The organism is Nocardia sp. NPDC049149 (genome assembly GCF_043197455.1).
GTDB lineage: Bacteria > Actinomycetota > Actinomycetes > Mycobacteriales > Mycobacteriaceae > Nocardia.
The window spans coordinates 227,049-342,391 of sequence record NZ_JBICTD010000004.1 but is presented as its reverse complement, the minus strand read 5'-3'; the positions used below and the strand labels follow the sequence as shown (position 1 = coordinate 342,391).

At 66.4% G+C, this 115,343-nt stretch carries 76 protein-coding genes and 1 pseudogene (1 of these 77 only partly in view); 42 read left to right on the top strand and 35 right to left on the bottom strand.

Annotated elements, in window-relative coordinates:
* The first annotated feature begins 79 nt into the window (after positions 1 to 79).
* Complete coding sequence (locus tag ACGFNJ_RS17250; protein ID WP_393448377.1) at positions 80 to 322, top strand: hypothetical protein; 243 nt, start codon at positions 80 to 82, stop codon at positions 320 to 322.
* Between the two features lie 26 nt (positions 323 to 348).
* Complete coding sequence (locus tag ACGFNJ_RS17245) at positions 349 to 636, top strand: hypothetical protein (protein WP_393448375.1); 288 nt, start codon at positions 349 to 351, stop codon at positions 634 to 636.
* Here the strand turns inward: ACGFNJ_RS17245 and ACGFNJ_RS17240 are convergent.
* Positions 619 to 1,200, bottom strand: coding sequence for a TetR/AcrR family transcriptional regulator (locus tag ACGFNJ_RS17240; protein WP_393448373.1), 582 nt, complete (start codon positions 1,198 to 1,200; stop codon positions 619 to 621). The two genes, ACGFNJ_RS17245 and ACGFNJ_RS17240, sit on opposite strands and share 18 nt — an antisense overlap.
* 102 nt (positions 1,201 to 1,302) lie before the next feature.
* Between ACGFNJ_RS17240 and ACGFNJ_RS17235 the strand changes: the two genes are divergently transcribed.
* Together ACGFNJ_RS17235 and ACGFNJ_RS17230 are read left to right on the top strand one after the other, a co-directional pair.
* Positions 1,303 to 1,698, top strand: a complete 396-nt coding sequence (locus tag ACGFNJ_RS17235; RefSeq protein ID WP_393448372.1) for a nuclear transport factor 2 family protein — start codon at positions 1,303 to 1,305, stop codon at positions 1,696 to 1,698.
* Complete coding sequence (locus ACGFNJ_RS17230; protein WP_393448370.1) at positions 1,695 to 2,192, top strand: DUF3237 domain-containing protein; 498 nt, start codon at positions 1,695 to 1,697, stop codon at positions 2,190 to 2,192. The genes ACGFNJ_RS17235 and ACGFNJ_RS17230 overlap by 4 nt, the downstream gene beginning before the upstream one ends.
* Positions 2,193 to 2,267: 75 nt before the next feature.
* Here ACGFNJ_RS17230 and ACGFNJ_RS17225 read toward each other — a convergent pair whose 3' ends face one another.
* Positions 2,268 to 2,996 carry a GntR family transcriptional regulator gene (locus ACGFNJ_RS17225; RefSeq protein WP_393448368.1) on the bottom strand — a complete coding sequence of 243 codons (729 nt, stop codon included), beginning with the start codon at positions 2,994 to 2,996 and terminating at the stop codon, positions 2,268 to 2,270.
* Between the two features lie 120 nt (positions 2,997 to 3,116).
* On the opposite strand from ACGFNJ_RS17225, the gene ACGFNJ_RS17220 reads away from it, so the two are divergent.
* The 10 genes from ACGFNJ_RS17220 (at position 3,117) to ACGFNJ_RS17175 (ending at position 14,057) form a co-directional block, all read left to right on the top strand.
* The gene (locus ACGFNJ_RS17220) at positions 3,117 to 4,529 is read left to right on the top strand and encodes a sugar porter family MFS transporter (protein WP_393448366.1); all 1,413 of its coding nucleotides are present in this window, start codon (positions 3,117 to 3,119) and stop codon (positions 4,527 to 4,529) included.
* Positions 4,526 to 5,428: an N-acetylglucosamine kinase gene (locus ACGFNJ_RS17215; RefSeq protein WP_393448364.1), complete on the top strand. Its 903-nt coding sequence runs from the start codon at positions 4,526 to 4,528 to the stop codon at positions 5,426 to 5,428. The genes ACGFNJ_RS17220 and ACGFNJ_RS17215 overlap by 4 nt, the downstream gene beginning before the upstream one ends.
* A 75-nt stretch (positions 5,429 to 5,503) precedes the next feature.
* A complete protein-coding gene (locus tag ACGFNJ_RS17210) occupies positions 5,504 to 6,523 on the top strand; it encodes an SIS domain-containing protein (RefSeq protein WP_393450009.1) in 1,020 nt (339 codons plus the stop codon).
* 304 nt (positions 6,524 to 6,827) lie between these two features.
* The gene (locus ACGFNJ_RS17205; protein ID WP_393448362.1) at positions 6,828 to 8,123 is read left to right on the top strand and encodes a DegT/DnrJ/EryC1/StrS family aminotransferase; all 1,296 of its coding nucleotides are present in this window, start codon (positions 6,828 to 6,830) and stop codon (positions 8,121 to 8,123) included.
* Entirely contained in the window at positions 8,120 to 9,280 is a 1,161-nt protein-coding gene (locus ACGFNJ_RS17200) for an MFS transporter (RefSeq protein ID WP_393448360.1), read from the top strand. Before ACGFNJ_RS17205 ends, ACGFNJ_RS17200 begins: the two co-directional genes overlap by 4 nt.
* Entirely contained in the window at positions 9,277 to 10,284 is a 1,008-nt protein-coding gene (locus ACGFNJ_RS17195; RefSeq protein WP_393448358.1) for a sulfotransferase, read from the top strand. Before ACGFNJ_RS17200 ends, ACGFNJ_RS17195 begins: the two co-directional genes overlap by 4 nt.
* 4 nt (positions 10,285 to 10,288) lie before the next feature.
* Complete coding sequence (locus tag ACGFNJ_RS17190) at positions 10,289 to 11,104, top strand: SDR family NAD(P)-dependent oxidoreductase (protein WP_393448356.1); 816 nt, start codon at positions 10,289 to 10,291, stop codon at positions 11,102 to 11,104.
* A 50-nt stretch (positions 11,105 to 11,154) separates the two neighbouring features.
* The gene (locus ACGFNJ_RS17185) at positions 11,155 to 12,030 is read left to right on the top strand and encodes a family 3 encapsulin nanocompartment shell protein (RefSeq protein WP_393448354.1); all 876 of its coding nucleotides are present in this window, start codon (positions 11,155 to 11,157) and stop codon (positions 12,028 to 12,030) included.
* 9 nt (positions 12,031 to 12,039) lie between these two features.
* Complete coding sequence (locus ACGFNJ_RS17180) at positions 12,040 to 13,311, top strand: NAD(P)/FAD-dependent oxidoreductase (RefSeq protein WP_393448352.1); 1,272 nt, start codon at positions 12,040 to 12,042, stop codon at positions 13,309 to 13,311.
* 14 nt (positions 13,312 to 13,325) lie between these two features.
* Entirely contained in the window at positions 13,326 to 14,057 is a 732-nt protein-coding gene (locus ACGFNJ_RS17175) for an aspartate/glutamate racemase family protein (protein WP_393448350.1), read from the top strand.
* A gap of 9 nt (positions 14,058 to 14,066) precedes the next feature.
* On the opposite strand, the gene ACGFNJ_RS17170 is transcribed toward ACGFNJ_RS17175, so the two are convergent.
* Positions 14,067 to 14,387: a putative quinol monooxygenase gene (locus tag ACGFNJ_RS17170; protein WP_393448348.1), complete on the bottom strand. Its 321-nt coding sequence runs from the start codon at positions 14,385 to 14,387 to the stop codon at positions 14,067 to 14,069.
* A 411-nt stretch (positions 14,388 to 14,798) separates the two neighbouring features.
* Positions 14,799 to 16,001, bottom strand: a complete 1,203-nt coding sequence (locus ACGFNJ_RS17165; protein WP_393448346.1) for an FAD-dependent oxidoreductase — start codon at positions 15,999 to 16,001, stop codon at positions 14,799 to 14,801.
* A gap of 139 nt (positions 16,002 to 16,140) precedes the next feature.
* Here ACGFNJ_RS17165 and ACGFNJ_RS17160 point away from each other — a divergent pair, with 139 nt between their 5' ends.
* Complete coding sequence (locus ACGFNJ_RS17160) at positions 16,141 to 16,740, top strand: TetR/AcrR family transcriptional regulator (RefSeq protein WP_393448344.1); 600 nt, start codon at positions 16,141 to 16,143, stop codon at positions 16,738 to 16,740.
* A gap of 204 nt (positions 16,741 to 16,944) precedes the next feature.
* Here the strand turns inward: ACGFNJ_RS17160 and ACGFNJ_RS17155 are convergent, their stop codons facing one another.
* A complete protein-coding gene (locus ACGFNJ_RS17155) occupies positions 16,945 to 17,460 on the bottom strand; it encodes a hypothetical protein (RefSeq protein WP_393448342.1) in 516 nt (171 codons plus the stop codon).
* Between the two features lie 621 nt (positions 17,461 to 18,081).
* Here ACGFNJ_RS17155 and ACGFNJ_RS17150 point away from each other — a divergent pair.
* On the top strand, positions 18,082 to 19,074 hold the full coding sequence (locus ACGFNJ_RS17150) for an aldo/keto reductase (RefSeq protein WP_393448340.1): 993 nt from the start codon (positions 18,082 to 18,084) through the stop codon (positions 19,072 to 19,074).
* Between the two features lie 667 nt (positions 19,075 to 19,741).
* Here the strand turns inward: ACGFNJ_RS17150 and ACGFNJ_RS17145 are convergent.
* Positions 19,742 to 20,323 carry a GNAT family N-acetyltransferase gene (locus tag ACGFNJ_RS17145; RefSeq protein ID WP_393448338.1) on the bottom strand — a complete coding sequence of 194 codons (582 nt, stop codon included), beginning with the start codon at positions 20,321 to 20,323 and terminating at the stop codon, positions 19,742 to 19,744.
* Between the two features lie 49 nt (positions 20,324 to 20,372).
* Here ACGFNJ_RS17145 and ACGFNJ_RS17140 point away from each other — a divergent pair, with 49 nt between their 5' ends.
* Complete coding sequence (locus ACGFNJ_RS17140) at positions 20,373 to 20,969, top strand: TetR/AcrR family transcriptional regulator (protein ID WP_393448336.1); 597 nt, start codon at positions 20,373 to 20,375, stop codon at positions 20,967 to 20,969.
* Between the two features lie 571 nt (positions 20,970 to 21,540).
* On the opposite strand, the gene ACGFNJ_RS17135 is transcribed toward ACGFNJ_RS17140, so the two are convergent.
* Complete coding sequence (locus tag ACGFNJ_RS17135; RefSeq protein WP_393448334.1) at positions 21,541 to 21,759, bottom strand: hypothetical protein; 219 nt, start codon at positions 21,757 to 21,759, stop codon at positions 21,541 to 21,543.
* 218 nt (positions 21,760 to 21,977) lie between these two features.
* On the opposite strand from ACGFNJ_RS17135, the gene ACGFNJ_RS17130 reads away from it, so the two are divergent.
* Positions 21,978 to 22,628 carry an SRPBCC family protein gene (locus tag ACGFNJ_RS17130; RefSeq protein ID WP_393448332.1) on the top strand — a complete coding sequence of 217 codons (651 nt, stop codon included), beginning with the start codon at positions 21,978 to 21,980 and terminating at the stop codon, positions 22,626 to 22,628.
* Positions 22,629 to 22,687: 59 nt separating this feature from the next.
* Here ACGFNJ_RS17130 and ACGFNJ_RS17125 read toward each other — a convergent pair whose 3' ends face one another.
* The gene (locus ACGFNJ_RS17125; RefSeq protein WP_393448330.1) at positions 22,688 to 23,347 is read right to left on the bottom strand and encodes a TetR/AcrR family transcriptional regulator; all 660 of its coding nucleotides are present in this window, start codon (positions 23,345 to 23,347) and stop codon (positions 22,688 to 22,690) included.
* 118 nt (positions 23,348 to 23,465) lie between these two features.
* Between ACGFNJ_RS17125 and ACGFNJ_RS17120 the strand changes: the two genes are divergently transcribed.
* Positions 23,466 to 23,963, top strand: coding sequence for a PaaI family thioesterase (locus ACGFNJ_RS17120; protein ID WP_393448328.1), 498 nt, complete (start codon positions 23,466 to 23,468; stop codon positions 23,961 to 23,963).
* 25 nt (positions 23,964 to 23,988) lie between these two features.
* Here ACGFNJ_RS17120 and ACGFNJ_RS17115 read toward each other — a convergent pair whose 3' ends face one another.
* Both ACGFNJ_RS17115 and ACGFNJ_RS17110 read right to left on the bottom strand, forming a co-directional pair.
* Positions 23,989 to 24,654, bottom strand: coding sequence for a response regulator (locus ACGFNJ_RS17115; protein ID WP_393448326.1), 666 nt, complete (start codon positions 24,652 to 24,654; stop codon positions 23,989 to 23,991).
* On the bottom strand, positions 24,632 to 25,891 hold the full coding sequence (locus ACGFNJ_RS17110) for a sensor histidine kinase (protein ID WP_393448324.1): 1,260 nt from the start codon (positions 25,889 to 25,891) through the stop codon (positions 24,632 to 24,634). Before ACGFNJ_RS17110 ends, ACGFNJ_RS17115 begins: the two co-directional genes overlap by 23 nt.
* 269 nt (positions 25,892 to 26,160) lie before the next feature.
* On the opposite strand from ACGFNJ_RS17110, the gene ACGFNJ_RS17105 reads away from it, so the two are divergent.
* The gene (locus tag ACGFNJ_RS17105; protein ID WP_393448322.1) at positions 26,161 to 26,400 is read left to right on the top strand and encodes a helix-turn-helix transcriptional regulator; all 240 of its coding nucleotides are present in this window, start codon (positions 26,161 to 26,163) and stop codon (positions 26,398 to 26,400) included.
* Between the two features lie 7 nt (positions 26,401 to 26,407).
* Here ACGFNJ_RS17105 and prcB read toward each other — a convergent pair whose 3' ends face one another.
* Complete coding sequence (gene prcB, locus ACGFNJ_RS17100; protein WP_393448320.1) at positions 26,408 to 27,214, bottom strand: proteasome subunit beta; 807 nt, start codon at positions 27,212 to 27,214, stop codon at positions 26,408 to 26,410.
* Positions 27,215 to 27,354: 140 nt separating this feature from the next.
* Between prcB and ACGFNJ_RS17095 the strand changes: the two genes are divergently transcribed.
* Positions 27,355 to 27,915, top strand: coding sequence for a TIGR03086 family metal-binding protein (locus ACGFNJ_RS17095; RefSeq protein ID WP_393448318.1), 561 nt, complete (start codon positions 27,355 to 27,357; stop codon positions 27,913 to 27,915).
* Here the strand turns inward: ACGFNJ_RS17095 and ACGFNJ_RS17090 are convergent, their stop codons facing one another.
* The gene (locus ACGFNJ_RS17090; RefSeq protein WP_393450006.1) at positions 27,916 to 48,738 is read right to left on the bottom strand and encodes a non-ribosomal peptide synthase/polyketide synthase; all 20,823 of its coding nucleotides are present in this window, start codon (positions 48,736 to 48,738) and stop codon (positions 27,916 to 27,918) included.
* Complete coding sequence (locus ACGFNJ_RS17085; protein ID WP_393448316.1) at positions 48,738 to 63,989, bottom strand: amino acid adenylation domain-containing protein; 15,252 nt, start codon at positions 63,987 to 63,989, stop codon at positions 48,738 to 48,740. The genes ACGFNJ_RS17090 and ACGFNJ_RS17085 overlap by 1 nt, the downstream gene beginning before the upstream one ends.
* 510 nt (positions 63,990 to 64,499) lie before the next feature.
* Between ACGFNJ_RS17085 and ACGFNJ_RS17080 the strand changes: the two genes are divergently transcribed.
* Positions 64,500 to 67,742: a BTAD domain-containing putative transcriptional regulator gene (locus ACGFNJ_RS17080; RefSeq protein ID WP_393448314.1), complete on the top strand. Its 3,243-nt coding sequence runs from the start codon at positions 64,500 to 64,502 to the stop codon at positions 67,740 to 67,742.
* A gap of 60 nt (positions 67,743 to 67,802) precedes the next feature.
* Here the strand turns inward: ACGFNJ_RS17080 and ACGFNJ_RS17075 are convergent, their stop codons facing one another.
* The gene (locus ACGFNJ_RS17075; protein ID WP_393448312.1) at positions 67,803 to 68,450 is read right to left on the bottom strand and encodes a 2OG-Fe(II) oxygenase; all 648 of its coding nucleotides are present in this window, start codon (positions 68,448 to 68,450) and stop codon (positions 67,803 to 67,805) included.
* A gap of 60 nt (positions 68,451 to 68,510) precedes the next feature.
* Entirely contained in the window at positions 68,511 to 69,431 is a 921-nt protein-coding gene (locus tag ACGFNJ_RS17070) for a helix-turn-helix domain-containing protein (protein WP_393448310.1), read from the bottom strand.
* 171 nt (positions 69,432 to 69,602) lie between these two features.
* Here ACGFNJ_RS17070 and ACGFNJ_RS17065 point away from each other — a divergent pair, with 171 nt between their 5' ends.
* Both ACGFNJ_RS17065 and ACGFNJ_RS17060 read left to right on the top strand, forming a co-directional pair.
* Complete coding sequence (locus tag ACGFNJ_RS17065; RefSeq protein WP_393448308.1) at positions 69,603 to 70,790, top strand: FAD-dependent oxidoreductase; 1,188 nt, start codon at positions 69,603 to 69,605, stop codon at positions 70,788 to 70,790.
* Positions 70,791 to 70,901: 111 nt separating this feature from the next.
* Positions 70,902 to 71,411 (top strand): hypothetical protein, encoded by a 510-nt coding sequence (locus tag ACGFNJ_RS17060; RefSeq protein WP_393448306.1) that lies wholly within the window; start codon positions 70,902 to 70,904, stop codon positions 71,409 to 71,411.
* Between the two features lie 30 nt (positions 71,412 to 71,441).
* Here the strand turns inward: ACGFNJ_RS17060 and ACGFNJ_RS17055 are convergent, their stop codons facing one another.
* Positions 71,442 to 74,306, bottom strand: a complete 2,865-nt coding sequence (locus ACGFNJ_RS17055; protein WP_393450003.1) for an ATP-binding protein — start codon at positions 74,304 to 74,306, stop codon at positions 71,442 to 71,444.
* 207 nt (positions 74,307 to 74,513) lie between these two features.
* On the opposite strand from ACGFNJ_RS17055, the gene ACGFNJ_RS17050 reads away from it, so the two are divergent.
* Both ACGFNJ_RS17050 and ACGFNJ_RS17045 read left to right on the top strand, forming a co-directional pair.
* Positions 74,514 to 75,491: a TauD/TfdA family dioxygenase gene (locus tag ACGFNJ_RS17050; RefSeq protein ID WP_393448304.1), complete on the top strand. Its 978-nt coding sequence runs from the start codon at positions 74,514 to 74,516 to the stop codon at positions 75,489 to 75,491.
* 60 nt (positions 75,492 to 75,551) lie between these two features.
* Complete coding sequence (locus ACGFNJ_RS17045; protein WP_393448302.1) at positions 75,552 to 76,652, top strand: scyllo-inosamine-4-phosphate amidinotransferase; 1,101 nt, start codon at positions 75,552 to 75,554, stop codon at positions 76,650 to 76,652.
* A 40-nt stretch (positions 76,653 to 76,692) separates the two neighbouring features.
* Here ACGFNJ_RS17045 and ACGFNJ_RS17040 read toward each other — a convergent pair whose 3' ends face one another.
* A complete protein-coding gene (locus ACGFNJ_RS17040; RefSeq protein ID WP_393448300.1) occupies positions 76,693 to 78,060 on the bottom strand; it encodes a helix-turn-helix domain-containing protein in 1,368 nt (455 codons plus the stop codon).
* A gap of 274 nt (positions 78,061 to 78,334) precedes the next feature.
* Between ACGFNJ_RS17040 and ACGFNJ_RS17035 the strand changes: the two genes are divergently transcribed.
* Positions 78,335 to 78,664, top strand: coding sequence for a hypothetical protein (locus ACGFNJ_RS17035; protein WP_393448298.1), 330 nt, complete (start codon positions 78,335 to 78,337; stop codon positions 78,662 to 78,664).
* A gap of 44 nt (positions 78,665 to 78,708) precedes the next feature.
* A complete protein-coding gene (locus ACGFNJ_RS17030) occupies positions 78,709 to 79,017 on the top strand; it encodes a hypothetical protein (RefSeq protein ID WP_393448296.1) in 309 nt (102 codons plus the stop codon).
* Positions 79,018 to 79,136: 119 nt separating this feature from the next.
* Here ACGFNJ_RS17030 and ACGFNJ_RS17025 read toward each other — a convergent pair whose 3' ends face one another.
* Positions 79,137 to 82,205, bottom strand: coding sequence for a tetratricopeptide repeat protein (locus ACGFNJ_RS17025; RefSeq protein WP_393448294.1), 3,069 nt, complete (start codon positions 82,203 to 82,205; stop codon positions 79,137 to 79,139).
* A 175-nt stretch (positions 82,206 to 82,380) separates the two neighbouring features.
* On the opposite strand from ACGFNJ_RS17025, the gene ACGFNJ_RS17020 reads away from it, so the two are divergent.
* The 5 genes from ACGFNJ_RS17020 (at position 82,381) to ACGFNJ_RS17000 (ending at position 88,560) form a co-directional block, all read left to right on the top strand.
* Positions 82,381 to 83,019: a TetR/AcrR family transcriptional regulator gene (locus ACGFNJ_RS17020; RefSeq protein ID WP_393448292.1), complete on the top strand. Its 639-nt coding sequence runs from the start codon at positions 82,381 to 82,383 to the stop codon at positions 83,017 to 83,019.
* A 63-nt stretch (positions 83,020 to 83,082) separates the two neighbouring features.
* Positions 83,083 to 84,018 (top strand): SDR family NAD(P)-dependent oxidoreductase, encoded by a 936-nt coding sequence (locus ACGFNJ_RS17015; protein WP_393448291.1) that lies wholly within the window; start codon positions 83,083 to 83,085, stop codon positions 84,016 to 84,018.
* A gap of 353 nt (positions 84,019 to 84,371) precedes the next feature.
* Entirely contained in the window at positions 84,372 to 84,935 is a 564-nt protein-coding gene (locus ACGFNJ_RS17010) for a TetR/AcrR family transcriptional regulator (RefSeq protein WP_393448289.1), read from the top strand.
* A gap of 320 nt (positions 84,936 to 85,255) precedes the next feature.
* Entirely contained in the window at positions 85,256 to 85,669 is a 414-nt protein-coding gene (locus tag ACGFNJ_RS17005) for an MmpS family transport accessory protein (protein WP_393448287.1), read from the top strand.
* Positions 85,666 to 88,560, top strand: coding sequence for an RND family transporter (locus tag ACGFNJ_RS17000; RefSeq protein WP_393448285.1), 2,895 nt, complete (start codon positions 85,666 to 85,668; stop codon positions 88,558 to 88,560). The genes ACGFNJ_RS17005 and ACGFNJ_RS17000 overlap by 4 nt, the downstream gene beginning before the upstream one ends.
* Before the next feature lie 60 nt (positions 88,561 to 88,620).
* Here ACGFNJ_RS17000 and ACGFNJ_RS16995 read toward each other — a convergent pair whose 3' ends face one another.
* The 3 genes from ACGFNJ_RS16995 to ACGFNJ_RS16985 all read right to left on the bottom strand — a co-directional run bounded on the left by ACGFNJ_RS16995 (position 88,621) and on the right by ACGFNJ_RS16985 (position 91,255).
* Complete coding sequence (locus tag ACGFNJ_RS16995) at positions 88,621 to 89,721, bottom strand: hypothetical protein (RefSeq protein ID WP_393448283.1); 1,101 nt, start codon at positions 89,719 to 89,721, stop codon at positions 88,621 to 88,623.
* 133 nt (positions 89,722 to 89,854) lie between these two features.
* Complete coding sequence (locus ACGFNJ_RS16990; RefSeq protein ID WP_393448281.1) at positions 89,855 to 90,781, bottom strand: hypothetical protein; 927 nt, start codon at positions 90,779 to 90,781, stop codon at positions 89,855 to 89,857.
* 234 nt (positions 90,782 to 91,015) lie between these two features.
* The gene (locus tag ACGFNJ_RS16985) at positions 91,016 to 91,255 is read right to left on the bottom strand and encodes a hypothetical protein (RefSeq protein WP_393448279.1); all 240 of its coding nucleotides are present in this window, start codon (positions 91,253 to 91,255) and stop codon (positions 91,016 to 91,018) included.
* Between the two features lie 224 nt (positions 91,256 to 91,479).
* Here ACGFNJ_RS16985 and ACGFNJ_RS16980 point away from each other — a divergent pair.
* A pseudogene (locus tag ACGFNJ_RS16980) lies at positions 91,480 to 91,629 on the top strand (M23 family metallopeptidase); the annotation flags it as partial.
* Between the two features lie 52 nt (positions 91,630 to 91,681).
* On the opposite strand, the gene ACGFNJ_RS16975 reads toward ACGFNJ_RS16980, so the two are convergent.
* The 7 genes from ACGFNJ_RS16975 to ACGFNJ_RS16945 all read right to left on the bottom strand — a co-directional run bounded on the left by ACGFNJ_RS16975 (position 91,682) and on the right by ACGFNJ_RS16945 (position 97,739).
* Complete coding sequence (locus tag ACGFNJ_RS16975; RefSeq protein WP_393448277.1) at positions 91,682 to 92,116, bottom strand: hypothetical protein; 435 nt, start codon at positions 92,114 to 92,116, stop codon at positions 91,682 to 91,684.
* Positions 92,117 to 92,388: 272 nt separating this feature from the next.
* On the bottom strand, positions 92,389 to 93,303 hold the full coding sequence (locus ACGFNJ_RS16970) for a cation diffusion facilitator family transporter (RefSeq protein ID WP_393448275.1): 915 nt from the start codon (positions 93,301 to 93,303) through the stop codon (positions 92,389 to 92,391).
* A gap of 127 nt (positions 93,304 to 93,430) precedes the next feature.
* Positions 93,431 to 94,051, bottom strand: a complete 621-nt coding sequence (locus ACGFNJ_RS16965; protein WP_393448273.1) for a response regulator — start codon at positions 94,049 to 94,051, stop codon at positions 93,431 to 93,433.
* A complete protein-coding gene (locus tag ACGFNJ_RS16960; protein ID WP_393448271.1) occupies positions 94,048 to 95,247 on the bottom strand; it encodes a sensor histidine kinase in 1,200 nt (399 codons plus the stop codon). Before ACGFNJ_RS16960 ends, ACGFNJ_RS16965 begins: the two co-directional genes overlap by 4 nt.
* Positions 95,187 to 96,002, bottom strand: coding sequence for an ABC transporter permease (locus ACGFNJ_RS16955; RefSeq protein WP_393448269.1), 816 nt, complete (start codon positions 96,000 to 96,002; stop codon positions 95,187 to 95,189). Before ACGFNJ_RS16955 ends, ACGFNJ_RS16960 begins: the two co-directional genes overlap by 61 nt.
* The gene (locus tag ACGFNJ_RS16950; protein WP_393448267.1) at positions 95,999 to 96,949 is read right to left on the bottom strand and encodes an ABC transporter ATP-binding protein; all 951 of its coding nucleotides are present in this window, start codon (positions 96,947 to 96,949) and stop codon (positions 95,999 to 96,001) included. Before ACGFNJ_RS16950 ends, ACGFNJ_RS16955 begins: the two co-directional genes overlap by 4 nt.
* Positions 96,950 to 97,244: 295 nt before the next feature.
* On the bottom strand, positions 97,245 to 97,739 hold the full coding sequence (locus ACGFNJ_RS16945) for an SRPBCC family protein (RefSeq protein WP_393448265.1): 495 nt from the start codon (positions 97,737 to 97,739) through the stop codon (positions 97,245 to 97,247).
* 100 nt (positions 97,740 to 97,839) lie between these two features.
* Between ACGFNJ_RS16945 and ACGFNJ_RS16940 the strand changes: the two genes are divergently transcribed.
* Positions 97,840 to 98,868, top strand: a complete 1,029-nt coding sequence (locus tag ACGFNJ_RS16940) for an LLM class flavin-dependent oxidoreductase (protein ID WP_393448263.1) — start codon at positions 97,840 to 97,842, stop codon at positions 98,866 to 98,868.
* Here the strand turns inward: ACGFNJ_RS16940 and ACGFNJ_RS16935 are convergent.
* Complete coding sequence (locus ACGFNJ_RS16935) at positions 98,865 to 100,289, bottom strand: carboxylesterase/lipase family protein (RefSeq protein ID WP_393448261.1); 1,425 nt, start codon at positions 100,287 to 100,289, stop codon at positions 98,865 to 98,867. The two genes, ACGFNJ_RS16940 and ACGFNJ_RS16935, sit on opposite strands and share 4 nt — an antisense overlap.
* A gap of 96 nt (positions 100,290 to 100,385) precedes the next feature.
* On the opposite strand from ACGFNJ_RS16935, the gene ACGFNJ_RS16930 reads away from it, so the two are divergent.
* Positions 100,386 to 101,168, top strand: a complete 783-nt coding sequence (locus ACGFNJ_RS16930; protein ID WP_393448259.1) for an EF-hand domain-containing protein — start codon at positions 100,386 to 100,388, stop codon at positions 101,166 to 101,168.
* Here the strand turns inward: ACGFNJ_RS16930 and ACGFNJ_RS16925 are convergent.
* From ACGFNJ_RS16925 to ACGFNJ_RS16900, 6 genes are all read right to left on the bottom strand, one after another.
* Positions 101,165 to 102,562, bottom strand: coding sequence for a cytochrome P450 (locus ACGFNJ_RS16925; protein ID WP_393448257.1), 1,398 nt, complete (start codon positions 102,560 to 102,562; stop codon positions 101,165 to 101,167). The two genes, ACGFNJ_RS16930 and ACGFNJ_RS16925, sit on opposite strands and share 4 nt — an antisense overlap.
* Positions 102,556 to 103,638 carry an alpha-hydroxy acid oxidase gene (locus ACGFNJ_RS16920; RefSeq protein WP_393448255.1) on the bottom strand — a complete coding sequence of 361 codons (1,083 nt, stop codon included), beginning with the start codon at positions 103,636 to 103,638 and terminating at the stop codon, positions 102,556 to 102,558. The genes ACGFNJ_RS16925 and ACGFNJ_RS16920 overlap by 7 nt, the downstream gene beginning before the upstream one ends.
* Positions 103,635 to 105,215, bottom strand: coding sequence for an NAD(P)-binding domain-containing protein (locus ACGFNJ_RS16915; protein WP_393448253.1), 1,581 nt, complete (start codon positions 105,213 to 105,215; stop codon positions 103,635 to 103,637). The genes ACGFNJ_RS16920 and ACGFNJ_RS16915 overlap by 4 nt, the downstream gene beginning before the upstream one ends.
* 10 nt (positions 105,216 to 105,225) lie before the next feature.
* On the bottom strand, positions 105,226 to 106,623 hold the full coding sequence (locus tag ACGFNJ_RS16910; RefSeq protein WP_393448251.1) for a class I adenylate-forming enzyme family protein: 1,398 nt from the start codon (positions 106,621 to 106,623) through the stop codon (positions 105,226 to 105,228).
* A gap of 76 nt (positions 106,624 to 106,699) precedes the next feature.
* Positions 106,700 to 109,822 (bottom strand): BTAD domain-containing putative transcriptional regulator, encoded by a 3,123-nt coding sequence (locus tag ACGFNJ_RS16905; protein ID WP_393448249.1) that lies wholly within the window; start codon positions 109,820 to 109,822, stop codon positions 106,700 to 106,702.
* A 117-nt stretch (positions 109,823 to 109,939) separates the two neighbouring features.
* Positions 109,940 to 110,296, bottom strand: coding sequence for a hypothetical protein (locus tag ACGFNJ_RS16900; protein WP_393448247.1), 357 nt, complete (start codon positions 110,294 to 110,296; stop codon positions 109,940 to 109,942).
* 250 nt (positions 110,297 to 110,546) lie between these two features.
* On the opposite strand from ACGFNJ_RS16900, the gene ACGFNJ_RS16895 reads away from it, so the two are divergent.
* From ACGFNJ_RS16895 to ACGFNJ_RS16870, 6 genes are all read left to right on the top strand, one after another.
* Entirely contained in the window at positions 110,547 to 111,734 is a 1,188-nt protein-coding gene (locus tag ACGFNJ_RS16895) for a serine hydrolase domain-containing protein (RefSeq protein WP_393448245.1), read from the top strand.
* The gene (locus ACGFNJ_RS16890; RefSeq protein ID WP_393448243.1) at positions 111,734 to 111,934 is read left to right on the top strand and encodes a ferredoxin; all 201 of its coding nucleotides are present in this window, start codon (positions 111,734 to 111,736) and stop codon (positions 111,932 to 111,934) included. Before ACGFNJ_RS16895 ends, ACGFNJ_RS16890 begins: the two co-directional genes overlap by 1 nt.
* 43 nt (positions 111,935 to 111,977) lie before the next feature.
* Positions 111,978 to 113,204, top strand: coding sequence for a cytochrome P450 (locus ACGFNJ_RS16885; protein WP_393448241.1), 1,227 nt, complete (start codon positions 111,978 to 111,980; stop codon positions 113,202 to 113,204).
* Between the two features lie 192 nt (positions 113,205 to 113,396).
* The gene (locus ACGFNJ_RS16880) at positions 113,397 to 114,188 is read left to right on the top strand and encodes a tryptophan 2,3-dioxygenase family protein (protein WP_393450000.1); all 792 of its coding nucleotides are present in this window, start codon (positions 113,397 to 113,399) and stop codon (positions 114,186 to 114,188) included.
* Complete coding sequence (locus ACGFNJ_RS16875; RefSeq protein WP_393448239.1) at positions 114,185 to 115,303, top strand: aminotransferase class V-fold PLP-dependent enzyme; 1,119 nt, start codon at positions 114,185 to 114,187, stop codon at positions 115,301 to 115,303. The genes ACGFNJ_RS16880 and ACGFNJ_RS16875 overlap by 4 nt, the downstream gene beginning before the upstream one ends.
* On the top strand, positions 115,300 to 115,343 hold the start of the coding sequence (locus ACGFNJ_RS16870; RefSeq protein ID WP_393448237.1) for a methyltransferase. The gene runs 1,015 nt beyond the window's last position; 44 of the gene's 1,059 nt are visible here — the first part of the coding sequence; its start codon is at positions 115,300 to 115,302; its stop codon lies off the right edge, out of view. The genes ACGFNJ_RS16875 and ACGFNJ_RS16870 overlap by 4 nt, the downstream gene beginning before the upstream one ends.

Genomic DNA, 115,343 nt, shown 5'->3' with positions numbered 1-115,343 from the left:
AAGTTAGCTACGAGGTTCTCCTTAGAGCAACAGAGATCACAAGAGCCGAGTTCCATGCCGAGACTCGAGGGTGAACCAGATGGACAGAACCGATACCGCGTCCGGCGACGTCGCACTCGCACCGGTTGCCTGCGCCGTCGGCTTCTTCATGCTCCTCGCGGCATTCGCGCACCTGGATCGGGTGCCGGGATGGGCCGACGACTACGGCGCGATTCTGGTCTACCTGGCCTTCTTCCTCTACATGTCCATCGCAGGACGCCTGACCTGGTGGGGCGTCGACATCCTCTACGCGCGCATAAAGACCGGCCGCCCCGGCCGATGAGGGTCACCCGATCAGTCGTAGCCACCTTGGCGACCGCGACGGCGGGTGTCGGCATCGGTTTCGCCGTCATGGTCACACCAGCCGCTGCCGACCCGTGCGCGGAATGGCAGCAGCTGCACCCGAGCCGACAGTGCACCGCGCCGTTGGCCCCGGCACCACGAAGCACCGGTAGCTCCGAGCCGAGGCAAGCCACCAGTCACGACGGGCGAATCCCATTGCTGCTATTGGCCGGAGCCGCCGCCTTCGCCGCACCCGCCCCCGGCTACGCGGCGGCGGTTCGGCACGGCAACGGACGATCACTGCCGATCGAGTAGGCGTTCGGCGGCACGACGTCCGCGCGTGAGCGCGTCGCTGCGGCCGAACAATTGGCGATCGTGGTTGGCCTGCAACAACAGCGCGTGCAACTCGAAAACCAGCTGCTCGATATCGGTGTCGGGTGGCAGCTCACCCAGCCTCCTCGCGAGTTCGGCCTCGCGGCGCAAGAGCGCATAACCGTTCTCGACGGCGCGCGCGATGGCGTCGCGCACCGGCCCGGTCCGCCCGTCCAGCTCGCTGGCCGCCGCCACGAAAAGGCAACCGCCCTCGAAGATTTCGAGGTAGTCGAACCACCCCGCGAGCAGCGCGCGCAGCCGGGGCAGCCCGTCGGCCGCCGACAGCGCAGGTTGCCGGACGTGACGATCGAAGACCCCGACCGCCGCCTCGACGATCGCGAGCTGAAGGTCCTGCTTGGTGCCGAACAGCGTTTGGATACCGCTCTTGCTGGTCTGCAGCGCCTCGGCCAGCCCACCGAGCGAGAGCCCCTCCAGTCCAGCACTGGACGCGACGTGCACGGCACGGTCCAGCACCAACGAACGACGGGCATCACCTGATCGAGACATACGTCCGATCGTATCTGAAAATACGACCGAACGTATTGACGCATACGATCGTATCCAATACGGTCGTATGCGTAGCACTGCATCAGCACCGAAGGATTCGCCATGACGGCAAGAACTCTCGACCTCACCGCGCTCGCTGCGCAGTACCTCGATGCCTGGACGTCGCACGACGTCGATGCCATCGTTGCCATGCACACCACCGACTCCCGTTTTCAGACACACGGACGCACCAGCGTCGTCACCGGACGAGATGCCTTGCGCCAGACCTTCGCCGGCATTCTGGACCTCTATCCGAACATGGGCTGCGACACGCACCGGCTGCTGTTCGGACCGGCGCACTGGGTGCTGGACTGGACGCTGACCTTCGACGCCGCCGATGGGCAGCGCCGCGGCTTCCAGTGCCTGGACGTGGTCGAGGTGTCCGAGGGACTCGTCTCACGCAAGGACACGTTCTTCGACTTCGCCCAGGCGCGAGCAGCATTCGGCGGCCAAGCATGACCACCGGAGTCGGCGCACCACTGTTCGAACGCGCGCTCATCGACGCGGCGCCCGTCGATCATCTCTGCGATCTCAGCATCGATCTGGAGCCGACACAGATCATCGGCACGCCGGTGGGCACGCGCTTCACCTACATCGTGAAGGGAGGCCGGTTCACCGGCCCCCGCCTACAAGGGACCCTGCTCCCCGGCGGCGGCGATTGGGCGACCGTCGGCAGCGACGGCATCGGCCGCCTGGACGTGCACGCGACCCTCCGCACGGACGACGGCGCTTTCATCCATTACGAATCGCGCGGCGTTGCCGTCTTCCCGCCCGACGGCCGCAAGCGGCTGGCCGACGGTGAACGAATTCCGTTCGAGGAAAGCTACATTCGCATGACGCCGAAGTTCGAGACGGCCGACCCCAACTACACCTGGGTCAACGGGCTGGTCATCCTCGGATACGCGGAACTGTCCAAGGGTCACTTCGATCACCGCATGTACCGGGTCTACTGAACATTCGACCGCGGTGCCGTCGCGAGCGCGTCCGGCACCGTGGTCGGTTGCGCCCCGATCAAGGGATCGGACTTCTCACGTGCGCGCGACGAACCGGAAGCGATCGCCGCGATAGATGGAGCGGGTCCATTCGATGGCACGGCCGGTGGGGTCGGCGGCGCGGCGCTGGATGAGCAGGGTCGGGGATCCGACCGCGACGCCGAGCAGGTTCGCTTCGTCAGGAGTGGTGAGGGCGGTTTCGACGGTGTCCTCGACGGCCGCCACTTCGATGCCGTAGCAGTCGCGCAGAGTCGCGTACAGCGAGCCGTGTTCCGCGAGGCGGCGAGCGAGGTTCGGCAGCCGATCGGCGAGGTGGGCGATCTCGATGGCCAACGGTTCGCCGTCGACCGAGCGCAGTCGCTCGAGGCGGTGGATCCGGCGGCCAGGCGCGATGGCGAGCTGTTCGGCGACGATCTCGTCCGCCGGCACCTTGGTCAGCGCGAGGATGCGTGAACTCACCTGCAGCCCTTGATCATTGAGATCGTCGGTCAGCGACGTCAACTGCTGCAGGTGCACGACTTTCGGTGGCGCGACGAAGGTGCCGCTGCCTTGGACGCGCCGGAGCAGTCCCTCGGCGGCGAGTTCGGCGAGCGCCTTGCGCAGCGTGGTGCGCGAGGTCGCGAGCTGGTCGGCGAGCACCCGCTCCGGCGGCAGCGCGGCGGACGATTCCATCGTGCCGATGAGCCTGCGCAAGGCCAGTTTGGTGTCGTAATACCGCGGATGCGGCTGCATGACTTCCGGAACGATCCCGGCGGTGTTGACCATGCCGCAGAACCTACCGTTCCGCCTCCGAGTTGACGTCGGAATTGGTATATGCCAATCTCGTCACCGGCAAATTGGTGTACACCAATTACTTCCCTGATCAACGGTGAGAGGCGAAGAAACATGCGGTTCGTGGCCGAGCTACGGGCGTCGTCCCGGTTGGGGGTGCTGGTCGGTGTCGCGGCCGCCAGCGTCGGGGTGATCTACGGCTACGACCTGTCCAACATCGCAGGCGCGCTGCTGTTCATCACCGAAGAATTCGGCCTGACCACCCGGCAGCAGGAGCTGCTCACCACCGCGGTGGTGATCGGCGAGATCGCGGGCGCGATCGGCGGCGGCGTGCTCGCGAACCGGATCGGCCGCAAGAAGTCGATGGTGCTCGTCGCGGCGACCTACGGTGCGTTCGCGTTACTCGGTGCGTTGTCTACGGATCTCCCGATGCTGGTGGCGGCCCGCCTCGCGCTCGGCATCACCATCGGTATCTCCGTGGTCGTTGTGCCGGTGTTCGTCGCCGAGTCCGCGCCTACCCGGGTGCGCGGCGCGTTGCTGGTGACGTATCAGATGGCGACGGTGATCGGCATCATCATCGGCTATCTCGCCGCGTACCTGCTCGCCGGTTCGCAAAGCTGGCGGTGGATGCTCGGGCTGGCTGCCGTGCCCGCCGTGCTCACGACCGTGCTGTTGTTGCGCCTGCCCGACAGTGCGCGCTGGTATGTGATGAAGGGCCGCATCGAGGAGGCGCGCCGCGTGCTGCGCCGCGTGGAACCCGACCTGGACACCGACGTTCAACTAGCGGAAATCGAACGCGGCCTGCACGAGGAATCCGGTGGCGCGCTGCGGGAGATGCTGCGCAAGCCGTACCTGCGCGCGACCGTTTTCGTCGTCGGACTCGGCTTCTTCATCCAGATCACCGGCATCAACGCGATCGTCTACTACAGTCCGCGGCTGTTCGAGGCGATGGGCTTCCGTGGCCATTTCGCGCTCCTCGTGCTGCCCGCGCTGGTTCAGGTCGCGGCCCTTGTCGCGGTGCTTGCGGCGCTGGTGCTGGTCGACCGGGTCGGGCGCAGGCCAATTCTGTTGTCCGGCATCGGCATGATGATCGCGGCCAACGTGCTGCTCATCGCGGTCTTCCTGGCTGGCTCCGATTTCGGCGGCGTGCTGACCGCGCTCGGGTTCTTCGGGGTGCTGCTGTTCATTGTCGGCTTCACCTTCGGATTCGGCGCGCTGGTCTGGGTTTACGCCGGCGAGAGCTTCCCGGCGCGGCTGCGTTCGACGGGCTCGAGCGCGATGCTCACCTCAGACCTCGTCGCGAATGCCATTGTGGCGGGGGCGTTCTTGACGATGCTCGAATCCCTCGGCGGGGCAGGCACATTCGTGGTCTTCGGCGTGTTCGCGCTGTTGGGATTCGCGTTCGTCTACAAGTTGGCGCCGGAGACCAAGGGGCGTCAGCTGGAAGAGATCCAGCACTTCTGGGCCAACGGTGGACGCTGGCCGGAATCGCCGAGCACCACGGCGACCCAGGAGGTGCGCTCGTGACCACCACGCTCGGCCTGGACATCGGCGGGTCCAAGACGATGGCGGTGCGCGCCGAGGGCGGCATCGTCGTCGCCGAGGCACGGGCAGGCAGCGCCAACGTGGCCTCGGTCGGCGTGCACGAGGCAGGCCGCCAGCTCGACGCCATCCTCGAACGAGTCGGTGCCTACGGCGTCGAGGCCGTGTGCGCTGGCGCGGCGGGCGCCGATACGCCGGAAGGCTGTGCCCGACTGCGGGATCTGCTCGCGGAACGGCTGCCCGACGCGATGATTCGCGTGGTGCACGACAGCGAACTCGTGCTCGCGGCCGCAGGCGTCGATGACGGTGTCGCGCTCATCTCGGGCACCGGTTCGGTCGCCTGGGGCAGGCACGACGGCCGGACCGCGCGGGCGGGCGGCTGGGGATATCTGCTCGGCGACCAAGGCAGCGGCTACGCGATGGCCCGCGCGGCCGTGTGCCGCGCGTTGGCCGCGGTCGACCGAGGGGAACCCGCGGACCGGCTCGGTCAGGCGATGGCCGCCGAGTGCGGGCTACGCTCCACGGAGCAACTGCTCGACCATTTCTACAACCACACCGACCGCAGGTATTGGGCGCGCCGCGCCAGCGTTGTCGTCGAATTGGCAGAGGCAGGCGATCCGGTCGGCCGCGCGATCGTCGATGAAGCCGTCGCCGATCTCGCCGACCTCGTCGGCACCGTCGCCGACCGCCTGTCATGCCACGGACCGGTGATCGTCGCGGGTGGGATGGCGGTGAATCAGCCGCTGGTGCACAACGAGCTGCGCACGATGCTCGCCGCGCGCGGTATCGACGATATGCGAGTGCTTGATGCCGACCCGGTCCATGGCGCGCTGCGGTTGGCGGCGCAGCTCCTGGACCGTGACGCGGCCGCACTGTCCGGATAGGCCGCCTTCGCGGGGCTGGATAAGACTTTGACATCGAGGAGTGGAATGACGGAGCAAGACAACCCCGGCGTGCTCATGGCGAGCGAGATCGCCGAACAACCCGCGGCCTGGCAGCGACTGCTCACCGAGGGCACCGACGCGATCCGCGCCGCCGCCGCGCGAATCGCCGCGTACCAACCGCGATTCGTGCTGTTCGTCGCGCGCGGCACCAGCGACCATGCGGCGCTGTACGGCAAGTATCTGGTGGAGATCCACCATGCGCTGCCCGCCGGGCTGGTCTCGCCGTCGACCATGACGATCTACAACAGCGCACCGGATCTGCGCGATGTGCTGTTCATCGCGGTGAGTCAGTCCGGTGGCTCGCCCGACCTGGTGCAGTCGGTGGAGGTGGCGCGCCGCCAGGGGGCGTTGACCGTCGCGCTCACCAACAACCCCGACTCCGCCCTTGCAGACGCCGCCGAGATCCACGTCGACGTGCTGGCCGGTCCGGAGCGCGCGGTCGCGGCGACGAAGTCCTACACCGCGGAACTGCTCGCGCTGTATCTCCTGCTCGACTACGCGCGTGGCGGGGACGGTGCGGGCACGGCCGAACTGCCCGCCCTCGGCACCGAGGTGCTCGAGTCCGGTGCGACGCTGGCCGCCACCGCCGAGCGGTACCGGTTCGCCCAGCGCCTGATCACCTCCGCGCGCGGCTATTCGTACCCGACCGCGCGCGAGGCGGCGCTGAAACTCATGGAGACGTCGTATCTTTCGGCGCAGGCGTTCTCCGGCGCGGATCTGCTGCACGGTCCGCTTGCCACCGTCGATCCCTCGGTACCGGTGCTGGCGATCGTCCCCGACGGTGCGGGTGGGCGGGCGATGGCTCCGGTGCTTTCGCGGCTCGCCGAGCTGCGTGCCGACGTGTTCGGCGTCGGCGCCGCCGACGCGATCGCGGGGCTGTCGGCAGGTGTCGCGTTGCCGACCGGCATTCCCGAGCCGCTGTCGCCGCTGGTGGAAATCCTTCCCCTGCAACAGCTCGCGCTGCATCTGGCGATCGCGCGCGGCGGCGATCCCGACCGGCCGCGTGGACTGAAGAAGGTCACCGAGACGCTCTGACCATCACCAACCGCACAGTCCGACTTCGGTGGGCGCCGCCCCGGCGCCCACCGAACGTCGTTCTGCGACGACCGTTCTCGCACCTTGGCGCAGTAGCGACACATCCCAGCACATGACACTCGGGAAACAATCTTAGTGAAGTCTTAACATTCAATATCATTGCCGAACAATCGATTTCGAATACCCAGAATGAGAGCTCGGTGTAGCGTTCGCCTCGACGCCGCATCGGGTTTTCAGGACACCCGATGCCGGCGAGGCGGGTAGTGGCAGCTCGCCGGTGTTCGATGGTTGGGTAGGAAATGCGATGGCGGACAATGAGATCGACAATTCGGCATCGATCCGGCAGGTGCCGGTAGCCATCGATTCGCGATTGGCGCTCGACGGCGGAAGTCCCGTTCGGCAATCGCCGTGGCCGACCTACGATCGCGGCGCGGTGTGCGTTTATCCGGAGGACGAGGAAGCGGCACTGCGCGCGATCCGCAGCCACCTCTACTTCCGCTACGACTACCGGCCCGCGCACGAAACCGAATGCGGCAGGTTCGAGGCCGAGCTGTGCCGCTACTTCGGCTGCAAGCACGCGCTGGCCACCTCTAGCGGCACCACCGCGCTGGCACTGGCCATCATGGCGGCGGGCATCGCACCGGGGAGCCTGATCGCCTGTCCCGGTTTCACTTTCGCGGCAACGCCGAGCGCCATCATGCTGGCCGGGTGCACCCCGTTCCTGGTCGACGTGGACGAGGACCTGCACCTAGACGTCGCCGATCTGCGCAAGCGGTGGACCTCGGAGATCAAGGGAATCATGGTCGTGCACATGCGCGGCTTCGCCGGGGACATGGCCGCGCTGCTCGATTTCGCCGACGCCATGGGTGTGCCGGTCTTCGAGGACGCGGTCCCCGCGCTCGGCGCGGAATTGGGCGGCCGCAAACTCGGCACGTTCGGTCTGGCAGGCGCGTTCAGCACGCAGTCGGACAAGTCGCTCAACAGCGGCGAGGGTGGCTTTCTCGTCACCGACGACAGCGCGCTGTTCGCCCGCGCCACAGTGCTTTCCGGCGCGTACGAGGGACGCCTGCGCCGCCATTTCCCGGACGGTGAACCGCCGATCCCCACCGATCTCGACCTACCGCTGCTCAGCTTCCGGATGGATGAGATCCGTGCGGCATTGCTGCGGTCCGAGCTCGAACGGCTCCCGATTCGCTTGGCCGCCTTTCGAACCAACTACGACTATGTCGCGTCGGCGCTGGCTGACGTAAGCAATATCCACATTCGCAGGCCCGTTGCGCCCGGCGCTTATTTGGGCGAGGCGTTCATCTTCCGCGTGCCGGGACGCGCGCAGTGGTTCGCGCGAGCGCTGTGCCACGAGGGTATCGAGGCACGCAATCTGGGTTCCGACGCCGACACCAACATCAGAGCGTTCTGGAATTGGCGGTTCCTGTTCACCGGGATGGCGACTGCGGCCGTGCAGGACCTGCTGCCGAACGCGACCCGGTATCTGCAAGCGGCAGTGGATATTCCGCTGTCCTCGACTCTGACACAGGCGGATTGCGACCATCTCATCGCGGCGGTGCGCAAGGTCGCCGAGGCCGCGGCCGGTCAGCCATGACGGCGCCCTCCGAAACCGGAACCATCCCCCGCCTGGCGCTGGCCGGCGTCTTCGGCGGGCTGTTCTGCGGATACCTCGGCCTGTCCGCGGCGATCCCGGTGCTGCCCGCCCACGTTCGGGACCAGTTCGGCGCAGGCGATCTCGCGGTCGGGCTCGCGGTCACGTCCACCGCACTCACCGCATTGCTCACCCGCCCGATCTTCGGCGGACTGGCCGACCGGTACGGGCATCGCTCGGTCATGCGGTTCGGCGCCGTCGCCGTCACGGCGGGCGGCCTCCTCTACTTCCTGCCGCTCGGCTTGGTCGGCCTGCTCGCGGCGCGCCTGCTGGCAGGCATCGGCGAGGCCGCGCTGTTCACCGCGGGCGCGGTCTGGACCGTCACGCTCGCACCGCATCACCGCCGCGGCCAGATGATCGGGCTCTACGGTGTCGCGATGTGGGGCGGCATCTCGCTGGGCACCGCACTCGGCGCGGGTATCCGGCCGCTCGGCATCGACGCCGTGTGGGCCTTCTGCGCGGTCGCGCCGCTCGTCGGACTGATCCTGATCAGCATCGTCGCGCCGCAGCCACACGCCGAGCCGTCCAAGGGCGGACGCGGGCTGCTCCTGCGCCCGGCAGTGCTGCCCGGCCTCGGCCTTGCGCTCGGGGCCGCAGGCTATGTCGGCCTGGCCGCGTTCGTCATCCGTGACCTGGAGCTGCGCGGAATCGACTCGGGCGTCATCGTTTTGAGCACGTTCAGTGCCGTGTACGCGGGCACCCGTCTGGTGATCGGACACCTGCCGGACAAGCTCGGGCCGCGTCGGGTCGCCTCCTGGTGCGGCGCAGGCGAAGCCGCGGGACTCCTGATCATCGCGGTGGCGCCGAACCTGCCGGTGGCGGTGCTCGGCGCCGTCGTCATGGGTGTCGGATTCTCGCTGCTGCACCCGTCATTGGCGTTGATGGTCATGAACAACACCGAAAGCGCGAAGCAGGGCGCGGCGATCGGCGCCTACACCTCGTTCTGGGACCTCGGCCTGTTCGTCTGGGGCCCGGCCACCGGCGCGATCGCGGCTGGGTTCGGTTACCCGGCGGTCTTCGTGGTCGCGGCAGGGTGCGCCCTCGCGGCGTCGTTGCTGGCCATGACGATCCGACAAACGGTGAAGGCGGTCGACGCATGACGAATACCCCATCGAACAATGGCAGCGGGACGGCAGCTGACGGGACAGGCGGCCGAACACCGGTGAAGGTGCTGTGCATCACCGGCTGGTGCCGCAACGGCAGCACCATCATCGGCAATATCCTCAACGAGATTCCGGACTTCTTCCACGTGGGTGAGCTGCATTTCCTCTGGAAGAACGCGGCGGGCCGCGGCGTCAACGAGGCGTGCGGCTGCGGGCTGAAGCTCGTCGAATGCCCGGTGTGGTCGACCATCCTGCCGATCGGACAGCCGCAGGGCAGCACGCTGGTCGAGCACGCCGACGCGGTCATCCGACGTCAACTCGGCACCGTGCGGACCCGGCATACCTGGCAGGTGCTCGGACGCGGTCTGCACAACACGCAGATTCGCGCGCATGCCGCACTGATGACCGACGTCTACCACGCCGTCGCGGCGCGCCGAAATGCGCGGGTGATCGTCGACACCACGAAGATTCCCGGCGAATCGGCGCTGCTCGAGCACCTCGACGGGATCGTCCCGTATTACGTCCACCTGGTCCGCGATCCGCGGGCGGTGGCCCAATCATGGAGCAAGCCAAAGGAATACGTCTACGCGATGGGGCCGGGTAAGAGCACCGGTTACTGGACCGGATTCAATCTCGCCGCGCACGCGATCACCAAGCGGTACCCGCAGCGCTCGATGTTCCTGCGGTACGAGGACTTCATCGCCGATCCGGCGGGCACCATCGACCAGCTGCTTCGATTGTGCGACAGCGCGATCGAAGCCAATCCGATGACCGATCGAACGGTGGAGTTGCACACCAATCACACCGTCACCGGGAATCCGGACCGATTCCACACCGGCGCCACCGTCATTCGTCCCTCCGACGATGCGTGGCGCACCGGGCTGTCCAAGTCGGCGCTGAGAACCGTTGCAGCACTGTCGTGGCCGCTGGCGCGCCGGTACGGATACGGCACCGCGGGCGTACCCGCCGGCGATGCCACGAAGTCGAAGGAAAGGCGCTAGCCGAGTGGAATTGGGTCTCAGGAACAAGGTCGCCCTGGTGGCAGGCGGCTCGAGCGGCATCGGCTTGGCCATCGCCCGAGAGCTCGCCGCCGAAGGGGCACACGTCGCCATCGGCGCACGCGATCCCGGTCGGCTCGCGGCGGCGGAGCGTGACATCAAAGAGGTGGCACGAGCCGGGGTGCACGCCACCAGCGTTGACATCACCGACAGCACGGCCACCCGCCGGTGGATCGACGAGGTCGTCGCCGAATTCGGCGCGTTGCACGTCGTCGTCGTCAGCGGCGGCACCCCGCCGACCGGCAACGCGGCGGACTTCGCGGTAACGGACTATCGGGCAGCCGTCGACGGCGTGCTGATACCCGCTGTCGACGTGGCACTTTCGGCGCTGCCGCAGCTTCGGAGCGCGGGCTGGGGCCGGCTGCTCTTCGTCGCCTCGGAGACGGCGAGCGTCCCGAGCAGCGGGCTGGCACTGTCCGGCGTGACCCGCGCGGCCATCGTCCGGTTCGCACAGTCCCTCGCCGCCGAGGTCGGCAAGGACGGCGTCACCGTCAACGTGCTCGCACCCAGTGCGACGCACACTCCCCTGCTCGAACGCGTTGCGGCGCAACGCGCTACCGACGGCCGGATCGACGACCAGTTGACGGCCATGGGTAAGCACACCGCCGTGGGACGGATCGCCCGTCCCGACGAATTGGCCGCCGTTGCCGCCTTTCTGGTGAGCACCAGGGCCTCCTACATCACCGGCACGGTCCAGCTGGTCGACGGCGGGGCGAGCGTGCTCGGCCCGACGTGGTCGCATCGCGCCACCACATCGGAGTGAACAGCGCTCGGTATCGAACCAGCGCGCAACACCGCTTCCCAGGAGGGAACATGCTGAAGACAGATGGCATCAAAGAGACGCTCGCGCAGGTGGTCTCGGACCGCAGGCAGGAGCTGTCGCCGGGGCGGATGTTCGTCGAGTGCTGCACGAACAAGGGGCTCGACGCCGCCGTCGAGTACGACGTGACCATCACCGACACGCTGACCAGCTCTCGGCGCAAATCCCGCTACCCCGCCCGAAACATCTTCAAGGCCATCGACCTGTCCCGTGACCCGCGCCAATTCTATTGGCACGAAAGCCCGCCCGAGCCGGGCGACGCCCCGATCGACGGCGCCGACGTGCGCAGGGAACTGGCCAGCCGATTCCACAAGTCGCCCATCCCCGAACTGCTCACCACCACGGCGTGGGTGCAGGTGCCGCCAGGGCTGTGGGAGGACCCCGAAACCTTCGAGTCCTTCATCAACTATCGCCTGATCGTCCGGCTGTGCACCGCCGAGAACCACACGATCCTCAGCGGCGAGGGTGGCCTGCTGAACATGCCGGGGATCGCCCGCATGACCGATCCAGGGCCCTTCACCTCGACCATCCTGCGCGCGTGCAACGAGGTCGAGCAGATGGGCGGCACCGCCGACGGCCTGATCCTCAACCCGGTCGACTACTACCGTGCCATGGGCTCGGGCACACTGATGACCGACCTCGAACAGAACGGCGTCTTCATCGTCCGTACCCGGCTCGTCGAACCAGGCAGCGCCATCGTCGGCGACTTCGGCCACGGCGCACAGCTTTTCGATGCGGGACGGTCGGTGATCCGGTTCGCCGAGCCGCCGCCCGGCACGTTCGCCGAGCCAGGTCCCGCGATCATGGCGGAGATCTACGAGCGCGTCGTCGTCAATCTGCCGACCAACTTCTTCCTCGTCACCGTGTAGGCCGGATTTGTGACAAGGAGGGACGCGGACCCCGATGTGGTGGTCATCGGCGGCGGGGTCGCCGGTCTGTTCTGCGCATACCACCTCCGGCGCAGCGGCGCCGCGGTCACCGTGCTCGAGCGTGGCGCGCTCGGCGGGCCGCAGTCGTGTTCCACCGGGAACACGGGTTTCGTCGGCACGCACGGCGCTGCACCGTTGGCCGAGCCGTGGATGCGCTCGATGCGTGCGCTCGGCATGCTGCATCCGGACGCGCCCTTCTACGTCCAGCTTCGCGCGGACCGCGAATTATTGCGCTGGCTGCGGTATTTCGGGCGGGCGTGCACGCCAGCGGCCGCGGCCGCCGGCTTCCGGACGCTGGTCGGGATGAAGAAGCGCAGCCTCGACCTACTGGTCGAACTCTGCGAATCAGCGGACATCGCGGCGACCTTCGAGTCGCCCGGCATCATCCTGACGTACAAGACCGCGCGCGGATTCGCGGATGCGAGCCGCACCGTACCGCGCGCCGTCGCGGGCGGTGTGCCGCTGCGCGTGCTCGGCGCGGGGGAACTCGACGAACTGGAACCGAAGACGCGGTTCGACATCGCCGGTGCGTTGTACAACGCGGAAGGCGCCTATCTGCGTGTGCCGGAGTTCATCCTCGAATTCGCCCGCATGCTAAGGGATCTCGGCGTCGACATCCGTGAGCACACCGCCGTCACCGACTTCGAAGTCGATGCGGGCACGATCCGCAGGCTACACACGACCGGTGGGGACTTTCGCGTGCGAGACGTGGTGCTCGCCGCGGGCGCGTGGTCCACCGAGTGCGCGCAGATGGCCGGGATCGAGCTGTTGCTCCAGCCGATCAAGGGCTACAGCGTCACCGTGGATATGCCGCCCGGCGGCCCCAGTCGGCCGGTATTGCTCAGCGAAGGGCGAATCGCGCTGGTCCCGCTCGGTGATCGGCTGCGCATCGGCGGCACGCTCGAGCTGACCGGCATGCGCACCACCGTCTCCGCACGCCGGCTGGACGGCATGCTGCGCACCGTCCGCGACTACCTGCCCGACTGGGCGGAAACACCGACCCGCGAGACATGGAGCGGCCTGCGGCCTGCCACACCTGACGGACTACCGCTGATCGGCCGAGCCGGACCGCGAAATCTGTTGGTCGCGACCGGTTATGGCCACATCGGCATGGGCCTCGCCCCTGCCGCGGGCGAACTTGTCGCCCATCTCCTTGCCGGCACACAGCCGGTGCTGGATCCGATCCCCTTGCGGCCGGACCGTTTCGGCCGCATACCCTGAAGCGATAACCAGAAGTGCAACAAGATTTCCCCAGCAACATCACCATCGGTGTGCTCTGTCTCGATACTCAATTCACCAAGATCCCCGGTCATATTCGCAATCCGACGACCTTCGATTTCCCGGTGGTCTACCAGGCGGTCCATGGCGCGACACCGCAGCGCATGGTGACCGAGGCCGACCCGACGCTGCTCGAGCCGTTCATCATCGCCGCCAAGGAACTCGAAGCCCGCGGTGTCGCGGCCATCACCAGCGGATGCGGTTTTCTCGTCCTGTTCCAACAACAACTTGCCGAGGCCGTGCGCATCCCGCTGTACAGCTCCAGCCTCATCCAGCTGCCGATGGTGCACCGCATGCTCGCCGCCGACCGCACCGTAGGCCTGCTGGTGGCCAGCAAGAACTCCCTCACCGCGCGTCACCTCCTGGCGATCGGCGGCGAATCAATACCCCTCTGCATCGCCGGAATGGAAACACACCAGGAATTCCGCGAGGTCATCCTCGAAGGACGCCGCACCGAACTCGACGCCGACCGCCTCGGCGCCGAGGTGCTCGACGAGATCGATCAGCTGGCCGCCGCCAACCCCAATATGGGCGCACTCATCATCGAATGCACCGACCTGGTCCCCTACGGCCACGCCATCCAACAACGCCTGAACATCCCCATCTTCGACATCGTCACCCTCACCACCATGCTCCACAAAACCTTGTCCCACACCCCCTTTGACCACGGGCAGCGCCGGGTCGGCTGACCTTGGCCGCTAGCTCCTCGGCGTAGGCGCGACCGGGTTGGGTCCGGTGAACATCTGGACGTCCCGCGCGGTCAGCATCGGAATGAGTTGCTCGAGTCCGAGTTCGCGCATGTGGTCGGAACTTCGGTGCGCAGCGAACGCCGCGTCGTCGACATACTTTTCGATGCTGATGAATCGCTCCGGCTGCTCGACGGAGCGAAAGATGTCGTAGGCGAGGCAGCCTGGCTCGGTGCGCGAAGCTTCCGCGAAGGTCTGCAAGAGCTCGCCGAACTTCTCGGCGTTCTCCGGGCTGGTCGAGGTATCGGCAATCACGAACAAATAGGACTCCACGTCGGAAGTCTAGGTCGCCGAACCCACCCGCGTTACCCACCATCGACGTGCCGCCAATCCCGGTCCCAACCCGACCCGGATCCTCCGGGCGAATCGTGACCTAGCTGCCCGATGCACGTCCCCTCATGCCGGATGCCGTGTGCCACAGCGACCACTCCTGCCCTATGCGAAGTCTGTGGGTTCGATCCCGCGCACATTCTGTACCGATGCGCACAAGTCATGGGGCGAACTTGTGCGCACCACCACGATCCGTGCGCGGGACCATGTCATGGCGGGTTTGGCTCGCGCTGCGTTCGGAAAGGTCCGCTTGTGCGCCTAACGCGCGGCCTGGCATGGACGCGCGCTCATGCCGCGGAGCGGGCGTTCCGAGCGGATAGTCGCCAGCCTCGGACTGGCCACCGACGCTCGCACTCAGTTGTTGGTGGTGGCTTGCCTGCGTCGATATTCCGCGGCCCTGGCCTGGTAGTTCTTGTGTTCCTGTGCGTGGTCCGGGGGAAGGTGCGGTGCGTCCGGGGATGTTGTTGCGAAAAACCGTGTGAGGGCGGTGTTCGAGTTCACGGCGAGTTCGCCGGATCGCGGGAACATCGCTGCCTCGTAGCGGGCGACCGCCTCGTCGAGACTGTTCTCTTTGAGGATGGCGTGCGCGAGTTCCGCGCCGTCGAGTAGCGCGAGGTTTGTGCCGTGGCCGCCGAAGGGTGCCATCAGGTGGGCGGCATCGCCGATCAGGGTGACGCCGGGGACGTGGTTCCAGGTCAGTGGCGCGGGCAGGGCCCAGAAGCTGCGCGGTATGTAGTCGCTGTCGTTGTCGGTGATCAGCGGGCGCATGAGCGCGGACCATCCGCTGAACTCCCGCAGCAGGTAGGCGCGGACGGCTTCGCGGTCGGTGAGGTCGACTCCGGCGGTGACGTCCCAGTCGAGCGGGGCGCGGAAGGCCACGTAGCCGCGGACCACGCCGTTGCTGTTGCGCTGAACGATCACCGCGCGGCCGTCGCCGTCGACGGAGAACATGTGGCCGTCACCGACGATCGCGGCGATCTCGGGATGGCGGGTGTCCACGTCGTCGAAGCGGGCATCGAGAAAACAGACGCCCAGGTACTGCGGTGTCGCGTCGGTGAGCAGTTGCCGGACCCGTGACCACGCGCCGTCGGCGCCGATGACGAGGTCGACGTCCGCGCTGACGTCGTTGGCGAACTCCAGCCGGTGTACCCCGCCGCCGAGCGGGATAGTGCGGACGAGTTTGTGCCCCCAGCGGACCGTGCCGGGCCGCAGGTGCTCGTAGAGCATGGCCCGCAGTTGGCCACGGTCGATTTCGGGAGCCGCCTCGTCACCCTCGGCGGGAGTGAATTCGGCCAGGACGGTGCCGTGCTGGTCGCGGCGGCTTTTGGCCTGACCCTCGACACGGGCCAGCGCCCGGAACGCGTCCATCAGCCCGGCGTCCTCCAACGCGATCTGGCCGGCGTCGGCGTGCAGGTCGAGCGTCCCGCCAGGGTCGCGAGAGTCCACGGCGGCGTCCGCGTCGTACACGACCGGTTCGATGCCGCGCTCTTGCAGGATGCGAGCGCAGATCAAGCCGGCGGGACCGCCGCCGACGATGGCGATACGAGGTGTGTTCATGAGGTGAATCCCTTTACGCGTGCTGTGGCGATGTGGATCGGCGAGAGTGCTCACCACCGCCTACGTTAGGTGAAACGATTCAAAAAGTAAATCAGTTCTATCTTTGAATCCGCTCTACCATTATGCTAGGTTCGGGAGCGTGACCGAGATCGGGCGTCGTGAGCGCAAGAAGGCCGCCAACCGCCAAGCTCTGGCCGACGCGGCGCTGCGGCTGTTTCTGGAGCGCGGTTACGACGAGGTCGGCGTCCGGGAGATCGCCGAGGCCGCTGATGTCTCGGTGGCCACGTTGTTCAAGCACTTCCCCGGCGGCAAGGAAGCGCTGGTCTTCGATCAGGACGCCGGGCGCGAGGCAGCGCTGGTCGCCGCCGTCCGCGAGCGCCCCACCGGCCAGTCCATCCCGCAGGCGCTACGTGAACTCCTACGCGGCGAACCTTCGCGCCAAGTTCGTGAACACCCGCGCTTCGCCGATTTCCGCCGGCTGATCGACACCACGCCCGCATTGCGCGAATACGCCCGCCGCATGTGGCTGCGCCACGAGAACGCCCTGACCACAGCGATCGCCACCGACATCGGACTACCGGAGAACGACCCCGCCTGCCAGGCACTGGCCCACTTCACCCTCGAGGCCGTCACTCTCGTCTACGGACGAGACGACGCCGAATCCGCACTCGACCGTATCTTCACCCTCCTCGACACCGGATGGACCGCCACAACCACCGCCCCCCGCGGCGACACCTGACCACAAACGTCCGCACATGCCGCGGAGCGCGCGTTGGTCGGCCGTCCAGATCCGGTGGTCGACAAGCTTTCCCGACGCGCGCTCATGCCGATGACAGGACATACATCCTGTCCGGCAAGAGCCGCTAGTTCGGTCGACTCAAGTGTCTATTGGGATGCTCGCCTTGCGGCAATTTCCGGCGCGCGCCGTCCGATCAGACGATTTTCAGAAAGGGATCGCCGGTGCCGGACCGCGGCGGTTCGAGCCAGCTTCACCGTACTTCCAGTGTATTTCGACCCAAATTATGCACCGCATGCTCTCCGCCGCAAGGTAGTGGATGCCGCTGAGGTTGCAAAGATCCCTCCTGTCGCGTACGAACTGGGTGACCGTCCGTGCGTCGGGGGCGGCCAGGTCACACTTGGCGAGCGCACGATGTGCAGCAGCGCCCAACAGCGGAAGCGCGGCTTCATCCTCTTGGTGCCACGTGTACAAGATTATTCGAAGCGCCACCGGCGGGGTACTGGGATATGTGGGATCGAAGTGTTTCCCGAGTCGTATCTTCTCTTTCTCGTCGAAGTCGTGCCAACGGCGAATCCGCTGCGCGATCGTTGATGCAACCGCACGTTCGGCGAAGCGCGCTGTCAGCCTCTGTGACCATCTGGGCAGACCTAGGATCATGAAGTTCAGCGGATTCAGTCCTACTGCGTTGTCGTATGCGACCTGGGGAGAAAAAACGCCCATCCGATTCGGACCTTCCCATCCAAGCTTTCCCGACGTGACCAAGCCACCCCGGCAGTCTCGATCAGGCTAGCCGAGCGCTGAAGCGACCACTGTGGTTTGCCGATCGACGCCGAAGTTGTTGGGAGACTTGGCAGACAGCTGATAAGACGATCCAGCCTGTCGATAGCTTCGAGCCGACCACGAGGCTTGCCCACAAAGCAATAGACCGAACACGGCTGGAGTCGTCGGCATGCGGGATGGGAGAGCCCGTGTAGATGGAACCTACCGAGCACCTGCCGCACGGGCTTGCACTGAATCAGTGCGGCAGATCGCTCGTCATCGGTGAGTTGTATTAAACGTCCGCACATGCCGCGACCCGCGCGGTTCGAGGTTGCCGACGACGCGGGACTGCGGAAGATCCACGGGCAGAGATCATCTCAGCGTCGGCAACGCACCATCATGCCGATGACCTGATGTCAGCGCCCGCTGCTTCCCGTGTCTCCGAACCTCTTTCGGCGGCGGTATGTCATGTCGCGGGGGTCCTCCGGCTTGACTTGGAGTGCGCTCCAGGTCCTAGTGTCGGAGGCGTTCGTCAGCTCTCGAGGTACCGCCCGGTCCGCCGGGCAGGAGGAGTATCCGCGCATGATCACCCGAACCACACTCGGCTCGCCCGGTCTCACTGTCAGCGCGATGGGTCTGGGGTGTATGGGGATGAGCGAGAGCTACGGCGCCGCCGACTGGGACGGCGGAATGGCCACCATCGACCGGGCCCTGGAGCTGGGCATCACGTTCCTCGACACTGCCGACGCCTACGGCACCGGGCACAACGAGGTGCTGGTGGGCCGGTCTATCCACGGTCGCAGGGACCAGGTGCAGCTGGCCACCAAGTTCGGCATCGACCGCAGCGCCGGTGACCGGGCACGCCGCATCCGCGGTGCCCGGGACTTCGTGCTGCGCTCCTGTGACGCCTCACTGCTGCGGCTGGGCGTCGAGGTGATCGACCTGTACTACGCCCACCGCCCGCCCCAGGACGTGGAGATCGAGGAGACTGTCGCGGCGATGGCCGAGCTGGTCGAGACGGGCAAGGTCCGCCATCTGGGCCTGTCCGAGGTCGACGGCGAGCTGCTGCGCCGGGCGCACGCGGTGCACCCGATCACCGCGGTGCAGAGCGAGTACTCGCTGTGGACCCGCGACGTCGAGGCCCTCACCCCGGTGATGGCCGAGCTGGGGGTCGGGCTGGTGCCGTACTCGCCGCTGGGGCGGGGGTTCCTGACCGGCGCCCTGGACCGCTCCACGCTGGGCGAGAAGGACTTCCGGCGCACCAACCCCCGTTTCGCCGGCGAGGCGGGCGAGGCCAACGAGAAGATCGCGCAGACCGTGCGCGAGGTGGCCGACCGGCTGGGTGCCACCCCGGCCCAGGTGGCGCTGGCTTGGGTGTACGCCCAGGCCGAGCGGCTCGGGGTGGCGGTGGCGACCATTCCGGGCACCCGCAGCCCGGCCCGGCTCGAGCAGAACGCGGCCGCGCTGGAGCTCACTCTGGACGCCGAGGCGCTGGCCGCGCTGGACCCGCTGAGCAACCAGGTGATGGGCGAACGCTACACCCCCGCGCACACCGCTGAGGTCGCTCGGGGCTAGCCGGTGGGCTCGACGCGCACGACGTCCAGCTCGACGACGTCGTTGACGTCGCGCCCACCGGTGCGGATCGAGATCCCCGGCACGATCGCCTGCCACTCGAGTGTGAACAACAGCACCGATGATCACTTACCGAGGATCGGCGACTGCCCTGTCATGCCACCTATCGCGCTGAGAATCGGCCAGCCTGCACCGGGGCGCAGTGCTTTAGCGAGGGATTATCTCGTTGCGAGCCCTCCGATTTGGGAGCTCCGGTCTCGGCTGTCCTCGTCTGAGGCGCACTGGCTCCGGATGAATGCGTTGGTCTTGGCAGCGGGACGCGGCCGACGGATCACACAGGAACCGACATGCGCATCGAGGTCCACAACCCCCGCCCACTATTCACAAAGGTTCTAGCCTCTGTGAATAGCACGAACCCCCTGTGATCCCACCAAACCAGCAAGGCCGCGACCGTGCTCATGCCGCCGAGAGTCCGCACCCCTTCTTTGAATCCGCACCTTGTGCGTCGATTCGCACCTGCTGTGGGCTGCTAGAACCAGTGCGGATCCGCAGAAGGAGTGCGGATCTGGGTAGCCGGCGTGGATGGCCCTAGTTCCCCTCCGAATAGGGCCGCGTCTGTCACGACATCGCGTCGCTGCGCGCACGCGCGGCTAGGCCTGCACCCGCGGGCTCAGCTATCCATAGCGCTCGCAAGGGTTTTCACGCGTTCTCCGGTTCGCCATTCGGCGGCGAGGATCGCCCAGACCTGCTTGTCGTAGCGCGTACCGTCGTAGGGCCATGCCGCGCGCCGCACTCCTTCGAGGGTCATGCCCAAGCGTTCGGCGACCGCGGCGCTGCGGTTGTTGTCTGCGCGGCAATGCCATTCGGCGCGCTGCATGCCCCGAGTGCCGAAGGCCCAGTCCAGCAGGGTGCGACAGGACGCGGTGATCAGACCGCGGCCTTCGGCGGCCGGCTCCAGCCAGCAACCGATTTCGCAGACACCGGTGGCGGGGGTGAAGTCGACGAACATCACGCCGCCCACCAGCACGTCGTGGAGCCAAATGCCGTAGAGGCGTTGGCCGTCCGCGGCTTGGCGCTCGCCGTACCGCTGCAGTGTGGTTCGGGCGCCGTCGAGGTCGTCGGTGACGAAGGCGGGTCCGACGAACGGGCGGATGTGCTCGCGCGCCCGGTCCAGATGTGCGGCGAACTCCTCGGCGTGCCAGGTCTCCAGTGGGCGAAGCTGCGCGGAATCCCCTAGCGGAAGGGAGAACACGATCACCTCTCATTCACATAACGCTTGTTATTTCTATTACCCTAGCAGCATGCCGCGCCCCAAGGGAGATCACGAAGCTCGCCGTCGCGACGTCTCCGAGGCGGTCTGGAAAGTGTTGACCACGCGCGGATTCGGCGGTTTGACGCTGCGCGCCATCGCCGCCGAACTCGGCGCGACGACCGGGTTGCTCACCCACTACTTCCCCAGCAAACGCGACCTCGTCGCGTACGCGCTCGCCCTGCTCACCGAACGGACCATGGCTCGTCCGCGCCGCGAAACCGGTACAGGCATGGCCGCGGTGCGCAACATCCTGCTGCACCGGCTCCCGCTGACCGACGAGGCCAGGGACATCAACAGGATCTGGGTCTCCTCCTGGGACACCGCCCTCGCCGACCCCGCCATCAGCGCCGATTACGAGGCCAGGTACGCGCAGACCCGCGAGAACCTGCGTGAGCTGATCGTCGCCGCACAGGAGCTCGGCGAGCTACCCGAGCGCGATCCCGAACGCGTCGCCGCGGGCGCCATCGCCTTCACGACCGGCCTGATCGTGCAGGCCCTGTTCTCCCCCACCGCGTTTCCGCCGCACCGCCTGGTCGAACTCCTCGACGACTACCTCGACGCACTGAACGCTCCACTGGACCGATAGGTGGACCGGACGACACACGCTGCGGCGCTGACATTTAGGCTCAGCTCGGCCGTGGTGTGCTGCTGCGGTCGCTGGAGGAGGGAAGAGTGCGAATGATGGGCAAGGGTCGCCCGCTACGCGCGGTGCTCGGCGTACTACTCGGGGTGGTCGCACTGATACTTGTGCTGACGGCGTGCTCGAAGGAGCCCGGCCCGACCGCGGCGGCGACACGCACGCCGATCCCGAGTGCGGTGTCGACCACTGTCAGCCCGACGAGTTCGAAAGCACCGCAAAACAATCCAGGAACTCCCCAAGCCGTAGAGATAGGCAAGCCCAAACCCATCGAACCCGCCCAGCCCGCCGCTCAGCCACCGACGGCACCCGGCGGCACCGACAACTGCGGTGACCAATGCGGCATAACTCCAGGCGGCACCGACAATTGCGGTCCCGGGCAATGCGGCAACCCACCCGGCGGTACCGACAACTGCGGTCCCGGCCAGTGCGGCGAAGGACCCACGGACCAATGCGGCCCGGTTTCCTGCGGAAAGCCCGGTCCCACAGACGGTTACGTGAAATGCACCGATAAGATCAACTACGCGGGCGACCCACGGTCGAACGCCGAGATCAACACCATCGGCGAAAAGACCGGCAGCTGCCCGGAGCCCATCCGGCCCACCGTCACGGCGACGCCGACCCCAACGCCCACGGCGACCACGTCACCGAGCCCGGCGGCAACGACCGTCACCACCTCACCGGCGAAGTAACGTCGACCGACGCCCAGCTGCTGCACCGTCGCAAACCGGCTGCCCACCGCCACCGGCTACGTGGTGACCGAAACGCGTTGGCTACACCCGGCTTTCGCCGAGGCCCACCATCCACTCCGCTCGGTCGAGCCAAACAGGCTGCACCACAACGAGAGTTAGAATCTCTAACTCTCGTTATTGACACTCACATCTTGCGGTTATAGGTTCTAACTAAGTCGAGAGATGCTAACTCGAACCGAAACCAACTCTGATGAGGAGAGCAGCCATGCCGAACTCGCCACTCCGCCGCCGCACCACCCAGGCCCTGATCACCCTGGCCGCCACGGCCGCGCTGACTTCCGTCACCGCATGTGGCAGCGACACCGAGCCAACTCAGCCCCCGACACCCGCCGCGCAAGCGTCCCCAGCTGAACTCACCTGCGAAGGGCAAGGCATCGACGCCAAGGCCCCCATCCACTACCGCACCGAAACGCTGATCAACGCACCGCTGGACACCATCTGGAACCTGCAGACCGACGTGGAACGCTGGCCGTCCTGGCAGCAGCCGGTTCTCACCAACAAGCGCCTGGATTCCGGTCCCCTGCAAGCAGGTTCCCCCTTCCAATGGACCACCCCCGCCCCGGCAACGGCCACCACCCCCGCAACCACCTTGACCATCACCTCCACCGTCCAGCAGCTCGCGCAAAACAAGTGCATCCGCTGGAGCGGCCCCGCGGTCGGCGACGGCCTGCACATCGAAGGCGGCATTCACGTCTGGACCTTCACCAAGGTCGACGGCGGCGTCCTGGTGCGCACCGAGGAGAACTGGAACGGCACGCAGGTCGAAGCCGACGTCCCCACCTCCACCGCCTTCCTCGGCGCAGGCCTGGAAGCCTGGCTGAAGGACCTGAAGGCCACCGCCGAAGCCAAGCGTTGAAGCCGATCACCCAGCGCACCAACGGCATTGACACCCCGCGGTGCCGAACAACGCAGGGACTATCGAGTCAAGCGTTCGAAAGTCGTTCCGAGCCCGAGGAACAGGGCGGTGAGGTCATCGATGAGGGCTTCGCGGCCCGCGGGCACGCTGTCGGTGAGCACGGCCGTCATGGTCGCGGCGAATCCGCCGAGCGCGAATTGCGCGGTGATCCGCACCGGACGGGAACCGGCGTCTTCACCGCGCCAGACCGCAGGCGAATGCCGGGCGAGCAGCCCGGCGAATCGGCGGACCTCATCGCTGAACCGGGGACCGAGCAGCGGCGAGGTGATCGGTTCCATGAGCAACACCCGCCCTTTGCGCGGGTCGTCGAGCAACAGGTCCACCATCTCGGTGAGCACCGCGCGGATGCGCAGCGACGGGCGCCGTGGGGCCGTGACCATCGCTTGCACGGCACGCTCTTCGGCTTCCTCGATCAACTGATCGAACACCGCAAGCTGAAGCGCGTCGAGATCCGCGAAACTCTCGTAGAAGTAGCGCGGCGCAACACCGGAGTGCTCGAGCACCTTGCGCACGGTGATCGGCGCGAGCTCGGGGGTGCCCATGATCTGCAGCCCGGCCTCCAGCAGCCGTTCGCGGCGGTTCGTGACCCTGTCCGCCGAGGTCAGGCCCGCATAGATGCGTCCTGCCTGCACATCCGCGACGTCCTTGTGAGCACCCACACAACCATCTTGACACATGTGTTTCCAGATACCCTATGCTCATCTGGAAACAGACCGTGACAGATGGGCGCAGCACCCCGAACAGCAGCGCCGATGAGCAGATCAAGGGGGACCGCCCATGACCGACATCGCGTCCGACGACGTCACCAGCCGCGATCGGCACGCCGCGACACTGCCGCCGCATCACGACCACTGCTATGTCTGCGGCCCACACAACCCGGCGAGCACTGGCGTCTCCTTCCGGCACATCGATGACCGCCTCGTCGGCGCGGTCACCCTCGACCAGCGACACCAGGGCGTTCCCGGCCTCGCGCACGGCGGCGCCATTGCCGCCCTCCTCGACGAGACCGCCGGCTCGCTGCTGATCCAGCACGGGTTGCGGTTCGTCACCGCACGACTCGATGTCGAATACGTGGCACCGGTCCACATCGGCGTGCCGCTCACCCTCACCGCACACCTCGACAAACAGGAAGGCCGAAAGCACACCGTGCTCACCGAATTGCGTGACGGTGACACCCTTTTGGCGGTCGGCCGCGCACTGTTCGTCACCGTGTCGCCAGAACACTTCAGCGCCCGCGGCATACGCGACGACGCATTCCCCGCATTCCACGCCTGACCGCGGAATCCGCTGCGGCCCATCACTAGGAGCGGCCGGGGACCACCAATCCGGTTTCGTAGGCGACCACTACCGCTTGGGCGCGACTGGTGAGGTCGAGTTTGTGCATCACGCGGTAGAGGTGGGTCTTGACGGTGCCGTTGCTCAGGCAGAGGTGGGCGGCGATTTCGGTGTTGGAGATGCCGGTACCGACCAGGCGGAGCACTTCGACCTCGCGGGCGGTGAGGGTGCCGAGGTCGGGGTGCGGCTTCTCGCGCGCGACGGTGCGGTCGGCGTATTCCTCGATCAGCCTGCGGGTGATGGTGGGTGCGATGAGCATGTCGCCGGTGGCGACCGCGTGGATGGCGGCCAAGACCTGTTCGGGCGAGGCGTCTTTCAGGAGAAAGCCGGAAGCACCCAGGCGGAGTGCGGTGTAGACGTACTCGTCGAGGTCGTAGGTGGTGAGGATGAGCACCCGTGGCGGGCGCGGGGCGTGCGTGGCGAGGATGCGCTCGGTGGCGGTGATGCCGTCCATGCCGGGCATCCGAATGTCCATCAGGACCACGTCCGGCCGTTGGCGCACAACAAGTGCGACCGCTTCGTCGCCGGTGCCCGCCTCGCCCGCCACGTCGAGCTGCGGGCTGCTGCGGATCAACGCGGCAAGGCCGCCGCGGACGAGGGGTTGATCGTCAACTACCAGGACGCTGATCATCGAGCCGTCCATCGCCGACTGGTCGAGGCTGCCGATCCGCGGGCGGTTCATCGGCGTTCGACATCGGCAATGTCAGCATGACCCGAAACCCCTTCTGCGGCAAGGCACCTGCGGTCAGCGTACCCCCGTACAGTTTGGCCCGCTCCCGCATCCCGATCAACCCTTGTCCCCCGGCCGCCGAGCCGACACCGCGTACGACACCCGACCCGTTGTCGACCACTTCCACCACCACATCGTCGACCCGATAGGTGATCGTCACCCTAACATGGGCGCTACCAGCATGTTTGAGCACGTTGGTGAGCGATTCCTGGACAATTCGATAGATGCACAGCTCAGGGCCGGGCGCCAACCGGCGGACCGTGCCGGTGACGGTCTTGGTGACCGGCACCCCTGCCGCGGTGACGTTGTCCACCAGTTCGTCGAGCCGATCGACACCCAGATCCGGCTCGACGAGCGGCACGGCCTGCGGGCGATCGGGATCGACGCGAAGCAGAGTCAGCAGCCGCCGCATGTCTTCGAGCGCCTTACCGCTCGCGTCGCTGATGGCCTGCACCGCCGAGTATGCGGTGCTCGGATCGGTATGGAAGACATAGCGAGCCAGGCCTGCCTGAATCGAGATCGCCGACATGTGATGGGCGACAACATCATGCAGCTCGCGCGCCAACCGGACCCGCTCCTCGACGACCGCGCGCCGCGCTCGCGCGATCCGGTCCCGATCGAGCTGCTCGGTCAGCTCGGCCAGTCTTTCGTTGCGCGCCACCAGCAACCGCCGGACGTTGCCGAGCATCCATGCCGTGAGACTGAACTGTGGCGCCAGCACCAGGATCATCCACAGCGCCATCTCGCCGGTCACCTGCGCGGCGAAGATCTGTGCGAGCGTATGCGTCACCGCGGCGGGCACCGACCGGCTCGGCGGGTAGCGGGCGGCGACCGTATACAACGCGAGAAGTACACCGGCGCCGTTCAACGCCTCCCAATATCCCGCCGCGGCAAAGGCGGCCATCCCGGTGCAACACAGGACGAAGACCGCGATGGGCGCGCGGTTCCGGAATACCACCGGCAGATTGGACAGCACGATCAACGCGGCGCCGAGCAGATCGAGCTGCTTGAGCCCCGAGGCGTAATTGCTGTGCGCCGCAAGCAAAGCGACACCGGTGATGACGAACGGACCGCCGATGTCCCGGATATGCGGTAGCGCCACACTCCAGCGCTGTGCCAACGCGACCACCGTCCCCACTCGCCCACCATATTCCGGCGCGCACGAGCAGTCATCCACTCGCGGTGCACCTTTGCCTACCACCAGGGTTGACCCCGCGTACCGGCACTGCCGTACAGGTCGCCAGGAAAGACAACTCTCACCGGATGTCCCGAATCGCCCTTCCTCGTAACTTCACAGGGGTACGGCGGTGCCGAACACCGACCTTCCCCCTGCATCGCACCGTCGACGCCGGATGCGCCTCGTCCACTTGCCCTTCCGTCACCGACAAGCCCGAATGAGAGGCCGCAGTGCACACACAGCTGTACCCACTGGACACGCTCACCGAACGCCAGCGCCAGGTCGCCGAGCTGGTCGCGACCGGACTCACGAACCGCATGGTCGCCAAGCAGCTCGAGCTCTCCGAATGGACGGTCGTCAACCATCTCCGTCAGGTGATGGTGAAACTCGACTGCCCGTCCCGCCTGCACGTCGCCCTGATCATGATGCGGGACAAGAACTCCGCCGCCGACGCAGCGGCCAGCTCATAACCGCTGGTCAGTGCGCGGCTCGGTCGGCGAGCAGCGCGCGGGTGATCTCGACGAAACGATCCTCGGAAACCTGCTGCGCCCCTTCGGCGTTGATGAGAATGCCGCTCGGATAGATGCCGCGCAGCACGTCGGGGCCGCCGGTCGCGGTGTCGTCGTCGGCGGCGTCGACCAGTGCCTCGACGGCGATGCGCAGCGCCGTGTCCTCGTCGATGCCGCGGGTATGGGTCTTCTTCAGCGACGATTTCGCGAAGAGGGAGCCGGAGCCGACGGCGGCGTAGCCGAATCGTTCCTCGCTGCGACCGCCGACGACATCGTAGGAGAGAATCCGGCCCGCTTTGTCCGGGTCGATGGCGTCGACGTCGTAGCCGACCAGCAGGGGCACGACCGCCATGTCCTGCATGGCGGCGGGGAGGTTGTCGCGCACCATCTTCGACAGCTTGTTGGCCTTGCCCTCGAAGGTCAGCGTCACGCCCTCGATCTTCTCGTAATGCTCGAGTTCGACCGCGAACAGGCGGAGCAGCTCGACCGCCATCCCCACGGTGCCCGCGAAACCGGCCGCCGAGTAAGTGTCGGTGATGAAGACCTTCTCCATGTCGCGGCTGGCGACCAGGTGACCCATGGTGCCGCGGCGGTCGCCGACGAGCAGGACGCCGCCGCGATAGGTGAGGGCCACGATCGTGGTCCCGTGCGGCGCGATGTCCTCGTGCGCGGTCCCGGCGCCGAAATCGGTCGGCGGCAGCAGCTCGGGCGCGTGCCTGCGCAGGTATTCGGAGAAGGAGGACGACGAGTAGTCCTCGTCGAATTCATCCACCATCGCAGCCCTACTTCCACGCCCATGATCATCAAACTGGTAGTCGACAGTACCCGTTCGATGGGGAGCGTCGCCGCCCGCCACCGGCCTGGTGGCGCGAATATCCAAGACGACCGGGCCGCCGGTGGCGAAGAATTTGCCGCATGGCTGATACGACTGTTTCTCCCGCCGACCGCTATCGTGCGCTGTCGGCGACCTTCACCGGCAAGGTCGGCGCGGTGCCAGCGGACCGCTGGGACGCCGACTCGCCCTGTGCCGGGTGGACCGCGCGCGATGTGGTGCGTCACGTCATCGACACCGAACGCGAGATGGTCAAGGTGGTCGGGCTCGAATTGGATCCTGGGCCGTCGGTCGACGACGATCCGGCCGCGGCATGGACGGCAGTCTGCAGCTCCATGCAGCGCATTCTCGACGACCCTGCCCTCGCCACCCGCGAGTACGACGGACATTTCGGTCGCACGACGCTGGCGGCCACGATCGACCGCTTCTACTGCTTCGATCTCGTCGTGCACGGCTGGGATCTGGCCGCCGCGACAGAAACCGACACCCATATTCCGGAGGACGAGCTCACGTGGGCGGTGCAAGTCGCCCATTCGCTGGGCGACTCGCTCCGCATGCCCGGCGTCTGCGGGCCGGAACTCGACGCGCCCGAGGGCGCCGACGAGCAGACCAGGATGCTGGCCTATCTCGGTCGAGCCAACTGATCACAGGAGACTGCTCAGAATCCTCCCTATCCGGTGCATCATTTCCGGCCGGTCGAAATCGCCGTGCGAGCAGTCGACCTCGAGCACGTCGATGCGTCCGGTGATGTGGGGGCGCCAGGCTTGCACCAAATCGTCCTTGGCGTCAGGGGTTCGGTTGCCGTCCTCGTCCATGGCGGCGGCGAAGAGGGTCGCGTCGCCGTTGTGAGACGGGGAGGTGTAGCCGTCGAGAAGCGTGCTGTTGTTGATCAGCACCTTCGTCGCTTGCTGCACCAGGTTCTGGATGACCGGTGACTCGAGCTGCTCGCCGAATCTGCTTGCGGCCCAGTCGCGGATGCCTGCCATCGCCTGCTCTTCGGAGATGTCGGGTTCGTCGGCCGCTGCCACCGGCGGCTTGCTGTCCATGATGCCGAGGAAGGCGACTTCCTTTCCCTGCCTGGCGAGTTCGCAGGCCATCGCGTGCGCGACGATGCCACCGTAGGACCAGCCGAGCAGGAAGTAGGGGCCGTCGCCCTGGACGGTGCGGATGCGGTCGAGGTAGTCGGTCACCATCTCGTCGAAGGATTCGGCCACCGGGCCGCCGTCCAATCCGCGGGACTGGATGGCGAAGACCGGGCGGTCGGGCAGGTGCGGGCCGAGCTGCTGATAGAACCAGCCGAGACCGCCGCCGGGGTGCAGGCACCACAGTGGCTGCTTCGAGCCGGAACTCTTCAGCGCCAGCACCGGGTCGAAATCCGTACCGGCGGTGGCGCCTTCGTCGAGGCGCGGCACCAATTGGGCGACGGTCGGTGCGTCGAACACCAGCCGGACCGGGACCTCGACCCCGAGGGTCGCGCGGATCCTGCTGGTGAGGCGGGTCGCCAGCAGCGAGTGGCCGCCGAGGGCGAAGAAGTCGTCATCGATACCGACGCGGCCGACCCCGAGTATTTCGGCGAACAGATCGGCCATGGCCTTTTCCCGATCCGTGCGCGGGGCCCGATATTCCTTGGTGGACAACAGCTCTGGATCCGGCAATGCGGCACGGTCGAGTTTGCCGTTCGCGGTCAACGGCACCGCATCGATCACGAGTACGCTCGCGGGCACCATGAATTCGGGCAGCCGGTCGGCCGCCCACCGGCGTACCTCGGCGGCAAGCACTCCGGCTTGGGGGTTGTTGGCGTAGGCCGTGGGTTCGTCGGCAATGGTGGTGGCGTACACGTCGGTCAGTGGCCGTCCGTCGCTGGCCGCGGCATCGAGGAAGACGGCGTCCATGTGGCCGGGTTGCGGTGACCAGGTGACCGCCGTGCGGTATCCGAGACCCGCGCCGAGCTCGTGCAGGTCCTCCGGCAGCAGACCGATACCCGCACGAGTCTCTGCGTCGAGCAGTCCCTCGAAACCCGCTGCGAGCGAGCCACCTTCGCGCCCGGCAGGAACGGGCTGACCGTTGCGGATCTGCTGTGCCGCAGCGATCTCGCCGGTCAAGCCGGCGTGCGGGATGCCAGCGATCCGCACCCCGTCGGGATGACGGTCCCGCAAGAGCAAGCGCAACCAATCACGGCTGTGGAAATCGACTTTCGGCGTATCGGCAACCGACAGCGGCGTCGTCGGGGCCTTGTACAGGACCACGTCGTAGCGGTACCGGGTCAACTCGTTGACCGAGCGCCCGCGTTTGAGCTCGATGTCCACCGCGTCGAACCCACTCTCCCCTGCCACCGCCACGAAGTATTCCGGCGCAAGCAGCAGCTCCTGCTCCGCCGAAATGTCGCGGCGCACGCGATCCCCGACCGCCGCAGGATCGTCACCACCGTTGCGGGTGACCTGCACCGCGGTCGTGAACTCCCCCAGCAGTGCAAGATTGCGCACGTCGCCGAGGAACACCGCACCGCCAGGGGCCAGCACCCGCAGAACCTTTTCGAGGACCTTGCGCAGATAGGTCTGGCTGGGGAAGTACTGGATCACCGAGTTCAACACCACTGTGTCGAAATGACATTCGGGCAATCCGTCGGCATCGTCGGCCGACTGGGCGCGCAAGAACACCCGATCAGCCCAGCCTGCATCGAGCTCCGCGACCTGCCGCCGGAGCTTGGCGATGGTCTCCGGCGAAAGGTCCGTCGCCCAGTACTCGGCGCAGTCGGGGACCAACTGCGACATCAGCAAGCCCGACCCGACGCCGATCTCGAGCACCCGCTGCGGGTGCAACCCGCGGATCCGATCGACGGTGGCCGAGCGCCACTCGCGCATCTGCTCGAGCGGGATAGGCGCTCCGGTGTAACTGCTGTTCCAGCCGCCGAAATCACTGACCAGTTCGACCGGGCGTGCCTCCCCGTCCACGCCGCTATCGCCGTTGCCCGCACCGGAATACAGGTCGTCGTAGATCCGCTGCCACTGCCCGACCAGTTCGTCCTCGCCGACGGCGGGCCCCGACCGATCGGCAACGACGTATCCGACGAGTTGCTTGCCACCGGTGCCGGTGTCGCGGGCCAGCACCACCGCCTGCGCGACCGAAGGATGCTGCGCAAGCACCGTTTCGACCTCACCCGGCTCGACCCGGAATCCGCGGATCTTCACCTGATCATCGACTCGACCGGCGAACTCCAGTACCCCTGCCGATGTCCAGCGCACCACGTCGCCCGTCCGATACAACCTGCCGCCTATGGGGTCGAACGGATCGGCGACGAACCGCGCCGCGGTCAATCCCGACCGACCGTGATAGCCGCGCGCCAATTGTGCACCGGCCACGTACAACTCACCGGCGACCCCTATCGGCACCGGCTTCAGCCACGAATCCAAGACGTAGGCACGGGTATTGGCGACCGGCGCACCGATCGGCACCACGGTTCCCGCGATCTCGTCGGGCACGACGAACGCCGTGACATCGACCGTCGCCTCGGTCGGCCCGTAGAGGTTGTCGATCCGCACGCCGCGGCAGCTGGCGCGCACCGCCTCGGCCAGTCCCGCGGAGAGCGTGTCCGCGCCGGTGTTCACCTGCGTCAGACTCTGGAACGGAGTGCCGGGCAACGGCTCCAGGTACTCGACCAACGCCGCAAGCAACGGTGGTGTCGCGAACATCTTCGTGACCTGTCGACTCTCGACCACGCGGGTGATCTCGGCCGGATCCGACCGCCGCTCCCCCGCCAGCACCAAGGTGGCACCGCCACACAGCGCAGGCCAGATCTCGTAGGTGGAGGCATCGAAGGCGATCGACGAATGCACGAGTACTCGATCCGCAGGACCGGCCGACCATGCCTGCGCGACCAGGTTCACCACGTTACGATGCGTGATACCAACACCTTTGGGCACACCGGTGGAACCAGACGTGTAAATCATGTAGGCCAAATTCGCCGACCGCGGCAGACAACCTGCGGTCCGATCCGGAGCTTCGGATTCGAGCGCGTCGAGGTAGAGGTGCGGCGTCGCCGAACCCGGCAGGAGGTGCGCGGTAGCAGAGTCGGTTACGAGGACCACAGGGGCGGCATCGCTGAGGACGAAGGTCAACCGATCCGAGGGATAGCTCGGATCGATCGGCAGATACGCACCACCGGCCCGCACAACCGCCAGCAACGCAACGATCAGCTCCGCCGACCGCGGCAACGCCACCGCCACGATGCTGTCCAGGCCAACCCCACGCGAAACCAGCACGCGCGCAAGCCGATCGGCGCGGGCGCCGAGTTCCCCGTAGGACATCTCGGTATCACCGCAGACAACGGCGACCGCATCCGGTGTCGCGTCGACCCGGTCTCTCAGCAGCCCGACCAGCGTGACGTCCGGATCGACCGCGGTCGTGGTCGCATTCCACCGCTGCAACACCAAGTCGCGCTCATCGCTGCCGAGCACATCGATCGATCCCACCGGCGCACCCGGCTGCGCCACTACCTGCCGCAGTATTCGCACCAATCGGTCGGCCATCGCCTCGACGGTGGACCGATCGAACAGATCGGTCGCGTACTCGATGAACGCACTCCACGGATGGCCTGCGGGCGTATCGGCGACATTGAAGAACAAGTCGAACCGTGCCGTCGCCGTCGTCGTGTGGTACGGCTCGAACCCGACGCCCGAGAACTCCAGCGTGGGCAGCGGGTTGTTCTGGAAGGCGAGCGACACCTGGAACAGCGGATGGTGCGCCGCTGAGCGGACGGGGTTGAGCAACTCGACCAGCAACTCGAACGGCGCGTCCTGATTCTCGTACGCGGACAACGCTTTCGACCTGACCTGATCGACGAGGTCGGCGAACGATACCGCAGGCGACACCGTCGCGCGCAGCACCCAGGTGTTGACGAAGAACCCGATCAGGTCGGTCAGCGCCTCGTCGGTGCGACCGGCGATCGGCGCGCCGATCGGAAGATCCTCCCCCGCACCGAGTTTGCAAAGCAGCACCGCCAACGCCGACTGCAGCACCATCGACACCGTCGCGCCCGCGCGACCCGCCAGCTGTTCCACCGCAGCCCGGGTCTCGGCATCGATGCCGAACATCACCATGTCCCCGCGATAGCTCGCCACCCGCGGCCGCGGCCGATCGGTCGGCAGCCGCAGTTGTTCGGGGAGGCCGTCGAGTTCGGCACGCCAGTAGTCGAATTGGCGGGACAACGCGCTGCCGGGGTCGCTCTGTGCGCCGAGCAGATCCTGCTGCCACAACGTGTAGTCCACATACTGCACCGGGAGCGGCGCCCACGCGGGCTCGCGGTGTGCCACGCGGGCCGTGTAGGCGATGGCGAGGTCGCGCAACAACGGCGTCATCGACCAGCCGTCCCCGGCAATGTGGTGCATCAACAACACCAGCACGCAGTCGTCCGCGCTGCTGCGCACCACCGTGACCCGAATCGGGATCTGCGTCGACAGGTCGAAGCCGTAGCGCACTGCCTCGGTGACCGCCGCATCCACCGCCGCGGGCGCCACGTCGGTGATATGCACCGGCACTTCGACATTCGCGGCAGCGACGACCTGTTGTGCAGGAACGCCGTCGACTTCGACGAAGACGGTGCGCAAACTCTCGTGCCTGGCGACGACATCGCCGATCGCCGCACTCAAGGCCGCAACGTCGACCCCGTGCAGCCGCACCGCCAACGGGATGTTGTAGGTGGCGGAGGGCCCTTCCAGGCGATGGATGAACCACAACCGTCGCTGCGCGTACGACAGCGGCAGCACGTCCGGCCGTTGCCGAACCAACAGCGCGGGCCGCACCTGCACGTCGGCGTCGAGGCGGGTCACCAACTGCGCCACCGTCGGCGCATCGAAGACCGTGCGAATCGGCACCTCGACACCGAGCTCCACCCGGATCCGGCTGATCAGGCGCGTCGCCAACAACGAATGGCCGCCCAGCTCGAAGAAGCTGTCGTCGACGCCGACCCGCTCGTGTCCGAGGACTTCGCCGAACAGCTCCGCCACGACCCGCTCCCGAGCCGTGCCCGGCGCCCGATACCGCGCCGACGACACCAGCTCGGGCACCGGCAGGGCGGCACGGTCGAGCTTGCCGTTCACGGTCAATGGCACGCCCGCGATCACCAGCACCACCGTCGGCACCATGAACTCGGGCAGGTGCTGGGCGGCGAAGTCCCTGACCTGTCCGCCCTCGAGCTCGGCAGCGCCGGTGCGGTCGGCGACCACATACCCGATCAGCTGCTTACCGCCGACCGCGGTTGCCCGCGCCACCACGACGGCCTGGGTCACCGAAGGGTGTTTGGCCAGTACCGCTTCCACCTCACCGAGCTCGATCCGGAAGCCACGGATCTTCACCTGATCGTCGACGCGGCCGACGAACTCCACGTCCCCGGAGCCGTTCCAGCGCACCACATCACCGGTCCGATACAGCCGACCGCCGGCTGGATCGAACGGATCGGCCACGAACCGCGCCGCAGTCAACCCGGCCCGACCGTGATAGCCGCGAGCCAACTGCGGACCTGCCAAATACAGCTCACCGGCCACCCCGATCGGCACCGGCCGCAGCCATGAATCCAGCACGAACACCCGCATATTCGCCAATGCCGACCCGATCGGCACCACGTCGCCGTCGAATGCTTCGCCCACCTCGAACGGGCGACAGGTCGCGAACGTTGTTGTCTCGGTTGGCCCGTACACGTTCACGATCCGGGTGCCGGGGCAGGCACGCTGGGCACGACCGAGCGCCTCCGGCGGCAACTCCTCGCCGCCGAACCACACCTCATGAAGCCTGGCGATGGCGTCCGGGCACTGCTCGACGAACAGCTCGAACAACCGGGTAGTCAGGAAGGCAGCGCTGACGTTGTTGTGCACCATCAACCGGCTCAGCGCCGCGATGCCGGCGCGCTCCTGTGGGGCAACGACTACTCGACCCCCGCCGAGCAGCGGAACCCAGATCTCGTACGTGGAGGCATCGAAGGCGACCGAGGAATGCATCAAGACCGCGCCGTGCCCGCCATCGCGCCACGCAGGCTGAGCAGCAAACGCCACCACGTTGCGATGACTGACCGCAACACCTTTGGGCGCACCGGTGGAACCAGACGTGTAGATCACATACGCCAAGTCCTGTGGGAACACAGTGGCGAGCCGATCGACGTCTCCCTCGTCATGGCCCTCGACGGCCCCGACGGTATCCAGGTAGAGATGCGGTATTGCGTTCTGCGGCAACGTCTCCGCGGTGGCGTGCTCGGTAACGACGACGACCGGCGCGGCATCGGTCATGATCAGCGCCAACCGCTCCGAGGGATACGTCGGATCGATCGGCAGATATGCGCCACCGGCCTGCAACACCGCGAGCAAAGCCGTGACGAGCTCGGCGGACCTCGGCAAGGCAACGGCGACCACCGTGTCAGGGCCGACTCCATACGAGACCAGCACGTGCGCAAGATGATTGGCCCGCGCATCGAGATCCCGGTAGGTGAGCTCCGTGTCCGCGCAGACGACCGCCACCGCATCCGGAGTCGCGATCACTCGAGTTCGGAACTGCTCAATGATGGTGGTATCAGGCACCTGCGCCGTGGCGCCGTGCCCCCGGCGCAGCACCGTCTCGCGTTCGTCACCGAGCAGATCGATCGACCGCACCAGGACATCCGCGTCGGAGACCACCTGCTGCAGTATCCGTACCAGTCGCGCCGCCATGGCCTCGACCGCGGACCGTTCGAAGGCATCGGTCCGGTATTCGAGGTGCAGCGTCAACGCGGGCGTGGCATTGGCGACCACCGTCAGGGGATAGTGCGAGGGCGTATCCGGATGCAGGTCGGTGATGGCGAGGCCGCCTGTGGTGGCGGCCGCACCAATGCCCGTCTGGTCGACGGGATAGGACTCGAACCCGATCAGGGTGTCGAACAAGGCATTCAGGCCGAGTGCCTGATGGATGTCGGTCAACCCGATGTGGTGGTAGTCCAGCAGCGCGACCTGACGCGCCTGCACGCCGCGCAACACGTCGGCGACGGTGTCGCTCGGGCCGAACCGCACGCGCACCGGGACGGTGTTGATGAACAAGCCGACCATCGCATCCACGCCAGGTATTCCTGGGGGCCGCCCCGACACGGTCGCGCCGGCGATCACGTCGTCGCGGCCGGTCGATGCGGCGAGCAGAATTCCCCAACTGCCTTGCACCACAGTGTTCGTGGTGATGCCGAGCGCCGCGGCTCGTATGCTCAGCGCCGAGGCGGTTTCCGGTGGGAGCGGCACCGTGACGCGCTCGACCGCTGCCGTCTCGGCGACGGCAGCGCCGGTGTTTCCGGCGAGCAGAGTCGGTTCGACAACGCCTTCGAGCTCTCGTGCCCAAGCCTGGATCGCGGCGTGTGCATCCTGCCGGGACAACCACTTCAGGAAGTCCTGGTAGGCAGGCGGTTGCGGCAACTCCGCAGACCCACCACCAGAGCTGTAGAGCGAGAACAGGTCCCGGATCAGTAGCGGCAGCGACCAGCCGTCCATCACTACGTGGTGGGCGGTCAGCACCAATTTGGCGCTGTGTCCGGTCATCGGCACCAGCGTCAACCGCAACAACGGCGGAACCGCCATGTCGAAGTGCGTGTTCTTGTCCTCGACAAGCAACCGCGCCAAGGCACCGTCACGGTCCGCCTCACTCAGACCACGCAGATCCGCTACCCGCCATGGCAATTCGACGCTGTCGAGAACGACCTGCACCGACTCACCTCGGGCGCTGACAGCAAAGCCTGTCCGCAGATTCGCATACCGATCGAGCAAGCCTTGACCGGCCGCGCGCATCCGTACCGGATCTACGTCCCCGGCCAACCCGAAGACGACCTGCATGTGATAGGCGTCGAACCCCGAGGCCGCCATCGCCTGATGGAACAACAACCCGGACTGCATCGACGTCAACGGCCACACGTCCGCCAGTCCCGGATATCTGGTCTCCAACGCCTCGATCTCGGCCTGGTCCACCGCAACGAACGGCAAGTCCGACGGCGTCAGACCGCCCGCATCCGCTGTCACGGCATGCGTGGCCAAGCCCACCGCAGCGGCTCGCCACAGGTCGGCCAGCTCTTGTATCTCGTCCTCCGCCAACACCCCCGCCGGCGCGGCGAACACCGCCTGCAGCACGGGACCCGCGCCGGTGTCGATCACCATCGTGTTCACGTCGAGCACGGCGATCGCAGGCCGCTCGGCCATGGCCGGATCCAGCGGCGTGATCAGCTGTTCGGCATCCACCGCGGGCGTCCACCCTGCACCGCGCAGCCGTTGCGGCAGCAGGTCTGTCGAGGTGAACCTGCCGAGGTAGTTGAAGCCGATCTGTCCCGCCGAAAACCGTTCCAGCACAGCGGACGTGTCGGGATCGAGGTAGCGGAGCAACCCGTAGCCGATGCCCTTGTCCGGCACCGCACGCAACTGCTCTTTCACTGATTTGAACAAAACACCAGCGGCCGGACCACCCGCGCACAGCTGATCCCACTGAGCGTCGTTCGCGCACAACCGCACCGGGAACATGCTCGTGAACCAGCCGACAGTGCTGGACAAGTCCGCACCGGGGACCGTGTCTTCTTCGCGCCCATGGCCTTCCAACCGGATCAACACCGAGTCTTCGGCCGAACCCTGGTCGCGGCGACGGCGGGTCACGGCGGCGGCCAAGGCAGCGAGCAACCCGTCTTCGACACCACCGCGGAACACCGCGGGCAACGTGGTCAGCAGCGCCTCGGTGAGCTGCACCGGAATCTGCACTTGGACATGGCCAACGGTGGCCATGACGTCGACCACTGGGTCCAATGCTCGGCGACCGAGGATCGGATCGGGCCCGTCGAGGACCGATCGCCACCACGACAACTCCGCGGCCCGCTCCGGGCGAGCCGCTTGTTCGACCAATCCGTGGGCCCAGCGCCGCATCGAGGTGCCTGCCGACGGGAACACCGGAGACACACCCGCGGCCACTCCCTGCCAGGCGGAAGCCAAGTCGGGCAACAGGATTCGCCACGAGACGTCGTCGACCACCAGATGATGCGCCACGAACGACAACCAACCAGGCCGCCCTGGACCGGCGTCGAACCACACGAACTGCACCATCACGCCAGCAGCTGGGACCATCCGACCGACCGCAGCACCTACCTGCGAAACAATCACCTCGGCCCGGTCCTCTGCATGCGGTTCGAAGGCGGCGATGTCGACGCGGTGCAGCAGTGCGTCCACGTCCAACGCGCCCGGCGGCGCTACCTCGAGCCCTGCCCCGCGCTCGTCGTCGACGAGCCGCGACCGCAACACATCATGCCGATCAACGACCGCCGTCAGCGTGGCCACCAGCCCTGCCCGATCGATACCCACCGGCAGATCCAACAGCAACGACTGCGTGAAACTATCGAAACCAGCGCCGAGGTCACGGACAAACCGCGCCACCGGCAACAACGGCAACCAACCCACACCACCACCGGCCAACTCCGCCAACACCGGATCCGCTACTTCACGAGTAAGCGCCACCGCCGCCAACGCAGCCGCCGTCCGATACTCGAAAACCTCCCGAGGACTGACCTCGACACCCAACTCCCGCGCCCGCGAAACGACTTGAATCGAACGAATACTGTCGCCACCCAACTCGAAGAAACTGTCATCGACCCCCACCCGATCCAACCCGAGCACCTCGGCGAAAACTCCCGCCAACACCTGCTCTTGGTCCGTGCGCGGCGCCCGGTACTCCATCGACGAGCTCAACTCCGGCTCCGGCAACCCCCGACGATCGAGCTTTCCGCTCGCGGTCAGCGGGACCGAGTCGATGACCATCACCACGGCGGGCACCATGAAGTCGGGCAACCGCTCTGCCGCGAATCGGCGCACGTCTCCCCCGTCGAGCTGCCCCACGTTCGGAGTTTCGTCAATGACCACGTATCCGACCAGCTGCTTACTTGCGCTCCCGGTCTCATGCGCCACCACTACCGCCTGCGCGACCGAAGGATGCTGCGCCAGGACGGTTTCCACCTCGCCGGGCTCGACCCGGAAGCCGCGGATCTTCACCTGGTCGTCGACGCGGCCGACGAATTCCAGCTGCCCAGAACTGTTCCAGCGCACCACATCACCGGTGCGATACAACCGGCCACCGGCCGGGTCGAACGGATCGGCCACGAACCGCGCCGCGGTCAATCCAGGCCTTCCGCGATAGCCGCGCGCCAATTGCCTACTGGCCACATACAACTCGCCTGCCAGCCCAACCGGCACCGGTGTCAGCCACGGATCCAACACGTAGGCGCGGGTATTGGCGACCGGCGCACCGATCGGCACCACCGGGCCGGTCGCCACGCCGGGCACCGGGAAGGCCGTCACATCAACCGTCGCCTCGGTGGGCCCGTAGAGATTGTCGACCCGGACGCCGCCGCAGCTGTCTTGCAAGGCACGCACCAACCCGGCGGTGAGGCTGTCTGCCCCGGTATTCACCTGCGTCAGGCTCCGGAAAGGCTTCCCCGGCAACGACTCGACGTACGTCACCAGCGCCGACAGCAAGGGTGGGGTGGCGAACATCTTCGTCACCGGGCAGCTCTCGACCAGTTGGGCGATCTCGGCCAGATCCGACCGTGGTTCGCGGGCCAGCACCAAGGTCGCCCCGCCGCACAACGCGGGCCAGATCTCATAGGTGGAGGCGTCGAAGGCAATCGAGGAATGCACGAGCACCCGGTCCTCGGGACTGGTCACCCAGGCCTGCGCGACCAGGTTCACCACGTTGCGATGGGTGATGGCAACGCCTTTGGGCACGCCGGTCGAACCGGAGGTGTAGATCACGTACGCCACATTCTGCGGCACGACACCACGTTTCCGGCCGTCCCGCGCATCGGTGCCGTCGAGCGCCGCGATTACCTCGGGTGAGTCCAGATACAGCGACGACGTCGAGATATCAGGCAGCAGGCGCGCAGTCACCGAATCCGTCACGACAACGACCGGAGCGGCGTCGGTCAGGACGAACTCCACTCGGTCCGAGGAGTACGCCGGATCGATCGGCAGATACCCGCCGCCCGCCTTCCACACACCGAGCAGCGCAACAACCAGCTCCACCGACCTCGGCAATGCCACCGCGACAACACCATCCGGGCCTACGCCCCGCGAGATCAAGACCCAGGCGAGCCGCTCGGCGCGCGCATCGAGTTCCCGATAGGACACCTCGAGGTCGCCGCAGACGACGGCGACCGCATCCGGAGTCCGCGCCACTCGAGCCTCGAACAGCTCGACCATGGTGCCGTCCGGTACCGCAACGGCGGTCTCGTTCCAGCGATGCAGCACCGACGCACGTTCCTCGGCCCCGAGCAGATCCATCGACCGCACCGGAACATTCGCGTCCGACACCACCTGCTCCAGAATCCGCACCAGTCGCGCCGCCATCGCCTTTACCGCAGGCCGATCGAACACGTCGGTCCGATATTCCAGTCGGAGTTGCAAAGCTGGGGCCGCACCCGCGACCAGGGTCAGCGGGTAATGCGAAGGCGCGTCGGGGCGCAGATCGGCGATGGTGATGCCACTGGCAGTGGCCGCCGTGTCGATGCCGGTGTAGTCGACGGGATAGGACTCGAAGCCGATCAGCGTGTCGAACAAGACATTCAGGCCGATCGCCTGATGGATGTCGATCAGACCGACGTGATGATGGTCGAGCAGCGCGACTTGGTTCGCCTGCACGCTACGCAGCACATCCGCGAGCGTGTCGGCGGGACCGAACCGCACCCGCACCGGGACGGTGTTGATGAACAGGCCGACCATCGCATCGACCTCGGCGATCGCCGGTGGTCGACCCGAGACGGTCGCGCCCGCGACCACATCGTCGCGCCCGGTCGCTTTGGCCAGCAGGATCCCCCACGCGGCCTGCACGACGGTGTTCACCGTGATCGCGAGCTCGCCTGCGCGCCGGTTGAGTGCCGAGGCCGTTGCAGCGGCCAGCGCCACCTCGACCTGCTCCACTCCGGCAGCACCGGCACCGCCGGTCTGGCCTGCGAGCAACGTGGGTTCCCGCAGGCCGTGCAATTCGTCGACCCAGGCCTGGACGCCGCGCTGGGAGTCTTGGCGGGACAACCAGGTCAGGAAATCCCGGTAGGCGGGCGCTTGCGGCAATGCCGCACCTGCGTCGCCGGAACCGTAGAGCCGCAACAAATCCCGGATCAACAGCGGCAGCGACCAGCCGTCCATCAGCACGTGGTGGGTGGTGAACAGGAGCTCCGACCGTTGGTCGGTCATCAGCACCAGCGTCAGGCGCAGCAAGGGCGGTACGGCCAGGTCGAAGTGGGCGTTGCGATCCTCGATGAGCAACCGCGCCAAGGTCGCGGCGCGGACGCTATCCTTCAGGTCACGGAGATCCACTATCCGCCACGGCAACTCGACGTCGTCGACGACGACCTGCACCGAGTCGCCGCGGGAACCCGTCGCGAACCCCACTCGCAGATTGGGATATCTGTCCAGCAGGCCTTGACCGGCCGCCCGCATCCGCGCCGGATCCACGCGCCCGGCCAACCCGAACACCACCTGCATGTGATAGGCGTCGAAACCGGACCCGGCCATCACCTGGTGGAACAACAACCCGGACTGCATCGACGTCAACGGCCACACATCCACCAGCCGTGGATATTCGGCTTCGAGCACCTCGATCTCGGACTGGTTCACCTCGACCAACGGCAAGTCCGACGGTGTCAATCCGCCGAAGCCGACCGTCTCGGCATGCGCGGCCAGGCCGACCGCCGCGCTACGCCAGAGGTCGGCCAGCTCGGCCGTCTCGGCCTTCCCCAGTACGCCGGAGGGTCCCGCGAATACGGCTTGCACGACCGGACCTTCGCGGGTGTCGACGACCATCGTGGTGACATCGAGCACCGACAGCGCAGGCATCGCCGGATCCGGAGCCGCGTTCACGCCTGCACCGTCTTCGGTCGGGGTCCAGCCGGTGCCTCGCAGGCGCTGAGGCAACAGGTCTGTCGAGGTGAGGCGGCCCAGATAGTTGAAGCCGATCTGGCCGGTCGAATACTGCTGCAGCACAGCGGCGGTGTCGGGATTGAGGTATCGAAGCATCCCGTAGCCGATGCCCTTGTCCGGCACCGCACGCAGCTGCTCCTTCACAGACTTGACCAACACACCGGCGGCCGCACCACCCGCGCACAGTTGATCCCACTCAATGCCGTTCGCGCACAACCGCACCGGGAACATGCTCGTGAACCAGCCGACGGTGCGCGACAACTCGGCACCGGCAACGGCGTCCTCTTCGCGGCCGTGGCCTTCCAACCGGATCAGCACCGCATCCTGGCATGAATCGTCGGCGTGGCCCGCGCACCGTCCTCGGGTGTGACGCCAACGGTGCACCGCGACAGTCAATGCCGCCAGTAATACGTCCTCGACGCTCCCATGGAATGCGGCGGGCAGGGTGGTCAACAGCGTCTCGGTGAGAGCTGCCGGAATCTCGACGTGTACCTGATCCACTGTTGCCATGACGTCGACGGCAGGATCCAGCGGCCTGGCGCCCAGCATCGGGTCTGGGTTTTCGAGAACTGAACGCCACCATGGCAACTGGTCCACGAGGCGCGCGGCACTGGACTGCTCGGCCAATCCGTGCGCCCAGCGCCGCATCGAGGTGCCCGTCTCGGCGAGTGCCGGTGCGACCCCGACCGACACCGCCTGCCAGGCCGAGGCCAAGTCGGGCAACAGGATTCGCCACGAGACGCCGTCGACCACCAGATGATGCGCCACGAACGACAACCAACCAGGCCGTCCCGGACCGGCATCGAACCACACGAACTGCACCATCACACCGGCCGCAGGCGCCAACCGGGCGACCGCAGCACGGACCTCCGCAGCGATCATCGAGGCACGTGCACTGGACTGCGCGCCGTTGGTGTCTGCGGAACGATGCTGGTACGCAGACACATCCACGCGATGCAGCAGGTCATCGGGATCCACGGCACCGACTGGTGCCACCAGCAGTCCCGCCCCGCGCTCGTCGTCGACGAGCCGCGACCGCAACACATCATGCCGATCAACGACCGCCGTCAGCGTGGCCACCAGCCCTGCCCGATCGATACCCACCGGCAGATCCAACAGCAACGACTGCGTGAAACTATCGAAACCAGCGCCGAGGTCACGGACAAACCGCGCCACCGGCAACAACGGCAACCAACCCACACCACCACCGGCCAACTCCGCCAACACCGGATCCGCTACTTCACGAGTAAGCGCCACCGCCGCCAACGCAGCCGCCGTCCGATACTCGAAAACCTCCCGAGGACTGACCTCGACACCCAACTCCCGCGCCCGCGAAACGACTTGAATCGAACGAATACTGTCGCCACCCAACTCGAAGAAACTGTCATCGACCCCCACCCGATCCAACCCGAGCACCTCGGCGAAAACCGTGGTCAGGGCACGTTCCTCGACGGTCTGCGGTGCCCGATATCGTGCCGATGAGGTGAACTCGGGATCCGGCAGGGCAGCACGATCGAGCTTTCCGTTCGTGGTCAGCGGAAGCGACTCGAGCACTGTCACCACCGCGGGCACCATGTACTCCGGGAGCCGCTCGGCGACGAAGCCGCGCACCTTCCCGCCATCGACGTCCGAGCCGTTGGCGACGACATACGCGACGAGCTGTTTGCCCGCATCGGTGTCACGTGCTACGACAGCGGCCTGCGATACCGAAGGATGCTGTGCCAGCGCGGTTTCGACCTCGCCGGGTTCGATCCGGAAGCCGCGGATCTTGACCTGGTCGTCGACCCGGCCCGCGAATTCCAGCACGCCTGCCGACGTCCAGCGCACCACGTCACCGGTGCGATACAGCCGACCACCGACCGGATCGAACGGATCGGCCACGAACCGCGCCGCCGTCAATCCCGCCCGCCCTTGATAGCCGCGCGCCAACTGCGTTCCGGCTACATACAACTCGCCGGCAACGCCGACCGGAACTGGCTGAAGCCAGGAATTCAACACGAACACCCGGGTATTGGTCACCGGACGCCCGATCGGTACAGCACCCTCGATGCCGGCCTCGGCGTCGTAATCGGTCACACACGCCGTCGTCTCGGTCGGCCCGTAACCGTTCATCACCTGAGCGGCGATGTAGCCCGTATTCAACTTGCGGACAACGCTCGCGGTCAGCTCAGCGCCGCCGACGATGACACGACGCAGCGACCGTAAAGGGCTGCCGGGCAAAGACTCCACGTGATCGACCAACGCCGACAACAACGGTGGCGTGGCGAACATCTTCGTCACCGACCGACGCTCTATCAGACCCGTGATCTCCACCAAATCCGAGCGCTGCTCCCCCGCAACCACCAACGTCGCACCACCACACAACGCAGGCCAAATCTCATAGGTAGAGGCATCGAAAGCGATCGAAGAATGCACCAACACCCGATCCTCGACACCGACAGACCACGCCTGCGCCACCAAATTCACGACGTTACGATGCGTGACACCAACACCTTTCGGCACACCCGTCGACCCAGACGTATAGATCACATACGCCAAATTCTGCGCACGCGGCAGATCGTGCGCACCCGCACCGGCCGCCCCTGCCGTGTCGTGTGCGTCGAGGCACAGGCGCGGCGCCGCCGGGCGCGGCAGCAACGGCGTTGTCTCGGAGTCCGTCACGACGACCACCGGAGCGGCGTCGGTGAGCACAAAGGCCAGCCGATCCGAGGGATACGCCGGGTCGATCGGCAGATACGCCCCGCCCGCCTTCAGCACACCGAGCAAGGCCACGATCAGATCTGCGGACCTCGGCAATGCCACTGCCACCACACCATCCGGGCCGACCCCGCGCGCCACCAGGATCTGTGCGAGCCGGTCCGCCCGGGCATCGAGCTCTCGGTAAGTCAGCTCCACGTCAGCGCACACAACGGCAATCGCGTCCGGTGTCCGAGCGACCTGCGCCTCGAACAACCCGACCAGCGTGCGATCGGATTCCGGCGCGGTCGTGTCGTTCCATCGGCGCACCAGCATGTCGCGCTCGCCGGAATCGAGGACCTCGATCGAGCCCACCGGCAGTTCCGGTCGCGACGCCACCTGCCGCAGCAACCGCACCAGCCGCGCCACCATCGTCTCGACCGTCGACCGGTCGAACAGCTCGGTCGCGTACTCCACGAGCCCACGCCACTCCTGACCGGCCGGAGCGTCGGCGATAGTGAAGAACAAGTCGAACCGTGCGGCCGCAAGCGACACGGGGTACGACTCGAACCGTGCGCCAGGCAGCGCCAGGGTTGGCATGGTGTTGTTCTGGAAGGCCATCGACACCTGGAACAACGGATGGTGCGCCGCCGAACGGACCGGATTCAGCAACTCGACGAGCAGCTCGAACGGTACGTCCTGATTCTCGTACGCGGCCAACGCTTTCGCCCTGACCTGCCCCAAGAGCTCAGCGAACGACGCCGCCTGCGAGACATGGGTGCGAAGCACCCAGGTGTTGACGAAGAACCCGACCAGATCGGTCAGCGCGTCATCGGTACGACCCGCGATCGGCGACCCGATCGGAATGTCTTCCCCTGCACCGAGTTTGCCGAGCAGCACCGCCAGCGCCGACTGCAACACCATCGACACCGTTGCGCCTTCGCCGGCAGCCAATCGTTCGACCGCCGTGCGGATCTCGGGATCGATGCCGAACGTCACCACATCGCCCCGGTAGCTCGCGGCGCGCGGCCGCGGCCGATCCGCCGGCAACGGCACCTGTTCCGGAAGTCCATCGAGTTCACGACGCCAGTACTCGTGTTGCCGGGACAGCACACTGTCGGGGTCGGTCGCCGAACCAAGCAGTTCCCGCTGCCACAGCGTGTAGTCCACGTACTGCACCGGCAGCGGTTCCCATTCCGGCGCACGATGTTCCAGCCTGGCCGCGTACGCGCTCGACAGATCCCGCAGCAACGGCGTCATCGACCAGCCGTCACCGGCGATGTGATGCAGCAGCAACACCACGACACATTCGTCGGCACCGCACCGGAAAACGGTGGCGCGGAGCGGTATTTCCGACAACAGATCGAACCCGTACCGCACCGCTCCGCTCACCGCCGCGGCCAACTCGGCGGATTCCACCTCGGAGACCACTACCGGCACCTCGACGCTGTCGGCATCGATTACGCGCTGGGCAGGCACGCCGTCGGCTTCGACGAACACCGTGCGCAAGCTCTCGTGCCGAGCGACCACATCACCGACCGCGGCAGTCAATACCGCGACATCCACCCCGTGCAGCCGCACCGCCAGCGGGATGTTGAAAGTGGCCGAGGGTCCCTCCAAACGGTGGACGAACCACAACCGCCACTGTGCGAACGACAGCGGAATCAGCTCGGGGCGCTCCCGCACCAGCAACGCCGGACGCAGGCGCGCCCCCTCGTCGAGCCGAGTCACCAACTGCGCGACGGTCTGTGCCTCGAAGATCACCCGGATCGCGACCTCGATCCCCAGCACCGCCCTGATCCGACTGGCCAGCCGGGTCGCCAGCAGCGAGTGGCCGCCGAGCTCGAAGAAGCTGTCGTCGACCCCAACTCGGTCACGCCCGAGGATCTCGGCGAACAACTCGGCCAGCCGCTGTTCCCGCTCGGTGCCCGGCGCACGGTACCGCACGGCGGACCTCAGCTCCGGGACCGGCAATGCCCGGCGATCCAGCTTCCCGTTCGCGGTCAGTGGCACCGCGTCGATCACCACCACCGCGGTCGGCACCAGGAAGTCCGGCAACCGTTCACCGACGAATCGGCGTACCGCAGCACCGTCGAGTTCGGCAGCACCCGCATGCCCGTTGCCGCCGACAGCACGGGTTCGGTCGGTCACCACATACCCGACCAGTTGCTTGCCACCGGTGCCGGTGTCGAACGCGACCACCGCTGCTTGCGACACCGAAGGATGTTGGGCCAGCACCCTTTCGACCTCACCAGGTTCGACACGGAACCCACGGATCTTGACCTGGTCATCGGCGCGGCCGACGAATTCCAGCTGCCCGGAGCTGTTCCAACGCACCACATCACCGGTGCGATACAACCGGCCGCCCGCCGCGTCGAACGGATCGGCCACAAAGCGCGCCGCCGTCAATCCGGGCCGACCGTGATAGCCGCGCGCCAACTGCGTACTGGCCACATACAACTCGCCGGCGACACCGACCGGCACCGGCATCAGCCACGAATCCAGCACGTATGCGCGGGCATTGGCCACCGGCCGACCGATCGGCACGACGGTGTCTGCGGCACCGTCCGGCACCCGATACGACGTCACGTCGACGGTCGCCTCGGTCGGACCATAGAGGTTGTCGACTCGAACTTCCCCGCAGCAGCTAAGCAGCGCCGCAACCAATCCCGAGGCGACCACGTCGGCCCCGGTATTCACCTGAACAAGGCTCGCCAACGGCGTTCCGGGCAACGGCTCGACATACTCGGCCAACGCCGACAACAACACCGGCGTCGCGAACATCTTCGTCACCGACCGGCTCGCCACCAACCTCGTGATCTCCGCCAGATCGGAGCGCGGCTCAGTGGCGACCACAACCGCGGCGCCACCGCACAGCGCGGGCCAGATCTCGTAGGTCGAGGCATCGAACGCGATGGAAGAATGCGCGAGCACCCGGTCGCCTGGGTCGGCAGACCACGCCTGCGTAACCAGTGTGACGACGTTACAGTGCGTGATACCAACGCCTTTCGGCACCCCTGTAGAACCGGACGTGTAGATCACGTACGCCAAGTTCTCCGGGTGCAGCCGCGCAAGCGAGGCGACAGAGGTCTCCGCGAGGTCTTCGGTATCGACAAACACGCACGGTACGGCCGTGTGCGGCAGCAGGTTTGCTGTCGCCGAATCGGTAACCACGACAACCGGAGACGCATCGGCAAGGATGAACCCCAGCCGATCCGAGGGATATCCCGGATCGATGGGCAGATACCCTCCACCCGCCTTCAGGACCGCCAGCAACGCCACCATCAGCTCAGCCGATCGCGGCAATGCCACCGCGACAATGCTGTCCGGGCCGACCCCGCGCGAAAGCAACACGACGGCAAGCTGATCGGCGCGGACCCCGAGGTCCTGATAGGAGATCTCGGCATCGCCGCAGACCACCGCGACCGCGTCCGGTGTGCGAGCGGCCTGCGCGCTGAAGAGCTCCACGACGGTAGCGTCCTGGACGTCGACCCGAGTGTCGTTCCATCGACGCAGCACCACGTCGCGTTCCTCGGCCTCGAGCACATCGATCGACCCCACCGGAGCATTCGGGGCCGACACCGCCGCACGCAGTGTCCGCACCAGCCGGTCGGCCATCGCCTCGACCGTGGGCCGGTCGAACAGATCGGTGGCGTATTCGACGTGCAGATCCCACCCGGCGCCCGCGGCATCGGCGATGGTGTAGGTCAGATCGAATCGAGATATGGTCGCCGCCAACGCATACGGTTCGAACGCTACCCCGGACAACGACAGGGTGGGCGCCGTGTTGTTCTGCACGCTCAGCAGAACCTGGAACAACGGATGGTGCGCCGCTGAGCGGGCCGGGTTCAGCAACTCCACCAGCAACTCGAACGGAATATCCTGGTTCTCGTAGGCGGCCAACGCTTTCGCCTTCACCTGACCGAGGATCTCGGCGAACGACGCCGCCGGCGCAACGGTGGCGCGCAGCACCCAGGTGTTGACGAAAAAGCCGACCAGATCGGTCAGCGCGTCATCGGTACGACCGGCGATCGGCGCACCGATCGGAATATCCTCGCCGGCACCGAGTTTGCCGAGCAGGACCGCGAGTGCCGCCTGCCACACCATGGACACCGTCGCGCCCTCGCGCGCGGTGAACCGTTCCACCTGGGCGCGGACGTCGGCATCGATCCCGACGACCACCACATCCCCGCGATGGCTCGCCACCCGAGGCCGGGGCCGATCCGTCGGCAACGCCAACTGCTCAGGCAGGCCATCGAGTTCATCGCGCCAGTACGCGAACTGCTGGGACAGCACGCTGCCCGGGTCGGTCGGCGACCCGAGCAATTCCTGCTGCCACAGCGTGTAATCCACGTACTGCACCGGGAGCGCCTCCCACACGGGTGCCGTCCCCCGCCGCCGCGCGGCATACGCCTCCGACAAATCCCGCAGCAGCGGCGTCATCGACCAGCCGTCACCCGCAATGTGGTGGATCAGCAGCACCACGACGCAGTCCTCAGCGCCACATCGGAACACGCTGGCGCGGAGGGGAATTTCGCACGACAGATCGAATTCGTGCCCGATCGCCGCGGTCACCGCCGCGGCGACATCGGCGGGAGCGATCTCCGTGACGATCACCGGCACCTCGACGTCGTCGACCGCCAGTACCTGCTGGCCGGGCACGCCATCGACTTCCAGGAAGATCGTCCGCAGACTCTCGTGCCTGCCGACCACGTCGCCGACCGCCACCGCGAAGGCCTGCGCATCGAACACACCCGTCAACCGGACCGTCAACGGCATGTTGTAAGTGGCGGACGGCCCTTCGAGGCGGTGGATGAACCACAACCGCCGCTGCGCATACGACAACGGAATCATCACAGACCCACCTCTCGATTCATCCTGCGCAGTGCTGGTCGGCGCGAGGGGGCGAGCTGACCCCATCGGTCCGTGAGTTGGGCGACGGTGGCGGCCTCGAACATCACCCGGATCGGCACCTCGACACCAAGTACCGCCCGGATCCGGCTGGCCAGGCGGGTCGCCAAGAGGGAGTGCCCGCCCAACGCGAAGAAGCTGTCATCGATGCCGACCCGTCCGACGCCGAGTACTTCGGTGAACAGCTCGGTGAGCGTCTGTTCCTGCTCGGTGCGCGGAGCCCGATATGCGTTGGCGGACACGAACTCCGGGTCAGGCAGTGCCGCACGATCGAGCTTGCCGTTGGCGGTGAGCGGCACCGAGTCGATCACCAGCACCGCGGTGGGCACCATGAAATCGGGCAGTCGCTCGGCCACGAAAGCGCGCACCGCGGCGGGCAGCAGGGTGTCCTGCGGGTTGTTGGCGTAGGTTGCCTGGTCCCCGAGGGCCGCCGATGGCAGGTACACGTCGGTCAGTGGTCGTCCCTGTGCCGTCCTGGCATCGAGGAAGACCGCGTCCATCCGACCCGGTTCCGCCGACCAGGTGACCGCGACGGAATATCCGCGCTGCCTGCCGAGCAGGTACAGATCCTCGGGCAGCAAGCCGACGTCCGCGTAGTCGGCTGTGTCGAGTTTTCCTTCGAATCCTGGTGCGAGCGGGTCGGTTCGCTCAGTCTCGGGCACCCGGTCACCGGTCCGTATTCGGTCGGTGGCGGCGAGCTGGCCGGTCAATCCGGCATGCGGAATACCGGTGACACGAATGCCATTGGCGTGTCGACTCCGCAGCAGGGTGTGCAGCCAATCGCGGTCGCGGAACGTTGCTTTCGGTGCCTGGGCGACCGAGAGGCATTGTGCAGGAGCCTTGTGCAGAATGACGTCGTAGCGGTACCTGGTCAGCTCGTTCACCGAGATCCCGCGTTTGAGTTGAATATCGACCGCGTCGAACCCGCTCGCGCCGCGCGCCGCGGCCAGGAAGTACTCCGGTGCCAGCAACAGCTCCTGCTCGGCGGCGACGTCGCGGTGCACTCGGTCCAAGACCGCTGCCGGATCGTCGCCACCGTTACGGGTGACCTGCACCGAGGTCGTGAACTCCGCCAGCAGAGCGAGATTGCGCACATCACCGATGAACACCGCGCCGCCGGGCGCCAGCAGGCGCTGCACTTGGTCGAGTACTTGACGGAGATACCTTTCACCGGGGAAGTACTGAACAACCGAGTTCAGAACCACCGTGTCGAAATAGTTCTCCGGCAAGCCACCGATATCGTCCGCCGCCTGAGCACTCAGGAACACGCGATCGGCCCACCACGGGTCGAGTGTCGCCAACCGCGTTCGGAGGGTGTCGATCGTCGCTGCCGACAAGTCTGTCGCCCAGTACTCGGAGCTGTCCGGAGCCAACTGCGACAACAACAATCCCGACCCGACACCGATCTCGAGCATCCGACCCGGGTTCAGCCCGCGGATCCGATCGACCGTCGCCGACCGCCACTCCCGCATCTGCGCCAGCGGAATCGGCGCGCCGGTGTAGCTGCTGTTCCAGCCGCCGAAGTCGGCGACGAAACCGGTTTTGGACGCACCGCCGTTGCCGTTGCCGTTGCCGTTGCCGTTGCCGTTGCCGTTGCCGTTGCCGTTGCCGTTGCCGTTGCCGTTGCCGTTGCCGTTGCCGTTGCCGTTGCCGAGTTTTGCCGCGCCGGAGTACAGGTCGTCGTACACCCGACGCCACTGGCCGACGAGTTCGTCTTCACCGACGGTCGGCCCGGTCCGGTCGGCCACCACATACCCGACGAGTTGCGTTCCGCCCGCCTCGGTTTCCCGCGCAACCACGACCGCTTGCGACACCGAAGGATGCTGCGCGAGTGCGGTTTCGACTTCACCGGGCTCGACACGGAAGCCGCGGATCTTGACTTGATCGTCAACCCGGCCTGCGAATTCCAACTGTCCGGAGCTCATCCAGCGCACCACGTCTCCGGTGCGATACAGCCGACCACCGACCGGATCGAACGGATCGGCCACGAACCGCGCCGCCGTCAACCCCGCCCGCCCGCGATAGCCTCTGGCCAACTGCGCGCCCGCAACATACAACTCGCCCGGAACGCCGACAGGGACCGGCCGAAGCCAGGAATCCAACACGAACACCCGGGTATTGGTCACCGGACGCCCGATCGGCACCGCACCCTCGATACCGACCTCGGCGTCGTAATCGGTCACACACGCCGTCGTCTCGGTCGGCCCATAGCCATTCATCACCTGGACGTCGGCGTACTTCGCATTCAGCCTCCCGACCACACCAGCTGTCAGCTCAGCACCACCAACAATCACCCGACGCAACGACGTCAACGGACTACCAGGCAAAGACTCCACATGATCGACCAGTGCTGACAGCAACGGTGGCGTGGCGAACATCTTCGTCACCGACCGACGCTCTATCAGGCCCGTGATCTCCACCAAATCCGAGCGTTGCTCCCCCGCAACCACCAACGTCGCACCACCACACAACGCAGGCCAAATCTCATAGGTAGAGGCATCGAAAGCGATCGAAGAATGCACCAACACCCGATCCTCGACACCGACAGACCACGCCTGCGCCACCAAATTCACGACGTTACGATGCGTGACACCAACACCTTTCGGCACACCCGTCGACCCAGACGTATAGATCACATACGCCAAATTCTGCGGATCGGGTACCCGATCCACACCCGACTGTCCCGTCCTCTCGTCAAGCGAATCGACACACAACCGCGGTGCCGCGGTGTCGGGCAGCACCCGCACAGTCGCCGAATCCGTCACCACAACAACGGGATTCGCATCGCTCAGGACGAACGCCAACCGATCCGAGGGATACGCCGGGTCGATCGGCAAGTACGCCCCGCCCGCTTTCAGCACACCGAGCAACGCCACGATCAGATCCACCGACTTCGGCAACGCAACCGCGACAACGGCATCGGGACCCACCCCAGCCGATATCAACGAGCACGCCAATTGGCCGGCGCGGGTGTCGAGTTCGCCGTACGAGACTTCGACGTCACCACACATGACCCCGATCGTCTCCGGCGTCCGGACAACCTGCGCCTCGAACAACCCGATCAGCGTGCAATCAGGAACCCCGGCGGTCGCACCGTTCCACGAACGCAAGACCGACTCGCGTTCCTCGGCGCCGATCACATCGATCGCCCCCACCGCGACACCCGGATCCGCCACGATCTGCCGCAGCACCCGAACGAGCCGGTCCACCATCGTCTCGACCGTCGACCGGTCGAACAGCTCGGTCGCGTATTCGACCAATCCGCTCCACGGGTGCCCGGCCGGAGCGTCGGTGATGTTGAAGAACAGATCGAACCGCGAGGTCGCCGTGGTGGCGACGTACGGCTCGAGCCGCACCCCAGGCAGTTCCATCGTCGCCATGGTGTTGTTCTGGAAGGCCAGCGATACCTGGAACAGCGGATGGTGGGCGGCCGAACGGGCCGGGTTGAGCAACTCGACGAGCAGCTCGAACGGCGCGTCCTGATTCTCGTACGCGGCCAACGCCTTTGCCCTGACCTGACCGAGGATCTCGGTGAACGCGGCTGCCGCGGGAACCCTGGTCCGCAGCACCCACGTGTTGACGAAGAGGCCGACCAGGTCGGCCAAGGCGTCGTCGGTCCGGCCCGCGATCGGGGATCCGATCGGAATATCGTCCCCCGCACCGAGTTTGCACAGCAGCACCGCCAACGCCGACTGCAACACCATCGACACGGTCGCACCCTCGCGGGCGGCCACCCTTTCCACTGCGGCGCGGAGCAGCGGATCGATCTCGAACAGCACCATGTCCCCGCGATAGCTGGCCACCCGAGGCCGCGGCCGATCCGTCGGCAAACGCAGCTGTTCCGGGAGCCCATCGAGCTCCTGCCGCCAGTATTCGAACTGGCGCGACAGCACACTGTCCGAATCGGTCGACGCACCGAGCAGCTCCCGCTGCCACAGCGTGTAATCCACGTACTGCACCGGCAACGGCGTCCACCGAGGTGCGCGCCCTGCCATGCGCGCCGCGTACGCCTCCGACAAATCCCGCAGCAACGGCGTCATCGACCAACCGTCACCGGCGATGTGATGGATCAACAGCACCGCGACACACTCGTCGGCGCCGCACCGAAACACACTGGCGCGCAGCGGAATTTCCGTGGCCAGATCGAATCCGTACCGCACGGCCGCGGTCACCGCCGCAGCCAGGTCGGCGGGGGCGACCTCGGTGTCGAGCACCGGCGCACGCATGTCGTCGAGCACCTGCTGGGACGGCACGCCATCGGCGTCGACGAAGACCGTGCGCAGACTCTCGTGCCTGGCAACCACATCGCCGATCGCCGCACCGAGCACGGCGACGTCCGCCCCGTGCAACCGCACTGCGTATGCCATGTTGTAGGTGGCCGACGGCCCCTCCAGCCGATGAATGAACCACAACCGTCGCTGCGCGAACGACACCGGAATCACGTCGGGCCGTTGCCGGGCATACAGCATGGGACGCACCTGCACGTCGGCATCGAGCCGAGTCACCAACTGCGCCACCGTCGGCGCGTCGAAGACCGTCCGAATCGGCACCTCGACGCCGAGCACCACCCGAATCCGGCTCGCCAAGCGTGTGGCCAACAGAGAGTGCCCACCCAACGCGAAGAAGCTGTCGTCGATGCCGACGCGATCGAGTCCGAGGATCTCCGCGAACAATTCGGCGAGTGCGCGCTCCTGCTCGGTGCGCGGCGGCCGATATTCGCTGGTGGCGGCGAACTCCGGATCCGGCAACGCCGCCCGGTCGAGCTTGCCGCTCGCGGTCACCGGCACCGAGTCGATCACCAGCACGGTTGCGGGCACCATGAACTCGGGCAGCCGATCGACCGCCCACCGCCTGACCTCGGCGGCCAGCAGGCCTGACTGCGGATTGTTGGCATGACCTGACGGATCACCCACCGCAGTCGGCACATACACGCCGGTCATCGGTCGTCCAGCGTGCGCAACGGCGTCGAGGAAAACCGCATCCATCCGACCCGGTTCGCCCGACCAGGTGACCGCGGTGATGTACCCCAGCTGGCTGCCGAGCACGTGCAGGTCCTCGGGCAACAACCCGCTGCCCGTCCGCGCGGCAGCCTCGGCGAGCATCGCCTCGTAGCCGACGTTCAGTCCGTCGGCGCCTGCGTGGCCCGTCCGGATCCGGTGCGCCGCTTCGATTTCGCCGGCCAGCCCGGCGTGCGGAATCCCGGTGACCCGGATGCCGTCACCGTGTCGATTCCGCAGCAGCGACCACAGCCAATCCTGGTCGCGGAACTCGACTTTCGGCACGTCGGCGACCGCTACCGGGGTGACCGGCGCCTTACGCATGATCACGTCGTATCGGTAGCGCGTCAGCTCGTTCACCGAGGAGCCGCGTTTGAGTGCGATATCGACGGCACCGATGTCGAGGACGCGGCTCATGGCCAGGAAGTACTCCGGCGCCAAGAGCAGCTCCTGCTCAGCGGCGATGTCGCGGCGTACGCCGTCTCTGACCGCCGCCGGGTCGTCGCCGCCGTTGCGGGCGATCTGCACCGCGGTCGTGAACTCTTCCAGCAGCGCGAGATTGCGCACATCGCCGACGAACACCGCGCCGCCTGGTGCCAGCACCCGCAGCACTTGCTCGAGGACGCGACGGAAATACCGTTCACCGGGGAAGTACTGGACCACCGAGTTCAACACCACGGTGTCGAAATGACTTTCCGGCAGTCCGTCCCCGTCGTCCGCGGCACGGACGCGCAACACGACGCGCTCGACCCACTCCGCGCCGAGCCCAGCCAACTGTGCGCGCAGCGTCGCGATGGTCTCCGCCGAGAAGTCCGTCGCCATGTACTCGGCGCAATGCGGCGCCAACTGCGACATCAGCAAGCCCGACCCCACACCGATCTCGAGCACCCGCCGCGGGCGCAGCGCACGGATCCGATCGACCGTCGCCGACCGCCACTCCCGCATCTGCGCCAGCGGAATCGGTTCCCCGGTATAGCTGCTGTTCCAGCCACCGAAATCGGACCCGAACTCGCTCGCTGCGGCAGGCTGCGCAACGTCGCCGCTCCGAGGGGCCGCCTCGGCGTACAGATCGTCGTACACCTGGCGCCAGTGTCCAACCAGCTCGTCTTCGCCGACCGTCGGCCCCGACGGGTCGGCGACCACGTACCCGACCAACTGCTTCCCAGCGGCCACCCCGGTATCGCGGGCCACCACCACCGCTTGGGCAACCGAGGGATGCTGCGCCAGCACCGTTTCGACCTCGCCGGGTTCGACGCGGAAGCCCCGGATCTTCACCTGATCATCGGCACGGCCCGCGAACTCCAACTGCCCGAGGCTGTTCCAGCGCACCACATCGCCGGTGCGATACAACCGGTCGCCCGTCGCGGCGAACGGATCAGCGACGAATCGTGTCGCGGTCAGCCCGGCCCTGCCGTGATAGCCGCGCGCCAATTGCGCACTGGCGACGTACAACTCACCGGCGACGCCGACCGGCACCGGCGTCAACCACGAATCCAGCACGTACACCCGGGTATTGGCCACCGGCGCACCGATCGGCACCGCGGCGTCTGTCGCGCCGTCGGGCACGCGATAGGCCGTCACATCGACGGTCGCCTCGGTCGGGCCGTAGAGGTTGTCGATTCGGGCATCGCCGCACGTGGCCTGCAGCGCATGAACCAGCCCTGGCGACAGCGTGTCCGCACCGGTGCTCACCTGGGTCAGGCTCCGGAATGCATTGCCCGGCAACGACTCGACGAGATCGACAAGTGCCGACAGCAACGGTGGCGTCGCGAACATCTTCGTCACCGACCTGGTCGCGACCAACCGGGTGATCTCGAGCAGATCCGAACGCTCCGCGGCGGCGATCACCAAGGTGGCGCCGCCGCACAGCGCAGGCCAGATCTCGTAGGTGGAGGCATCGAACGCGATCGAGGAGTGCACCAACACCCGATCCTCGACACCGGCCCGCCAAGCCTGCGCCACCAGGTTGACGACGTTACGGTGCGTGATACCAACGCCTTTCGGCACACCGGTCGAGCCAGACGTATAGATCACGTACGCCAGGTTCTGCGCCGTGATCGCCGACGCCCAGTCCACACCGAACCGGACCGGCCCGTCGACGCTGGGCATTTCCTCGATCGTGTCGAGGTAGAGGTGAGGTGTTCCGTTGTGCGGCAGGCGCTCTGCCGTGTGGTGATCGGTGAGAACGAGAACCGGGGCGGCATCGGCGAGGACGAACGTCAACCGGTCCGACGAGTACGCCGGATCGATCGGCAGATACGCGCCGCCTGCCTTGAGCACACCGAGCAACCCGACGATCAAGTCGGCCGAGCGCGGCAACGCCACCGCCACAATGCTGTCCGGGCCGACCCCCTGGGCAGCCAAGATCTTGGCGACCTGGTCGGCCCGACTGTCGAGATCCCGATAGGTCAACTCGACGTCACCGCAGACGACCGCGAACGCCTCGGGCACGGTGGCGACCTGCGCCGCGAACAACTCGACCACGGTGTTGTCGAGGACAACGCGCGCGGTGTCGTTCCAGCGCTGCAACACCAGCGCCCGTTCGTCGCCACCGAGCACATCGATCGACCCCACCGGTGCGTCCGGCCGCGCAACCACCCGCCGCAGCAGCCGAACCAGCCGCTGCGTCATCGCCTCGACGGTGGACCGGTCGAACAGCTCGGTCGCATACTCGACGAACCCCGGCCACGGCGCACCGGCGGCCGCCTCGGCGATGTTGAAGAACAAGTCGAACCGTGACGTCGCGGTAGCCGCGCGATAGGGCTCGATCCGCACGCCCGACAGCTCGAGGGCGGGCAGCGTGTTGTTCTGGAAGGCCAACGTGACCTGGAACAGCGGATGATGCGCCGCCGACCGAGTCGGGTTCAACAACTCCACCAGCAACTCGAACGGAAGATCCTGATTCTCGTACGCGGCCAACGCTTTCGCCCTGACCCGGCCGACGATCTCGGCGAACGGGACCGCAGGAGCGACGGCGGCGCGCAGCACCCACGTGTTGACGAAGAACCCGACCAGATCGGTCAGCGCCTCGTCGGTCCGGCCCGCGATCGGTGCACCGATCGGAATGTCTTCTCCCGCACCGAGCTTGAACAGCAGCACGACCAATGCCGACTGCAGCACCATCGAAACGGTCGCGCCCTCGCGGGCGGCCAGCCGTTCCACTGCGGCACGCAGCGCCGGATCGATCTCGAACGGCAGCACATCCCCGCGATAGCTGGCCACCCGAGGCCGCGGCCGATCCATCGGCAGGCGCAACTGCTCGGGCAAGCCGTCGAGTTCACCGCGCCAGTACTCGAATTGCCGAGACAACACACTGTCCGGGTCGTCGGACGAGCCGAGCAGTTCGCGCTGCCACAATGCGTAGTCCACGTATTGCACCGGCAGCGGCGCCCAGTCCGGCGCGCGGCGCGCCAGCCGAGCCGTGTACGCCGTCGACAGATCGGTCAGCAACGGCGTCAACGACCAGCCGTCGCCGGCGATGTGGTGGACCAGCAGCACGGCAACGCATTCGTCGGCGCCACAGCGGAATATGCTGGCACGCACCGGAATCTCCGACGAGAGATCGAACCCATACCGCACCGCCGCGGTCACCGCCGGGTCCAGCGCCGCGGTTTCGGTCACCGTGACCGGCACCTCGATCCCGTCGGCCTCGAGCACCCGCTGGGACGGCACCCCATCGACATCGACGAAGATCGTGCGCAGACTCTCGTGCCGGACAACGACATCCACGATCGCCGCACGCAACGCCGACACATCCACCCCGTGCAGCCGCACAGCCAGCGCCATGTTGTACGTCGCCGACGGCCCTTCCAACCGATGGATGAACCACAGCCGCTGCTGCGCGTACGACAACGGAACCACGTCGGGCCGTTGCCGACCGAGCAACGCGGGCCGGACCTGAGCACCGGTGTCCAGTCTGGTCGCCAGCTGCGCCACCGTCGGCGCGTCGAAGACCGACCGAATCGGCACTTCGACGCCGAGCACCACCCGGATGCGACTTGCCATGCGAGTGGCCAGCAATGAGTGGCCGCCCAGCTCGAAGAAGCTGTCGTCCACCCCGACCCGGTCGCGTCCGAGGATCTCGCCGAACAGCTCGGCAAGCTGCTGCTCCTGGCGGGTGCTCGGCGCACGGTAGCGCACCGAGGACACCAGCTCCGGATCGGGCAACGCGCCGCGATCCAGCTTCCCGTTCGCCGTCATGGGCATGGCATCGAGCACCGTGATCGCCGCGGGCACCATGAATTCCGGCAACCGCTCTGCAGCGAACGCGCGCACGTCCGCGCCGGCGAGGTCACTGCCTACCACGTACCCGATCAGCTGCTTACCGCCGTCGGTGTCCCGCGCAACCACGACCGACTGGGCGACCGAAGGATGCTGTGCCAGCACCGCTTCCACCTCACCGGGTTCGACACGGAAGCCCCGGATCTTCACCTGGTCGTCGATGCGGCCGACGAACTCCAGCTGCCCTGTCTTGTTCCAGCGCACCACATCACCGGTGCGATACAACCGGCCACCGGTCGCATCGAACGGATCGGCCACGAACCGTGACGCGCTCGCGCCTGCTCGACCGTGGTACCCACGCGCCAGTTGCGGACCGGCCACATACAACTCACCGGCGACACCCGCCGGAACCGGGTGCAGCCACGAATCCAACACGTACACACGCATATTGGCCAACGCGGAGCCGATCGGTACGGCAGCGTCTGCAGATACGGCGTCGGCCGCGAACGTGGTGGCGAACACCGTGGTCTCGGTCGGACCGTACCCGTTGTACACCCGCACCTCGGCGAAGCTCTGCACGCGCCGCACCACCGCCGAGGTCAGCTCGGCACCACCGGCGATCACCTGGTTCAGGCTCCGCAACGGTGCGTCGGGCACCCCGGCTGCCTCATCGAGCAGTACCGACAGCAACGCGGGCGTCGAGAACATCTTCGTCACCGACCGATCCGCGACCAACCCGATGATCTCGGCCGGATCCGAGCGTTGTGCACCGGCCACCACCACGGCCCCGCCGCCGATCAGCGCGGGCCAGATCTCATAGGTCGAGGCATCGAAGGCGATCGACGAATGCACGAGCACGCGCTCGCCGGGACCGGCCGACCAGGCTTGGCAGGCCAGGTTCAGCACGTTACGGTGCGTTACCGCAACACCTTTGGGCACGCCGGTCGAGCCAGACGTGTACATCACGTAGGCCAGGTTGTCCGACCGCACGATGTCGGTTCGGTAGCTGCCGGTCGCACCGGGATCGAGCGAGTCGAGGAAGAGCCGGGGCGCGGGAGTAGGCGGCAACGTCAGTTCAGTGGCTTTGTCCGTCACGACGACGGCAGGCGCGGCGTCGGCGAGGACGAATGCCAACCGATCCGAGGGGTATGCCGGGTCGATCGGCAAGTACGCCCCGCCGGACTTCAAGACGCCGAGCAACGCCACAATCAGGTCCACCGAGCGCGGCAGCGCCACCGCGACAATCGTGTCGGGACCGACCCCGCTGGCGATCAAGACCTGAGCGAGCCGATCGGCGCGGCCATCGAGTTCGCCGTACGACACCTCGGTGTCCGCGCAGACGACCGCGATCGTGTCCGGATGCGCGGCCACCCGCGCCTCGAACAACCCGACCACCGTGCCGTGCCGGTAAATCGGGACCGCGGTGTCGTTCCATCGATGCACCAGCAGGTCGCGCTCGCCTGCGTCGAGGACGTCGACCGAGCCCACCGGAATGCCCGGGTCCGCCGTCACCTGCCGCAATATCCGCACCAATCGGCTTGCCATCGCCTCGACGGTGGCCCGGTCGAACAGCTCGGTGGCGTATTCGATGTATCCGTCCCAGCCGATCGGCGCGGGGGCATCACCGTTGGGTGATGCCGCGACCGTGGCATCGCCGATGTTGAAGGTCAAGTCGAATCGCGAGGTGGTGGTCGGCGGCAGATACGCCTGCACACCGACACCTGGCAGCGCCAAGGTCGGCATCGTGGTGTTCTGCAGCGTCAGCAGCACCTGGAACAGCGGATGGTGTGCCGCAGAGCGGGTGGGATTGAGCAGTTCCACCAGCAGCTCGAACGGCGCGTCTTGATTCTCGTAGGCGGCCAGCGCTTTCGCCCTGACATCGGCGAGGATCTCGACGAAAGTGGCCGCAGGAGCGACGGTTGCGCGCAGCACCCAGGTGTTGACGAAGAACCCGACCAGCTCGTTCAGCGCATCGTCGGTACGGCCTGCGATGGGCGCCCCGATCGGAATATCCGCTCCGGCACCGAGTTTGCGCAGCAGGACCGCCAGCGCCGACTGCAACACCATCGAGACCGTCGCGCCGGCCCGACCGGCCAACCGCTCGACCGCCGCACGGGTCTCGGCATCGATCTCGAAGAGCACCCGATCGCCCCGGTAACTTGCGACCCTCGGCCGCGGCCGATCGGTCGGCAGCCGCAGCTGGTCGGGCAGATCGGCGAGTTCGCCACGCCAGTACTCGAATTGCCGAGACAACACACTCTCGGGATCGGCCGACGAACCGAGCAATTCCTGCTGCCACAGCGTGTAGTCCACATAGTGCACCGGCAGGGGCGCCCACCCCGGCGCCAGCCGCTCCAGGCGCGCGGCATACGCCGTCGAAAGGTCCTGCAACAGTGTGGCTGCCGACCAACCGTCACCGGCGATGTGATGGAGCAGCAGCACCAGCACCCATTCCTCCGCACCGCAGCGGAAGACACTGGCGCGCAGCGGAATTTCCGACGAGAGGTCGAATCGATACCCCGCCGCCTGCGCGACCGCCACCTCGACTTCCGACGGCTCGATGTCGGTGACCGCCACCGGCACCTCGACCCCATCGAGCACCCGCTGTGCGGGCACACCGTCGACGTCGACGAAAACCGTGCGCAGGCTTTCGTGCCTCGCCACCACATCGCCGACCGCCGCAACGAACGCACACACGTCGAAGACGCCCGTCAACCGCGCGGCCAACGGCACGTTGTAGGTCGCCGACGGCCCCTCCAGCTGCTGAATGAACCAGAGTCGGCGCTGCGCGTACGACAGCGGAATCACCTCGGGCCGTTGCCGAGCCGTCAATGCGGGCCGCACCTGGACACCGGCGTCGAGCCGAGTGCTCAACTGCGCCACCATCGGTGCGTCGAAGACCGTCCGGATCGGCACCTCGACGCCCAACGCCACCCGGATCCGGCTGATCAGACGCGTTGCGGACAACGAGTGCCCGCCGAGCTCGAAGAAGCTGTCGTCCACGCCGACCCGTTCCAGCCCGAGCACCTCGGCGAACAGGTCCGCCAACACCTGCTCGCCCGCGCTGCCCGGTGCCCGATAACGGGCCGAGGACACCCATTCCGGCGCGGGCAGCGCGATCCGGTCGAGTTTGCCGTTCGGCGTCAACGGCACCGCGTCGATCACCATCACCACCGCGGGCACCTGGAACTCCGGCAACCGTTCCGCGACAAACCGGCGGACCTCTCCCCCGTCGAGTCCGTGACCGTTCGTGCTCCGATCGGCGACCACATACCCGACCAGCTGCGTGCCGCCGTCGGTGTCGACGGCGATCACCACTGCTTGCGCGACCGAAGGATGGTGTGCCAGTGCCGTTTCCACCTCGCCGGGTTCCACGCGGAAGCCACGGATCTTCACCTGATCATCGGCCCTGCCCACGTATTCCAGTACGCCGCCAGCCGTCCACCGCACCACATCACCAGTGCGGTACAACCGACCGCCCGCCGAGTCGAACGGATCGGCGACGAACCGTCCCGCCGTCAAACCCGTTCGCCGCTGGTAGCCGCGCGCCAACCCCGTACCCGCGACGTACAACTCACCGGCCACTCCCACCGGAACCGGCTGCAGCCACGAATCCAGCACGTACACACGCATATTGCCGAGCGGAGATCCGATCGGACTGCCACCCATGGTCCCGCGGGCCGTCTCCATGTCCAGTTTCGTGACATGCACCGTGGTTTCGGTGATCCCGTACATGTTCACCAGCGCCGGACCGGCCTCGACGCCTGCGGAATACCAGGGCCGCAGGTATGCGGGATTCAACGCCTCGCCACCGAATATCACCATGCGCAAGGCGGATTCGGGGTTGCCGCAGGCCGAGCGCGCTTCGGCGAGCGCGTAGAAGGCGGACGGCGTCTGGTTGAGGATCGTCACGCCTTCGGCGACGACCAGCTCCCACAGCTGCGCCGGGGTACGCACCACGTCCCACGGCACGACAACGACCCGACCGCCGTGCAGCAGCGCACCCCAGATCTCCCACACCGAGAAGTCGAATGCCTGGGAATGGCACCACGCCCAGACATCCTCGGTGCCGAAGTCACACCACGGCGCGGTGCTCAGGAAGAGCGAGGCCACGTTGCGATGCGTGACGGCGACACCCTTGGGCGTGCCGGTGGAACCGGACGTGTAGATCAGATACGCGAGATTCCCCGGCCGTAGCGGAGCGGGCCGGACGATGCCGGACTGTTCGGCGTCATCGTCGTCGATCATGATGAACACACCGCTGCCATCCGGAAGTGTCTGTGCGGTCGCGACATCGGTGAGGACGGCGATCGGCGCGGCATCCCCGAGCACGAAAACCAACCGCTCCGTTGGATATGTCGGATCAACCGGCAGATAGGCGCCGCCCGCCTTCACCACCGCCAGGATCGCGACGATCAGCTCCACCGATCTCGGCAATGCCACCGCCACCACGCTGTCCGGCCGCACCCCATGGGAAATCAAGGTCCGCGCAACGCGATCCGACCACATATCGAGCTCCCGATACGAGAGCTCCGTGGCACCGCACACCACGGCCACCGAATCGGGCACGCGACGCACCTGCTCCTCGAACAACCCGACCAGGGTCGCTTCGGGATCGACCGGCACCGCCGTGTCGTTCCAGCCCTCGACCACCAGCGGCCGGTCCGCGCCGAGGATGTCGACCGCGCCGATCAGCGCATCCGGGTCGGTGATCGCCTGTCGCAGGTAGCAGGTGATCGCCGCGAGATACCTGCGCAGATCGGCCTCGGTATAGAGCTGCGCATCGCCCTCGATCCGCAGTGAGCCACCGCGATCCGACTCCCGCTCGTAATAGAAGACGATCGACAGATCGCCGCTGTTGCCCGCCGAATAGACCTGGAGATCGGCGGTGCCACCCGCCATCCGCAGCGCACCGAAGAACGACATGACGTTGATCACCGGGCCGAAGGGATTCCCCTTGGTATTCGGCATTTTCCGGTCACGCCGGATCTCCGACATGCCGTATCGCAGATGATCTCGCGCGCTCGCGATGGTGTCGCTGATCCGGACAGCCAACTCGCCGAGCGAGAGCTCTCTGCTCGAATCGACCAGCATCGGCACGGTGTCCGACAGTTGGCACGGCGTCCTGCGCGGGATGGCGTCCTGATTCGACACCGGTATCTGCACACAGAATTCGTCGCGGAGCGCGTGCCGCTGGATCGCGGCCGCCGCGACCGACATCAAGAGGAACGGCAGCTTGACCCCGATCGCGCGCGCAGAGCTCAGCAGCGCGTCCAACTCCGCGGCCGAAAAGCCTTGGGTACCACCGACTCGCCCCGGCCGCACACCGTGCTCGGCGCTGCCGGGCAGCCGCACCGGTTCGATCCCCGCCGGAATCTGCCCGTGCCAGTAGGCACGATCGATCGCCTGCCGGGTCCTGCGGTACTCGAGATCGCTCTCGACGATGTCGTCGACGGAGACGAAATCCGCAGGCGGCACCGGATTTCCGGCCACCAGTGCGCAGTACACGTCGAGCACCCGCTGCGCCAACGTGACGACACCGACACCGTCCATGATGATGTGGTCGAAACACATCGAGAGGAGGTAATGTTCGGCGCCGACCTCGAGTATTGCGACGCGCAGCAGTGAATCCAACGCGAGGTCGAATCCCGATGCGCGTTCTCGGGCCATATAGTCGAACGCGGCCACCATCGGATCCGGCTTCTCGGTGAAATCTACATAGCTCGGTCGCCATTCCCTGATATCACGTTCGACCTGCCTCGGCCCGTCGGCGCCGCGCACGAAATTGACCGCGAGAGACTCCGACTCGCCGTACACATGATGCAGTGCCGCGGCAAAATGACCGAGGTTCAACTCGGTATGCATGTCGATGTATATGAGGCAATTGTTGGGAATATCCGAAAGTTCGTGCGCTATCCACAGCTCTTTCTGAATCGACGTCACACTGCGCAGCAGTGATTTGTTACCGGATTGCATAGCGAACTCCCTCGCTCATCACCCGTGCCCAGCGGTGCCGATCTTCTGCTAGCCGAACGTCTGTGGTGGTGAGCGTTCCTGGCACGTTCGATCGCACAGCCGGGGCAGGTCAAAGGACATGCGCGCGCCACCCACCCTGAATCCCCCTGGGCGACAACCCCGTCCACAGCCCGCATCGACGGGCCGGTACGGTTGCTCAGCTGGTGCGCCGCGTTTACCCACTCGATCCGCCGCGATCCCGCGGCGTGTCGGCCGATCCAGCAAGTGGACGTTCGACCATAACAAGATGAGTAGGTGCGAGGTGACCGGTCGGTCGGCCGCCTCGTACGTTGTTGCCCCCGAATCTTGGTGCAGCACACTCGATCAGGATGTCGCGGTCGGCATAACTGCGGCTGTACTAGTGCATAAATGACTGGTCAAAGTGGTAACTATCGCCCCGTTCCCGGGCTTGTCGCGACCGTTGCCGCCTATGCTCTGCGCTGGCAGCACATGGTTCAGGAGGGCTTGTCCATGGCTAAAACTCAGATCAGATATGGAGTACTCGGCTCGTTCACGGCATGGCGGGATGACAGTGAAATCGACTTGGGCCCAGCGAAACAACAGGCAGTGCTCATAGCGCTGATGCTCGAGATGAACCGGCCGGTAACCGTGAACGCGATCATCGACGGGGTGTGGGGTGAACACCCGCCGAGCGACGCGCGCAACGGCGTCCAGACCTACGTCAGCCGACTGCGCCGAGCACTGGGTTCGCGCCGCAAAGTGGCCGAGCCCGCGCTGGTCTGGTCCGAAACGGGGTATGTGCTGCACGGCGATCCGTCGCTGTCGGATCACGTCGCGTTCGATCGGCTGATCGCGACGGCCGAGCGGTGCCGGCGCGACAGCGATCTGGCCGCGGCGGCCGCACACACCGATGCCGCGCTGGCCCTGTGGCGAGGCGAGCCGTTCAGCGGGCTGGCCGGCCCCATCATCGAGGCCGAGCGGCGCAGGCTGCAGGAGCGCTATCTGACCGCGCTCGAGGTGCGCGCCGCGCTCAAACTCGCCCGCGGGCACCACGCCGAAGCAGTCGCCGAACTTGCCCCGCTTGTCACGTCATATCCGCTGCAAGAACGGTTTCGGACGCTGCTCATGCTCGGCCTGTACCACTGCGGTCGCCAGGCCGAGGCGTTGCTGGTCTTTCAGGATGCGCAGCGCAGGCTGGCCGACGAGATAGGGATCGAGCCCGGTCGCGAGCTTCGCGAACTGCACCGGCGGATCCTGCGCGATGAGATCGAACCACCGCTCGACGCCACCGCCGCGGCGACCGACTATGAGCAGGAGTCCTCTCTGCCCGTTGCGAACTCGCACAGCGAAGGGACGCCGAACGGCACGCTCGAAGTGCGTGCCGAGTTGCTGCCGAGCCGCAACCAACTGCCGGGCGATATCGCGGACTTCACCGGCCGCATCGACGAGATGGCCAGTCTGCTCGCCGATCTCCCACCCAAACCCGCGCGCCCGACGGTGCTGATCGAGGCCATCGACGGCATGGCGGGCGTCGGCAAGACGACGCTCGCGATTCACGCGGCCCATCGACTCAGCAGCCGTTACCCCGACGCACAGCTCTACATCGACCTGCACGGGCACGCCGCCGAGAGCGCGCCCGTCGAACCGATGGTGGCGTTGGACAGGCTGTTACGGGCCGTCGGCGTGCCGAGCGAATCCATACCGCCGGATCTGGATGCCAGGTCGGCGTTATGGCGCACCGAGATCGCGTCCCGGTCCGCGCTGCTCATCTTCGACAATGTCGCCGATGTCGACCAGGTCCGGCCGCTGCTGCCGGGCACACCCAGTTGTCTGGTGCTGATCACCAGCAGGCGCAGGCTCGTGGACTTGGAAGTCTCGCAAACCCTTTCGCTGGACGTGCTGTCTCCTGAGGACGCGACGGCATTGTTCGCCACCATCGTCAACGACGAGCGGGTGCAGGCCGAAGCCGATGTGGTGGAGGAGCTCGTTCGGCTGTGCGGCTATCTGCCGCTGGCGATTCGCATCGCCGCCGGCAGGTTGCGTGCGCGGCCGGTATGGCCCATCGATCGGCTGGCCGAACGGCTTCGACATCCCAGCCAACGCCTCGAACACCTGGCCGCGGGGTCGCGCAGTGTGACTGCCGCGCTCGCGGCCAGTTTTCAAGACCTGCCGATCGAACAGCAGCGGGTGTTCCGGCTGCTCGGCGTGCATCCCGGTCGTGACTTCGATGTGTATGCCACTGCCGCCCTCGCCGACATCGGTGTCGACACCGCAGAGCGAATTCTCGAGGCACTCGTCGATGTGCATTTGCTGGAGCAGGCTGTCTCCGAACGCTATCGGTTTCACAACCTGGTGCGCGATTACGCCGCGACACTGAGCGGCCCCGGCGACAGCGACCGCGGCGCGGCGTTGACCCGGCTGTTCGACTATTACCGATACGGCGCATGGGCGATCGGGCGCAAAATCCTGCCGGAGCGCGCGGGCCGTATCGCCGAGCTGTCGCGACCGACGACACCGACTCCCGCCTTCGCCAGCCATCACGAATGCGTAACCTGGTTACATACCGAGCGCCTCAATCTGCTGGCCATCGCGCGCGAAGCCACTCGAGCGCGCTGGTCGGATTACACCAAGCTGTTCTCCGAAATCCTGTGGTGGCCTTACGTCACCGGACTTCGCTGCTCCGACGATGCCATCACCTTGCATTTCGACGCGGTCGAGGTGGCACGCAGCAACGGAGAACAGGCCGAAGAGTGCAGGCTGCTGGTCAACCTCGGCTACACGCTGTGGCGCATGCGGCATTGCCAGCAGGCGCTCGTCGTGCTCAACGACTCCATGCGCCTGGCCCACGGCATGCGCGACTATTCCAGTGCCGCAAGGGCTATGCATCACAGCGGCCTCGTCTACTTCCGCATGGCGCGCTATCGCGACGCGTTGATGGGCTACTACCAGTGCCTGTCGTTGTCCCGGTTGATCGGCGACACATTCATGGAAGGCTATGCGCTGCAAGGACTCGGGCAGGTCCACGAACGCATGGGCTACGTCAACGACGCCTACGACTACTTCGCGCAGGCCGTCGCCATCTCCGGCGAAACCGCCGACCCCTACCTGCGCTCGTGCGCCCTGATGCGTACCAGCGACGCCGACGTCCGGGTGGGCCGATACACCGACGCGCTCACCCATTTACAAGAAGCCGGCCAGGCATTGGCCTCGATTGCGTCGAAAACCCTGTTCCACAACTATCTTTCGGTTCGCATCGGCACCGTCTACGCCAACATGGGCAAGTACGAGCTCGCCCTCGACAGCTTCAGCGGCGCCATGGCGCGCGCCGAGCGAAACAACGACCTGATCCTCAAGTGCTGCACCCATCTCGGCATCGGCGACGTGCATCGCCGACGGGACCAGCGCCGCGAAGCGCTCGCCCACTTCGAGCGTGCACTCCACATCGCCTGCGCGTCCGGCTCGCCCTACGAAGAGGTCCTCGCCTACGACGCCATCGCCACTGTCAACTACGGCGCAGCCCACTATTCCGTTGCGCGCCAACACTGGAAGGATGCGCTGGCCATCGCCGTCGGCCTCGGCATCCCCGAAACCCGCCGCATCGCCGAACAGGTAGCAGGCATCGACTCCACTTTCCTCGCTGCCCGAGCAACCCGTGCAGCCGACGCCAACGCCAACGAATTCCGCAGGGCCGCAGACCTCATCCGCCTCGAGATCCCGCCGACCCACCGTCCGCCCGCTGATGGCGCGAACTGACCGGACCACACAAGAAGGCCGGAATATCTTGTAGTACAAGAGATTCCGGCCTTCTAATGGTCAGTCCTGGCCGGTCAAGTGGCGATTCAAGTCCGGTGGACGAACTTCCCACTCCGGACTGGACTCGGTGTAGTAGTTCATCGCCACCACAACTCTCATGTCGTCGGGATCCACGAGACGCCTGACGTAATGGCTGTGCCGTCGACCGTCGAAGAGGACCAGGTGACCCGCTCTCGGCACGATTATTTCGCAGTCTTCGTCGACCTCGCGCACCGAGCGCACGTCGCCACGGTTCGAGACGACGAGCTCGCCGCCGCCGGCCGGGTGGTTCGTGCAATAGAGCAGTGCCTCAACGGGATTCGTATCCACGTGGCATTCGTATCGTTCGTTGTCGCGTTGGATGTTGAGCACCATGGCGAACCGGTCATCCAGCATGGTGGTGACGGACTCCTCCGACATCGACTTCGCGATATCGAGAAACTCTCCGTCATAGAGCTTGCGCAGCCAAGGCAAGCGGGCGCTCAGCACGCGGCCGCCGACTCCGCCGCAGGGCAGCTCCTCGTGCGTGGTGGCCTCGCGCGACGTCGAGTGACTGCTGACGAGCGTGCGTACGATCCGTTCCTCCGCGGCAACCTGCATGATCTGGGCCCGCCAGTCATGGGGCAGCAGGTGGGTGACGTCGCGACTCGTCCAGTCAAAAGGGCTCATCCATGAGGCCTTTCAGGTCAGGGTAGATGAAAGGTGAAGCAGTGGGTGTCAGGAGTATGCCTAGGTTTTCGGAACCAGGCGCGCCAAAGCGCGCGCAGCCAACCGCTGACGTTCGGTGTCTACCAGAAAGTAGGCCCGAAGAGGCGACGAGGGTGGTTCGATGTAGCCGATCCGCCCATCGCTGCCGATGTAATCTCGCACGTACTGGAACAGCACCGGGCTCTGATTCTTGAGGCCTTCGACATCGAGCTCGAAGAAACAGAAGCCGACATACACGGTGTCGAGCGCAACACTGAACTTGCAGCGTTCCAGATCTTTCTCGCTCACATTCTCCCGCAGGAGCAGGGCACGAAACTGCCGGATGAGCAGCTCGCGATCCGGCATGTCCGGCGACAGAATGTAGTGATAGGTACGCTTTTTCGCAATATTCTCGGCAACAACCGTGAGAAAGTTGCCCGCGGTCACACCCTGTTCTATCTCACTGTCGACCTTCACGATGTCATCGTCGAGGTCCGTCGTGAAAATGGTGCTCGAGGTGCTGTGCCGCTCGAGCTCGAGCAGCTGCTCCTTGTCGAGCATGCCGTAGAGCGTCGCCGGACGCTTTGCCGCGGCCCGGGCCGCCGCTTCGATCTGCTCGGTCACGATGGTCCCGATCTTCGCAACAAAGGCCGACTCCGCAGCGATGTCGGCTCGCACGGAAGAGAATCCGGCTTCTACGAAACGAGCAAGCGGGCCGTACTGTAGCATCCCGGTCGGCGCGGTCACCGCATCCTCACCGAACATCAAGTAATCCAGCGACACCTTGAAAAGGTCAGCGATCGCCACGAGTTTCTCGAGGCTCGGCATCGTTTGGCCATTGATGTATTGAGACAAAGCAGCCGAAGTGATACCCAGCTCGGTCGACACCCGCTTGCGGTTGCCGCGATACTCACCCTCATCGACGAGACGCTTCAGTGTTGCTGCCAACTTCACCTCGCGCATGGCTGTCCCTCGGTGTAGGCCCTCCCGATCAAGCGGAGCTTACCAGCGTTGAAATAGTTGCAAAGCCCTGCTTGACAACGCCGGGCCATCGCGTCACTCTCGAGCTCACAGGGAAGCGCACGAACGCCGCGCAGAAAGCCCCTGATGATCCGGCGAAAAGAGGTGCCAACGATGCATCACGTACCTTCCCGTCAGATCGGGGCCGAGCCGGAAACCTTCCTCGAGACTGCCTTACGCACATTGCGGGCGGTCGTTATCGGCCACGGCATCGCCGGTCATCAGATCGTCTACGAGCTGTTCTCGGCAGGGCGCCGCGCGTGCCGGCCGATCGAGATCCTCTGGGTCGCGGATCGGCACGACCACCGCATCGCGAGCTTCGGCGCGAGCGGGTGGCACATGCCCATTCTCAGCGGCGACCCCAGAACCGTCGCCTGGGCACACCGATCATTCCGCCGGTGGAACATGCTGTCGGACTTGGGGTTCGGCGATTTCCTCGCCCGCATCGAAAGCGTGTTCCTCAGCAGGGAACCACACATTCGGCTCCCGCACGGACATCCGGGAAACGCCGCCACCGCGGATCCGGCCGACTTCGCCGCATCCTTCTACAGCCGAGCCACCCGCCTCGACGACGGGTCCATCATCTCGACCTGCACGTTGATGCCCCGCTTGTATCAGAAGGTCAGCCGACTACCCGGTGTCACACCACGCGTGCGCCACCTTCGCGACCTCGCCGATCTGCTGGACATCACCGCGGAATTCGGCGCCGAAGTCGCGTGCGTCGCCGCAGGCGATCGGGCGCAATTCCTCCTCGGGGACAAGCGAATCGAAGGAAACTTCGGTCTGCTCTTGCTTGTCGACCTGTCGAAGGTGCCCGCGCCGTTCGATCGAATCGTGCTGGTGGACAAGGACCGAGACCACGAGCTGACGCACAGCATTCCGCATCGGGCCTGTGGCCACGTCTGCCTCGGCGGCGCCGCAGGCAGGCTCATCACCGAACCCGAGGAGTACGCCGAGCTCGAGCACGGACTCGGCGACGTGACCCGAGCTCCTCGCTATGTCATCGAGGCCATGCAAGGGATTCGAGACAGGCTGCTCGAACGATTCCCCTTGCTCGGCCCCGCCCTGGCCGACGGCGACTACCGGTATTGGTACGGCCTGCGGCCCGCGGCCGAGCGGGCGATTGCGGAGTGGGTGCCGCGCAGTAGCACCGGGCACATCGGCGTGCTGCATCTCGGCGGGCTCGGCGGCGCCGGATTCACTATCACCCCAGCGTTTGTGGAGGACGGCTTGCGCCTACGCAGACCAACAGAAGATATCGAGACACATTTGGGGCGGCCGACGCCCGCGCACTCGTCCTAGCAGCGCTCGATGTCGCCGCATGTTAGTATATTTGGCGATGCTTTGGCTTGCCCCTTGTTCGTAATGCCACAGCCTCAATTGTCTGTGGCTGGAAGGCAAGGTGGGCAGCCCGTGAAGCGTGACATCGTCAATACGCGGCTCACCGTGGGGTTCTCGCCAGTCGTCATGTCCTTGATCCGCATCCTGGCCAACGAGCGTGGCGTGTCAGAGGGCGAACTGATTCAGTCGGCAATAGTCGCCACGCTCAACGACTTCGACGTCGTCGGCGATATCAAGGCGCTGGCCGGCGCGGTCGACATCAATACCTACACGGCAGCCGCCAAGCAATCTGGAGATTTCGATCCGCTGCAAGGCGCTGTTGTCCACAGAAGCGTCACACTACGTTTCGCTAGTCCGGCCGATATCTGCCTGGACAAAACGACCGCCGAGCGACTGATACGTTTCTGCACCGCCGCAAAGTTGAGCAGAGCGTGGTCAATTCGAATGGCAGTCGATCGGTACCTCTTCTACGAGGTGACGAACACGGAATTCGGCACGGTGCAGATCCTGGACAACCCGGCGGTCATCGACCGCACCTACTCCAGTACCGAGAGCGCACAGCAGTCCGAACACCAAGCGTAGGGACACTGCCCGGACGAATCGTCTCTACGACTAGGGGCCGAATTCCAGTGTCACAAGGTAGGTGACGGCCGTCGCGGCTTCGGGAGCCCCGATGCGTTGGTAGATTTCGATCGCCTCCCGCAGCTCGACCGGACTCCCCTGATCACCCATGCCCACTCGACACCGCGCGATGCCCTCCAATGCGTGGGCTTGTTCGAGTTGGCTGCCGATCCCGCGGGCGAACGCGAGCGCATCATTGAACACCGTCAACGCTGCGCCTGCCGCACCCATCTCGAGCAGCAGCTTCCCGATATCAATGAGCACCTCGGCTTCCCCACGCTGGTAGCCGAGCTCATGGAACAGGGCAAGCGCTTGCCGGTGCAGCTCAACGGCTTCGGCGTGCAGACCGGTCCGAGTCCGGACAATACCGAGATTATTCAACGCGCTGGCCTCACCAAGACGGTTACCGAGCTGGCGGTACAAAGCCAACGCCTGCCGATGCAGATCAACAGCCTCGCCGTGCAGACCCGTCCGAGTCCGAACAATACCGAGATTATTCAACGCGCTGGCCTCACCAAGACGATTGCCGAGCTGATGGTACAAAGCCAACGCCTGCCGATGCAGATCAACAGCCTCGGCATACAGACCCGTCCGAGTCCGAACAATACCGAGATTATTCAACGCGTTCGCCTCACCAAGACGGTTACCGAGCTGATGGTACAAAGCCAACGCCTGCCGATGCAGATCAACAGCCTCGGCATACAGACCCGTCCGAGTCCGAACAATACCGAGATTATTCAACGCGTTCGCCTCACCAAGACGATTGCCGAGCTGATGGTACAAAGCCAACGCCTGCCGATGCAGATCGACAGCATCGGGGTAGTCCCCCGTCTCCTCTCGGACATTGCCGAGATTGTTCAGCGCATTCGCCTCGCCGAGGCGATCACCGAGCTGTTGATACAGCGCTAAGGCGCGACGGTGCAGGTCGACGGATTCGACGTAATCCCCGGTTGCCACATGGACATTGCCGAGATTGTTCAGCGCGTTCGCCGCACCGCGGCGGTTGCCGAGCTCGCGGTAGATGCGCAGTGCCGACTCGACGCTATCGATCGACGCGTCGTAGTCCCCCGCTCGCCACTGCACCGCGCCGAGATTGTTCAGCGCGTTGGCCTCGTCGAGGGGTCGCCCCAGGCGCTGGGCGGCGACGACCGCGCGCTGATGCAGTTGGCACGCCAGCGGCCACGGGCCGTCCCGGTCGAGCAACCCCGCAAGCACACCGGCCAGGGTGACCGTGCGCGCGGGACAGCGGTCAACGGCATCGTGGTCGAGACAGGCGAGCAGGTTCTCCCGTTCGAGGCGCATCCATTCCAACGCCTGTATCTCACTGGCGAATTCGCGCACCGCCGCCTTGCCGGCGTCAAGCGGTTCGTCGGTGGGTCGAGTCCATCGCGCCAGCCACCGGTCCGCCGCGGTGGCGGTGTGCTGGAAGTAGTCCAGCAATCGCTCCTGCGCCCGGACACGGTCCGTGCCGAGCTCGGCGTCGGCGAGGGCGCGTGCGTATTCGCGCAGCAGGTCGTGCAGCCGGTAGCGACCGCGCGCAGGCTCGTCCACAAGGTGGTCGGTGTAGAGGGATTCGAGCTCCCACCGGGCCGTGGCGACGTCGATACCCACCAGCGCCGCCGCGGCGTGCGCGTCGAGGTCGGGGCCTTGATGCAATCCCAACCGGCGAAACAGCAGCTCGCGCTCCGGCGGCAGATCACGGTAGGACAGGTCGAACGCGGCACGGACCACCCTTGGTCCAGCATCCAGTTCGCCGAGTCGATCTGTGGCGGCACAGAATTCGTCGGCGAGCTCGGCGATCGTCCAGGCCGGATGGTGGGCCAGGCGACCGGCCAGCAGCGTGATCGCCAACGGTAGGTATCCGCACAATCGCACAATGCGGGTCGCCGCCGCCTGGTCCGTGGCGCTGGCCGCATCGCGGCCTGCCAACGTGGTGAACAGCTCCGTGGCAGGCCCTGGCCCGAGCATGTCCAATGCCAGCGGCATCGCGTTCTGCAGGTTGATGAGCCTGCGCCGGCTGGTGACCAACGTCAGGCATTCGGCGGCGGCAGGCAACAGCGGTTCGATCTGACTTTCGTCGCGCGCGTCATCGAGTATCAACAACACTCGCTTGTCGGTCAGCCGGTCGCGCCACAGATCGCGCCGCCCGTCGAGGGTGTCCGGGATGTAGCGGACGTCGACCCCGAGCGCAATCAGCAAGCCCGCCAGCACATCTGCGGGATCGGCCACCGCACGACCCGCGGTGTGCGCGTGCAACTCGATGAAGTATCTGCCGTCGGGAAATCGGTCGGCAAGTAGGTGCGCGGCCCGAGTCGCCAACGCGGTTTTCCCGACGCCTGGCATGCCGTCGATGGTGTAAATCGGCGCTCCGTGTTCGAGGTCGGCCGTGGCAAGGATCCGGCGCAGTTCGGCGTCGCGGCCGATGAACGTGCGCACGTCGCGGCGAAGAGCGGTTTTCACCGCAGGGCGAAGCTGAGCGGACACGTCCGGCGCGGGTTCGGATTCCGGGGACGTCGGCGCCGGATCGCTGAGCACGCGTCTGCGCGTTTCCAGCCAGGCAGGCAGGTCCTCCTTGGGAACTCCGCAGCACCACAGGTAAATCTCCAGCCTGTTGTCCTTTTCGGCGACGAGTCGATTGCCTTCGAGTCGCTTTCCCTTCTCCATGTCCTCGATGAGGTTCTTTGTCAGCTCGACGAATCTGGGTGGGCCGCCGCTGTTCCGGTCGATGGCCTTTTGTTCGAGGCGACGAATGGACAGCTCTGCTTCGCCGCGCGCTCTGCGCAGCGCGCCACCGAATGCGGAGGGAGTTGTCACGGTCGCGAGATATTCGCGGGTCACCGCCCGGTTCGGAAACATCGTCACAGCGCTTCTCCCCCGCTTATCGTCCACTGCGCCACGGCATCTCGGCAATTGTCCGGGAATGTCTCAGCGGTGTCCGCCGGACAGTCCGGAAATGCGACGTGTATCCGGCGGTTTGTCCGGCCCCATGTCGGACTCGGTGATTTCCCGGTGCACTGTGTCCAGCGGCCGAAGTGCCGCTGTCGAACACGAAGGACAGTCGCCATGAATACGAACACCTCCTCGAGGAGCCTTGCTCCTGATGAAGTCGTGACGCTGACCCGGCGGGAAGCAGCCCACCTGTGGACCGCCGCATTGCGGGCAGCGCGGCATGCGACAGCGGATCCCGTCGAGGCCGCGGCGGGTCTGCTCACCAGCCTGCCGACGCGCGCAATCGTCACCCTGCACCGATTCCGCACTGCCGGTGCGGCACACAACGCCTTGTTGCTGCGGGGCGTCTGCGCGAATCTGAAGGATCTGCCCGCCACCCCGCCTACCGTGACGCCGCACGGCGCCATGCCGATGGTCGATGCCGCCGCATTGCTGTTGCTGGCCTTGTCGTTGCCGTTGGGCGAACCGTACACATTCCGGTCGTTGCACGACGGTCGGCTGGTGCAGCACATCATTCCGGTGCCCGGTCACGAGCGCGCGCAGACCAGTGCGGGCAGTAGGGCCGCGCTGCAATGGCACGTCGAGGACGGCTTCACCGAAAACCGTTGCGACTACTTCGGATTGCTGTGCCTGCGGGGCCATCCAGGCGCCGTCACGATCCTCGCGCCCGCGCGGCGCCTCGACCTGCCGGACGACGTCGTCGCCGTCTTGCGCGAGCCGCGGTTCGTGATCGCACCCGATACCGCGCACGACCTGCCCGCCCACTCGGTGCTGCCCGTGGTGCCGATCTTGACCGGGCCCGCCACCGATCCGGAGATCTGTTTCGGCGAGGAGGACGCGCGCCCTGCTCACCCGGGGGATCGCCAGGCGGCCGCGGCGCTGACGGCGCTGACCGCTGCGCTCGATCGCGCCGCGATCGGTCACGAACTGCGCCCCGGCGAGGTACTGCTCGCCGACAACCGGCGAACTGTGCACGGCCGCACCGTGTTCCACCCGCGCTACGACGGCACCGACCGATGGTTGCTGCGCACGATGACCTGTGCTTCGGTCCGGGCGCATCGCCGTCGCGGTGCCTGCCGGGCCCTCGGCTGACCGAGCCGCCGGGCCCGCACCCGCCAATGTCCCCCCTTCTCCTTTCGAAAGGACCGTGCCGTGTCGTACCCGGTTACTCCTTCTCCCGTGCCGACCCAAGCAGCCGCCGCACCCGGACCGGTGGGCTCGGACGATGAATTCAGCCCGCTGCTCGAAGTGGTGGTCGGTACGGCGGATGGTGCGCGGATACCGCCGTTGGATCGTTCGACCTTGCTGAATCTTTTCCCTGATCTCGCCCCAGGAGAGCTGGCCGGCGTCACCGTGGGTGCGTTTCCGTCCCGGGTACTCGCGGAGGCCGCCGAAGATCTCGATGGGCTCGCGAAACTGTTGGAAGACTTGGATGTTCGGGTGTACCGCCCGGCGCCGATCGTGCACGATCTCGAGTTCGGCACACCGCACTGGCGTACCAGCGGCTTCTATTCCTACTGCCCGCGCGATCTCGCGCTCATCGTCGGTTCCGCGATCATCGCCGCGCCGAGTCCGATGCGCGCGCGCATGTTCGAGCTCGCCGGACTGCGGGAACTGTTCCAGCAGCGCATGCTCGCAGGCTCGGCGTGGATCGCCGCCCCGCCGCCGCAACTTCGGGAGGAGTTGTTCGCCGACGACGGTCGCGGGCAGCTCACGCTCGGGGAAACCGAACCGGTCTTCGATGCCGCGAATATCCTGCGTTGCGGCGCCGACCTGTTCTATCTGGTGTCCAACAGCGGCAACGAACTCGGGCACCGCTGGCTGCAAACCACGTTGTCCGCGTTGGGCGATTACCGGGTGCACCCGATCCGCGGCGTCTACCCGCACACCCACATCGACTCCACGATCAGCCTGTTGCGTGAGGGGTTGGTGCTCCTCAATCCCGAACGGATCCGCAGTCCATGGCAACTGCCGCAACCGCTTCGGTCGTGGGACCATCTCTGGTGTCCGCCCATGGCTGTCGCCCCCTGCTCGTCCCGGCACCCGTTGTCATCGGAATGGATCGGGATGAACCTGTTGATGGTGCGACCGGACCTCGCCATCGTCGACGGGGCGCAAACCGAGCTCATCGACGTATTGCGACGCCGCGCCATCGACGTCATCCCGCACACCTTACGGCACGCGCGCACGATGGGCGGCGGATTGCACTGCGTCACACTCGATTTGCGACGCGAGCGGCGCCAGACAGGCTGATCGACGGACGTAGCCGGGTGCGGGCCCGATGTCGAACCGGTCATGTGGCCGTTTCCCGACCGGCGGAGCCGGACTCGACGAGCTCACGCACCTCGGCCACCTGGCGGGTGACGGCGTGGCGGGAATCGAGCGACTGCAGCAGTTCGAGCACCCGGTCCTGGACCTGTCCCACCCGGCAGTAGGTGGCCAGCTGCTGCCACGTCGTGGTGATCGTGTGACACCCGGATTCCAGCTCACCCGCGGCGATGTGCGCTGCCGCCTCGTCGAGGTTCAGCAATGCCCACCCGACCTGATCGTGGTTGGCCAACGGCAGATCCCGCACGAACGCGCGCAGCGGCGCGGCCTCGGCATGGGCGCCGACCAGGGCAAGGGAGTTCGCTTGATGCCAGCGCAACAGGTACTCGCTGACCCGGAATCCGTCGGCGACCGTCTCGGCCTCAGGAAGCTCGGCGAACATTCGCTCCGCGCTGCGGATCGCCTCCAGCGTCTCGCGGCGGCGACCCAACCGGGCCTGCACACCCGCCTCGGCGAGATAACCCATCACCGCCGACGAGTTCGCCCGGCGGGCGCCGACCGACTGTGCCGCATAGGCGGCCGACATGCCGGACTTGAACTGGTGATGCCACGCGCACGCGTCACCGGTGCGGGCGGCGATCCAGGCCTGCACGGTGGCGTCGTCCGCCAGCCTGGCCGCACGGCGGGCGATGCCGTACCACTCGAAGGCATCGCCTGCGCTCGCCACGTCGGTGAGCCGGATGGCGATGAACCCGGAATTCTTCGCGTACACCCGCTGCAGCCTGCGCCGGATCTCCTCGCTGGTCGCGGTCAGCAGACCGGCCTCGGCTCTGGCCAGATCGACCATGCGTGCCGGAATGAACTCCGCGGGCGGCGCGTAGAGCTGGTACCCGTTCTGCTCGGTGATGTCCTCGAGCAGACCGACATACGCCGCGGTCGCCCGGCGGCCGCCCGGCGGATCGAAACCATCGCCGAACAACCCCACCCCCGGCGGCGCTGGCATGAACATCGCCCCGGCCGCCGCAAGACTGACAAAATGACGTCGATCCATAGCGTCCTGGATTCCGTTCTGCGGCAAGGCATCCGCGTCCGAGTAGTCATGTCCGAAACCGAGCCGGTCCGGTCTGGTGCGGTAGAGGAAACACAATGCGTCCAGATAGTGCGTCGACGGCACATCCTGACCGTGTTCCCATTGCGACAGCCGCTGATGGCGCAGCCCCTCGCTGGGTGTGCCGCGCGCCGCCAAGATCTCCTTCAGCGCCTCGACCGCTTCCACCAGGGTGTAGTTGCGCGCAATACGGTGCGCGCGCAGCAGCGAAACCCCACAATGTTGGTGCACCGCCAATGCGCTCTGGTAATCGGAGCCGCCCGCGTATTTGACCTCGCGTGCCACGCGCCGCGCGCATCGATTGGCGTGTGGGCCGTTCGTCATGCGAACCACTTGTTCCCCTGGGGATCACCCCCGTCTGGTGACACTTCGAGCCAAGCCTATCCCCGCATTCCGCGGTATGTCGACGGCACGTTGGGTAGTGCCCGCATCGCGTGCAAAACCGTGCCACACACCGTGAATCGAATCGGTCGCCCTCGCACCAGGCACGACCGCGGAGTCATTCTGCAATTCCGAAGCGCACGTCGTGTGCGTGTTATGCGAAACGAGAGCATTCACCATGGAAACCGAGATCATCGGCACCCAGATTTCCGACACATGGCGAGAATCCGGCTCGGCGCGCGACGACGAAGTCGGCGTGATCGCCCAGCCGTATGTCGTTGTGCAAGAGCGACAAGCGGTGCTCCCCCAGTTGCTGGCGCGGGTGATCGTGGCCTTTGCGATGACCATGGTCTTCGCCGTGCTGGTCATGGTCGCCGTGCTCTTCCTATTCTCCGGGCCGAGTACCACCCCGACTACCACGACGCAGGTCGGCACCACCCAATCCCACGATCCGGCCAGGACGTGCTACCCGTTCGGCGGCTGCACACCCGCCGATCCGGTGCCCTGATATCGCACTGCGGCGCAATTGATGAAGTGCGGAAAGACAATTCGATGACCTTGCACTCGACCGAGTGGACAATTACTAGCGACATCACGCCGGAGTGGGCTATTCGGGTACCACAAGACGACGAGCACGAATGGATGCTGAGCTGGCTGCACGGCCGCCTGCTGACGCGCGATCAGGCCATTATCGGAATGGAACTCGACGAACTGCTCAGCGTTCCCGATCTCGTCTACGACTGCTGGCACCTTTCCTTGGTCCACGATTACGCGAACCGTCTCGGCGTGCTACTCGAAGACGCGGTAATCCTGTTGGCCGTCCAGATAATGGCCCGACTGCTGACGGCGGAAGCTCCTTGACCACACCGCGATTGGGCTCGGCAACCAATAGACTTGCCTCCGCGGGCATGCGGGGTGCTCGCGGAGGCAAGACCCACCGTGTTCGCGGCGCACTGACGCTCGCCGAAAGCTCGGTGTCGTCAGGTCGGGATGCTGAAGACGGTCCCGCAGTCCGGTCCGTGCAGGCGTCGACTGACTGCGTCGGCTTCAGGGACGCCGAGCTCGGCGAAGATTTCCAGCGCTTGTTGCCAGTGGTGGCGGGCCCTGGTTCGATCGTCGAGTTGTGCTGCGGCGGCGGCGATTCCGTTGTGGGCGTGCGCCTGCTGGTCGCGTTCGCCGGTTCGGTTGGCGAGGGTCAGCGCGGTTTCGTAGTGGGTACGGGCCTGGTTCGGGTCGGCGGTCGCCAAGGCCAGTTGGCCGAGGCCGGTGAGTGCGCTGGTTTGCAGGTGCAGGCTGCCGGTCTCGCGGGCGATGTCGAAGGCTTCGCTGAGGTGGGCGTTGGCCTTGGCGTAGTCGCCCATTCCTTGGTAGGTCGCGCCGAGGGTGCACAGGGCATAGCACTCGAGGGGGCGGCTGCCGCCGCGGCCGATGGCCAACGCTTCGCCGAGGTGGGTGAGCGCCTCCTCGAAACGGCCCATCCGTTCATAGATCTGGCCGATGCCGTGAATCGTCCTGCCATGCAGGTCGCGCACGCGGGCGCTGCGGGCCAGCGACACAGCGCGATCGAGTTCGGCCAACCCCTCCTCGTAGCGGCCGAGCCGACGGTGAATCATGGCGAGGCCGTGTCTGGCGTCTGCTTCCAGTTCGCCGACACCCAGCTCGCCTGCCAGGGCGAGCGCGTCCTGATAGTGATTGCGCGCCTGGGTGAACCGCCCGAGCGAGGCACAGGTCAGGCCACTGCCGTACAGCGCGTAGCCTTCGAGCATCCGGATGCCGACGGCACGACACGACGCGAGGCCTTCTTCGTAGTAGCCGAGGGCCTGCTCGTAAAGGCCGGAGCGCCAATGCAACAGCCCGAGCAGGACCAGCGTGTGGCTGGCCAAGGCGCGGTTTCCGGTGACCCGATCGGCGGCCAGCGCGCGCGTGTGCAGGTCGAGGGCGCTGTCGTAGTGACCGCGAACATCAAAGTAGCGCCACAGCACCGGGGACAGCTGGCCGGTGTGGGTCGGCCAGCCGTTGTCGGCCGCGTACGCGGCGAGGGCAAGCAAGTTGGCGCGTTCGGCGTCCAACCAGGCCAGCGCCGCAGCTTCGGATTCCATCGGATGCGGGTGACAGTCAGCGGGTTTCGCGAGCTGCATAGGTGGTTGGTTCCGGTCCAAGCGCTTCGCTGCGGCGTACGCGGTGTGCAGAGCGAAGTCGATCAGGCGCCCAAGTGCCGCATTTCGTACCTCGACGGGAATGTCCGCATCGGCCTGTTCGGTGGCGTAGAGACGAAGCAGGTCGTGCATGCGGTAGCGACCAGGCTCCGATTGTTGGATCAGGCAAGCGGTTTCGAGCTCCCGCAGCAGGGTTCTGGTCTGCTGGGTGGTGAGCGCGGTGAGGTCGGCGACGGCTTCCTTGCTGATGTCGAATCCTGGCGCGAGGCCGAGCAGCCCGAACGCGCGGGCCGAGTCCGGCGGCAGCGTGCGGTAGGACCAGGAGAACACCGCGCGCAGGCTCACCGACAACTCACCGGTGTCCATCGCGTCCAACCGGGTGGCGGAATCCCGGATCTCCGCGGCAAGTGTCGCCAGCGACAGCGCGGGATGACTGGCGGCACGGGCGGCGATAATGCCCAGTGCGAGCGGCAATCCCGCGCAATGGTCGACCAGTTCGGTCACCGCCGCGGGTTCGGCGGCCACCCGCTCGGCGCCGAGGTGACCGATCAACAGGTGGCGCGCCTCGTCGTCGGTGAGGGTCGAGAGCGACAACGAGCGAGCACTGTGGCCGGCGATCAACGCGGGCATGGCATTGCGGCTGGTGATCACGACGGTGGTGGCGGCGTTGCCCGGCAACAGCGGAGCGACCTGGGCGCTGTCGATGGCGTTGTCCAGCACGACGAGCATCCGTTTGTCCGCGATCAGGCTGCGATACAACGCCGTTCGACTGTCGAAATCCTGCGGGACGGCGGCCGGTGCGACGCCGAGCGCCTCCAGGAATCCCCGTACCGCCACCGCCGGATCCATCGGCGGGCTCGCGGGATCGAAACCGCGCAGGTTCACGAACAGTTGCCCGTCCGGATACCGGTGCGCATGCTGGTGCGCCCAGTACAGCGCGAGCCAGGTCTTGCCTATCCCCCCGATGCCGCCGATCGCCGAGATCACCACCGGGCCACCGGCATTCGCGTGCGCGGTGATGAACTCGGTGAGGACAGCCCGCTCGCGCACTCGACCCGCGAACAACTGCGGCATGGCAGGCAATTGCCGCGGCACCGGCAACGCCGAGCCGATCGCGACCGTGCCCGGGTTGGTGAGGGCAGGATCGGCCGTCAGGATCTGCTGATGCAGCCGCTGCAGCGCCTGCCCGGGGTCGGTGCCGAGTTCGTCGGCCAACTGACGCCGAACCTGCCGGTAGTGCCGCAAGGCGTCGGCTTGGCGCCCGTTGCGGTACAGCGCGAGCATCAACTGCCCGGCCAGTCGTTCGTCCAGCGGCCGCTCGGCGGCTCGCGTGGTGAGACCCGCCACCAGGTCGGCGTGCTTGCCACACCGCAGTTGCACGTCGGTGTGCTGGAGTTCGGCCGAAAGACGTTCCGCGACAAGGGCAGTGCTCACGCTGTTGATCCACGGCGTGTCCAAGGACGAGAAGGGCTCGCCACGCCACAGTCCCAGCGCCTGTTCATACAACGCCATGGCCTGGCGATCGTCGGTGCCGCCCGCCTGGGCGATCAGGTACCGAAACCGATGCAGGTCCACCGCCAGCGGTGCCACGGCGAGCCGGTACGTCCCGGCGCGGCGCACGATCTGCACCTCACCGTTCGCCACCGTGAGGCATCGGCGCAGCCGAGTGATATAGGTGTGCAACGTATTTCGCGCGCGTGGTGCGGCGTGCACACCCCAGACACGATCGACGAGCTGATCGACGGTCACCACGGTGTCGGCCTCGATCAGCAACACCGCGAGCACGCACTGCTGCCGTGCATGCCCGATGTCGATCGGCCGACCGTCATGAATCGCCTCGACACCGCCTAGCAGGCGAAACTCCACCGCGCCCTTTCCATGCCACCACGCCATCGGCTCGGTAGTACTCCTGGAGGAGTACTACCGGCCCCGCGGAAGCACCACCGGAGAAGTACTACTTGACCAGGCGATTCAAGAATGATTTCAGAAGTATTTCTGTCGACTCTAGCAAGGTGGAAACGGCGCCGTACCCCGTCCGTCTCACCCCGACCAACCCTCGAAAGCGACCGTGTCCGCACCCCGCAAAGAACCCCGCCAAAAACGCTCGCAGTTCACGTTCGACGTCATCCTGGATGCGGCCGCGCGACTGTTCGAGGAAGACGGCTACAAGACCACGACGACCAACAAGATCGCCGAGCTGGCCGGCGTGTCCATCGGCACGCTCTACCACTACCTCCCGAACAAGGACGCACTGCTGTACGCGCTGGCGCGACGGCACTACCAGCGCAGCAGCGAGTGGCTGCGGTCCCGATTCGCGACCTTCACCGCGGACGATCCGGCACTGGCGGACACCGTGCGCCAGCTGGTCACCGAGATGGCCCATCGGCACAACCAAGAGCCACACCTCAACCGGCTGCTCCATCTGCAAGCGCAGCGCAATCTCGCGGGGGCGCAGGAATCGCGCGCGCTCGAAGCGGAGTTCACCGCGGCGCTCGAGTCCCAGTTGCGCAGGATGAACGTCGGCGGGCCCGACCCCTATGTGACGGCCATGCTCGTCGTGCAAGGGATCGATGCGCAAATGCACGGCGGGGTTATCGATCTCCCACCTGGCCGCACCATCGAGGATGTCATCGACATCGTCAGCACCATGTGGATCGGCGCACTCCTGGCCACCGGCGCACCGACCGACCCGGCGATCGAGCCATGACCGTCGCACCCGTGCCAGCCGGATGTGAGCGCGGTGCAAGCGTGCTGCGCCAGAGTCAGGGACATGACAACGTATACAGGCCCGTCGGGCGCGGGAATGACGGTTCTGGTCACCGGGTCCAGCGCGGGCATCGGGTATTTCGTCGCTGAGCAGCTCGCGGCCAGCGGCGCCGAGGTCGTGCTCGGCTGCCGGGACACCGCCAAAGCCGAACTCGCGGCGCACGCCATCGCGGAGCAGGTTCGGGGCGCGCGCGTGCGCTGGGTGCGACTCGATCTCGCGGATCCGGCTTCGCTGCCGGTGGCGGCGCGCGACCTAAAGGTGGATCGCCTCGACGCGGTCGTCCTCAATGCCGGGGTGCTGTTGGACGGCGCCGATCGCCGCGTCAACGTGCATGGCCACGAATTGATGTTCGCGACAAACCATCTCGGGCACTTCGCGCTCGTCCATCACCTGGCGCCTGCGTTGGCGCAGACCCCGAACAGTCGCGTGGTCACCGTGGGCAGCTTCGCCGCACGCTCGGAACGACTGGACATGGACGATCTCCAGTCCGAGCACGACTACCAGTCCAAACGGACCTATGGACGATCGAAACTGGCCCAAATGCTGTTCGGTTTCGAACTCGATCGCCGACTACGCGCCGCCGGTGCCACGACAACAAGCGTCGTCGCCCATCCCGGCGGCGCTTTGGACTCTCTGACCCCGTCCCGCCCGCCGCTGTTCGTCCGCACACCAGCCCAACACCTCCGCGGGCTACCCGCTTGCCTCCTACTGCACGGCAAGGACGCCGCCGCGCGCACCATCGTCCACGCCACCCTCGACACTGACGTCACCGGCGGAGAACTATGGGGCCCCGCGGTTTTCGGCCTGCGCGGTCAGCCGCATCGGGAGTCCCCGAAGCCACACATGACCGACCCCGACATCGCGGCCAGACTCTGGGAAGCCAGCGCAACGCTCACCGGCGTCGACCCGTTCCTCCAACTCCCCACTCCCACAGCGTGATTCCATTTAGCCGAGTTCCGGCGCTGTTCCGGTGGCGTGCAGCAGGGACAGGTCTTGGCCGCGTAGGGAATTCAGTCGCGCCTGTGTCGCCTCGCTCATGCTGACACCGGCGAACCGGTCGGGGTGAGAGCGGGGCGGCTGATGACCTCCTGATCACTCTGCAACTCCGGCGCGGCACCTCCCGTCACTCGAACCGCTGCTCAGGCAAGAACGTCAGCTGCTGCATCGCGCACCTCCACACGTTTCGACACGGTCGCGAGCCCGCGACACCGCTCTAGGTCGATCGACATAGCGATGAGGTGGAGTATGTTCTAAGTCGATCGACTTAGTCAAGAGGTGTGGAGAGGACTCACATGAGGCGCGACACCCGCAACCAGATGATCCGGCAGGCCGCGTTCCTGTTCCGTGGTCGAGGTTACGGCGCGACCGGAATCCGGGAGATCGCCCAGCAGGCAGGCGCACACCGCGGCGTGATGTATCACCACTTCCCGCGCGGCAAAACCGAAGTGGCAGAAGAGGTTCTGGCCGCGACAGACGCCGCCGTCGGCAGCTACATCGAATCATGGTGCGCCAACCAGGAACCGATCCCGGCGATGCGCGCGATCATCGCGGGAACCAAGATGATGATGGCGATGGGCGAGCATCCGCCCGGCAGCCCCGTCGCCGCCGTCGCCCTCGGCGCAGGCCCCGACGATCAGACACTGCGCGATACCGCCGACGCCATCTACCGCCGCTGGCAACGAGCCTTTCGAGACTGCCTGCGCCGCAACGGAACCCCCGATCCCGACGCCGCCAACCTGGCCACCCTGCTCATCGCAGGCATCGAAGGCGCACTCGTCCTGTGCCGCGCCGAAGGCAACAACACTCCCCTCGACCGCCTAGCCGCCGCCCTCGAGATCACCCTCCGCTCCCACTGACAGCGTCAGACGTCACCCTCTCGCCGCATCCGCGCGCTCGGTGACGACTTCGCCGTGGCATGCCTCGGGGACGCACCAGCGAGCCGCTGACCAGGCAACTCAGGCAGCACGGCCTGCGTCGAGACAGCTCCCGGATTATGCCTTCTGGCATATTGCCTACTCGAGCAATTATCTGTTACGGTGCGTCACGGCAATATTCCGCCGCAGGTGGCGGGCCGAATCGGCTCCTGTCGACGTGCTGGTGAACGAGACCCGCACAGGTGTGCCGCACACGATGCGGACATGAAGGGCTACAGCTCGAACAGATGGCGGAGAAGGTCATGAAGGGTGTCTGGGTGTACGGCGTGGTATTCCTGGTTCTGGGCTTGACAGCAATATTCATCGCGCGGCTGCGGCTGAGCGAGATCCCCGACTTGGCGATCGGACATTCGGCCCCGCCGCCGGTGCTGGGACAGCTGAACGAGAAGGTTGTCGACTACGAACTCGACGGGCCCGACGGAACGCCGGTGCTGCTGTCCTATCTGAACGAGCAGGGTGCCGTTCAGGACATTTCGGCCAACCTCCCGTGGCGGGCCTCGGTACGTACCCGCACACTGACCTTGGCGACCGGCGTGGTCGCACAGTCCAACGGCGACCAGGTCTCCTGTCGGATCGTTGTCAACGGGCAAACCCGTGACTCGCGTTCGGCAAGTGGACCATTCGCCGCGGTCAACTGCTCGGTGCCGGTGTCATGAACCGCAGACCACGGATCGCGCGCCTGCTGTACACGTTCTCGATACCGATCATCGCCGTCTGGCTCCTGGTCGCCGGTGGGCTGAATCTCGTTGTCCCCCAACTCGAAACCGTGGTCAAGGGACATGCCAAGTCGTTCCTCCCCGACGAGGCCTCCTCCGTGCAGGCAATCGTCAAGATGGGCAACTCGTTCGGCGGTGCCGGGACGAACAACTTCGTCTACGTCCTCCTCGAAGGCGACACCCCGCTCGGCAGCGACGCGCATCGCTACTACACGGCGCTGCTGGACCGGTTGACGAAGGACAAGACCCACGTCAACTCCGCGATGGACCTGTGGTCCAACCCGGACTTCTCCCCCGCCAGCGAGAGCGCCGATGGCAAGGCGGCCTACGTGCTACTGAATCTGGCCGGAAACATGGGCACCGCCCTCGCCATGGAATCCACCCAGGCCGCCAGGGACATCATCGCCGATTACCCACCGCCACATGGGATCACGGTCCATCTGACCGGCCCGTCCGCCGTCGTCAACGACGAACTCCTCGCCATCAACGACTCGATGCTGCTGCTGATCGTCATGTGCGCAGGCCTGGTCGGCGTGGTGCTGCTCTGCGTCTACCGCTCGCCGATCACGGTGGCGATGCCGCTGCTGACCGTGGGCATGGGCCTGGCAGTGGCTCGGCCCGTGGTGGCCTACCTCGGCGAGCATCAGGTGATCGGCGTCTCGATCTTCGCGTCCGCGCTGCTCGCGGTGATCGTGCTCGGCGCGGGCACTAACTACGGCATCTTCCTGCTCGGCAGATATCAAGAGGCCCGGCGCGCCGGCCAGGACCCGGAGACGGCGTATTACACAGCGCTGCACGGGGTTCAGCACATCATCATCGCGTCCGGCTTGACGGTCGCCGGGGCTACCGCGTGCATGTCCTTCACCAGGCTCGCGATCTTCAGCACGTCTGGCCTGCCGTGCACGATCGCGGTATCCGTCACCCTAGCAGCGGCATTGACGCTCGGGCCCGCCTTGCTTGCGCTCGGCAGCCGCCTCGGTTTCCTCGAACCGCGCGCGCAATCCTCGCAGCGCAGGTGGCGGCGGATCGCCACCGCCGTGGTCCGCTGGCCGGGACCGGTGCTCGTCGCCAGCCTCGCGGTGCTCGTGGTCGCGATCCTCGTCCTTCCGACGTTCCGGCCGAGCTTCAACGAGCGCATTGCCCAGCCGAGCGACTCGTTGTCGAACCAGGGCATCGCGGCCGCCGACCGGCATTTGCCACCGAACATCATGGCGCCCAGCATGTTTCTCATCGAATCCGATCACGATCTGCGCAACCCAGCGGACCTGATCGCCTTGGCAAAGGTCACCAATGCCGTCCTGAAGGTGCCGGGTGTCAGTGGGGTGCAGGGGATTACCCGACCGTTGAATGCTCCACTGGAGCAGGGCTCGCTCACCGCTCAGGCCGGCTACATCGGCAACCGCTTCACCCAGCTGAAGAGCATGCTCACCCCGCGGCTCGATGACCTGACCACCCTCGCGGCGCGCATCGACCAGTTGAATCTCACGATCAAGGGTCTGGAAACGGCACTCAACACCGGACAACAAGGCTTCGGCCAGGTGAACAACAGTGCCGCCGCCTTGCAAGCCGATGTTGCCGGGGTGGTCGACAAGCTGAACTCGCTACGCGACACCGCAGGTCCGGCACGGCAATTCGTGAACTCGATCCCGAATTGTCAGGACATCAGTGCCTGCAAAGCCGCGCTCACCGGGTTCTCGCTGTTCGACGACGCGGACCGGGTCGACGGCTCGGTCGACGGCCTCGTGGACGGCCTCCGCAACGCCTCTCGGGCGCTGCCGCAGCTCGCCACCCAGGTGGACTCGCTCAAAGGCTTTCTCGCACAGGTGAAGCAACTGCTCGCACCACTACAGGGCACCCTCGATGTCCTGCTCCCTCAGGTCAATGACATGACGCAGTTCCTGGCGGAGGTCGGCAAGGGCTTCAGCGCAGGATCGCCCGACGACTTCTTCTTCTTGCCGAGTCAAGCATTCGACAGTCCGCTGTTCAAAAGCGCGCTGCCCTTCTTCTTTTCGGCGGACGGCAAGGTGACGCGGATGATCGTCACGCCGCAGATGGAAGGCTTCAGTCGCGAAGCGATGGACCTCAGCGCGCAGATCATCCCGACGGCTTTGACGGCGATGAAGGGCACTTCCCTTGCGGGTAGCACGGTCAGCATCGGCGGTCCAGGCGGCACCTTGCTCAACATCGAAGCCTTTGTCCGCGAGGACTTCATCACCAGTCTGGTTGCCGCGTTCGCGTTCGTGTTCTGTGTGGTCTTGATCCTGCTGCGTAGTCTCGTCGCCGCCATCGCGGTCATCGGCACCGTCGCGCTGTCGTACCTGTCCGCATTGGGGCTGACTGTGCTCGTCTGGCAGCACATCGTCGGTAACCCACTGCACTGGTCGGTGGCTCCGGTCTCGTTCATCTTCTTGGTCGCCGTCGGCGCGGACTACAACATGCTGCTCGTCAGTCGATTCAAGGAAGAACTCGGCGCAGGCATCAACACCGGGATCATTCGATCCATGGTCAACACCGGCGGCGTGGTCACCACGGCGGGGCTCGTCTTCGGCGTGACCATGTTCGCGATGCTGGTGAGCTACGCGCACAACATCGCCCAGATCGGCACGACCGTCGGCATCGGACTCTTCCTCGACACCTTGATCGTTCGTTCGTTCGTCGTTCCCGCCATCGCGGCACTGACCGGCCACTGGTTCTGGTGGCCGATCAACATCTATCGACTGCCTCGGACACCGAAGGCCGAGCCAGTGCGACCGCCCGTCATCTACGGGCCGCTCTCGGTGCGGCGACACGAGCGGCAGCCCGCGACTACAGCACTGCGCCAGGAGCCTTGAGCGAGTGAACTATTCACTCGCCTCGTGCGGCTCCTGGCGCAGCGGCAGCAGGCGTTCGATCTAGTTGTTGTCCCCGGCGCCCCCACCTGAGCCGGAGCGTTGAGTCCCGGTGCCCGGAGTGTTGCCGTTGCCCGGCGCGTTGTTGCTGTTGCTCGGCGGGGAGTTCTGGGTCCTCGGCGTTTTCGACGCCTCCGGCGCACTCGTCGATGGTGCCGACGGCGTCAGCGTGCCCGCCGACGACGGCACACTCGTCGACTGTTTCGGCACACTTGTCGATGGAGTCGAACTGGCCGACGTCGGCGATTTCGTTGTGCTGCTGCCGTTCTGCGAGGTCGTCGTCGGCACCTGGCTCTGGCTGGGCTGCACGGTCCCGTCGTCCTCGCTCGTCGGGGGATTGTCGGGTTGGCCGCTGCCGTCGTTGGTCCACCAGTGGCCGACGTTGGCGACCTCGTTGCCCGAGATCGACTTCCCGGTAGCGCCCTCGAAGCCGGTGATCGCCAGGATCGCGATGAGGAACGCCGCCACGCTGGTGCCGATGATCAGCGGCCACCGCAGGTTGTATCCGCGGCGTTGCTGCGCTGCACGGCTACCGCTATCGCCAACCGGCAACTGGCGATTCACCTGAGGGATCGCCACGGTACGGTCCGCGTCGACGAACCGTCCGGCACCGGGTCCTGGCGGCATGGTGTTCGGCGGCATGCGGTTCGCGGGCGGCATAGTGTTCGGCCGCATGGCGTTCGCGGGCGACATGGCGTTCGTCGGCGGCCGCTGTCCCCACGGTGGTCGCTGCCCGGAACCGGGTCCTGGCAGCCTGTCGTTCCTACGCCCTGCCCGGCCTGGTGCGGCCGGATGGTAACCGGCCGTGCGCTGTTCGGGTGTCTGCGGCGGAGGCTGGGTCAGCTCGGCCTGCTGCCGGGTGGTCGAATCCGCCAGTGCCAGCGCAGCGTCCTTCGTCCTGCGGAACGAGCGCAGGTAGAACTCGCCGCCGACCGTGGACACCACACTGGCAATCCCAGCACCCGCGACGGTGCCCGCCACCCCGAGCGTCGATCCCAGAAAGGCCGCGGTGACCGCCGCCAGGGCTGCCGCGCCAACCTGCGACGGTTTGATGCCGTCCTTTTTTTCCGATTTCTCCGAAGTGCCTTTCTGCTCTTCGCTCATCTTCCCGATCTGCTCGCATCGTTACCGTTTCGACTTCTCAACGTTATAAGCCGTACGGGCCGCTACGCTCGTTCCCGGGACCGGGACGTGAGCAGTCCCACTGTCACCGTCCGCAGGGTATGGCAGATCTCTGCTATTCGCCGCCGACCGCGACGGGATCGGGCTTATCTGTGGTGGATTCGTCCTCCGGGTGCGGCAGATTGCCGAATACCGCGACCGCTACCGCCCCGGCAATAGCAAGGAAGAAGCCAAGAATCGCAAGCCATTCCAGGCCGGGTCGTGAGGTGTCACCGAGGACAAGGACGCCGATTATTCCCGGAATGACCGTTTCGCCGACGACCAGCGCCGCGGTGGCGCCGTTCACCGAACCGAGTTGCAGCGCAACGGTATGCAAATAGAAGCCGCCGATACCGGCGATCGCAATCGTCCATGCGGCCGGGTCGGCGAGCAGCGTCGGCACGTCGAGCGGATCGATGCCTTGGACGATGCGGACCGCGATCGCCAGCGCGCCGAACAGCATGCCGGCGGCCAGACCCGCGGCCACCGCACCCCTGGATCCCAGGCGTCGGACGACGAGTTGGCTGACCCCGAACAGCAGCAGCGAAGCGACCAGCACACCCCAGTGCAGGACGGGATCATCGCTGCCGCCGCCTTCGTGCCCCGCGGCGCCGCCGAGTGCGGCGAGCGCGAGGACCACTGAGCAGATCGCGACCCAGTCGCGCAGGTGCAGGCGGATACCGAGCACGAAGATGCCGAGGACCGCGGTGACGATCAGGTTCGCACTCATGATCGTCTGCGACAGGAACAGCGGAATCAACCGTGCGGACACCGCGTTGCCGACAAACCCGACCACATCGAGCACACTGCCGACGATGAACGCAGCCGTCAGCACCGCCGCAACCGTCGAAGCGACTGTGGGAGCCCCGGTTTCCGTCAACTGCCCGACCTCGCCGCGCTCCTGCGCCGCAGCCGCCGACCGCCGCGCCGCATACGCCTGCAACACCGACCCCACGCCATACCCCACGCACGCAAGCAACGCCGCAAACAGCCCGATCAGCATCCGATCGACCCCACCGACACAACCCACACCTTTTTGATCACACTCGACGATAACGTTCGTCAAGCAAAACACCCGTGACCGGTATCTGCCCGATGCCATCAACCGCCGGTCGACGTGGTTGAGCAGCGGTCCTCGGCAGCCGCGACCCACACGCGGTTCGAGCGACAAAGGCGACACTGTCGGCGACTTGCCGATCGTGCCGCCTCACCTATCGACTCGAGGTCGCGAAAGCGCCTAGAAGCACTTGACTCGTTGGTTACGACCGTAGTTGTCGAGCAGGTAGTAGTACTGCCCGTCGGTCGTCAGGCCGGTGACCTTCCAGTCCTGGCCGCCGATGGTGACGATCACGCCGTACTGATATCCCTTGCCGCACACCGCGTCCTGCGCCGCGTCAGCCTGCGCCGGTCCCGCGATCATCGCGCTGCCGACGCCTGCCGCAACGGTCATGATGCCCACGAAAAATAGCTTCTTCACTGCCCCACCTCGGAATGCCTTGTCGGAACTTGCTTTCGACGGCCGCTGATCGAGCCTAACGCGGCCGGGTGCATCGCAAGGCCCTCAGCATTAATGGTGGCAGTCCAATTGGCTGCCAAACTTTGTCAGTGCCCGCAGGATCTCGCGCAGGACAACACGGCGAGAGTGATTGCAGGCATTGCACTTCGGCGCGTCTACGTCGTTGACGCAGACGTGTCCCTGATGCCGGCGATCAGATCGCGACTCTCGGCAACACGGGTTTCTCCACCGGCCCGCATTGTCATTTCGAAGTGTGGCTGCACGGCAGGGACAAAGCCGATCCACTGCCCTGGCTGGCCGCCCGTGGTATCGATCTCGGCCCGTTGGTGCCGTGACGAGACTTTGACGGCCAGATCGAACGCCTCCGCACCCGGGCTTCGGGTCAGCTCACACTTCGCGTGATTCCAGTGCCGACATCATGTGCGCGATGAGGTATTCGAGGGCGTGGGCCAGCCAGCCCCAGCCGTGCAGGATGCCGGAGATCAAGGTGGCGGTCAGCGTGCGGTGATGGTCGGGCGGCGGCTTGGCGGTGTCGACCGGCTCTGTCGAGCTGGTGCGGGGCGCGGCGGCGACCGGCGGGGTTTCCGGGGCCGGGTCGACAGCCTCTTTTTCGTTCTCGGAACGAGGTCGGCTCTCCACCGAGTCCGGTATGTCCGGCGTCGAACTGGCCGGCGGCGGTAATGCGAACAGGCCGCCGGATGTTCCCGAAGGCGTGCTGAGGTGATTCGGTGTCGGCTCACCACCTGGCAACGCGTCATTGTTGACAGCGATGAGAGTGGTGAACAACGCGGCTGTCGAGATCATCGTCACCCGCGTTGCCATGTCTGGCTTTCGTGGTGCGCGGTGCTTACCCATCGACTACTTTCCATCGAACTCTCTTGGATTCGAGAGCTTAAGGCAATCACCCGACCACAAACAGCACTGTAAGCGCTCCTACACACCGATGAATGCGTTCCCTCCCGAGCGCGACCACCACCCGATACTTTGGATGAAGTCTCAATATTCCGCCGCCAATATTGGTCGCCCGAACGAAAACCACGCGCATTCACAAGGACAGATTTTCAATAACGAAGGCCGGCTTATAAGTTGGCGCGCTAACCGCGATCGAGGTCGGGTTCGAGGTAGATGACGTCGGTGGTGGGGACGGCGGCGCGGACGCGGGCCTCGGCGGCGTCGATGGCGACGGCGACTTCGTCGATGGTGAGGCCGGGGCGGACGGAGATCTTGGCGGCGATGAGGAGTTCGTCGGGGGCGAGATATTCGGTGCGCAAATGGATTACGCGATCGATGATGGTGCCGTCAACGAGGTTGGCGCGAATCGCGCGGTCTTCGGCGGAGGTGGCGCCTTCGCCGATGAGCAGGCTTTTCATCTCCACGATCAGGATCAGCGCGATGGCGCCGAGGAGGATGCCGATGGCCACGGTGCCGATGCCGTCCCAGCGTGCGTCGCCGGTCAGCACCGTCAGCCCGACGCCGCTGAAGGCGAAGCCGAGGCCGAGCAACGCGCCGGTGTCTTCCAGCAGCACGACCGGCAGTTCGGGATTGCGCGAGGCCCGAATGAAATGCCACCAACTGCCACGCCCTTTGAGCGGTTGAGATTCCCGCCGAGCCGTAAGCAGGCTGAAGGTCTCCAAAACCATGGCGATGACCACGATGACGATCGCAACCACGGGTGAACTGAGCTCCTCGGGCTCACGGATCTTGCCGATGCCCTCGAGGACAGCGAAAAGCGAACCCATGGTGAACAGCACCAGCGCAACGACGAACGAATAGAAGTAGCGGTTACGTCCGTACCCGAACTGATGCTTCGCATCCGGCGGGTGCGCGGCGCGGCGCTTGCCGACCAACAGCAGCCCTTCATTGGCGGTATCAGCCAGCGAGTGCATCGCCTCGGCCAACATCGACGACGACCCGGTCAACGCCGCACCGACAAACTTGGCGAGCGTGATACCGGCATTGGCCGCGAGCGCGGCCAATATCGCAGTCGTACTGCTGCCACCAGGAGACATGAACGCCAACGCTACCCTCGCCTGCCTCCCCAGCGACGCAGCGTGGTTTCGTGTGCCACACGAACGAGTTCGACCGAAGATGTCAGCGACCGGTCCGCATAACGCGGCTTCGATGCGACTGAGCCACTCAGATCCAGCCCTTGTCGCGGGCTTTGAGGGCCGCCTCGTAGCGGTTGGCGACACCGAGTTTGGCCATGGCGGACGAGAGATAGTTGCGGGTGGTGCCTGGTGAGAGATGCGCGCGGCGGGCGATGTCTTCGACGGACGCACCATCGAGGGCGTATTCGAGGACGTCGGCTTCGCGGGCGGTGAGGACGGTGTCGCCCGCGCTGATCGCTTCCGCGGCCAGCTCGGGATCGACGTAGCGACCGCCGCCGTTGACTGTGCGGATCACCTCGGCGAGGGTGGCGGCCGAGGTCGTTTTGGGGAGGAAACCGCGCACGCCCGCGGCGAGTGCGCGTTTCAGGTAGCCGGGCCTGCCGTGGCTGGTGACGATCAAAGTGCCTGCGCCAGGGGTGATCTGCTGCAGTTCGACGGCAGTCTCGATGCCGTCGATGCCCGGCATCTGCAGATCGATCACCGCCACCGCGGCAGGCCCGCCGCTGTCGCGGTGCCGACGCCACGCGGCGAGAAGTTCCTCGCCGGAGCCGACGTGGTCGACCACCTCGATGTCGGCTTCCAGACCGAGCATGGTCGCCATGGCGGCGCGGACGAGCGTCTCATCGTCGGCGAGGAACACCGGAATCATTTCTTCTCCCAACGAATTTCGAGGATGAACTCCTCGGGCGATGCGAGCACGTCGAGAGTGGCGCCGATGGCCGCGAGCCGCTCAGCCAGTCCCCGGAGCCCGGAACGTTCGCCCGGCGTGCCGTGCGGACCGTCGTTGCGCAGCGACATCCCGGCATCGCCGAGCGCCAGCGTCGCCGAGGTCGCCGACGAATGCTCGACGATATTCGTCGTGCCCTCACGCACCACCCAGGCAGCGACCTCGTGAAATCGTGCCGGCACCTTGGCCGGATCCCCTTCGAGCTCGAGCCGGCAGCCCACCGCAGACAGCAAAGACCGCGCACCGGCCACCTCAGCGGTCAGGTCGATACCGCGATAGCCGCGAACCAGTGTGCGCATCTGCCCCATCGACTCGACGGCGAGCGCCTTCACCTCGGTCATCTCCGCGCCCGCACGCTCGGCATCGCCGGATCGCGAAAGCATCGCCGCGAGTTCACTTTTCACCGCGATCGCGGAAAACCCGCGACCGACGACATCGTGCAGATCCCGCGCGAAGCGCAATCGTTCCTCGGCTACCTGCAATTCGGCTTCGACGGCCTTCGCCCGGTCCAGCTCCTCGACCACCCGCAATCCCCACAACGTGAGCAATGTCGTTGCGACGACGAAACTTCCGGAAACGAAGGTGACCACCGCGGTGCCGATGCCCCCGCGCAGCGTCGTGCCGAAGGCGAGGCCGGTGACCAGGCTGAGGCCGAGGACGATCCACCACTTGTGCCGGATGAACGGCACGACCGTGAACACCGCGAGCACCGAGGTATAGATGCCGACCAGCCGCGCTTCGTCGACGGTCGACTCGCTGCTCGCTACCCTGGCGAGCACCGCGTAGGCGAGCCACACCGCGGTCAGCACCCCGACGGCGGCGGGGAGCGCCCACCGCCGCGACACCACCCGCGACGACACCGCGAAGTCGGGTTGCGCCTCCACCGCCACGAAGCCCGCGATACCGGCGATCACGATCCCGAACACCGACCACGGCGAGCGCGCGGTGACCGCCATGACGGCGATCACCGCGACAACTCCGGCCTGCAAGGTGTATCGGGTGTAGAGCCGGAACTTGGCCGGTCCAGACAGCCCACGCCACCACGAGGTCAGGCGGCTCAACCCCGGTCGTCCCAGCGGAAACTCGTGCGGGTCAGCGCGAGCGCCAGGACTGTCCATATCGCCAGTGTGGCAAACGGCCTGCCGAGTTCGGTGCAGGTGCCCGCGAAGTCGAGCGCCACGTCGGCGGTGGAGCTGGTCGCCAGCTTGCCGGACGCGCCGAGCGACATCAGGTCCGACACCGCCGCGAACGGGGTCCAGTCGGCCAGATCGGCCAACCGATCGGGCAGCACTTTGCGGATGGACGCGACGCCGAGCATCGCGATCGTCATCACCGGAAGCGAGGTGATCTGTGCGGCCTCGGCGTTCTTGGTGACCGCGCTGGTGGCGAGCGCGAGCAAGGAGAACAGCACGACACCGCCGACGAGAGCGAGCGCGATCGCGAGCGGATTCACCGGGGCAGGCGTTCCCGTGCCATAGACCACCGCGGTGACCAGTACGGCGCTGACGATCGTCACCACGGCACCGGGAACGGCAGGCGCGAGCTGAATCTGCCAGTCCGCGGCCTCGCCGGTGCGCAGCCGCTTCAAGACCCCCTCGCTACGGCGCGTGGTGACCATCGACAGCACCGAGTAGTACTGCACGAACAACAACACGAGCAGGGCGAGCAGCTCGAAAGTCACTGCCGCCGTTGCCATTGTCGGCGCCGCCTCGCGCATCGCGATGAGATAGATGGCAACCGGTATGCCGACCGGAAACAGCGTCGCCATGTAGACCAGCGTCTTGTTGCGCCGGAACTGCAGCCATTCGGCCTTGGCCAGTGCGGTCAGCGAGCGGCGGCGAAAGCGGGTGGTAGGTGCCGCGGTCGTGGTCATCGAGCTGCTCCGATCAGTTCATGGCTGGCCGCCGACGTGTCGGCCGATTCGCTGGCGATGTCGAGGAACACCGACTCGAGGGAGGCGGCGCGCGCTTCGAGCCCGCTCAACTGCACGCCGTGTTCGCGCGCCCAGTCGAGCAGCGCGAACAGATGCCCTTGCAGGTCATAGGTGCTGACCGTGACCCGAGCCTGCGCATCGATGTGCGCGTCGCGCAGGTGCGGCAACGGCAGCCCCGGGTGGTCGAAGACGATCCGCGCCGGATGGTCGTCGACGATCTCGCGCAGTGTGCCCGTGCGCACGATCTCGCCCTTGTGCATGATGGCGATCCGGTCCGCCAGCGCCTCGGCCTCGTCCAGATAGTGCGTCGTCAGCACCATGGTGACGCCGGATGCCTTCAGGTCGGCGAGCAATCGCCAAGTGCCACGGCGACTTTCGGGATCCAGCCCGGTGGTCGGCTCATCGAGGAACAGCAACCGGGGCTGGCCGAGCAGCGCGCACGCCATGTCGACGCGGCGTTGTTCGCCGCCCGAGAGCGATCCGACCCGGACGTCCGCGCGGTCGGCCAGATCGACCTGTGCGAGGACGATGTCGGCGGTCGTCGGATTCGTGCACGTCCCCCGCCACATCTCGAGCGTCTCGCGCACGGTCAGCTCGGCGGGCAGTCCACCCGACTGCAGCATGATGCCGACCTGCGCCCTGACCTGTGCACGGTCCCGTTGCGGATCGAGGCCGAAGACCTCGACGGCGCCCGACGACGGAGCGGCCAGCCCCTCGAGCATGTCGAGCGTCGAGGTCTTGCCTGCACCGTTGGTGCCGAGCAGCGCGAAGACCTCCCCCTCGACGACCCAGAGGTCTACTCCTGTGACCGCCTCGAACGCGTCCTTGCCGTGCCCGTAGGTCCGGCGTAGACCGTGGGCAGTGATGACATCGCCAATCCTGTTCATGCGTTCTACGATCGCGAACACCGGAGTCGACCTGTAGTACGCGCAGTCATCGAATAGCTATGACATACCTATGATTTCGCGATGACAAATGTCATCGGGCGCGATACTCCCCCACTACCTAAGCGCCCTGGGCTCGGCTGCGACCGTGGTCCCCACCGATGACCGCAGCCGAGCCAGGAGTAGCAACTTAGCAAACCGGTTCCAGCCGAAACTAATCGGCAAACCATGATCTAGATCACAGCAGCGGGCACACCGGCTCGGCTGGGCGCGCACAGCGCCCTGTGCTGCGGAGTGGTCAGTGATCGACCTGAGCGCGGACGTAGGCGAGATTCGCGCGCATGCCGTTCGCCCATTCCTCCAGGCGGCGCGCGACGATCCTGCCCTCGAGTTCCGGGCTGGCGACGATCGCCGGGGTCAGGCCCGACGGGCCCGGTCCCATGCGACCCCACTGACGCACGATCACACCTTCGCGAGCAGGGTCGATCTCGAAACCCCAGGTGGCACTGATGCCGCCGTCGTAACCGATCACGTTCCACACCCAGCGACGTTCCGGCTCGACTTCGACGACCTCGCAGACTGTTTGCCATTCACCGAATGCGGAGTGGCGATTGTGGCCGCGGAACCGCGCGCCGGGCTCGACCCGGTCGACGGCGCCCTCCCATACGACGGACTCCAGTTCGTCGGAGCACCGCGCAGACAGTTCGATATCGGTGACCAGGGCCCACGCGGTCGCCGGGTCGCACGGGATCCGTTCCGCCACTTCGACGGTGGGACAGTCGCGATAACGCACGGCACCTCTTCCCTTACGCTTCGATCAGCACGATCTATACGCTATTGCATAGCACATAGAGCAGTGACCGGTTCCGGTCCATCATGCCGAGGAGGCCCTCATGCGTATCGGTGTTCTGCTCGAACCGCGGCTGCCCGGTGCGGTCGAGTTCGCGATGGCGGCCGAGGAAGCCGGGGCCTCGTCGCTGTGGGTCGCGGAGGTGTGGAGCTACGACGCGCTGACCGGGCTGGCCTATCTGGCGGCCAAAACCTCGTCGATTCGCTTGGGGACGTTCGTAGTTCAGCTCGGTTCGCGCACGCCCGCACTGCTGGCGACCTCCGCACTGAGCATGCACGAGCTGTCGGACGGCCGGTTCGACCTCGGCATCGGCGTATCAGGACCACGGGTCATGGAAGGGTGGCACGGCGTCCGGTTCCACAGGCCGGTGCAGACAACCAGGGAGACCATCGAGATCATCCGCACAGTGAGCCGGGCGGAACGGCTCGAACACCCCGGAGCGATCTATCCGCTGCCGCTCCCCGACGGACCGGGCCGGGCATTGCAGCCCATGGTGCGCGCCGCGCATGTGCCGATCTACAACGCGGCCATGGGCCCGCAGAACCTGCGACTCACCGGCGAACTCGCCGACGGCTGGCTCGGCAACGCCTTCATCCCCGAGGCGGCCGAGGTGTTCCTGGATCCGTTGCGGGAGGGCGCGATTCAGGCCGGACGCACGCTGGCCGACCTCGATCTGGTCGCACCGGTCGCCGTCGAGATCACCGAGGACGAGCAGGCGACGGCACGGGCGATCGACAAGCACGCCGAAGGCTACGCGTTCACCATCGGCGCGATGGGCGTCGGCGGGCGCAACTTCTACAACGACGCGTTCACCCGGCTCGGCTTCGGCACCGAAGTCGAGAAAGTCGTGCAGCTGTGGCAATCCGGCGACAAGGACGCCGCGCGCCGTGCCGTGCCGCGCGAACTCGGCGAACTCACCAACCTGCTCGGCACACCCGACCGGATCGCCGAGCGGCTACGCCGCTACCGGTCCGCCGGAATCACCAGCCTGCTCGTCAAACTCGACGGCGACTACGCGCACCAACTGTCGACCTTGCGACGACTGATCGCGATCGAAGCCCGCGTCGTCTAGGCGTCGAAAACGCGGACGAACATGTCCTCGGCGGTGACGGCGGCCCAGCCGGGATCGCCGGTCTTCGCGAAAGCGACCCAGGCCGCGTGCATCTCGTCCGCGACCGACTGTGCGGGATTCGGCCCGACCAGATCCGGTGCGGCGGCGAGGGTGTCGAACACGAACGGCAGCTCCAGCGCGTGGAACGCGCCGAGGTCCTGATCGACACGGCGCCAGGCGAATTCGTAAGCGAACGCCGGGGTGCCGGTCGCCGCCTGCGCTTGCGCCAATTGCCTTGCCGGAATGCGGAATGCCTTGTCGGTGAGAATGGCGGCAAAGAGGTCGCCTGCCGAATCCTGGGGGCGTGCCGCCGCATACGGTTCGATGGCGGAAGCGTCGAGCTGATACCGGCCGAGCACGTACGGCAGGGCCTGTGTGGTCAGTGCGTCGGCAATGCCGGTCGGGACGATGAACAGCCGGAATTCCTCGCTGGTATTGCCGATCAGGAGCGAAATCCCGCGCGCCGCACCGGCGGTGACCGCATCGATGGGCCGTTCGTGCAGCACGACGTCGTCGATGACGGGGAACATGATCATCGATGACAAGCCACCGGTAACCACCGAAGCGCCCCAGCGGGCCGGGTCGGTGTGCACCAGGAAGTCCCCGATCGCCTTCTCCTGCGCGGCGAGCAACGCGTCCGAATCGACCTGCGCGAATTCGGCGGCAGTAGGGCCGATCCCGAGCACCTTGCCGATTTCCACCGACACCATGCGCGCGTCGGACTCGGTCGCGACGACCTCGCCGTTGCCGCTTTGCATGACCGCCTTGTGGAACAGTCCCGCCGAGCGGGGTGAGGCGAGCAAGGCGGCGATGCTCATCGCGCCCGCCGATTCGCCGAACACCGTCACGTTGTCCGGATCGCCGCCGAAGCCGCGAATGTTCTCCTGTACCCAGGCCAGCGCGAACTGCTGATCGAGCAGACCACGATTGGACGGCGCGCCGTCGAGCACCGCGAATCCCGGTGCGCCGAGCCGATAGTTGATCGACACCAAGACGACACCGTCGCGGGCGAACGCGGCGCCGTTGTACGCGGGCAACGCATTGGAGCCGCGGGTGAACGCGCCGCCGTGTATCCACACCATGACCGGCAGCCCGGACCCGCCTGGATCCGGCGTCCAGACATTGACGTTGAGGAACTCCGCGCCCGGCACGGTCTGGTCGCCGAAAATCGCCGCGAGTGGCGGCGGATACGGCGACTGCGGACAGCTGCCGCCCAACTCGACGGCCTCGCGCACCCCGTCCCACGGCGCCGCAGGCTGCGGCGCCTGGAACAGCGCCGCCCCCACCGGCGCCGCCGCGTACGGCACACCCAGGAAAGCGCTGATCCCATTGACGGTCCGGCCGCTGATCTTGCCACTCGACACCGCGACGACAGGCTCCATCGCCACTCCTCACCTACCGACGTCGCCGACTCATGCCAGCCGATCACATCCTGTTTACCGCGTCCGGACCGCCGATGCGCCGGAAAGGTCACATCTGTGCGCACCATCTCCTCGACGGCACGCGATCACCCGCAATTCGGCAGATCGGTCGCAATGGGCGTGCCGCGGATGCGACCGACAGGTATCGCGCACCATTTCCGTAGCGGCGCAAGTCGCGAAACGGCAACCGGTGCAGTGGATTCAGGCGACAATAAGAATTGGCCGACTCCATTGCCACTGCTACATCATTCTGATCCGCGGCCGAGACGCTCGGTATCCGAGAAGGACAGTTCCATGGCAGATAGCGCGAAAAATCGGAAGTTCCACACTCTCTTCGACTGGTTCGATCAAGGTCGAGACGGCTACCTCTCCCAAGATGATCTCCAGCAAATGGCGGCGCTGTTCATCGCGTTGCCCGGCGGGGACGCTCCCGACAAGGCAGAACCACTACGCGGTGCATTCGACAAATGGTGGGATCTGCTCTTGAAAGAGGGTGATGCCGACGGCGACGGCCGGTTGAACCGCGACGAGTTCATTCGAGTGATGCAATCCAGCGTCACCGCACCGGAAAACTTCGAAGGCGCGGTGTTGACGATTGCCGACGCTTTCATGGGCATCGTGGACACCAACGGAAACGGTTCGCTCGACTTCGACGAGTACGTGCAGATGTACAAGGGTCTCGGCATCGACCCGGCACACTCCAGCGACGCGTTCCGGCGCCTCGATCGCGACGGGAACGGCGCGATCAGCCACGACGAATTCCGCACCGCCATCATCGAGTTCTACCTCAGTGATGACGAAAATGCCCCGGGAAATTGGCTTTTGGGCCCGCTCCCCTAGCTCCGGACCATCGGACACCTCGACGCCTCCTGCCGGTCCTGCTCGGCGAAATAGCGGGTGCATGGTTGCTGGCGGCGGGCGTCGAGGACCATCCAGGTGCCGAGAACCAGTTGGGTGATGCCCCTGGTGACGTCTTCGACGCGATCACGCAGCCGCAGGCCGGTCATGGCGGCGCGGACCACAGTCGACGCCGGCGGCTTGTCTGCGGCCAGCAGGAGGCACGGAGCGCGGTGCGGGATGGAGCGGGTGTGCGAGACCGAGGAGCGCAGCTGATACCGCTCCAACACGGCACGTGCGGCAACCCGCATCGCGATCGGTGAGAGCCGCCATGCCGGGCATGGGCGATTGGCGGCGACGCCGAAGGGAATGTGGTGCGTGTCCTTGGCGCGGTGGGTAGCCCAGCGGTCGGGGTCGAAGCGATCCGGGTCGGCGTGGCCGGTGCGTTCGAACTCCTGATAGTTGAAGCAGAGCACCGTCCCTGCGGGGATCGGAGCCCCGTCACCGATGTCGATGTCGTCGGTGGTGATTCGGTGCGCGATGCCGAAAAGCGGGAACTGGCGCAAAGTCTCGTCCAGCACGTGGTCCAGATAGTTCGTGTCGGGCTCGGCCCGGATCCGGTCCTGTACGTCCTGGTGCTGAGCGATCGTCAACAGCAGGTGCGCCATGCCCTCGGACATCTGCACGACGGCGGTGTTGAAGAACGCGCCCTGCAGGTAGTGGGCGCGTTCGCGGCGGCTGAGCAAGGCGGGCAGCTCATGGGGCACCTCACCCGCGTCGATTCGGGCGAGCAGGTATCGGGTGAGGCGGTGGCGGCTGTCCATGTGCCGCAGCCCGGTGCACTTCAGCGAGGTCACCACGTCGTTGGCATTGCCGACGATCAGATCCCTGGCGATCGGATGACATGGCTCGCGAAAGACCAACTCGTAGAAGAACTCTGCCCAGATCGGCATCATCAGGTCGCGCAGGCGCACCAATGTCAGTGGGCGGGCAGGCAGTTCGTCGAGCACCCGCCGGGCGCACCGGTCGGCGAGCTGCTCGATCTCGGCGGTGGGCAGGGACAGCACGGCCCTGGTGGTCCGCGCCGCCTCGTCGTAGCGCGGTCCGTCCTCCAGGTGCTCCTGATGCACTTCGGGCCCTGGAGCGAGCCAGTACCAGAACAGATCCGAGAGCGCCGCTCCCCTGCTGCGCCCGTTCGCGGCCGGGCTCGAGTACAGCCGGAGGAACAGGCCTGGACCACCGCGCTCGCCGGGGAGCGTGATCTCGTTGCTGCCGTTGACCTTTGCGAAGATCCACACCCGCAGCGCCACCACCGCCTGCGGCAGCCAGCGGGATACCGCCCACAGCGTGCCCGCACCCGCAAGCGTGCCAGGCACCGTCGTCGACCGCTTCAGCATCGCGCCGCCGCCCCGCGCGCGGTGACCAGCCCGGCATTCAGTTCGGCCAGTTCGGCGATCCCGCACATGGTCAGCGTGTGCTCGAGCTCGGCATGCAGGGTGTCCAGCACCTCGGTTACTCCCTTCTCGCCACCAACGGTCAAGCCCCACAACACCGGACGGCCGACACCGACCGCCGTCGCGCCGAGTGCCAACGCCAGCACGATGTCCGAGCCACGACGGATGCCGCCGTCGAGGTATATCGGAATCCGGCCCGATACTGCGGCGGTGATCGCGGGCAGCGCGTCCAGGGTTGCCGACGCGAGATCCAGCTGGCGCCCGCCGTGATTGGACACCACGATCGCGTCGATCCCGTGTTCGACGGCAAGCAGTGCGTCCTCGGGATGCAGAATGCCTTTGACCACCAACGGAAGCCGCGTCACTGCCCGAATCCGCGCCAGGTGCTCCCAAGTGAACTCGGGCGACATGGCGATCTTGCGCACGCCACTCCCCACGGCTCCGGGCAAGCCACGCATGTTCTCCGCGTACATGCCTGCGGGCAAGTCGTGGAACCCGTGGTGGTCATCCCTGGCGCGCCGTCCGAGCGCCGGCGAATCGACCGTCACCACCAGCGCGGTGCACTCTGCTCGTTCGGCCCGCCGGACCAGTTCGTCGGTTGCCGCCTGCTCGGTTTGCAGGTACAGCTGAAACCACACGCGCGCATCGCGATCGACCTCACGTGCGGCCGCGGTGACCGCATCGATGGCCACGGTCCCCGCCATGCTGGCGACCAGGACGAGCCCCGCTGCGGCAACGCCCCGTGCGCTGGCTCGCTCACCTTCCGGATGCGCCAGTCGATGAAACGCGGTGGGCGACACGAATACTGGCATCGCGCTCGGATCACCGAGCAGGTCCGTCACGATGGACCGGCCGCGGGTGTCCCGTAACACCCTCGGCAACAAGGCAAGTCGCCGGAAGGCCTGCTCGTTCTCGGCCAACCCGGTTTCGTCCCCGGCCCCGCCGGCGAAATAGTCGTAGTGTGCCGGTTCGAGCAGTTCCTTCGCTCGCTGCTCGAAAGCAGCCAGCGGGCTGGTCACCGGGTCGGCTCCGGTAGCCGCAATGCGCTCGCTAAGAAATCGAAAAGTGGCTTACGGTGCACAGTTTCGTGGGTCCACTCGTTCTCGAGGTTCTCCGCGATGTGATGCTCCGCGATCTGCTCGCCTGCCCGGAACTGCCGCACCACCGGATGCAGGTAGCGACCGTCGAGCGCGTGCTCGGCGTCGGACTGACTGAAGCGCCTGGCGTTGATGTCGAACGGGTCGAGCCGGTCGTGGTCCTTGCCGTATTCCAGCGTGATCACCAGATAGGTGTCCACCGTGCCGAAAGCGCCTCCGGCAACAGCGTCGGCGACGAAATCGACTGGCAGTTCTTCGAGATACCGCGTCGAGCCGTCCGCGCCCACCGTGACGACATCACCGAGGAAGCCGAACAGCTGCCACAGCGCGGAGGTCCGGTTCACCCGCGCCAGGATTTCCGCACCGATCTCGTCGGCGGTCCCGGCAAGCTCGCGGTGCGGCCAGTCCTGCGCATGATGGCGTTGCTCCAGGATCCGGTGCAATGACCTTGTCCCGTAACGGAACCCGTGGATGAACCCGCTGGTGGACTTCTTGAAATCGCGTTGCTGGGTGATCGTGCCCGCGAAGTACAGTCCGGGCACGTTGGTCGATTCCCAAGCCGGGGTCTGTGCCGGGAACCGGTTGTTGATCACCAGTTCCGGCCTGCATTCCGGCGCGAAGATCGAAGCGTCGAACCGGAACCCGGTCGCCGCGATCACCCGGTCGTAGCGGATGTCCTTGGTGACCTCGTCGGCCCGGGAGAAGCTCACCGTCACCAGATACGACGAATCCGGCTGCCTCGTGATGTCGAGGATATTGCCGTCCAGGATCGCGTTCTGCGATTTGAGCTGGTAGGTATCCAGGAAGTTGTTGTTGACCGCACGCAGATGTCCGACGAAATGCGACTGCCACGACATCCGAATGGAGTGCGGCCCTGCGACGTGGATGACGGCGGCGGTCTCGACCAGATTGTCGGCGGTCTCGAAGGCCGAGTTGCCCTTTCCGATGATCAGCACCCGCTGATTGATGAAGTCCGCAGGGTCCGTTGACATCTCGGTGTACAGCTCGGCCAGCTCGATGCCGGGGATATCCGGGATGTATGGCTTGGTGACGCCGGTCGCCATGATCACGCGTCGCGCGCGCAGGACGTTGCCGTCCTGATCGACGGCCTCGAACAGATCCGGCCTGCTGATCCGCTCGATCCGGGTGCCGTACCGGACCGAAAGCCCTTGTTCGGCAGCGAAATCCCCGAGGTAGCGGACCATGTCGTCGGCCGAGGGGAAGTAGCGCTGCGAGTACTCCTTGAACAATGAACCCGCCAGCAGCGAATTCCAGTCCATGCGCAGGTTCAGCTCGGGATCGTCCCAGCCCGTGTACACCTTGTTGATCGAGATCAGTTGGCGGTGCCGGGGAAACGTGCGAAAGAAGGTGCCTGGCGCGTCACCTGCCTCAACGATCAGGTAGTCGCGACCGGCCTGCTGTAGGTGGTGGCCCATTTGGAGACCGGCAGGCCCAGCGCCGATCACCAGGTAGTCGAGCTCGGACAAGATCTCCTCCATCTGTCGTGCGTTACCGTCGATACAGCTCCAGCAAGGCTTTCTTGTCCGGTTTTCCACTCGCCGCGATCGGGGCGTCCGGCACCAGCGTGTACGTCCGCGGCACACTCGACTCGCCGAGTTCCGCGCGCACCAACGCCGACAGCACGGTCGAATCCGGCGAATGCCCCGCTCGGGGCACCACGAAGGCGTGTACCGCCTCGCCGGAGCGGTCGTCCGCCGCGCCGACGACATAAGCCTGATCGACATCGGGATGCCCGGCAAGCACGCGCTCGATCGGGCCCGCGTACACCGGCAGCGCGTCGACGATGATTACGTCGCGCGCCCGGCCGGTGAGGTAGAGATAGCCGTCGTCCAGGTAGCCCAGGTCGCGGGTGCGCAGCCAGCCGTCGACCAGCACGTCGGCGCTCTCCGCCGGGTCGCCGAGATACTCCGACATCATGTAGTCGGTGCGCACGTAGATCTCGCCGTCGCGGATATCGATGTGCACGCCGGGCAGCGGACGGCCGACCGAGCCGAGGATGCCTGCCGCGATGTCGTCCGGGGTCAGCGCGGTCAGCCCGCCGGTTTCGGACTGGCCGTACGCCTGGTGCACGACGGGACCGAGTGCCCGCACCGCGTCCGCCAGCCGATGCGCGGGCAACGGCGACCCCGCGACGACCATGGCCCGCAGGCTGCTGGTGTCCGTCGGGGTGGCGCGCAACGCGTCGAGCATCTGATAGAGCCTCGGCACGTTCATGATCGTTGCGGTGATCCGCAACCGCTCGATGACATCGGGAAACAGCTGCGCGCCACCGGGTTCCGGAATGACCGCGGTGCCGCCACCGAGCAGGCACAGCGCGAGATAGTCCTGGACGACCGCGCTCGCCAGCGTCCCGAACAGCAGGTAGCGCTCGGTGCAGGCGGCCAGCTCCGCGGTGTGCTCGCTCCAGGTCGGCTTGCCCCACGACCAATGCGCGGACATCGCCCGATAGGTCTGCGCACAGCCCTTGGGCAGCCCGGTGGTGCCGCTCGTGTACGAAACCCTCGCGATGTCGTCCGGCCGAGCTTCGACCGTCAACGGCTCGGCTGCGCCCTGCAGCAGCGCGACCACCTGCTCGTTGTCCAGGACGACATCCACTTCGTTGCTCAGCACATGGTGCTGCTGTCGTTCGCTCAGCCCTGGCCGCACCCCGATCACCCGGCAACCGAGGGTGTAGGCCGCGAGATACGCGGCCAACGACTCCGGGCTCACGTCGAGGCCCATCGCCACCCCGCGACCTGGTCCGAGCCCTGACTTCCGCAGACCACCCGCGATGGTGCCCATCATCGTGAACAGCCGCCCTCTGGTCACCGCGCGAGCGCCGTACTCGACCGCCACCTGACCCGGATCGGCACGCAATGCCCGCACGATCGACTCAGGAAAGCTCACCGTTCGGATAATAGTGATCTCGGGTCCGGAATACTTTGAGATTCAACAAGTTTGGCCGGGCGGTGTCGATGCCACGTCAACCAGCAAGCGTGGCCGCGACCAGATCGCGCCAATCCGCTTCCGCGCCTTCCCTCGTCGCCTCGGCGAAACCTGCCTCGCCGAGGCGATGTCGTGCCTGCTGCTCGATCCTGGCGACATCCGGTTGGGAAAGATCGGGCAGTCCGCGCACGCCTGCACTCGCGGCAAGCAGTCGCGCGGCCTGTTCGTGCTGCTCGGTACGCAAGGCCAGATCCGCGATGCCGAGGAGGACCTGGGCGACGAACGGCGCATATCCCGCCTCGGTGGCCACCTCGAACGCCGAGGCTAGGTGTGCTCGCGCTTCGTCGACATCCTCGGCGAGGTAACCGAGCAGGGTGTGCCGCATCGCGCGGAAGAGCGCCAGCTCCGCGTCGCTGCCGAGCACCGACGTCACGATGTCGAGCTGCCGGTGCGCCTCCGCGGTGTCGCCGCGCCACCTGGCCAATTCCGCCTTCGCCGTGGCGAGTTCGGCCAGTGCCGTCGGCCAGGCGGCCTGATCCGCGTACCGCTGCGCCTCCGCCATGGCGGTCGCGCTCGCCTCCTCGGCGCCGAGCAACCAGTACAGCTGGGCTTGCCGCGCCCGGATCCGGCCGACGTCCTCGATCGCGCCGACCTCGGTGACCACCACGACCGCCTGATCCAAAAGGTCACACGCTTCGGCGAATTCGCCGCGCACGGCGCGGCGATCCGCCAGTTCGGTCAGCGCGAACGAGGTCCCCCAACGCTCGCCGAGGGCGCGGAACTCGATCAATGCCAGCTCGAGATAGGCATCCGCATCCCGACCGGGGTGGCCGAGCACGATCCGCAACTTGCCGAGCTGGAGCCGGGCCAGCGCACGGACCCACGGGTCGTCGTGGGTGATCAACGGTTCGAACGCGGGAAGCAGCGCGTCCGGCCCCTGCAACATCTGTTCCAGCGCGGCGGCGAAAACCAGTGTGGGATGGCCGCTTTCCACGCCACGGCTGAACTTGTACGACTTGCGGATCCATTCCGCCACCTCGTACTCGTCGTTGCGCCCCGCCGAACTCAGGAAGTGCACGACCAGCCCGTACACCGTGGCCAGGGTCGCATCGTCCACCTCGCCCTGCATGGCGGCGGCCGCGGTGACCAGTTCCATGCCCTCGGCTTTGTGGCCGGCCAGCCACCAGTACCAGCCTGCTTCCGCCGCGAGCCGCAGCGCACCCGGTGCGTCGTCCGCCGCAAGCGCACCGCGCATCGCGACGGCGATGTTGTCGTGCTCGACCGCCAGCCTGGCAAGCCATTCCAGCTGCTCGGCGCGGCGCAAATGCGGCTCGGCGGTGGCGGCGAGCCCGGTGAAGTATGCGAGATGCGCCCGGCGAGCCGCCTCCGCTTCGCCCGACTCGACGAGCCGGTCCCTCGCGTACTGCTTGATCGTGTCGAGCATCCGGTAGCGCGGCTCACTGTCCGCCGTGCCGAATCTGCTTCGCGCAGAATCCGCTTCATGATCTGCCGCCGCGCCGGTGGGCAGCAGCAGCGACTTCTCGGTCAGCGCCGTCAGCAGCTCGAGCACCTCCCATTGCTCGATCGTGGCGCCCGCACCCGTGCAAACCTGCTCTGCCGCTTCGAGACTCGCGCCGCCGGAGAACACCGCGAGCCTGCACAGCACCGTTCGCTCCGCGTCGGTGAGCAGCTCCCAGCTCCAGTCGACGACCGCGCGCAACGTCCGGTGATGCGCGAGCGCGGTCCGGCTGCCGCCGGTCAGCAGGCGGAACCGATCATCGAGGCGGTTGGCGAGTTGATCCAGGGACATGGTGCGCAATCGGGCCGCGGCCAGTTCGATCGCCAGCGGTATCCCGTCGAGCGCCCGGCAGACGCGCGCCATCGTCGCCAGCGCGTCGGCATCGACGGTGAGATCCTTGCGCACCGCACCGGCGCGGTCCCGCAATAGCTGTACCGCAGGCGAGGATTCGATCGCACGGGAGTCGGCGTCGGCCGCGGGCAACCCGAGCGGCGCGACCTGCCACAGCGCTTCACCCGTGATGCCGAGTGGTTCCCTGCTCGTCGCGAGGATGCGCAGCCGCTGACACTCCCCCAGTAGTCGGTGCGCGAACGTCGCCGCGGACTCGATCACGTGCTCACAGTTGTCCAGAATCAGCAGCAACTCGCGTTCGCGGATCGCGGCGACGAGCCGGTCCATCGGCTCCGCGTTCGATCCGCCGCCGAGCAGCGCGTCGCGGAGCCCGAGCGCGCCGAGCGTCGATTGGGCGATGTCGCCGCTTGCGCCGAGGGAACCCAGCTCAACCACCCATGCGCCGTCCGGCAGATCGTCGAGCATGGTCCGCGCGGTTTCCATGGCGAGCCGGGTCTTCCCCGAGCCGCCCGGCCCGGTCAACGTGGTGAGCCGATGGTCAGCGATGAGTTCGCGCACGACCGCGACGTCGGCGTAGGTGCCGACGAACTTCGTCAACTCGGCGCGCAGGTTCGTCTTGCGGTCGTCCTCGCGCACGCCCACCTCGCCGCGCAGCAGCGCGACATGCAGCGCGGACAGTTCCGGTGATGGATCGACGCCGAGTGTGTCAGCCAGCTCCTCGCGGGCCCGCTGGTACACGGTCAACGCCTCGGCGCTGCGGCCTGCGGTGGCCAGCGCCCGCATCAACGCGACGACGAGGCGTTCGCGCACCGGATGTTTGGCGACCAGCTCGGTGAGCTCGGTGACCAGCTCCGGACCGCGGCCGAGGCGGATCTCCACCTCGTAGAGATCCTCCAGCGCGGCCAGGTGCAGGCCGTCGAACCGTGCGATCACCGCGGCAACCGCGGCGTTGTCGCTCATGTCGACGTCCTGCATCAACTCGCCGCGCGACAGGTCGACGGCTTCGCGCAGCAGATCGGCCCGGTGCGCATCATCGCCGCCACGGGCCTGGTCGAGCAGCTGTTCGAATCGCACGGCGTCGACCGCGCGTGGTTCGACGGTCAGCCGGTATCCGCCTGCCTGCGCATCGAGCGAGCCGTCCGGCAGCACCCGGCGCAGCCGGGAGACCAAAGCTTGCAAGGAATTGGCCGCGTCGGCGGGCGGCTGCTCGCCCCAAATCCAGTCGACCAGTGTGCCTTTCGGGACCACGCGACCCGGTTCGAGCGCAAGGGCAACCACAAGCGCTCGCAACCGAGCACCCGGTACCGCAATCGATCCGCCGTCATTCAATCGGATTTCAAGCGGTCCAAGTATCCCGATCTGCACTCCGACCATTCTGCCGTGCGCGTTTCGGCGGTCACGCAGCGGCTAGAACGCGGCCAGGATCAGGGCGCCGAGCAGTGCCAGACCGAAAGCGGCGAGAACGGCGAGCACCAGCGGGCGAAACAGTCCCGGCCCGAGAACTCGCGCGAGAAAATAGCCGACACCGCCACCGAGCACCGCGAGCAGCGGACCCTCGCCCCTGACCAGATAGAACACCGATGCCATTGCCGCGTTGCCGACCTCTTTCATGCCACGCGCCTCGTCACCGAACGGAATCGGGAACCGGTACACGACCCCGACGAAGGCCGCCGCCAACGGGGCGGCCAGTACCGCGATGATCACACCCCAGGCCGCCACCGCCCACAGCACCAGCACACTCGTCCGATCTTCCTCGATCCGCATGCGCGTCCACTCCCTGTTGATTCGTAGCTGAATCGTAGGTGAGTTCCCTGCGCGACCCCGCGAGCTGGGTGCCGCCGTCACTTCGGGTCGGGAGTGCACACGGTCAGGAACGACTTCCGGTTCTCTCGTTGCACGTCCGTCGCGTTCATCCAGCCGCTCTGGCCGAACAGATAGCTGGCCAACGCGGCGCCAGTTGGCGTGTCAGGTCGCTGTCAGGTCGGTATCAGCCGGTCTGGCGAAAGTACTCACCATGAGAACCCCATCCTCCACCACATTCCGGCGAGTCACGGCCACCGCGCTGGCATGCACGGCAGTGCTCGGTGCCGCCGCCTGTGCATCCGAGCCGAAAGCTGCGGCCGCACAAGATCGTCCGGAGCTGCAGCAGGCCATCCAGGAGATCGTCGATTCCGGTTTCGCCGGCGTGCAACTGCGCGTGCACGATCAGCGAGGCGAGTGGGCAGGCAGCGCCGGCGTCGCCGAACTCGGTAACGCGGCGAAACCACCGACCGACGGACCGTTCTGGACGGGCAGCTCCGTCAAGCCCTTCACCGCGACCATGGTGCTGCAACTGGTGGCAGAGGGCCGGATCGGGCTGGACGCCCCGGTGGCCGACCAGCTGCCCGAACTCGGGCTGGACCGACGGATCACGACGCGAATGCTGTTGCAGCACACCAGCGGTCTGTTCAACTACACGGGCGAATACTACGACGACGGGTCGATGGTGCCGGGGATCCCCGCCGCGGGAAAAGAGTGGCTGGACAATCGGTTCCACAGCTACCGCCCGGAGGAGCTGGTCCGGCTGGCGTTGTCCAAGCCCGCGCGATTCGAGCCGGGCACGGATTTCAGTTACGCCAACACCAATTACACGCTCGCCCTGCTGCTGATCGAAAAGGTCACCGGCAACTCCTACGCCAGCGAGATGCAGCGTCGGATCCTGGATCCGCTCGGGATGCACGGCACGAAGGTGCCGGGCGACCTGGCGGAGCTGCCTGGGCCGCACGCCCACGGCTACTTTCGCTACCAGGAGGCGGGCGAGTGGAAGACGGTGGATGTCGCCCGCCAGAACCTCTCCCTGCTGGCCGGCGCCGGTGACCTGATCTCGACCACCGAGGATCTGCACCGGTTCTTCGCCGCGCTCAACGGCGGCAAGCTCCTGCCCGCGCCGCTGCTGGCCGAAATGCGCACGCCCAACGCAAAACTCGGCTACGGACTCGGGATCTTCGTGCAGGATGTCGGCCCGAAGTGCGGCGGCGCCGTCTATCACCACAACGGCAGCCCGCCCGCAGGCTACGGAACCATGATGTACAGCTCACCGGACGGCAGCGTGACCATGACCGCCTCGCTGACCATGGGCGACGCCGCCATGGAGCCAACCAAGGAGTTCCCGAAGGCGACGCAGCAGCTCATCGAGAAGGTGTTCTGCGGCGGGGGCAACTGATGGAACTCAGGGTGGATCGGGAGCGCTGCATCGGCGCGGGCATGTGTGTGCTCACCGCTCCCGACGTATTCGACCAGGACAACGCGGACGGGCGAGTGCTGCCGCTGAGCGCCACTCCCGCGCCCGAGTGGGCGGCGGCCGTCCGCGAGGCCGTCGAGATGTGCCCTTCCGGCGCGCTCACTCTCGTCTCCCGCGACTGATTCTCGTCGCCGATATCGGCACAACAGCACGAAAGGCACTTCGATGACGCAAACCATTCCGGTTCCGCACGGGCTTCCCATGGAGCGCAACGCGGGCCCGTTCGACCCGCCCCGCGAAATCACCGAGCTGCGTGAGGCCCGACCCGTCAGTCCGCTCGTCTTCCCCGACGGTCACCATGGCTGGCTCGTCACCGGCTATCACGAGGTCCGAAAGTTGATGGGCGACACCAGGTTCAGCTCTCGGCAAGACATCGGCATCGTTCATGTGCCGTACGAGACCCCAGGCATGCCCGCCCCTACCGAACCGTCCCCGCAGATGCCCGGATTGTTCATCGCGATGGACCCGCCGGACCACACGCGGCTGCGGCGCAAGCTCACCGGCGCCTTCACCGTCCGGCGCATGCGGGCGCTCGAAGAACACATCATCGAGATCACCGAACGGCAACTCGACGAAATGGCGCGCCTGACCCCGCCGATCGACCTGGTCAAGGAGTTCGCCCTGCCGGTGCCCTCGCTGGTGATCTGCGAAATGCTCGGCGTCCCCTACGCCGACCGGGCCACCTTTCAGGTCAACTCCGCACAATTCCTGGTGAAGGACCAGACCCTCGAGGAGAAGATGGCCGCATTCGGCGCCATGTCCGCGTACCTGGCGCAACTGGTCATGAGCAAGCGCGCCGAACCCGGCGAGGACATCCTGTCCGACCTCGCCAGTGACGACGACCTCAGCGTCGAGGAGTTGGTCGGCATCGCCTTCCTGCTGCTGCTCGCCGGGCACGAAACCACCGCAAACATGTTGGGGCTCGGCACTTTTGCCCTCTTGGAGCACCCCGAACAGCTTGCCGAACTGCGCGCCGACCCGGCACTGGTCATCGAGGCGGTCGAGGAGCTCATGCGCTACCTGTCCGTTGCCGATATCTTCTATCGCTATGCCACCGAGGACATCGAACTCGGCGGTGAGACCATCGGCAAGGGATCGACCGTTGTCGTCTCGCTGCTCGCCGCCAACCGCGATCCGCGGCGTTTCGAGCACCCAGACACCCTCGACCTGCACCGCTCGGCCCGCGGGCACCTGTCCTTCGGGCACGGCATCCACTCCTGCCTCGGTCAGCAGCTGGCTCGCATCGAGATGCGCGCCGGTTTCGCCGGGCTGCTGCGGCGCTTCCCGACGCTGGAGCTTGCCGTGCCCGCAGATCAGGTTCGGCTCAGGACCGACATGAATATCTATGGCGTGCACGAACTTCCGGTCACCTGGACGGAAACGGCGCCGTAGCGCACGCCGCGGCGTGATCCCCGCCGCACCGGGCGGGGATCCGCTGGGCGGACCGGAATAGTGCCTGCACGGTTCCAGCATGTCACTGTGGCACAGGCTATTTCGGTGGCCCGTCGCCGGCCGGGCGGCGGCGGGCAACCATCGCGAACGACAAGCGGCGAGCAATCGCCAGGAGGCAACGACTTGTCCACGATGAAGACGGTGACCCCGGAGGACCAGCTACGCGAAACGCTGGCCAAACCCATGTTCAACACGGTCCTGAAGGCCTGGGTCGGTGACGGAACGACCGACTACGAGGTCTATCTGCGCACCGCCGAGTTGTTGTCCTTGCAGACGACGCTCGACCGGCTCACCGACCCGGACGAGCTGATGTTCCAGATCGTCCACCAGGCCCAAGAGGTCTGGTTGAAGCTGTTGTCCCACGAACTCGCCGGCGTCGTCGGCGAGGTGGACCGGGATGCGCTGTGGGAGACGTCGGCCCGGCTGGATCGGGCGATCCGGATCGCCGAATGTCTCGAGCGGGAAATCGGTGTCCTCGAGACCATGACACCCGACACCTATCAGATCATCCGGCGCAGCCTCGGCAACGGCAGCGGGCAGCAGTCGCCGGGCTACAACGGCGTGCTCGCCGCGGCGGAACAGGTTGCCGCGGCACTGGATCGGCTCCTCGACCGACGCGGTGTCCCGGTCGCGGCGGTGTACTCCACCGAGGTCGCGCAGCCGGATCTCAAGCGCGTCTGCGAGCTGCTCGTCGACCTCGACGAGCGGTTCCAGGGGTGGCTTGTCGCGCATTTCATGTTGGTGCGCAGGACGATCGGCGTCGGCCACGGGGTGAACGCGCTCGACGGGGTACCGACCAGGGTGCTGACCGGCCGGATGACCCAACCGCTTTTCCGCACGCTGTGGCAGGTGCGCAACGAACTCACCGAGAGTTGGCGTCGTGACGGCGGTTACGCGCCGGGCGCGGCGCGGGAGTCCCGATGAGCGTGGCGGCGCTGCGTGCGGAATTCCCGGTGCTGGAGACCTGTGTCTATCTCAACAGCAATTCCACGGGTGCGCTGCCACGTGGCGTGGCGCGGGTGCTCGATCGCTACTGGGCGACGATGCGGAACTGGCGCGACGATGCGTGGACCGGATGGCTCGACGAGCTGGACGGCTATATCGGCGCCCTGTCCGAATTCCTCGGCGCCCCAACGGGAACGGTGGTCACGGACACCAATCTGACCACCCTGCTCGGCAGGCTAGCCACCTGTTTCGACTTCGGCGGCGAGCGCACCAAGGTGGTCACCACCGACCGTGAGTTCCCCACCGTGCCGTTCCTCTGGCGGGGTTTCGCGAAGTACGGGGCCGAGCGGGTCGTGGTCGGCTTCGACACCGCCGCAGTCGAATCGGCGATCGACGAACGCACGTTGCTCGTCTGTGTCGCGCACGGCAGTTACACCACCGGCGCCGTCCTCGATCTCGAACGGATCGTCGCGCGTGCGCACGAGATGGGCGCGCTGGTCGTCGTTGACGCCTTCCAAACGGTCGGCGTGCTGCCGCTGAACGTGCGCGCGCTCGGCGTGGATTTCCTCCTCGGCGGCGCCGGTAAATGGCTGTGCGGGGCGCACACCGGGTTCCTCTACGCCAGGCAAGAACTCCTGCCCACACTGCGCCCCGCGGCGACCGGATGGTTCGCGGGCCGCGACCCGCTGTCCTTCCGGCCCGCCGACGACTGGGCCGAGGACGCGCAGCGGCTGGCGGGCGGCACGCCGATCCCGCTCACCGCCATGATGTCCCGGGTCGGACTCGACCTGCTCGCAGGCGTCGGCGCGCAGAGCATCCGCGAGCACTCGCTGCGCTGCACCGAGCGCATCCTGACCCGCGCGGACGAGGCCGGTATCGCGGTGCGCACGCCCGCCGCGCCGGAGCGCCGCGGCGGCGTGGTCTGCCTCAGCTTTCCGGGCGACGAGGCAGTGAAGAAGCGGCTCGTGGAGCACGGCATGGTCTGTAGTTGGCGCGAAGGCCTGCGGGTGGCTCCGCATATCTACAACACGGTCGACGAGGTGGATGCCTTCATGGACGCACTGATCTCCGAACGAGGTCTGGTGCGCGGATGAGCGGGCACGTCCTCTCGCCCCGAGCGCTGATGAGCCTGCT

Excerpts from the sequence above, each read along its gene's own strand:
- ACGFNJ_RS17250 (WP_393448377.1), top strand. The coding sequence starts at position 80 with ATGGACAGAACCGATACCGCGTCCGGCGACGTCGCACTCGCACCGGTT.
- ACGFNJ_RS17240 (WP_393448373.1), bottom strand. The coding sequence starts at position 1,200 with ATGTCTCGATCAGGTGATGCCCGTCGTTCGTTGGTGCTGGACCGTGCC.
- ACGFNJ_RS17235 (WP_393448372.1), top strand. The coding sequence starts at position 1,303 with ATGACGGCAAGAACTCTCGACCTCACCGCGCTCGCTGCGCAGTACCTC.
- ACGFNJ_RS17230 (WP_393448370.1), top strand. The coding sequence starts at position 1,695 with ATGACCACCGGAGTCGGCGCACCACTGTTCGAACGCGCGCTCATCGAC.
- ACGFNJ_RS17225 (WP_393448368.1), bottom strand. The coding sequence starts at position 2,996 with ATGGTCAACACCGCCGGGATCGTTCCGGAAGTCATGCAGCCGCATCCG.
- ACGFNJ_RS17220 (WP_393448366.1), top strand. The coding sequence starts at position 3,117 with ATGCGGTTCGTGGCCGAGCTACGGGCGTCGTCCCGGTTGGGGGTGCTG.
- ACGFNJ_RS17210 (WP_393450009.1), top strand. The coding sequence starts at position 5,504 with ATGGCGAGCGAGATCGCCGAACAACCCGCGGCCTGGCAGCGACTGCTC.
- ACGFNJ_RS17205 (WP_393448362.1), top strand. The coding sequence starts at position 6,828 with ATGGCGGACAATGAGATCGACAATTCGGCATCGATCCGGCAGGTGCCG.
- ACGFNJ_RS17200 (WP_393448360.1), top strand. The coding sequence starts at position 8,120 with ATGACGGCGCCCTCCGAAACCGGAACCATCCCCCGCCTGGCGCTGGCC.
- ACGFNJ_RS17195 (WP_393448358.1), top strand. The coding sequence starts at position 9,277 with ATGACGAATACCCCATCGAACAATGGCAGCGGGACGGCAGCTGACGGG.
- ACGFNJ_RS17185 (WP_393448354.1), top strand. The coding sequence starts at position 11,155 with ATGCTGAAGACAGATGGCATCAAAGAGACGCTCGCGCAGGTGGTCTCG.
- ACGFNJ_RS17165 (WP_393448346.1), bottom strand. The coding sequence starts at position 16,001 with ATGAACACACCTCGTATCGCCATCGTCGGCGGCGGTCCCGCCGGCTTG.
- ACGFNJ_RS17155 (WP_393448342.1), bottom strand. The coding sequence starts at position 17,460 with ATGGGCGTTTTTTCTCCCCAGGTCGCATACGACAACGCAGTAGGACTG.
- ACGFNJ_RS17150 (WP_393448340.1), top strand. The coding sequence starts at position 18,082 with ATGATCACCCGAACCACACTCGGCTCGCCCGGTCTCACTGTCAGCGCG.
- ACGFNJ_RS17140 (WP_393448336.1), top strand. The coding sequence starts at position 20,373 with ATGCCGCGCCCCAAGGGAGATCACGAAGCTCGCCGTCGCGACGTCTCC.
- ACGFNJ_RS17130 (WP_393448332.1), top strand. The coding sequence starts at position 21,978 with ATGCCGAACTCGCCACTCCGCCGCCGCACCACCCAGGCCCTGATCACC.
- ACGFNJ_RS17120 (WP_393448328.1), top strand. The coding sequence starts at position 23,466 with ATGACCGACATCGCGTCCGACGACGTCACCAGCCGCGATCGGCACGCC.
- ACGFNJ_RS17115 (WP_393448326.1), bottom strand. The coding sequence starts at position 24,654 with ATGATCAGCGTCCTGGTAGTTGACGATCAACCCCTCGTCCGCGGCGGC.
- prcB (WP_393448320.1), bottom strand. The coding sequence starts at position 27,214 with ATGGTGGATGAATTCGACGAGGACTACTCGTCGTCCTCCTTCTCCGAA.
- ACGFNJ_RS17095 (WP_393448318.1), top strand. The coding sequence starts at position 27,355 with ATGGCTGATACGACTGTTTCTCCCGCCGACCGCTATCGTGCGCTGTCG.
- ACGFNJ_RS17090 (WP_393450006.1), bottom strand. The coding sequence starts at position 48,738 with ATGATTCCGTTGTCGTATGCGCAGCGGCGGTTGTGGTTCATCCACCGC.
- ACGFNJ_RS17085 (WP_393448316.1), bottom strand. The coding sequence starts at position 63,989 with ATGCAATCCGGTAACAAATCACTGCTGCGCAGTGTGACGTCGATTCAG.
- ACGFNJ_RS17080 (WP_393448314.1), top strand. The coding sequence starts at position 64,500 with ATGGCTAAAACTCAGATCAGATATGGAGTACTCGGCTCGTTCACGGCA.
- ACGFNJ_RS17075 (WP_393448312.1), bottom strand. The coding sequence starts at position 68,450 with ATGAGCCCTTTTGACTGGACGAGTCGCGACGTCACCCACCTGCTGCCC.
- ACGFNJ_RS17070 (WP_393448310.1), bottom strand. The coding sequence starts at position 69,431 with ATGCGCGAGGTGAAGTTGGCAGCAACACTGAAGCGTCTCGTCGATGAG.
- ACGFNJ_RS17065 (WP_393448308.1), top strand. The coding sequence starts at position 69,603 with ATGCATCACGTACCTTCCCGTCAGATCGGGGCCGAGCCGGAAACCTTC.
- ACGFNJ_RS17055 (WP_393450003.1), bottom strand. The coding sequence starts at position 74,306 with ATGTTTCCGAACCGGGCGGTGACCCGCGAATATCTCGCGACCGTGACA.
- ACGFNJ_RS17050 (WP_393448304.1), top strand. The coding sequence starts at position 74,514 with ATGAATACGAACACCTCCTCGAGGAGCCTTGCTCCTGATGAAGTCGTG.
- ACGFNJ_RS17035 (WP_393448298.1), top strand. The coding sequence starts at position 78,335 with ATGGAAACCGAGATCATCGGCACCCAGATTTCCGACACATGGCGAGAA.
- ACGFNJ_RS17030 (WP_393448296.1), top strand. The coding sequence starts at position 78,709 with ATGACCTTGCACTCGACCGAGTGGACAATTACTAGCGACATCACGCCG.
- ACGFNJ_RS17025 (WP_393448294.1), bottom strand. The coding sequence starts at position 82,205 with ATGGCGTGGTGGCATGGAAAGGGCGCGGTGGAGTTTCGCCTGCTAGGC.
- ACGFNJ_RS17015 (WP_393448291.1), top strand. The coding sequence starts at position 83,083 with ATGACAACGTATACAGGCCCGTCGGGCGCGGGAATGACGGTTCTGGTC.
- ACGFNJ_RS17010 (WP_393448289.1), top strand. The coding sequence starts at position 84,372 with ATGAGGCGCGACACCCGCAACCAGATGATCCGGCAGGCCGCGTTCCTG.
- ACGFNJ_RS17005 (WP_393448287.1), top strand. The coding sequence starts at position 85,256 with ATGAAGGGTGTCTGGGTGTACGGCGTGGTATTCCTGGTTCTGGGCTTG.
- ACGFNJ_RS17000 (WP_393448285.1), top strand. The coding sequence starts at position 85,666 with ATGAACCGCAGACCACGGATCGCGCGCCTGCTGTACACGTTCTCGATA.
- ACGFNJ_RS16995 (WP_393448283.1), bottom strand. The coding sequence starts at position 89,721 with ATGAGCGAAGAGCAGAAAGGCACTTCGGAGAAATCGGAAAAAAAGGAC.
- ACGFNJ_RS16990 (WP_393448281.1), bottom strand. The coding sequence starts at position 90,781 with ATGCTGATCGGGCTGTTTGCGGCGTTGCTTGCGTGCGTGGGGTATGGC.
- ACGFNJ_RS16975 (WP_393448277.1), bottom strand. The coding sequence starts at position 92,116 with ATGGCAACGCGGGTGACGATGATCTCGACAGCCGCGTTGTTCACCACT.
- ACGFNJ_RS16970 (WP_393448275.1), bottom strand. The coding sequence starts at position 93,303 with ATGTCTCCTGGTGGCAGCAGTACGACTGCGATATTGGCCGCGCTCGCG.
- ACGFNJ_RS16965 (WP_393448273.1), bottom strand. The coding sequence starts at position 94,051 with ATGATTCCGGTGTTCCTCGCCGACGATGAGACGCTCGTCCGCGCCGCC.
- ACGFNJ_RS16960 (WP_393448271.1), bottom strand. The coding sequence starts at position 95,247 with ATGGACAGTCCTGGCGCTCGCGCTGACCCGCACGAGTTTCCGCTGGGA.
- ACGFNJ_RS16955 (WP_393448269.1), bottom strand. The coding sequence starts at position 96,002 with ATGACCACGACCGCGGCACCTACCACCCGCTTTCGCCGCCGCTCGCTG.
- ACGFNJ_RS16950 (WP_393448267.1), bottom strand. The coding sequence starts at position 96,949 with ATGAACAGGATTGGCGATGTCATCACTGCCCACGGTCTACGCCGGACC.
- ACGFNJ_RS16940 (WP_393448263.1), top strand. The coding sequence starts at position 97,840 with ATGCGTATCGGTGTTCTGCTCGAACCGCGGCTGCCCGGTGCGGTCGAG.
- ACGFNJ_RS16935 (WP_393448261.1), bottom strand. The coding sequence starts at position 100,289 with ATGGAGCCTGTCGTCGCGGTGTCGAGTGGCAAGATCAGCGGCCGGACC.
- ACGFNJ_RS16925 (WP_393448257.1), bottom strand. The coding sequence starts at position 102,562 with ATGCTGAAGCGGTCGACGACGGTGCCTGGCACGCTTGCGGGTGCGGGC.
- ACGFNJ_RS16915 (WP_393448253.1), bottom strand. The coding sequence starts at position 105,215 with ATGGAGGAGATCTTGTCCGAGCTCGACTACCTGGTGATCGGCGCTGGG.
- ACGFNJ_RS16900 (WP_393448247.1), bottom strand. The coding sequence starts at position 110,296 with ATGCGGATCGAGGAAGATCGGACGAGTGTGCTGGTGCTGTGGGCGGTG.
- ACGFNJ_RS16895 (WP_393448245.1), top strand. The coding sequence starts at position 110,547 with ATGAGAACCCCATCCTCCACCACATTCCGGCGAGTCACGGCCACCGCG.
- ACGFNJ_RS16890 (WP_393448243.1), top strand. The coding sequence starts at position 111,734 with ATGGAACTCAGGGTGGATCGGGAGCGCTGCATCGGCGCGGGCATGTGT.
- ACGFNJ_RS16885 (WP_393448241.1), top strand. The coding sequence starts at position 111,978 with ATGACGCAAACCATTCCGGTTCCGCACGGGCTTCCCATGGAGCGCAAC.
- ACGFNJ_RS16880 (WP_393450000.1), top strand. The coding sequence starts at position 113,397 with ATGAAGACGGTGACCCCGGAGGACCAGCTACGCGAAACGCTGGCCAAA.
- ACGFNJ_RS16875 (WP_393448239.1), top strand. The coding sequence starts at position 114,185 with ATGAGCGTGGCGGCGCTGCGTGCGGAATTCCCGGTGCTGGAGACCTGT.